General features: G+C 59.8%; 81 protein-coding genes and 19 pseudogenes. 51 read left to right on the plus strand and 49 right to left on the minus strand.

Annotated elements, in window-relative coordinates:
• Nucleotides 1-601: 601 nt before the first annotated feature.
• The 3 genes from NLM32_RS06985 to NLM32_RS06995 all read right to left on the minus strand — a co-directional run bounded on the left by NLM32_RS06985 (nt 602) and on the right by NLM32_RS06995 (nt 2,645).
• Entirely contained in the window at nt 602-1,279 is a 678-nt protein-coding gene (locus NLM32_RS06985) for an inner membrane-spanning protein YciB (RefSeq protein ID WP_375143530.1), read from the minus strand.
• Between the two features lie 239 nt (nt 1,280-1,518).
• The gene (locus tag NLM32_RS06990) at nt 1,519-1,866 is read right to left on the minus strand and encodes a hypothetical protein (protein ID WP_254128490.1); all 348 of its coding nucleotides are present in this window, start codon (nt 1,864-1,866) and stop codon (nt 1,519-1,521) included.
• Between the two features lie 371 nt (nt 1,867-2,237).
• Nucleotides 2,238-2,645, minus strand: a complete 408-nt coding sequence (locus NLM32_RS06995; protein WP_254128491.1) for a hypothetical protein — start codon at nt 2,643-2,645, stop codon at nt 2,238-2,240.
• 74 nt (nt 2,646-2,719) lie between these two features.
• Here NLM32_RS06995 and NLM32_RS07000 point away from each other — a divergent pair, with 74 nt between their 5' ends.
• A complete protein-coding gene (locus NLM32_RS07000) occupies nt 2,720-3,658 on the plus strand; it encodes a DUF2493 domain-containing protein (RefSeq protein ID WP_254128492.1) in 939 nt (312 codons plus the stop codon).
• 235 nt (nt 3,659-3,893) lie between these two features.
• The gene (locus tag NLM32_RS07005) at nt 3,894-4,982 is read left to right on the plus strand and encodes an IS5 family transposase (protein WP_254128493.1); all 1,089 of its coding nucleotides are present in this window, start codon (nt 3,894-3,896) and stop codon (nt 4,980-4,982) included.
• A 178-nt stretch (nt 4,983-5,160) separates the two neighbouring features.
• On the opposite strand, the pseudogene NLM32_RS07010 reads toward NLM32_RS07005, so the two are convergent.
• Nucleotides 5,161-6,040: pseudogene (locus NLM32_RS07010) on the minus strand (transposase); the annotation flags it as partial.
• Between the two features lie 448 nt (nt 6,041-6,488).
• On the opposite strand from NLM32_RS07010, the pseudogene NLM32_RS07015 reads away from it, so the two are divergent.
• Nucleotides 6,489-7,108, plus strand: a pseudogene (locus NLM32_RS07015) (IS5 family transposase); the annotation flags it as partial.
• Between the two features lie 25 nt (nt 7,109-7,133).
• Here NLM32_RS07015 and NLM32_RS07020 read toward each other — a convergent pair.
• Nucleotides 7,134-7,340 (minus strand): hypothetical protein, encoded by a 207-nt coding sequence (locus NLM32_RS07020; RefSeq protein WP_254128494.1) that lies wholly within the window; start codon nt 7,338-7,340, stop codon nt 7,134-7,136.
• 1,075 nt (nt 7,341-8,415) lie between these two features.
• Between NLM32_RS07020 and NLM32_RS07025 the strand changes: the two genes are divergently transcribed.
• The 3 genes from NLM32_RS07025 to NLM32_RS07035 all read left to right on the plus strand — a co-directional run bounded on the left by NLM32_RS07025 (nt 8,416) and on the right by NLM32_RS07035 (nt 10,839).
• Nucleotides 8,416-8,985 (plus strand): hypothetical protein, encoded by a 570-nt coding sequence (locus NLM32_RS07025; protein ID WP_254128495.1) that lies wholly within the window; start codon nt 8,416-8,418, stop codon nt 8,983-8,985.
• A gap of 552 nt (nt 8,986-9,537) precedes the next feature.
• Entirely contained in the window at nt 9,538-9,963 is a 426-nt protein-coding gene (locus NLM32_RS07030) for a hypothetical protein (RefSeq protein ID WP_254128496.1), read from the plus strand.
• Between the two features lie 555 nt (nt 9,964-10,518).
• Nucleotides 10,519-10,839: a DUF736 domain-containing protein gene (locus NLM32_RS07035; protein ID WP_254128497.1), complete on the plus strand. Its 321-nt coding sequence runs from the start codon at nt 10,519-10,521 to the stop codon at nt 10,837-10,839.
• A 141-nt stretch (nt 10,840-10,980) separates the two neighbouring features.
• Here NLM32_RS07035 and NLM32_RS07040 read toward each other — a convergent pair.
• The 3 genes from NLM32_RS07040 to NLM32_RS07050 form a co-directional block, all read right to left on the minus strand.
• Nucleotides 10,981-11,923, minus strand: a protein-coding gene (locus NLM32_RS07040) for an IS630 family transposase (protein WP_254128247.1) whose coding sequence is annotated in 2 segments (ribosomal slippage) — nt 10,981-11,583 and nt 11,585-11,923 — 942 coding nt in all. Because the reading frame shifts where the segments join, the coding sequence is not laid out codon by codon here.
• Between the two features lie 418 nt (nt 11,924-12,341).
• Complete coding sequence (locus NLM32_RS07045) at nt 12,342-13,568, minus strand: IS91 family transposase (protein ID WP_254128498.1); 1,227 nt, start codon at nt 13,566-13,568, stop codon at nt 12,342-12,344.
• A gap of 20 nt (nt 13,569-13,588) precedes the next feature.
• Complete coding sequence (locus NLM32_RS07050; protein ID WP_254128499.1) at nt 13,589-14,449, minus strand: tyrosine-type recombinase/integrase; 861 nt, start codon at nt 14,447-14,449, stop codon at nt 13,589-13,591.
• Between the two features lie 731 nt (nt 14,450-15,180).
• On the opposite strand from NLM32_RS07050, the gene NLM32_RS07055 reads away from it, so the two are divergent.
• Nucleotides 15,181-15,999 (plus strand): calcium-binding protein, encoded by an 819-nt coding sequence (locus tag NLM32_RS07055; protein ID WP_254128500.1) that lies wholly within the window; start codon nt 15,181-15,183, stop codon nt 15,997-15,999.
• Nucleotides 16,000-16,806: 807 nt separating this feature from the next.
• Here the strand turns inward: NLM32_RS07055 and NLM32_RS07060 are convergent.
• Nucleotides 16,807-17,772 (minus strand): LysR family transcriptional regulator, encoded by a 966-nt coding sequence (locus NLM32_RS07060; protein ID WP_254128501.1) that lies wholly within the window; start codon nt 17,770-17,772, stop codon nt 16,807-16,809.
• A gap of 167 nt (nt 17,773-17,939) precedes the next feature.
• On the opposite strand from NLM32_RS07060, the gene NLM32_RS07065 reads away from it, so the two are divergent.
• The gene (locus NLM32_RS07065; RefSeq protein ID WP_254128502.1) at nt 17,940-19,013 is read left to right on the plus strand and encodes an aromatic ring-hydroxylating dioxygenase subunit alpha; all 1,074 of its coding nucleotides are present in this window, start codon (nt 17,940-17,942) and stop codon (nt 19,011-19,013) included.
• 10 nt (nt 19,014-19,023) lie between these two features.
• Complete coding sequence (locus tag NLM32_RS07070) at nt 19,024-20,031, plus strand: PDR/VanB family oxidoreductase (RefSeq protein ID WP_254128503.1); 1,008 nt, start codon at nt 19,024-19,026, stop codon at nt 20,029-20,031.
• Between the two features lie 659 nt (nt 20,032-20,690).
• Here the strand turns inward: NLM32_RS07070 and NLM32_RS07075 are convergent.
• Both NLM32_RS07075 and NLM32_RS07080 read right to left on the minus strand, forming a co-directional pair.
• Nucleotides 20,691-22,967, minus strand: coding sequence for a hypothetical protein (locus NLM32_RS07075; protein WP_254128504.1), 2,277 nt, complete (start codon nt 22,965-22,967; stop codon nt 20,691-20,693).
• 1,330 nt (nt 22,968-24,297) lie between these two features.
• Nucleotides 24,298-25,240 (minus strand): IS630 family transposase gene (locus tag NLM32_RS07080; RefSeq protein WP_254128247.1). Its coding sequence is split into 2 segments (ribosomal slippage): nt 24,298-24,900 and nt 24,902-25,240, totalling 942 coding nucleotides; the frame shifts between segments, so codons are not numbered across the junction.
• A 102-nt stretch (nt 25,241-25,342) separates the two neighbouring features.
• Between NLM32_RS07080 and NLM32_RS07085 the strand changes: the two genes are divergently transcribed.
• A complete protein-coding gene (locus NLM32_RS07085; protein WP_254135234.1) occupies nt 25,343-25,654 on the plus strand; it encodes a DUF736 family protein in 312 nt (103 codons plus the stop codon).
• Nucleotides 25,655-26,040: 386 nt separating this feature from the next.
• Here the strand turns inward: NLM32_RS07085 and NLM32_RS07090 are convergent, their stop codons facing one another.
• Nucleotides 26,041-26,322: a helix-turn-helix domain-containing protein gene (locus tag NLM32_RS07090; RefSeq protein WP_254128505.1), complete on the minus strand. Its 282-nt coding sequence runs from the start codon at nt 26,320-26,322 to the stop codon at nt 26,041-26,043.
• A gap of 103 nt (nt 26,323-26,425) precedes the next feature.
• On the opposite strand from NLM32_RS07090, the gene NLM32_RS07095 reads away from it, so the two are divergent.
• The 3 genes from NLM32_RS07095 to NLM32_RS07105 all read left to right on the plus strand — a co-directional run bounded on the left by NLM32_RS07095 (nt 26,426) and on the right by NLM32_RS07105 (nt 27,505).
• Nucleotides 26,426-26,704: a DNA -binding domain-containing protein gene (locus tag NLM32_RS07095; protein WP_254128506.1), complete on the plus strand. Its 279-nt coding sequence runs from the start codon at nt 26,426-26,428 to the stop codon at nt 26,702-26,704.
• A gap of 161 nt (nt 26,705-26,865) precedes the next feature.
• Nucleotides 26,866-27,054: a transcriptional regulator domain-containing protein gene (locus NLM32_RS45735; RefSeq protein WP_309144833.1), complete on the plus strand. Its 189-nt coding sequence runs from the start codon at nt 26,866-26,868 to the stop codon at nt 27,052-27,054.
• 58 nt (nt 27,055-27,112) lie between these two features.
• A complete protein-coding gene (locus tag NLM32_RS07105; protein ID WP_254128507.1) occupies nt 27,113-27,505 on the plus strand; it encodes a DUF2285 domain-containing protein in 393 nt (130 codons plus the stop codon).
• Here NLM32_RS07105 and NLM32_RS07110 read toward each other — a convergent pair.
• Complete coding sequence (locus tag NLM32_RS07110; protein ID WP_254128465.1) at nt 27,475-28,905, minus strand: IS701 family transposase; 1,431 nt, start codon at nt 28,903-28,905, stop codon at nt 27,475-27,477. The two genes, NLM32_RS07105 and NLM32_RS07110, sit on opposite strands and share 31 nt — an antisense overlap.
• A gap of 103 nt (nt 28,906-29,008) precedes the next feature.
• Here NLM32_RS07110 and NLM32_RS07115 point away from each other — a divergent pair.
• Nucleotides 29,009-29,170 (plus strand): annotated as a pseudogene (locus tag NLM32_RS07115) (DNA -binding domain-containing protein); the annotation flags it as partial.
• Between the two features lie 562 nt (nt 29,171-29,732).
• On the opposite strand, the gene NLM32_RS07120 reads toward NLM32_RS07115, so the two are convergent.
• Nucleotides 29,733-30,266, minus strand: a complete 534-nt coding sequence (locus NLM32_RS07120) for a hypothetical protein (protein WP_254128508.1) — start codon at nt 30,264-30,266, stop codon at nt 29,733-29,735.
• 224 nt (nt 30,267-30,490) lie between these two features.
• Nucleotides 30,491-30,856 (minus strand): sulfotransferase, encoded by a 366-nt coding sequence (locus NLM32_RS07125; protein WP_254128509.1) that lies wholly within the window; start codon nt 30,854-30,856, stop codon nt 30,491-30,493.
• Nucleotides 30,857-32,142: 1,286 nt separating this feature from the next.
• On the opposite strand from NLM32_RS07125, the gene NLM32_RS07130 reads away from it, so the two are divergent.
• From NLM32_RS07130 to NLM32_RS07165, 8 genes and pseudogenes are all read left to right on the plus strand, one after another.
• Nucleotides 32,143-32,421 (plus strand): AlpA family transcriptional regulator, encoded by a 279-nt coding sequence (locus NLM32_RS07130; protein WP_254128510.1) that lies wholly within the window; start codon nt 32,143-32,145, stop codon nt 32,419-32,421.
• 3 nt (nt 32,422-32,424) lie between these two features.
• Nucleotides 32,425-33,325: pseudogene (locus tag NLM32_RS07135) on the plus strand (replication initiator protein A).
• Nucleotides 33,326-33,656: 331 nt separating this feature from the next.
• Nucleotides 33,657-34,121, plus strand: a complete 465-nt coding sequence (locus NLM32_RS07140) for a DUF2840 domain-containing protein (protein WP_254128511.1) — start codon at nt 33,657-33,659, stop codon at nt 34,119-34,121.
• A complete protein-coding gene (locus NLM32_RS07145; RefSeq protein ID WP_254128512.1) occupies nt 34,121-34,627 on the plus strand; it encodes a S26 family signal peptidase in 507 nt (168 codons plus the stop codon). Before NLM32_RS07140 ends, NLM32_RS07145 begins: the two co-directional genes overlap by 1 nt.
• A 2-nt stretch (nt 34,628-34,629) precedes the next feature.
• Nucleotides 34,630-35,538: a lytic transglycosylase domain-containing protein gene (locus tag NLM32_RS07150; protein WP_254128513.1), complete on the plus strand. Its 909-nt coding sequence runs from the start codon at nt 34,630-34,632 to the stop codon at nt 35,536-35,538.
• Between the two features lie 241 nt (nt 35,539-35,779).
• Nucleotides 35,780-37,507, plus strand: coding sequence for a DUF3363 domain-containing protein (locus NLM32_RS07155; RefSeq protein ID WP_254128514.1), 1,728 nt, complete (start codon nt 35,780-35,782; stop codon nt 37,505-37,507).
• 91 nt (nt 37,508-37,598) lie between these two features.
• The gene (locus NLM32_RS07160; protein ID WP_254128515.1) at nt 37,599-39,575 is read left to right on the plus strand and encodes a conjugal transfer protein TraG; all 1,977 of its coding nucleotides are present in this window, start codon (nt 37,599-37,601) and stop codon (nt 39,573-39,575) included.
• Nucleotides 39,576-39,585: 10 nt separating this feature from the next.
• Complete coding sequence (locus NLM32_RS07165; RefSeq protein WP_254128516.1) at nt 39,586-40,035, plus strand: CopG family transcriptional regulator; 450 nt, start codon at nt 39,586-39,588, stop codon at nt 40,033-40,035.
• A gap of 668 nt (nt 40,036-40,703) precedes the next feature.
• Here NLM32_RS07165 and aepX read toward each other — a convergent pair.
• From aepX to NLM32_RS46195, 8 genes and pseudogenes are all read right to left on the minus strand, one after another.
• Nucleotides 40,704-41,630, minus strand: coding sequence for a phosphoenolpyruvate mutase (aepX, locus tag NLM32_RS07170; protein ID WP_256561093.1), 927 nt, complete (start codon nt 41,628-41,630; stop codon nt 40,704-40,706).
• Nucleotides 41,631-41,792: 162 nt separating this feature from the next.
• Nucleotides 41,793-42,053, minus strand: coding sequence for a hypothetical protein (locus NLM32_RS07175; RefSeq protein WP_254128517.1), 261 nt, complete (start codon nt 42,051-42,053; stop codon nt 41,793-41,795).
• Nucleotides 42,054-42,699: 646 nt separating this feature from the next.
• Nucleotides 42,700-43,773 carry a Gfo/Idh/MocA family protein gene (locus tag NLM32_RS07180; RefSeq protein ID WP_254128518.1) on the minus strand — a complete coding sequence of 358 codons (1,074 nt, stop codon included), beginning with the start codon at nt 43,771-43,773 and terminating at the stop codon, nt 42,700-42,702.
• An 878-nt stretch (nt 43,774-44,651) separates the two neighbouring features.
• Nucleotides 44,652-46,388 carry an ATP-binding protein gene (locus NLM32_RS07185; RefSeq protein WP_254128519.1) on the minus strand — a complete coding sequence of 579 codons (1,737 nt, stop codon included), beginning with the start codon at nt 46,386-46,388 and terminating at the stop codon, nt 44,652-44,654.
• Nucleotides 46,385-47,431, minus strand: coding sequence for an SIR2 family protein (locus NLM32_RS07190; protein WP_254128520.1), 1,047 nt, complete (start codon nt 47,429-47,431; stop codon nt 46,385-46,387). The genes NLM32_RS07185 and NLM32_RS07190 overlap by 4 nt, the downstream gene beginning before the upstream one ends.
• A 62-nt stretch (nt 47,432-47,493) precedes the next feature.
• The gene (locus NLM32_RS07195; protein WP_254128521.1) at nt 47,494-50,130 is read right to left on the minus strand and encodes an AAA family ATPase; all 2,637 of its coding nucleotides are present in this window, start codon (nt 50,128-50,130) and stop codon (nt 47,494-47,496) included.
• Nucleotides 50,130-51,248, minus strand: a complete 1,119-nt coding sequence (locus tag NLM32_RS07200) for a DNA repair exonuclease (RefSeq protein ID WP_254128522.1) — start codon at nt 51,246-51,248, stop codon at nt 50,130-50,132. Before NLM32_RS07200 ends, NLM32_RS07195 begins: the two co-directional genes overlap by 1 nt.
• A gap of 1,435 nt (nt 51,249-52,683) precedes the next feature.
• Nucleotides 52,684-52,935, minus strand: a pseudogene (locus NLM32_RS46195) (BrnT family toxin).
• A gap of 554 nt (nt 52,936-53,489) precedes the next feature.
• Between NLM32_RS46195 and NLM32_RS07210 the strand changes: the two are divergent.
• The 4 genes and pseudogenes from NLM32_RS07210 to arfB all read left to right on the plus strand — a co-directional run bounded on the left by NLM32_RS07210 (nt 53,490) and on the right by arfB (nt 59,451).
• Complete coding sequence (locus NLM32_RS07210; protein WP_254128523.1) at nt 53,490-55,211, plus strand: outer membrane beta-barrel protein; 1,722 nt, start codon at nt 53,490-53,492, stop codon at nt 55,209-55,211.
• A gap of 1,036 nt (nt 55,212-56,247) precedes the next feature.
• A complete protein-coding gene (locus NLM32_RS07215; RefSeq protein ID WP_254128524.1) occupies nt 56,248-57,570 on the plus strand; it encodes a pitrilysin family protein in 1,323 nt (440 codons plus the stop codon).
• On the plus strand, nt 57,567-58,940 hold the full coding sequence (locus tag NLM32_RS07220) for a pitrilysin family protein (protein ID WP_254128525.1): 1,374 nt from the start codon (nt 57,567-57,569) through the stop codon (nt 58,938-58,940). Before NLM32_RS07215 ends, NLM32_RS07220 begins: the two co-directional genes overlap by 4 nt.
• 109 nt (nt 58,941-59,049) lie before the next feature.
• Nucleotides 59,050-59,451, plus strand: a pseudogene (gene arfB, locus NLM32_RS07225) (alternative ribosome rescue aminoacyl-tRNA hydrolase ArfB).
• Nucleotides 59,452-59,523: 72 nt separating this feature from the next.
• Here the strand turns inward: arfB and NLM32_RS07230 are convergent.
• Nucleotides 59,524-59,829, minus strand: coding sequence for a hypothetical protein (locus NLM32_RS07230; protein ID WP_254128526.1), 306 nt, complete (start codon nt 59,827-59,829; stop codon nt 59,524-59,526).
• A gap of 417 nt (nt 59,830-60,246) precedes the next feature.
• On the opposite strand from NLM32_RS07230, the gene NLM32_RS07235 reads away from it, so the two are divergent.
• Nucleotides 60,247-60,759, plus strand: coding sequence for a hypothetical protein (locus tag NLM32_RS07235; protein WP_254128527.1), 513 nt, complete (start codon nt 60,247-60,249; stop codon nt 60,757-60,759).
• A gap of 404 nt (nt 60,760-61,163) precedes the next feature.
• Here the strand turns inward: NLM32_RS07235 and NLM32_RS07240 are convergent, their stop codons facing one another.
• Nucleotides 61,164-62,768, minus strand: coding sequence for a glycosyl hydrolase family 18 protein (locus NLM32_RS07240; protein WP_254128528.1), 1,605 nt, complete (start codon nt 62,766-62,768; stop codon nt 61,164-61,166).
• A 460-nt stretch (nt 62,769-63,228) separates the two neighbouring features.
• Here NLM32_RS07240 and NLM32_RS07245 point away from each other — a divergent pair, with 460 nt between their 5' ends.
• Nucleotides 63,229-63,738 carry a hypothetical protein gene (locus NLM32_RS07245; protein ID WP_254128529.1) on the plus strand — a complete coding sequence of 170 codons (510 nt, stop codon included), beginning with the start codon at nt 63,229-63,231 and terminating at the stop codon, nt 63,736-63,738.
• 424 nt (nt 63,739-64,162) lie between these two features.
• On the opposite strand, the gene NLM32_RS07250 is transcribed toward NLM32_RS07245, so the two are convergent.
• The 6 genes from NLM32_RS07250 to NLM32_RS07275 all read right to left on the minus strand — a co-directional run bounded on the left by NLM32_RS07250 (nt 64,163) and on the right by NLM32_RS07275 (nt 72,606).
• The gene (locus tag NLM32_RS07250) at nt 64,163-65,530 is read right to left on the minus strand and encodes a condensation domain-containing protein (RefSeq protein WP_254128530.1); all 1,368 of its coding nucleotides are present in this window, start codon (nt 65,528-65,530) and stop codon (nt 64,163-64,165) included.
• Nucleotides 65,531-65,558: 28 nt separating this feature from the next.
• Nucleotides 65,559-66,806 carry an MFS transporter gene (locus NLM32_RS07255; protein WP_254128531.1) on the minus strand — a complete coding sequence of 416 codons (1,248 nt, stop codon included), beginning with the start codon at nt 66,804-66,806 and terminating at the stop codon, nt 65,559-65,561.
• Nucleotides 66,803-67,777: a sulfotransferase gene (locus NLM32_RS07260; protein ID WP_254128532.1), complete on the minus strand. Its 975-nt coding sequence runs from the start codon at nt 67,775-67,777 to the stop codon at nt 66,803-66,805. The genes NLM32_RS07255 and NLM32_RS07260 overlap by 4 nt, the downstream gene beginning before the upstream one ends.
• Nucleotides 67,774-69,084: an aminotransferase class III-fold pyridoxal phosphate-dependent enzyme gene (locus tag NLM32_RS07265; RefSeq protein WP_254128533.1), complete on the minus strand. Its 1,311-nt coding sequence runs from the start codon at nt 69,082-69,084 to the stop codon at nt 67,774-67,776. Before NLM32_RS07265 ends, NLM32_RS07260 begins: the two co-directional genes overlap by 4 nt.
• Before the next feature lie 27 nt (nt 69,085-69,111).
• A complete protein-coding gene (locus NLM32_RS07270; RefSeq protein WP_254128534.1) occupies nt 69,112-70,629 on the minus strand; it encodes an FAD-dependent oxidoreductase in 1,518 nt (505 codons plus the stop codon).
• A 1,110-nt stretch (nt 70,630-71,739) separates the two neighbouring features.
• The gene (locus tag NLM32_RS07275; protein WP_254128535.1) at nt 71,740-72,606 is read right to left on the minus strand and encodes a radical SAM/SPASM domain-containing protein; all 867 of its coding nucleotides are present in this window, start codon (nt 72,604-72,606) and stop codon (nt 71,740-71,742) included.
• Nucleotides 72,607-74,017: 1,411 nt separating this feature from the next.
• Here NLM32_RS07275 and NLM32_RS07280 point away from each other — a divergent pair.
• A complete protein-coding gene (locus NLM32_RS07280; protein ID WP_254135237.1) occupies nt 74,018-74,662 on the plus strand; it encodes a YopT-type cysteine protease domain-containing protein in 645 nt (214 codons plus the stop codon).
• Between the two features lie 710 nt (nt 74,663-75,372).
• Here the strand turns inward: NLM32_RS07280 and NLM32_RS07285 are convergent.
• Nucleotides 75,373-75,597, minus strand: coding sequence for a transposase (locus NLM32_RS07285; protein ID WP_254135238.1), 225 nt, complete (start codon nt 75,595-75,597; stop codon nt 75,373-75,375).
• A 607-nt stretch (nt 75,598-76,204) separates the two neighbouring features.
• On the opposite strand from NLM32_RS07285, the gene NLM32_RS07290 reads away from it, so the two are divergent.
• Both NLM32_RS07290 and NLM32_RS07295 read left to right on the plus strand, forming a co-directional pair.
• On the plus strand, nt 76,205-78,025 hold the full coding sequence (locus NLM32_RS07290; protein WP_254128536.1) for a trehalose-6-phosphate synthase: 1,821 nt from the start codon (nt 76,205-76,207) through the stop codon (nt 78,023-78,025).
• A 416-nt stretch (nt 78,026-78,441) separates the two neighbouring features.
• Nucleotides 78,442-78,576 (plus strand): annotated as a pseudogene (locus tag NLM32_RS07295) (transposase); the annotation flags it as partial.
• 98 nt (nt 78,577-78,674) lie between these two features.
• Here NLM32_RS07295 and NLM32_RS07300 read toward each other — a convergent pair.
• Complete coding sequence (locus tag NLM32_RS07300) at nt 78,675-78,851, minus strand: hypothetical protein (protein ID WP_254128537.1); 177 nt, start codon at nt 78,849-78,851, stop codon at nt 78,675-78,677.
• Between the two features lie 556 nt (nt 78,852-79,407).
• Between NLM32_RS07300 and NLM32_RS46200 the strand changes: the two genes are divergently transcribed.
• Nucleotides 79,408-79,635: a TIGR02391 family protein gene (locus NLM32_RS46200; RefSeq protein WP_375143626.1), complete on the plus strand. Its 228-nt coding sequence runs from the start codon at nt 79,408-79,410 to the stop codon at nt 79,633-79,635.
• A gap of 320 nt (nt 79,636-79,955) precedes the next feature.
• On the opposite strand, the gene NLM32_RS07305 is transcribed toward NLM32_RS46200, so the two are convergent.
• Nucleotides 79,956-80,213 (minus strand): hypothetical protein, encoded by a 258-nt coding sequence (locus NLM32_RS07305; RefSeq protein ID WP_254128538.1) that lies wholly within the window; start codon nt 80,211-80,213, stop codon nt 79,956-79,958.
• 305 nt (nt 80,214-80,518) lie between these two features.
• Here NLM32_RS07305 and NLM32_RS07310 point away from each other — a divergent pair, with 305 nt between their 5' ends.
• Both NLM32_RS07310 and NLM32_RS07315 read left to right on the plus strand, forming a co-directional pair.
• Entirely contained in the window at nt 80,519-82,279 is a 1,761-nt protein-coding gene (locus tag NLM32_RS07310) for an HrpF/NolX family T3SS translocon protein (protein WP_305884090.1), read from the plus strand.
• Between the two features lie 1,061 nt (nt 82,280-83,340).
• Nucleotides 83,341-85,875 carry a Ulp1 family isopeptidase gene (locus tag NLM32_RS07315; protein WP_254128539.1) on the plus strand — a complete coding sequence of 845 codons (2,535 nt, stop codon included), beginning with the start codon at nt 83,341-83,343 and terminating at the stop codon, nt 85,873-85,875.
• 58 nt (nt 85,876-85,933) lie between these two features.
• Here NLM32_RS07315 and NLM32_RS07320 read toward each other — a convergent pair.
• A pseudogene (locus NLM32_RS07320) lies at nt 85,934-86,086 on the minus strand (IS5/IS1182 family transposase); the annotation flags it as partial.
• Between the two features lie 268 nt (nt 86,087-86,354).
• Between NLM32_RS07320 and NLM32_RS07325 the strand changes: the two are divergent.
• Both NLM32_RS07325 and NLM32_RS07330 read left to right on the plus strand, forming a co-directional pair.
• Entirely contained in the window at nt 86,355-87,581 is a 1,227-nt protein-coding gene (locus NLM32_RS07325; RefSeq protein WP_254127840.1) for an ISL3 family transposase, read from the plus strand.
• 36 nt (nt 87,582-87,617) lie between these two features.
• A pseudogene (locus NLM32_RS07330) lies at nt 87,618-87,746 on the plus strand (IS256 family transposase); the annotation flags it as partial.
• Between the two features lie 297 nt (nt 87,747-88,043).
• On the opposite strand, the gene NLM32_RS07335 reads toward NLM32_RS07330, so the two are convergent.
• From NLM32_RS07335 to NLM32_RS46205, 3 genes are all read right to left on the minus strand, one after another.
• Nucleotides 88,044-88,220: a hypothetical protein gene (locus NLM32_RS07335; protein WP_254128540.1), complete on the minus strand. Its 177-nt coding sequence runs from the start codon at nt 88,218-88,220 to the stop codon at nt 88,044-88,046.
• Between the two features lie 44 nt (nt 88,221-88,264).
• Nucleotides 88,265-88,549: a DUF3892 domain-containing protein gene (locus tag NLM32_RS07340; RefSeq protein WP_254128541.1), complete on the minus strand. Its 285-nt coding sequence runs from the start codon at nt 88,547-88,549 to the stop codon at nt 88,265-88,267.
• 1,281 nt (nt 88,550-89,830) lie between these two features.
• Nucleotides 89,831-90,097, minus strand: a complete 267-nt coding sequence (locus NLM32_RS46205) for a hypothetical protein (RefSeq protein ID WP_256568221.1) — start codon at nt 90,095-90,097, stop codon at nt 89,831-89,833.
• Between the two features lie 239 nt (nt 90,098-90,336).
• Between NLM32_RS46205 and istA the strand changes: the two are divergent.
• Nucleotides 90,337-91,103, plus strand: a pseudogene (istA, locus tag NLM32_RS07350) (IS21 family transposase); the annotation flags it as partial.
• Between the two features lie 24 nt (nt 91,104-91,127).
• Here istA and NLM32_RS07355 read toward each other — a convergent pair.
• The 3 genes from NLM32_RS07355 to NLM32_RS07365 all read right to left on the minus strand — a co-directional run bounded on the left by NLM32_RS07355 (nt 91,128) and on the right by NLM32_RS07365 (nt 94,580).
• Complete coding sequence (locus NLM32_RS07355; protein WP_254128542.1) at nt 91,128-93,200, minus strand: recombinase family protein; 2,073 nt, start codon at nt 93,198-93,200, stop codon at nt 91,128-91,130.
• Between the two features lie 333 nt (nt 93,201-93,533).
• The gene (locus tag NLM32_RS07360) at nt 93,534-94,058 is read right to left on the minus strand and encodes a helix-turn-helix domain-containing protein (protein ID WP_254128543.1); all 525 of its coding nucleotides are present in this window, start codon (nt 94,056-94,058) and stop codon (nt 93,534-93,536) included.
• Between the two features lie 198 nt (nt 94,059-94,256).
• Entirely contained in the window at nt 94,257-94,580 is a 324-nt protein-coding gene (locus tag NLM32_RS07365; RefSeq protein ID WP_256561097.1) for a DUF5372 family protein, read from the minus strand.
• Between NLM32_RS07365 and NLM32_RS07370 the strand changes: the two are divergent.
• Nucleotides 94,574-95,350: pseudogene (locus NLM32_RS07370) on the plus strand (IS21 family transposase); the annotation flags it as partial. The gene NLM32_RS07365 and the pseudogene NLM32_RS07370 sit on opposite strands and share 7 nt — an antisense overlap.
• Before the next feature lie 16 nt (nt 95,351-95,366).
• Nucleotides 95,367-96,005 (plus strand): annotated as a pseudogene (gene istB / locus NLM32_RS07375) (IS21-like element helper ATPase IstB); the annotation flags it as partial.
• 6 nt (nt 96,006-96,011) lie between these two features.
• Here the strand turns inward: istB and NLM32_RS45985 are convergent.
• Complete coding sequence (locus NLM32_RS45985) at nt 96,012-98,114, minus strand: recombinase family protein (protein ID WP_309143672.1); 2,103 nt, start codon at nt 98,112-98,114, stop codon at nt 96,012-96,014.
• Nucleotides 98,108-98,590, minus strand: a complete 483-nt coding sequence (locus NLM32_RS07385; protein ID WP_254128545.1) for a Y4bD/Y4pK family protein — start codon at nt 98,588-98,590, stop codon at nt 98,108-98,110. Before NLM32_RS07385 ends, NLM32_RS45985 begins: the two co-directional genes overlap by 7 nt.
• Nucleotides 98,591-98,619: 29 nt before the next feature.
• Between NLM32_RS07385 and NLM32_RS07390 the strand changes: the two are divergent.
• Nucleotides 98,620-98,757, plus strand: a pseudogene (locus NLM32_RS07390) (ATP-binding protein); the annotation flags it as partial.
• 305 nt (nt 98,758-99,062) lie between these two features.
• On the opposite strand, the gene NLM32_RS07395 reads toward NLM32_RS07390, so the two are convergent.
• Complete coding sequence (locus tag NLM32_RS07395) at nt 99,063-99,812, minus strand: sulfotransferase (RefSeq protein ID WP_254128546.1); 750 nt, start codon at nt 99,810-99,812, stop codon at nt 99,063-99,065.
• Nucleotides 99,813-101,055: 1,243 nt separating this feature from the next.
• Between NLM32_RS07395 and NLM32_RS07400 the strand changes: the two genes are divergently transcribed.
• Complete coding sequence (locus NLM32_RS07400) at nt 101,056-101,772, plus strand: GNAT family N-acetyltransferase (RefSeq protein WP_309143673.1); 717 nt, start codon at nt 101,056-101,058, stop codon at nt 101,770-101,772.
• Nucleotides 101,773-101,966: 194 nt separating this feature from the next.
• A pseudogene (locus tag NLM32_RS07405) lies at nt 101,967-102,690 on the plus strand (DDE-type integrase/transposase/recombinase); the annotation flags it as partial.
• A gap of 33 nt (nt 102,691-102,723) precedes the next feature.
• Here NLM32_RS07405 and NLM32_RS07410 read toward each other — a convergent pair.
• Nucleotides 102,724-103,989 (minus strand): IS256 family transposase, encoded by a 1,266-nt coding sequence (locus NLM32_RS07410; RefSeq protein WP_254128547.1) that lies wholly within the window; start codon nt 103,987-103,989, stop codon nt 102,724-102,726.
• Between the two features lie 98 nt (nt 103,990-104,087).
• On the opposite strand from NLM32_RS07410, the pseudogene NLM32_RS07415 reads away from it, so the two are divergent.
• Together NLM32_RS07415 and NLM32_RS07420 are read left to right on the plus strand one after the other, a co-directional pair.
• Nucleotides 104,088-104,330: pseudogene (locus NLM32_RS07415) on the plus strand (integrase core domain-containing protein); the annotation flags it as partial.
• A 1-nt stretch (nt 104,331) separates the two neighbouring features.
• Nucleotides 104,332-104,520 carry a transposase gene (locus NLM32_RS07420; RefSeq protein WP_375143531.1) on the plus strand — a complete coding sequence of 63 codons (189 nt, stop codon included), beginning with the start codon at nt 104,332-104,334 and terminating at the stop codon, nt 104,518-104,520.
• Between the two features lie 62 nt (nt 104,521-104,582).
• Here the strand turns inward: NLM32_RS07420 and NLM32_RS07425 are convergent, their stop codons facing one another.
• Both NLM32_RS07425 and NLM32_RS07430 read right to left on the minus strand, forming a co-directional pair.
• Nucleotides 104,583-105,050, minus strand: a complete 468-nt coding sequence (locus NLM32_RS07425; RefSeq protein ID WP_254128548.1) for a hypothetical protein — start codon at nt 105,048-105,050, stop codon at nt 104,583-104,585.
• Complete coding sequence (locus tag NLM32_RS07430) at nt 105,047-105,331, minus strand: hypothetical protein (RefSeq protein WP_254106310.1); 285 nt, start codon at nt 105,329-105,331, stop codon at nt 105,047-105,049. The genes NLM32_RS07425 and NLM32_RS07430 overlap by 4 nt, the downstream gene beginning before the upstream one ends.
• 115 nt (nt 105,332-105,446) lie before the next feature.
• Between NLM32_RS07430 and NLM32_RS07435 the strand changes: the two genes are divergently transcribed.
• The 5 genes and pseudogenes from NLM32_RS07435 (at nt 105,447) to NLM32_RS07460 (ending at nt 111,476) form a co-directional block, all read left to right on the plus strand.
• Nucleotides 105,447-106,826 (plus strand): transposase, encoded by a 1,380-nt coding sequence (locus NLM32_RS07435; protein ID WP_254128549.1) that lies wholly within the window; start codon nt 105,447-105,449, stop codon nt 106,824-106,826.
• A 1,708-nt stretch (nt 106,827-108,534) separates the two neighbouring features.
• A pseudogene (locus NLM32_RS07445) lies at nt 108,535-108,937 on the plus strand (transposase family protein); the annotation flags it as partial.
• Nucleotides 108,938-109,023: 86 nt separating this feature from the next.
• Nucleotides 109,024-109,440 carry a transposase gene (locus tag NLM32_RS46210; RefSeq protein WP_371933156.1) on the plus strand — a complete coding sequence of 139 codons (417 nt, stop codon included), beginning with the start codon at nt 109,024-109,026 and terminating at the stop codon, nt 109,438-109,440.
• Entirely contained in the window at nt 109,437-109,790 is a 354-nt protein-coding gene (gene tnpB / locus NLM32_RS07455) for an IS66 family insertion sequence element accessory protein TnpB (RefSeq protein ID WP_254128550.1), read from the plus strand. The genes NLM32_RS46210 and tnpB overlap by 4 nt, the downstream gene beginning before the upstream one ends.
• 72 nt (nt 109,791-109,862) lie before the next feature.
• Nucleotides 109,863-111,476 carry an IS66 family transposase gene (locus tag NLM32_RS07460; RefSeq protein ID WP_254128551.1) on the plus strand — a complete coding sequence of 538 codons (1,614 nt, stop codon included), beginning with the start codon at nt 109,863-109,865 and terminating at the stop codon, nt 111,474-111,476.
• Nucleotides 111,477-111,578: 102 nt separating this feature from the next.
• Here the strand turns inward: NLM32_RS07460 and NLM32_RS07465 are convergent.
• Nucleotides 111,579-111,734 (minus strand): annotated as a pseudogene (locus NLM32_RS07465) (transposase); the annotation flags it as partial.
• Nucleotides 111,735-111,892: 158 nt separating this feature from the next.
• Nucleotides 111,893-112,866, minus strand: a pseudogene (locus NLM32_RS07470) (ISNCY family transposase); the annotation flags it as partial.
• Nucleotides 112,867-113,718: 852 nt separating this feature from the next.
• Here NLM32_RS07470 and NLM32_RS07475 point away from each other — a divergent pair.
• Together NLM32_RS07475 and NLM32_RS07480 are read left to right on the plus strand one after the other, a co-directional pair.
• Entirely contained in the window at nt 113,719-114,948 is a 1,230-nt protein-coding gene (locus tag NLM32_RS07475) for a Fic family protein (protein ID WP_254128552.1), read from the plus strand.
• A 17-nt stretch (nt 114,949-114,965) separates the two neighbouring features.
• Nucleotides 114,966-115,109, plus strand: a pseudogene (locus NLM32_RS07480) (transposase domain-containing protein); the annotation flags it as partial.
• Nucleotides 115,110-115,343: the final 234 nt, after the last annotated feature.

Genomic DNA, 115,343 nt, shown 5'->3' on the forward strand with positions numbered 1-115,343 from the left:
CGGCGAGCTTGGTGCGCTTTGGGGGGCGCGTACGGCCTCGTGCTGTGCGACCCGCGCCAGCTCAGACGGTGCGGACGAAAGAAGAAAAGCAAGGGCTGCATGCCTGAACGACAACTGCTCGACTTGATCGAGTCCACTCCGCTGCAGCGGCGCGCCCGGCATGCGATGCGGCTTTGACGGTCGCCCGCTTGTCGTTCTTCAATGAGCAGAAGGTCATAATGCGAAAGAGCGCCGTGACCTCCGTTGTTGCACGGCCATAGTTGGCGACCTCCTCCACAATATTGCGCCGATTGCGAGAGGTGACCCCGCTCCCCGCCCGTTCCAGTGCACGACTTCCAGCGGACGCTCACTCTATCGGCGCCGTTCCACGAGGCGCAAGACATCCGCTCGCCACTGACGAATCAGCAACGCTGCAGCGAATTGCAGCATTGACGCATCTATATCTGCGAATCGAGGTTCATAGCGGGCAACGCCGCACGGACACGCAAGGCAAGAACTTCGCCGGGATGGTGACGCCGGATGCCTGCGACTTTGTGCATCGCATTGCTTCGATTCAGATCCAGCCAGTCGCTGGATCATGCCGAAAGCCATGCCGCTTGATTCAATGTTCGCCGGTCGGTCCAATCGAATCGTGTTCGCCTGGCACACCCTCGACATCCTTCGACTCGGGCAATTGCTGGTGGACTTGGGCAGGAGATGATTGAGCGGAGCGCGACACAGGCGCGGCATGGTAGCGCTTGGTCAGCGGCATCAGACCGGCCGCGAAGAGCAGACTCAAGATCGTTACACCGAACACCCTGAAGGTCACCCAGACATCCGTACTCTGGGTTCGCCAGATGACCTCGTTCAAGATCGTCATGCCTGCGAAAAACATCGCCCAGAGAAGGGTGAGGATGCGCCAGCCCTTCGGTGTCAGATTGAAAATGTGATCCAATAGCACCACAATGAAGGAGCGGCCAAACAGAAGTCCACCGCCGAGAACCGTCGAAAGCAGTGCGCTGACGACCGTTGCATCGAGCTTGATGAACGTCTCGTCATGCAACACCAGCGTCAGCGTACCGAATACCAGCACGCTGACGCAGGTGATCAGCGCCGTGATCGCCATGTAACCCTTCACCACGAGGGAGACGATCTCTGCCAGGACGGTCACGCCCATGAACGCGGCGGTAGCCGCGAACAGCTGAAATTTCGCGTTCACACCATAGAAGACGATCAGCGGACCGAGCTCGGTTAAGAAGAACATCTTACGCGGTGAGTCTTGTCCATCAACTGCGCTCATCACCATTTCCAATCCATCTTTTGTGCCCGCATAACGCTAATATGTAGGGTACACAATTTAATGTTGCATAGACTGGTCTCGCTCTTCGCATGGCATGCTTGCATTAACCGCAGCCTCGGTTCGGCACGCTGCTTGCTTCGCTCAAGGCAGCATCACCAAGTCGCCCGGTGATGTAGAGTCTGACTCGGTGCGTTCAGCGGCTCTCGCGTCATTCTTACGACGTCTATCGGCTCCTCGCTTCAGAACATGGCATGAGTGCGATGGCCAACCTTGAGCGCGCGAAGAGCTGCGCCGCTCACGCTCGTCCCTATTTCGATCGAAAGCCTCTCGACCTCGACCTGGCTACTCCCGGGACGTTCGGCATTGCGCCACCCGAGGGCATGCTCGGCCCGCTGTAGGAAGATTACGACGAGATGGCCGGCATGATCTTCATAGAAATCCCACCGTTCGGAGACATCATCGACCGAATCGCAGAGGCGGAAGCGACCTTGAACACGCGACCTAAACCCGGAAACTAGACCGTCGAACTCGGCCATCCTGCCAGATCGAACACCCGAATAGGCCGCCGCTGCCGACGGCACCGGCAAGCCGCGCTCTCTTAGCCAGAGCATGATTCGGACAAGTGTGAAGCGGCGTTCCCTGACGACGCGCGCGGCGCGTTCGTGGGGAAATCATAACAGTCCGAAGTGCGAAGACCACTCCTCCCAATCTCATAGCGTTTTAGGCATGCCGATCGAGCTGACAGCCCTTGCGGGGCGCAAGGTAAGCACTGCCCTGCGGATGCTCTGAACCGGCACGAGCCCAGTGGCGTATAATGGACTATCGGGAACCGACGCTACTGCGTTGAGTGTGTCAGAAATTCGGTCCATTCCATATCTCCGTTTTGATACAGCCTCGCAGTCTCTTACTTTCGCGCTTTGCCAGCTAGCAGGCATAGCTTTCTGGAATCTGACGAGTGTTAGAGCCAGTGCCCCGCATCGCGTCCTTTCGCCACTTTCATGCTTCTTGCTCCACAGGTTGATGCCGGTATCGCGCTGAAGCGCCTGCTACGAAAGCTAATCTCGTTGATCAGCTCCAAAAAGCTGCCCGCGCGATTCATGCGTCCGGTCGCGTTTCGATGTCGGTTCAATGCGGATGGTCTTGCGATGCTCGTCATGATCGCTCCCTGTGGGGGCGCCGCGCGGATAGAGCCGCCCCCCTTGCCTTCTAGAAGGCGATCGAACGGCAAGCGGTACGGGCCGGCAATGGCAGAGGCACAGCTATTTTCCGCCGGCGCGTTCCGCGCCTTTGCATCGCGAATCAAAATAGCTGTGCTTCTGCCATCCTCCGCTCTGCTTCGGCCCTCCGCTTTGCTGCGGGTGCTCATCCGTTCCGCTCGCCGTCATGTGATCGCCACGAAGGCCGCGATGGACGCGGCCGATCCGGCAAAGGACCTCACCCATGACGACCGACCACGACGACCCTCAATTCGTGCCGCTCCATGCTTCGTCCCCAACCGATCACGTTCTCGCCGAACTTCAACTCTTCGGATTTCGTCCCTTGCATGACGAGCCCGATCCACGGCTGCTTCCCGAAAACATGGCGATCACCGGCGCCGTCGCCGATATCTTCGATGCACTCGTCTCGACGTTGAATGACACGCGCCTGGAACCTGACCTCGAGGACTTGCTCTGGTCGACCGTCAATCTCTTCCATCGCGCTGCTGGCCGCATCGAACACGAGCTCGACGCCAACGAGCAGGCGCAGCAGAAGAGCCAACGCGAGCAGAACGGCTCGGAGGTGCGATCCGTCGAGCTCGAACGACTCATCGCCCAGGGCGTTACGCTCATCGAGCGCCGCAACGCCATGGAGCTCTTTCGCGACCAGGCCGCCGAACGCTTCGAAGTCCACACCGGTTCGCCTTGGCGGCCGCGCTCCGGGTCAATCGTCAGCCATCGTAACCTCACCGCCGCGATGATCGATAGCCGCGATTTTCTCGCTGCCAGGCGTAGAGCCGAAACCGAGGTGTTGTTCCCACCTGGGCCAAAAGTCGCACTCACCGGTGGGCTCGAATTCAACGACGTCTCGCTCGTCTGGGATCGCCTCGACAAGGTCCACGCAAAACATCCCTATATGGTTCTTTTGCACGGCGGCTCACCGAAAGGCGCCGAATTGATCGCGACAAAATGGGCCAGCCATCGCAAGGTGCCGCAGATCGCCTTCAAGCCGGACTGGACGAAACATGCGAAGGCCGCACCATTCAAGCGCAACGACGCGATGCTCGACGTCATGCCGATCGGGGTCATGCACTTTCCGGGCACAGGCATCCAGGACAACCTCGCCGATAAGGCGAAGAAGCTCGGTATCCCCGTCTGGAAGTTTGGCAAGGACGGCGCGTGAGCGCCGTTCTGGTTGACGCTGAAAGCTATGGCACGGCACGCTAAAAGGATGGACGGGCAGGGTTCGAAGGTGCATCGAGACACCGAGCCGGTGGGCCGGCCCTCTTCGTTCCTTGCTCGCTTGGTGCCGTCCGGCATGTGGTTGGAATCTAGCAGGCTGCTGAAAAAGTCGCTTCGCGCGACGCGCGGATTGTGATTCCCTGCATTTGCTTGATTCCTTGGGGCTGGGGATTGCGATGCGCGGGGCAGATCAGCGGTCGGAAGGCATATTCAGCTACGTGCGATTGGAGCAGCGTGTTCCGGCGGATCATCCGCTGCGTGCGATCCGCGACCTGGTCGACGCTGCGCTGAAAGAGTTGTCGCGCGATTTTAGCAGGCTTTACTCGCGCGAAGGTCGGCCGTCGATCCCGCCGGAGCGGCTTTTGCGAGCGCTGCTGCTGCAAGCCTTCTATACGGTGCGTTCGGAACGGCAGTTGATGGAGCAGCTCGACTATAATCTGCTGTTTCGCTGGTTCGTCGGTCTTTCGATGGATGACGCGGTGTGGAATCCGACCGTGTTCTGCAAGAACAGGGATCGGCTGCTCGACGGCGACATCGCCGCCAAGTTCTTCGTCGCCGTGCTGAACCTGCCGCAGGTGCGAGGACTGCTGTCCAGCGAGCACTTTTCGGTTGACGGTACGCTGATCGAGGCCTGGGCCAGCATGAAGAGCTTCGTGCCGAAGGACGCTGGCGATCCGCCCGCGGGAAAGGATCGCGGCTCCCGCAATGCCGAGCGCGACTTCCATGGCGAGAAGCGCAAGAACGCCACGCATTCCTCGACGACGGACCCCGACGCCCGCCTGTTCCGCAAGGGTGCTGGCAAGGAGGCCAAGCTCTGCCACATGGGGCATCTGATGACGGAGAATCGCAACGGACTCATCGTCGATGCGCGGTTGACCGAGGCCAACGGCACCGCCGAGCGCGCGACTGCGCTCGACATGATCGAGGACAATGCCCGGCCCGGTAGCACGGTCGGCGGCGACAAGAACTACGACACTGCCGACTTCGTCGCCGGCTGCCGCGAGCGCGGCTGCACGCCGCATGTCTCGCAGAACGACACCAACCGCCGCTCGGCGATCGACGCGCGCACCACCCGCCATCCCGGCTATCGGATCAGCACCATCAAACGCAAGCTGATCGAGGAGCCGTTCGGGTGGATCAAGACGGTTGGCGGCCTGCGCAAGACGCGCCATCGCGGCCGCGGCCTGGTCGAGTGGTTCTTCGTGTTCACCGCCGCAGCCTACAACCTCGTTCGCATCCCAAAGCTGCTGGCCGCGACGGGATGAATCCGTCTGGAGCGTCAAAAATGAGCCACCAACCCCACCTATACAGCGCATGCGGAGCTCATCGAGGCCCATCGCTGGCTTCGTTTTCAAGCCGCATATTACGAAAATCATCATCCAAGGCATCTTTTTCAGCAGCCTGCTAGAGTGGCGCAATCTCCGACATCGTGAAGTCATCTGGTTAGGCGGCGAGGTCAATTGGCTGATTGATGGGCTTTGCGGCGAGGTTTTCCAGCCATTGACCTTGCGCATGTTGATCTGGCCAGAAGCGAGCGAGGCCCAGAACAACATTGCTGCAGTGTCGGCAGATGGCGGCACTGTCTGCGTCTTGATCCGTCGTTTGAAGTCCTCGTGTAGCCGCTCGATGGGATTCGTCGTACGTGCGCTCTTCCATCGACTCGGTGGCAGCGACGTGAAGCTGAAGAACCGGTCGCCGGCTTCCTGCAGACTGTCGGCGATGGCGCGATGTTTGAGCCGCTATTTGCGCACGAAGGCTTTGCGTCGAGTTTCAATCTCCTCGCACGTTACCGCGTAGATCATGTCGTTGTAATCGGCGGTGATCTCCTCGTGCAGGCGCTCGCGCGCATGCGCCAGCAGATTCCTGTGATTGTGCACAGCGCTGCACCGGCACGCAGTCCCAGACGGCGACGATGCAGTCTCAAGCTCCGACGCGCCGTCGACAATGAGGAATTCGGGACGGCGCAAGCCGCGCCGGATGAGCTCGTCGAGCACGATATGCCAAGTTTCGGTACTCTCGCCGCCCATACTCTTGATCGCGAGCAAGACGTTCTGACCGTCCGCACGCACGCCGATGACGACAAACAGCGAGATCGATGTCACCTTGCGGTCGAGCCGTCCCCCACCACGGTGCCGTCGAGAATCAATCGCACGATCGTCTCATCGGCCAGCCAGCGGGCATTCCAGGCGTCCCAGTCGCTCTTTCCCTTGCGCCATACCCGGCTCACCGTGTCCTTGCCGACGGCGCCAGCGAACAATGTACTGAGCGCACCGCGCACACGGCGCGTGTTGGTGCCAGCCAGGTAGCAGCCGGCGATCAGCGCGACTAGAACGCTGCGTCAACACATGATCAAGGCGCGGCCCTTGCGGCAGGAACACCATGACCATCCAGAATATCGATGTGATCAATTAGGAGATGCTCAGGCGCTGTTTACCAAAGTGATGCGTTCGCTGCATGCCCCCGCAGATACAGCCACGATGAACGGAGGGGCCCCCTCATAGCGAACGACGAAGCGTGATTTTCGCTCAAGAGCGCTTGCACATGGCAAGCCACAATTTGGATGGGTGGTCAACGCGCACCAAATTTATCAGCGACGAGCCAGATCTCTCAAGTGTCGGCGAAGCCCGCTTCGGGGGCACTTTCGTTGGACTCAGTTGAGGGCGGCACCTTGACGTCCGTTTCCGGTCATAAGTGCCGCAGCGGCGCCGGGCCAAGAGCGTCGCGGTTAGCTGGCCTCCTGTGATTCAGATCCCCAACTGGGAGATCGAACCATGCGCTACGAACCCGCCGATCATGAATGGGCTGCCATCGAGCCGATGCTGCCGAGCAAGCCGCGTGGCGTTCCTGGGGTGAACGACCGACGTGTCCTCAAAGGTATCTTCTGGGTCTTGCGATCAGGAGCAACCTGGCGTGATTTGCCGGAGGCGTTCGGTCCTGCACCACTTGCTACAACTGCTTTGTTCGCTGGCGGCCCGCAGGTGTCGGGCGGCGTATCATAAACGCACTTGCCGCTACCCATGATGCCGCTGTCCTGATCATCGACACGTCCACAATCCGCGTGCATCAGCACGGAGCCCGTATCACAAAGAACCAGCGCCAATCGATGGGAAGATCACGCGGCGACTTGACGATTAAATTCATGCGGTGGTCGATAGCAATGGTCTGCAGGTGCGGCTGGCGTTGAGTACCGGCGAGGCTCATGATGTTCGACTTGCCGGAAAACTGCTGTCTCGTCTGAAATCCGGGTCAATGGTGCTTGCCGATCGAGGCTATTGACGCGGACTGGATTGAGCTTGCCATAAAGAAGGGCGCGTGGGCCAACATTCCGCCGAAAAGTAACCGCAGCAGATCCGATCTGCTTCAGCCCTATCTCTACTGCGCTCGCAACAAGCCGGCCTTTGATTTGGATCGCCTGTCTAAGCTTCCGTGTACGAAATAGCGAGATTTTCGCAGATCGACGCAAACGCCTTTTTCGCTTCGGCGTCTTCGAAGCAAAAGCGTACCCCTTTGTCACCACGCTCGATCCACCACCCCGCCTTGTGCCCTTGCGAAACGCGGAATGCCTCCTCGCGCAACTGATCCAGTAATCTTCCGTAAGCACGCACAATCACACAGTTTTCCATCTCAACGCTCATTGCAGGAAAGCAACACAGGCCAAGCCACATATACCCAGAAGGCGCCGCTATGACAAACGGTGAATCTTAGGCCGGCCGCCGCCCAATATTTCCTCGGACATGATGTCGGACTCGGCGCATATTTTCCTCTCGCGCTCGGCCTTTCAGGTTGGGTTCCTGCACCCGTCGATGGAGGCGAGCGAAGAATCTGCGACGTCTTGTGCTATTATCTTGATCGGATGTGCTGCTTTTGGTGCGAGCTCAGGCTGGACGATTTCAAAAAAATGCGATGGATCCGCAAAGGTGCGATGCTGGTCGCGTTTTTCCCCGTGATGGTTTCGAATGTCTACTGGAGTTGGACGAGCGATTGTATGGCCGGCCTATTTGCGCTTGCAGCCGGCGCAATCATAGACCGTCTGTTCAAGTGCGCAATGATCCGCCGTGGCTATGCCGAGATGCGTAGACTCCACGGCGCCGAATGGGGAAACGGATAGGCAGCTGCCATCATCCGGCGAAGGCGAACAGCGGCCGCAAGCTTGCGAGAGCAAGCCAGGCCAACATGATCGCCGGATTTGACTCTGGCGCGTATTCGGCAAAGGTCGACCGGTACCAGCAAGGCGATTGTATCGGATTCTGTCAGGCGCGCCGAGTTGTGGCGAGGCGGCATCGCCAACCTTTGTTGCCGGTGGTCCGCCGGTTCCGGTTTGTGCTCACCGGCAAGTCACCTGCCGCATCATCACGACCTCGTGCTCGCCAGCACCGATGTTGCGGATGACGAGCGTCAACTGATCCCCAAAAGCGCGTGTTCGTCCGTTGCCGCCAGCTTTCCAGGTGAGTGAGCTCTGGTCCTTACAAATCGCAGCCTACGTAATGATACGGAGGTCGGCCGTCGTACTTTCTTGATCTGCGAAATGCATCGTCGTCGACATGCCATACAGACCAATCTACGATCCACAGCTCTGGCGCAGTCGCGCGCTCGCAACGCGTCTCAAAGCGGACTCGCTCAGCCCCGGCAAACCCAAAGACAGGCTCCTGAAAGTCGCGGAAGAATACGACAAGCTAGCCCGGTACGCAGAACGGTGCGATGCGCACGGAACCGACCAAGATTCCGATTCGTGTCACGATTTCTGATCGTTCTTCCGCTGTCTTGACTGAATCCTCGAGCCGCTCGCTTCGAGCCAAGACGGATGCCTTGGACAGAAACTTTGGCCTGATCTTTGCCAGTTGTTTTCCGATGCTGGCACTTCTTCGCCCGCCGATGTCGGGGCCTTCGGCGAAATCCTCCGCATCAAGCGCGTTGCCAATCCCCAACGTACGCGCCAACTGGCGCGCCGATGGTTCGGAATGCACACACTTTTGCCGACAATCGATCTTAAAAAGTCGAGAACGACCGGGGAGGCAAGCTGTATTGATTCAGGCCGAAAGAAGCGTGGTCGAGCACATGCTCGCATCATTGACAATCAGCGCGCTGCAGAGCCGGGCCGTCCCAACCCACGAACAGGTGATGCATCATTTGGAGCTTGCGTATGAAAGGGCGGGTCTGATCCCGACGCAGGCATCTACGATCAGGGTACTGGAGCGTATCTCACGTGAGATCAACAAGGCCGAGACGGTGTTGGAGTTCATCGGCCGAGGCGATGGGCACCCACACTGAGTTGACGCATGAAGGTCCATCACGCCTCGCACATCACGCGATCTGAGTGACGGAAGGAAGCAGGATGTCGAGTCCAGCTCCGGTCTAACAAGCCCATCCTGGCCTTGATCTGTGCAGCGATGCCAATCATTGTACCTTTGATGCCGTTGCGAAGGAGCCTAAGGTCGATGGGTCGAAGATCCATTCGGACGAGAGGTTTCATTCCTGTCCAGCGATGGAGCTCGCCAAAACGCGGATGTGGTGCCCGACGCACTTGCGGGTAGCGGCACTTGCGGAGGGTGAAAGGAGTTTCTAACTCTGCAAAAGCTATCGGGCTAGAACGCGATCCGGTTTGGAAGTTTGCCAAGAGCCGCTCGCAAGCGAGACCTCAATCGCTACAAAACCTGCATCTCCATATGACGCGGAGTTTGCGCCGCGACTTGATCACGTTTTGGTTCCATACAATCAGTCGCGCCGTGGTGGTGGTGGAAGGCGCAGTCCGAACTCTCTTGAGCGGGAATCACCACCGTGCTTGCCCTTGGACTTACCCTCAACCTCGTTGGGCTCGGCCTCTTGTTCTGGCTGACCTTTGCTCTCGCAGTCTACGCCCTCCCATTCTTTATTGCGGTCAGCGCTGCTGCAATGGCATTGGAGCGCGGCGCCGGGATGACTGGCGCGCTCATTGTCGTCATCATCAGTGCCGCCTCGATGCTCGCCATTGGTCAATTCGCCCATTCTATGGCGCGGCCGACCATCTTGCGCGGCATGATTGGCGGAGTATTTGCCATTCCGGCAGGCATTTCTGGATACCATGTCATGCTCGCCTTATCGCAGATCGGCGTATCCTCGCCGTTCTGGCGTGAGGCCTTCGCATGCGTCGGCGCAATCTTCATCGCCCGGAAGGCGTCGACGTCGATCACAATCTTGAGCGGGCGAGATGCGGCACCGGGCAGGTTGACCAATTCTGCGCCAACCGGCTCACTCGTCGGCGAGGCCTGAGGAATCGTCCGTGGCCGCTACATCTGGGGTGCTTTACCTCTGTGGGTGCCGAGGCCTCATTGCAGGAGCTCTTCGGCACAGGGCGGACTTCGTAGCGTCTAATCGGACTGTGCCGGCCTCATTCGGCCCTGTCACGGGCCAGTTGGCGGGACTTGGTTGCGGCTTTTTACCTGGCGGCAATGTCGCCTTTTCCCGCACACTCTTTCTTTCTCTGCGCCGTAACCTGCCGCCTTCTTGTGTTGCAAAGCGAGGTCTGCCACGTCTTTTCCCGCTTAAGCCTGTGTTCAGCGCTCGGACGCACCTCGCCTCGTTGGCTTGATCTGACCGAAGACCGTCTGCGCCTCGATCGTCTGAGACGCAATGCCGCCGGGGAGACTTTCTTCCCCTGGGCTACGCCCATTCCTCGCGAGGCAAGAAAGTCTCTCCGCCGGCATCCTCCGCTTAACGCTCCGGCCCGCGGGAAGACGCGGGTGCGTCGCCGATCGTCTTCGGCCCTCAGATCGCCATCGAGGCCGCGGTGGTCGCGGGGCTCGAAACAAACCAAGGAGAAGTGACATGGCTAGCATCGGTTCTTTCAAGAAAGTCGGCTCCGACTTCCAGGGCGAGATCGTCACGTTGAGCCTGCAGGCCAGGGGCGTCCGCATCGTCGCCGAGGCCAACCGCTCGAACGAGAACGCTCCCAGCCACCGCGTCTATGTGGGCCGGGCAGAAATCGGGGCGGCATGGTCCAAGCGCTCCGAGGAAGGTCGCGACTACCTCTCGATCAAGCTCGATGACCCCTCGTTCAACGCGCCGATCTACGCCAGCCTGTTCGACGATGAGGACGGCGAAGGTTACACGCTGCTCTGGTCGCGGCCGCGCAAGACCGGCGAGTAAGCCTCGCAACACCTACGCCCCGCCCGATCCAATCGGGAGGGGCGCTCTTTTGGTTAGAGCGCACCCAAGTCACGTGGGAGGAGGGGCTTATGGCCAAGAATAAGACCGGCATCGGCTAGAGCATTTTCCGCTTGATGTGGATCAGGCCCCGTATCCTGCATGTCGAAAGTAGTTGTCGCACTGGTCGGGCGCAAATGTCTTCATGAGCTTGCCGATCAGTTTCATGAGCGCCTTGACGGTGCGTGCCGCGCCCTTGCGCAGCGCGGTCTTCAGCTTCGAGAATGCCATTTCGATCGGGTTGAGATCGGGCGAGTAGGCCGGCAAATAGCGCACCTTGGCGCCGACCGCTTCGATCGCCTGGCGAACGCCGTCGATCTTGTGGGTACGCAGATTGTCCATGAAGACGATGTCTCTTTTGCGCAGCGTCGGCGCGAGGATCTGCTCGACATAAGCGAGGAATGACGGCCCGTCCATCGCCCCGTCGAAGACATACGGCGCCGTCAAGCCATCGATGCGCAGCGCGGCAACGAGTGTCAGCGTCTTCCAGTGGCCGTGCGGCACGCTCGCAACGAGACGCTCGCCACGCGGTGAGCGGCCGTAATGCCGTACCATCTTCGTCGTGACCGCCGTCTCGTCGATGAACACGAGGCGCGGCGCTTCAAGCTTGGATTGCTCGGCCTTCAGCTCGGCGCGCGCGGCAGCGACATCGGAGCGATCCTGTTCAGCGGCGTGCAGAGTTTTTTTTGAACGTGATGTCGTGGCGTTCGTAGAAGCGCCAGACCGATGTCGTCCCGACTTTCAGCCGCTTCTCGGACTTGAGCCGCGCGCGAATCTCTTCGAGTGTCAAGTCCGGCTCCGCGGCGATGAGATTGAGCAGCCACTGGCGATGCGCCTCGAGCGGAGAGCGGCTCTGGCCCGTGCCGGGCAATGCCGCCACACTGCCCGTCCTCGTCCAGCGCTCGATCCAGCGGATCGCGGTCGAGGCGCTGAGACCGAGCACGCGCGCGGCTTCCCGTCTGCTCTCGCCGTCTTCGACAAGTGCCACCGCACGCACTCTCAGGTCTTTCGAATATCCCTTCGCCATCGCTCGCCCCGTCGTTAAAGCCAGAGCAATCGAATCTGATTTGCGCGACCGAGGGAATCTGGAGGGTTCTGTGAGGTCGCGCTCACGCGAGGGCGCGGCAAGCGCTTATAACGCGACCTCATTGAAGCCGGATTGAACGAAGGCGCGGGAGATCATGCACGGTGGTGCGGCTATGGGGATAGTTTGAGATCGCGGGTTGCTATCGGCAGACTGCGGAGCTGACGCGGCGACGTTTTGGTTGCGCAATGGCGGCAACTTGAGACAGAGAGCATTTTACAGGCGGTCGTGGTCGAGGGCCCGCTGCGTCGAATAATCTTCATCGCGCTGTTTGGCCGCACGGATTCGGCAGCGTCTGCGATGATCGAGACGATGGGATCATAATGACGAATGATGATCGTCGTGCACGGCATGAATTGGCTCACGATGTGTCGCACCGGAACGATTGGGTTGGAGCGCCGGAACGATTGAAGCTGTGTCGAAAGCGCTCGATGATGCGCATGACGCCACCACAATCAGGACAGGCGGGAACCTTGGCCCACGTCGGAGCGTCCGAATCCACAGGCGACGGCTCGCCATCGTTTGGCGCTGTCCGCTCAGACTCGAGAAGTTTGCGGCAGAGGGCAAGTTTGATAGCGCGATGGCCGTTGGCCATGAAGCCGAAGTGGCGGATGCGATGGAAGCCATCGGGCAGCGTGTGAAGAAGGAAGCGGCGGATGAACTCGTCGGGCTTGAGCTTCATGATCTTTGTCGCGCCGTTCTGGCGGTAGTCCTTCCAGGTGAAGGCGACGTGATCCTCGTCGAGGGCGACGAGCCGGCTGTTGGCGATTGCAACGCGATGGGTATAGCGGCCGAGATAGGCCAGCACCTGCGCGGGGCCGCCGAACGGCCGTTTGGCGTAGACGACCCAGCTGATGCGCCGCATGGCGACGAGGTGAGCTGCGAAGGCGGCAGGCTCGGCCAGGGATGCGAGATCGCTGAAGAAGTTCAGGGTGCCAGCGTCGAAGGCGGCGGTCAGACGTTCGAGGAACAGGCGTCTGAACAGCCGGGCGAGCGGTTTGATGGCCAGGAAGAAGTTTGGTCGGCTGGCGATCCAGCGCGCGCCATCGGGCGAGAGGCCGCCGCCCGGCACGACGCAGTGGACGTGGGGATGGTGCGTCAGCGCCTGCCCCCAGGTGTGGAGGACGGCGACGACGCCGATCTCGGCACCGAGCCGGCGTGGATTGGCGGCGAGCGTCGACATCGCCTCGGCGGCGGCTTTGAACAGGATCGCATAAACGATGGCCTTGTTCTGAAAGGCGATCGCGGCGATCGGAGCCGGCAGTGTGAAGACGACGTGGAAATAGGGAACCGGCAGCAGGTCGGCTTCTCGCGCGGCGAGCCACGCGGCTCGGGCCGGCCCCTGACACTTCGGACAGTGCCGGTTGCGGCAAGAATTATAGGCGACGCGTGTCGTGCCGCAGTCGTCGCAAGCCTCCATGTGGCCGCCGAGCGCCTCGGTCCGGCACGCCACGATCGCGCTCATCACGCGCCGCTCGACCCGACCGAGATGACCGGCATGTACACGGCGATAGGTGTCGCCATGCTGGCGCAGAATATCGGCAATCTCGATGGCGGGCCTGTTGCAGCGGCTGTCGGGGCGGATCATCACCCGCATCCCGCCGCGGATCATCTAGGTGGCGTCACCTCCAGCGACAGGCGATCGAGCGGGCTCTGCGTTGCCCGGATCGTATCGGTGGCGACCTGCGTGTAGCGCGCTGTCGACGACAAATTATTGTGCCCGAGCAAGACCTGGATGATCCGGATATCGGTTCCGTTCTCGAGAAGATGCGTCGCGAAGCTGTGGCGCAGCGTGTGGAGCGTGACGCGCTTGGTCAGGCCCGCAGCCTTCACCGCCGACCGACAGGCGGCGTGCAACACGGTCTGATCGATCGGATGATCTTGGTCACGACCCGGGAACAGATAAAGCCGCGGCCGGGCAAGCCGCCAGTAGGTGCGCAGGATGCCCAGCAGCTGGGGCGACAGCATCACGTTGCGATCCTTCGCGCCCTTGCCGTGGCGCACCTGGATGACGCCGCGGGCGCTGTCGATGTCTTCGATCCGCAGTCCCGCGACTTCGGAGGCCCTGAGTCCGGCCGCATAGGCCGTGGTGAGCGCGGCGCGGCTCTTCAGGCTGGACACGGCCTCGAGGAACTGAACCACTTCGTCGGCGCTGAGCACGACCGGCAGCTTGCGCGGTTCTCGCGCATAGGGAATGCGCTCCGGGATGAGCGCCTCGCCAAGTGTGACGCCGTAGAAAAACCGTAGCGCACAGACGATCTGGTTCAGCGCCGGCCATGAGATGCCGGTCGAGACCAGATGCACCTGGAAGGCGCGGACATCTTCCAGCTCCAACCGATCCGGAGATTTGCCGAAATAGCGGCTGAACTTCGAAACCGCGCTGATGTAGGATCGTTGCGTCGCCGGCGACAGATTGCGGACGGTCATGTCTTCGATCATGCGGCGGCGAAGAGGGCTCAAATCGGCCATCTCAATACTCCTGTCTGAGGGGGTGGGCTCCAACACCCACATCCTCTCAGCCAGGGGGCGATCTACGCCACCTTGCCCCTCGCGCCGCGGCAGCGGCTTCGTTCAATCCCCTGTACCCTTCCGATTCACATAAAGTGGAAACCGCTCTAGCATCGGTTGGCCGGTACTACGTCTTGCGCCCGAAGGCGAACGGGGCAAGCGGACCACGAAAGACGCGGCCGAAAACGATCAGCGAAGCGAGAGGCAAGTCTAGTCTCTCAAGAACCGGAAAAATCCAACGGCGACTGCGATGTATGGCCATTCAGGCGTTAGGCATCAGGTCGCCGCTCCGCTGTCGGACTTGGGTTCCGGTTCTTAGCGACCCAAGGAAACGACATTAGTTCTCGCCTCACAAATTCTGCGAGCTTTATCGCGCGAGATTTCGATTGACGCATCAAGGAATGCGGAAAGTTACCATCCGAGAGCGTCACCGTCAGCACGATGGGGCAGGTTTCGCCCTCGCGCGCGCCTGTGGTTGCAGTTGCAATCACGAGCATTCAACTCTCATTGATGAATGGTGACAGACCCTAGATGACGGAGAATACGTGCAAGTCTAAGCCCGTGACGCGCATATGAATGCATTCGCAATGTAAATGATATCCATCAAAACAATCGATTTCTTTAGCCGTCCTAACGAGGAATACGAAGGCATCGGGCAGCGACGCGGGGGGGAATCCTAAGGAGCATTTGCGATGGAAAGGTTTATCCAGGGTGGCTCGGGTGACGATAGCCTCTTCGGCAGCAGCGGCGACGATCTGATGATGGATCCCCGGGGCAATGACTGGATCGACGGGGGGGCTGGCAACGACTGTATCTCGGCCGGCGAGGGCAATGACCGCGTCTTCGGTGGTGCCGGTAATGACCAGGTCTTCGGCGAAGAGGGCAACGACTATCTCTACGGCGGCGACTACGGCGGCAATAACCGCGACCAACCGCGCATCATCGCTGTAGACAATGACAAGCTCTACGGTGGCCCCGGCGATGATGTGCTCTTTGCCGGTGACGGCAGGGATATTCTGAGCGGTGGCTCCGGCCACGACACCTTTGTCTTCCAGTTCCACGACCCGATCCCCGGGCTCGACCCGAAGTACGGGCCGGATCCGGACAATACCAGCATCAGCGATTTCGATCCGGCGCAGGACACTCTCGCCTTTGATGCCGTGGGTCTCTATAACGACGGTTCCAGGGCGAACTTCGTCAACCACGCCAGTGAACAGCCGGGCTATCCGGTTGACACCTTTTACAGCGGAGCGGCCTCCGGTGCCAATGGCGAACACGTGGTAGTAATCACTGATCGGTCTTTCGCCTCCGGTACTCAGGCGGCGAGTGCGATCTCCGGCGAGAACGCCGGCGACATCATCGTCTACCACGATTACCAGACCCAAACCGCGAATTTGGCCTTTGTCACCTCCGCGAACCACGTGGACGAATTCGCCCATCTGGGCAGCTTTCAAGGTGTGGCCGATCTGGCCCATCTGCACCTGACCGCGTCAGACTTTACCTTCGTCTGATCGAGCCACGTCCCGCCATCTCGGCGGGATGCTTTGTGCCATCAACCTCTGGCGCGATAAGCATGCTGCCGCACCTCGACGAAGATGACTTCAAAGTTCAATGTTGCGCGCCACGATCTGTCGCGAAAGCACCAAGATACCTAAGATCGTAGCGTAGCTCGCTCAACAGCCACGGCATCATACCGAATCTCCGCCGACGTCTGCGTCATGGATCAATCATCGCGCCTGGGCTGGCTGAACGCACCACAAAGCAAATCCAACGAGGTCTTCACACTTCACGGTCGGGCGGCTAGAGGTCTATATCCGTACCTTCATCGACCTGCAGCCACAAAGCCGTAGCCCATCAAATGGGCCGTTGCGAAGCGACAGTGTCGAAAACATCTCGTGCTCAAGCGCAGGAAAGCCTCACGTCAAATCTCCCAAAAACATCATACTTGGTAGACTCGTATAACCTGCTCTCTTGATTGTTTGAACCTGTTCGATGACGAGGTCGGCGAAAGCCAAACGTGCGTTTCGTGTGGCCGGGCAAGACCGAGAAGTAAGTGTAGTGCGCCCGATCGATCCGCCCGGAAACGGCGCTCTTTGAAGCGGGCAGCAAGGCACCGGGAATATCGGTTTGTCTCGTTCCGATCCACGCGGTGTAGCGACCAGAACTCGTCCGATTGGAACCCACCGAGGCCGATCGAGCTGCCTGGAACGTTCGCCGTGTAAGAACCGTCGGCACGTCGGCGGCTTCGTGAGGACAGAGGAGGGGGGAACGAAAATTCGAAAGCAGCGGAGAGACCGACGCGCGGGCGGGCGGGCAATTCAAGTTCTCGCATCGGCGCTGCCGCGGTTGCGCCCGGACGGCGCGGCAAGAGCGGCCCTGTACGGCAGAGCGCCGGCAATTCGAGCCATGAGTTGCCTCAGCCACCGGTGGGCGGCGGAATGATGCGTCCGCGACGTCCAGGTCATCCCGATCTGAAACGGCTCGGGGAAAGGACACGACGTGGCCACGACGGATTTAGCGATATTCGAAGCGATCCGGCTTGGCACCGTCGAAATCAGATCCGTGCTGGGGAGAATGTGGGTGAGATCGGAAATGCTCGGCACCGTGACCACCTGGTTGAGCGACAGGCCGCGTTCATCCAATCCTCTGAGATAACCTGATCGCCAGGTGCCGCCATAGGTGACGACGGCGTGGCTCGCCTTGACATAGTCGTCGACACGCAGCCTCCTGCCGGCGAGAAGATGGCTGCGGTGCATGACGCACATATAGTGGTCATCCAGCAGATGGCGATGATAGAGGCTATCCTCATGCACGTCGTAGGGGCCGAGGAGAAGATCGGCCTCGCCGCGTTTGAGACACGCGATACCTTTGGCGCGCGCCGTCTTGATCTCCAGCACCAGGCGCGGCGCCCGACGCCTGATCTCGGCGATGGTGCGCGGCAGAATGATCGAGCGTTCGTAATAGTTGCAGGCGATTGTCAACCGCCCGGACGCGCTTGCGGGATCGAAATCCGTCGGCTGCATTAAGCCTTCAAAACCTTCGAGCAGGCGGCTGGCACATTCGACGATCTCGACGCAGCGGGGCGTTGGTGCGATGCCGCCGCGCTGGCGCACGAACAGCTTGTCGTGGAACGCCGCGCGCAGCCGATCCATGGTGTAGCTGATCGTCGATTGATTGGTGCCGAGTGCTTCGGCGGCCCTCGAAAACGAACCCAGTTCCGACACCAGGCGCAAGGTACGGATCGCGGCAAAATCAATCGCGAATGGATCCCAATTCTTTGCCATCTCCTCAAGACTCTCCCGGCGGAAAACGATGCGATATCGGAAGAATAGATAAGGGATATCAACTCTGTCCGATTGTCCGATAACTATTGCCAACGCAATCTGCTCGAAAGTGGGAGTTAAGACGGCAAGCCCGCGACCATCGACCGAACCATGGAGATAGCTGCCCGATGAACGCACCCAAACCCTTTCCGCTCAATGCCTGGTACGCGGCTGCATGGTGTCACGAGATCGTCCGCGAGCTTTCCGCCCGCACCATCTGCGGCAAGAACGTCGTGCTCTACCGCCGCACGGATGGCGCCGTGACAGCGTTGGAGGATGCCTGCTGGCACCGACTGCTGCCGTTGTCGCTCGGACGTCTCAAGGGCGATGACGTCATGTGCGGCTATCACGGGCTGGTCTTCAATTCGGCCGGCCGCTGTTCCTACATGCCTGCACAGAAGACGATCAATCCGTCAGCCTGCGTGCGTGCCTATCCGGTCGCTGAGCGACATCGCCTGGTCTGGCTCTGGCCCGGCGATCCCGCGCTTGCGGACCCCGACAAAATTCCGGATTTTCACTGGAACGGTGACACACAATGGGCTGGCGAGGGTGGCACGTTCTATCAGTTGAAATGCGACTATCGCCTGGTGGTCGACAACCTCATGGACCTTACGCACGAGACCTATGTGCACGCCGGCAGCATCGGTGACGAGGCGATCACGGCTGCGCCCTTCGATGTGACCCACACGGACAACACGGCGACGATGACGCGCTGGATGATCGACATCGAGCCGCCCCCGTTCTGGGGGCGCCAGCTCGCACGGCCGGGCCGCGTCGATCGCTGGCAGATCGTGACGTTTCAGGCACCGTCGGTCGTGGTCGGCGACGTCGGCGTCGCACTTACAAATACGGGCGCGCCGCTAGGCGATCGCTCGCACGGCGTCAGCGGCGCGTTCTTGGCGGCGATCACGCCCGAGACCGAGACGACCTGCCACTATTTCTGGAACTTCGTCCGAGATTATCGGAAGGATGATGTGGAACTAACGAGAGAGCTCCAGCTCGCCCACGTCAATGGCGGCGCAGGCGTCTATGATCAGGATCACAGAATCTTGGAGGCGCAGCAGGCCGCCATCGACAAGAACCCGCGTTCGCCTTTTTACGATCTCAACATCGATGCGGGCGCGCTCTGGGCACGGCGGCTGATCGACCGGATGATGGCCGGCGAACAGGACGGCGTGATCGAAGACGTTGCAGCTGAATAGGCGAAAAGTCATGGCCAAGCCGATGGAACGGATGAGTGCACGTCTTCGCGCCACGCGCGATCTCACGCCAGACGTCCGTCTTTTCGAGATCGAGCCGGATTGGCCGTTGATCAGGGTAACACCTGGCAGTCACATCAACGTCGTCGTACCGATCGACGGGCGGTCGCAGCTGCGTAGCTATTCGCTGGTAGGGCCTTGCGGGGACGGGCTCTATCGCATCGCCGTCAAACGGCTCGCTTCCAGCCGGGGCGGGTCTGTCGGCATGTGGCACCTCAAGACAGGCGAACGGCTCACGATCTCCGAGCCGAGGAACAGCTTCGAATTGAGCTACGACCGCCCGGAATATTTGCTGCTGGCCGGCGGCATCGGCATTACGCCGATCTACACAATGGCGCTGGCGCTGAAGCAAACGGGCGCGAAGTTTCGCCTGCTTTATTCAGCGCGCAGCCGTCTCGACCTGGCATTCGCGGAAGAACTTGCCCGCTACATCGGCGAACGGCTCCAGATCTTTGTCAGTGAAGAGGGACAGCGCATCGATATCGCCGGCGAGATCGCCAAATTGGATCCGCGCGGCGAGCTCTATGTGTGTGGCCCATTCGGGATGTTGGAGGCGGCAAAGCGCTTGTGGCGCGAAGCGGGCAGGCCCGCGCCGCAACTCCGCTATGAGACGTTTGGCAATGCCGGCAACATTGCGGATGCGCCGTTCAAGGTCAGGATTCCCAGGTTGGGTCTAGAAATCGACGTCCCTGCCAATCGCTCCATGCTAGAGGCGCTTGAAGATGCTGGCGTCGAGATGATTTTCGGTTGCCGGCGCGGAGAATGCGGCCTCTGCGTCCTGCCGATCTTGGAGCCGTCTGCCCAAGTCGATCATCGTGACGTCTTCTTCAGCAGTGAGGAGCGGGCGATAAACAGCAAGCTCTGCACCTGTGTCTCGCGCGCGGCTTGCAGTAGCCTAACCGTTGATACGCCAGATCGAACGCAGATCCGGCGTCATGCCTCTGACGCAAGCGTGGTCTAGGACGTGGCGTCGCAAGACCGCCATACTCTGTTTGACCTTATCACACTTCAGGGCCTCGCGGCAGAATTATCTGCGGTAGCTAGAGCTCAATAAATTCAGTCTCTCCATCAATGCGCTTGCGTGGAGATTTGTTGACGATGGTAGCGATGAGGAGAATGGGCGGTCCCCGATTCAGCATGCGCATGAGCCACACATTTGGCGAGCGTTTGCCCAACGCACCGCCCCGCTCGCTGCGATGGTCAGCAGTCTGCGCAGGGTCCGCTCATCCAGGAAAGACGTCTTGCCGAGCTTCTGCTTTCCACCCGTGGTGCGCAGCAGCGGGTGTGGAGTCCGCCACGCTGCAAAAGTTGCAGCCTTCCAAGGCTTGAGCTGTCGGCGCCGGTGCAATAAGTGCCGGAGCTGTGAGGAGCTGTGATCGGCCCAATCCTGGCGGTCATCAGCCGCTTGGCTTCTGCTACATGACTTTGGAACTGCTTTTCGGAGCTATCCCCGCGAGAATTGGCCGCGCGTTCGGCGGTGAGCGACTGGACTGCGTCTCGGAATCTTTTAGTCGACCGGCTGCTGAAGGCCCACGACCTGATCACGGGTCCCTGGCTCCGGAGTCGGAGGTCTCACACTGATGGTGTCACCACGAGGCGCTCTACCGTGGGACGCACCAACTACAAGTGTCGAGCGGCCTGCGTCGACCAGCGCTCCGCCTCAGCAAACGGATAGCCTGGGTGGTCGGTAAGGGCCGTGGTCAACAAGGATCTACAGAACACAGGCGTGAGCTTGCCGCGGTGGACCACGACGTTCTCATGCCCCGTCGCTGCCTGGGCATTTTGCCACTGCCGATTGTAGCCGCGCTGTTCATTGGACTTGACGTGGCAAGCGGCGAAGTCAGCGTCATCAAGCATCGCCAACTGCCGCGCATGTCCCGGCCGCTTCGTATGGATGTGCACCCACATCGGACTCGGCATTGCACCATTGCGCAGCGCCTTGGGTTGCAGCATGATCTCAAACAACACTCCTGGCTCGCCCTTTAGCGCGCGCGGTAGATCCGCAGGCGCCAACTCCTCGACGGACCGCAAGTGTTCAAGGTACTTTTGGGACGGAAAGGCGTAGGTCTTCATGCAATCAATCCTCGTCGTGGCCTTTCTCTCGTTCAAAGCCTTGGCCAGCCCCTGCGCCTCGGACCCCGTCGTCTTGAGCCGAACTATTTTGTCGTGCACTTCGCGCAACTGCACAGGCGTGAGGAGACCGCGACGGCGAGGCTCCTCCAACGCGGCCACACAGGCCTGAATCTCAGTGGCCTGGGTCTGCAGGCGCTTGACCACGGTGTCCACGACGTGGTCGGCGTCCTCGGGTTTCATGTGGCGCACTTGCGAGGCGGTTCTTTGCTGACCAGCCAGATCGAATTGCAAAAGTTCGTCCAAACGCTTGAGGAGTGGCGTCAGTGCCTCCATCGAGGGCGGGGCCTGCCAGATTGCCAAGTGCGACGTCGTCGACGATGATGCCCTCGCATGCGCCTCCTCCGCGCTCACGAGCTTCTTCGTTCCCAGATCCGAGAGCACGAGAACCTTGGCTGCTGGCGCCGTCTTGGACGCAGCGACCTGCGGCTGCGTCCGCCCGGCCGCCGAACTCCCGGCGCCCGCGGCCGGCGTGCGCTTGCCTTTCTCCTTCCTGCGCGCTGTCGTGCCTTCCGCCACGACAACATGGCCTTTAGTGTTGGTCGGTAGGGCAGCCCGAGCGTCGGCCGGCGGTGCAATGATGGCCACCGTGTTCGGCTGCAATGCCAGGAAGCGCATTGCCTCGTGCGCGGTGACCCAGGCGCCTTCCACGATCTTACCCAAGAGTTCCAATGGGAGATCGGCACCTGTTCCAACACCGCTTAGCTTGGCACCGATGTCGTGTAACGCGGACGCAAATTCCGAAAGCCGCTCCATGACTCCCTCCAGAACGGCGCAGTGCTCTGCATCGAGTACGCGTCCTTTGCAGTTTAGAACGGCATCGGCCGTCGAGACGAATGCGGGAAAAACATCCTCGATGAAGGTACCCAGCAGACGTATCCGCCCGTTCTCACCCATAAGGATTTCCCTCAAGGCTGGTTCGAACGTGCTCGCCTGCGGCTCAATCATGACCTGCGCGAGAGCGATCCGCGATTGCAGATGCATGCACTTTGTATTTAGTGCCCAGCCGGTGTGCAGCCGCAGTGCCGCCTCTTCGGCCTGCCGCATCTTGGCTGTTGTACCTGGTAAGTTGGCAGTGGCTGCGCAAACGGACTGCATCTGTTCCGAGCGCAATGCCTTCTTTCCCCACCACTTCATGCAGGCCGCATAGCGGTCCGCCACACTGGAAACCGCTCGGCTCAGCTGGTCGGAGGGAGCGTTGGACTGGCGCATCCGGTCGAGCACGGTGGCCGCACTCTTCCTGCTCTGCTCCAAGGTGTAGATTGTTTGGGTGGCCAGTGTGTTGCATTGGTCCGCCGCATGCAGCACCTCGTCGCGGAGGCGGCGAGCCCGATCATCGGACAGAACCCTACGCGCCACATGCGGGGGCAGGCTCGCGCGGTAGTCCAGAACGTTTGCGCCTGCCTTGACGAGCTGGTCGATCAGCTCTTGGGCCTCCGACGAGTTCCGCAATATTTGCGTGACCGCACTACGGCAACCATCAAGTTCCTCAAGCAGGCCGTCCATTTGTGGTTTTGCTGCCTCGATCTCGTCGCCTGTCGCCGAAATGGGGACCTCCGTACCCGAAGTTCGCGGCTGGCTGAGGACCGGCGCCGTTCTGTCTTGCGGCCCAGAGCGCATCCGGTCCAAGACGGAATCGAACGATTGGCTACCTTCCCGAACGGCAAGTCCTGATTCCGAGCGCGAACTGCTCGATCCCGACGTGCTGTCTGCTCGAGCAGCCTCAACCTGCGACTTGAAAGGCCGCAGCCGGCCAATGCCCGTCATATCCACCTCCGATCCAGGCGATAATGCGAAGCCTGTCGAGATAGACCGCCTGGCTGACCATTAGCTGACGAAAAGCATTCTCGCGGATACACAAAGAAATCGGAACCATCGTGCCTTCCAATTCCAAGGAAGATCCCGTGGTTTTGAGTCTTCTGCCCGGCAGACGCCGCGTCCTGATCGCAAGCAGGCCATCAGTTCCCGGCGCATCGCTGCCCGGGCTGAACGAAGAGGGACTGGTGTAGCCTTCGGCAGGTACTCGACGTGCGTACGGCGGAGTGTCGGTGGTGCCATCGCGCTCCAGTTCGTTCGCCGCGCGGCGTCCCCGTTCACGAGGATGTTCGATCGAAGACCTGGGGGTTCAGAGCCGCCCTTTCGTAGCCGCTGCCGGGGTGCGCACCGGTTCGTGATGAGTTGAGGCAGTGATCGCAGCGGCAAATGGATAATCCATTCCTTTAAGCTGTGGTCGGTCAACCATCATTCTAAATCGCGACCGTGCGCAGCTTTCGCAGGTACATCTGGAATCTGCTCCTCAAGAGCAGCGGGGGCCTGGCGAGCCCCCTCAGCCGCCCCGTTGAAGGCCCGCCGCGCCTCGTCTCATTGGGTGACCGCTCTCGCACCCACATCAAATAGATTCGGCCCGATTGATGGAGGTCGATCCTCCAGGATTGCTCGGTCGAAATCTGGTAGCAAGCTCATGAGCGCTCGATGTGCGGCCGCTTGCGCAGTTTCCGAACTTGCCACAGTGGCAAGAGCGTCGCGATAATCGCCGTACTGCCCTGATGGCTCTCTCTTCAAGACAGAGATCGTCGCTCAATGGCTGATTCCCGTTACTTCGCAGCCTAGATCAGACCGACGGCTCCAGTCGGCCCCCGTGAGCGGTCGACGGTAGATGCTCGGTCGCAACCGCTGCCCAACGGCAATGCCGTGTCGCCTTTTCCCGCACACTCTTTCTTTCTCTGCGCCGTAACCTGCCGCCTTCTTGTGTTGCAAAGCGAGGTCTGCCACGTCTTTTCCCGCTTAAGCCTGTGTTCAGCGCTCGGACGCACCTCGCCTCGTTGGCTTGATCTGACCGAAGACCGTCTGCGCCTCGATCGTCTGAGACGCAATGCCGCCGGGGAGACTTTCTTCCCCTGGGCTACGCCCATTCCTCGCGAGGCAAGAAAGTCTCTCCGCCGGCATCCTCCGCTTAACGCTCCGGCCCGCGGGAAGACGCGGGTGCGTCGCCGATCGTCTTCGGCCCTCAGATCGCCATCGAGGCCGCGGTGGTCGCGGGGCTCGAAACAAACCAAGGAGAAGTGACATGGCTAGAGCATTTTCCGCTTGATGTGGATCAGGCCCCGTATCCTGCATGTCGAAAGTAGTTGTCGCACTGGTCGGGCGCAAATGTCTTCATGAGCTTGCCGATCAGTTTCATGAGCGCCTTGACGGTGCGTGCCGCGCCCTTGCGCAGCGCGGTCTTCAGCTTCGAGAATGCCATTTCGATCGGGTTGAGATCGGGCGAGTAGGCCGGCAAATAGCGCACCTTGGCGCCGACCGCTTCGATCGCCTGGCGAACGCCGTCGATCTTGTGGGTACGCAGATTGTCCATGAAGACGATGTCTCTTTTGCGCAGCGTCGGCGCGAGGATCTGCTCGACATAAGCGAGGAATGACGGCCCGTCCATCGCCCCGTCGAAGACATACGGCGCCGTCAAGCCATCGATGCGCAGCGCGGCAACGAGTGTCAGCGTCTTCCAGTGGCCGTGCGGCACGCTCGCAACGAGACGCTCGCCACGCGGTGAGCGGCCGTAATGCCGTACCATCTTCGTCGTGACCGCCGTCTCGTCGATGAACACGAGGCGCGGCGCTTCAAGCTTGGATTGCTCGGCCTTCAGCTCGGCGCGCGCGGCAGCGACATCGGAGCGATCCTGTTCAGCGGCGTGCAGAGTTTTTTTTGAACGTGATGTCGTGGCGTTCGTAGAAGCGCCAGACCGATGTCGTCCCGACTTTCAGCCGCTTCTCGGACTTGAGCCGCGCGCGAATCTCTTCGAGTGTCAAGTCCGGCTCCGCGGCGATGAGATTGAGCAGCCACTGGCGATGCGCCTCGAGCGGAGAGCGGCTCTGGCCCGTGCCGGGCAATGCCGCCACACTGCCCGTCCTCGTCCAGCGCTCGATCCAGCGGATCGCGGTCGAGGCGCTGAGACCGAGCACGCGCGCGGCTTCCCGTCTGCTCTCGCCGTCTTCGACAAGTGCCACCGCACGCACTCTCAGGTCTTTCGAATATCCCTTCGCCATCGCTCGCCCCGTCGTTAAAGCCAGAGCAATCGAATCTGATTTGCGCGACCGAGGGAATCCCCTGTACCCTTCCGATTCACATAAAGTGGAAACCGCTCTAGCATCGGTTCTTTCAAGAAAGTCGGCTCCGACTTCCAGGGCGAGATCGTCACGTTGAGCCTGCAGGCCAGGGGCGTCCGCATCGTCGCCGAGGCCAACCGCTCGAACGAGAACGCTCCCAGCCACCGCGTCTATGTGGGCCGGGCAGAAATCGGGGCGGCATGGTCCAAGCGCTCCGAGGAAGGTCGCGACTACCTCTCGATCAAGCTCGATGACCCCTCGTTCAACGCGCCGATCTACGCCAGCCTGTTCGACGATGAGGACGGCGAAGGTTACACGCTGCTCTGGTCGCGGCCGCGCAAGACCGGCGAGTAAGCCTCGCAACACCTGCGCCCCGCCCGATCCAATCGGGCGGGGCGCTCTTTGAAGCCGACAAAAGAGATCGCTTAACGCCACTTGATCGATCCGCATTTTACTTGATTATGTGAATTTCGCTTCGCAATCTCGGGACGTGCTTTGCAAATTTCTTCATCAAGCAAACAAGATCGATGTAGCTGATGTCCGCTGGCTTGCGAGCTCGCACAGGGTCACCACAGCGCGGATTGCGCCGACCACACTTCAATCCATTGATATATTGTTCAGTAGAGCCGACGGCCTCGGCGAATTTTCTTCCGCGTGAAACCTTTCCGCTTCCGCAGCCTTTCGAAACTCTGGCCGTCCAAACTGCAATGTTTTTCAGCGACCTTATGCGAGTAGGTCCGCTATTTCTTCTTGTGACGTGAACGAGCCGGCTTGCGACCTTTGCGCAATGTCTTGTGGGATGTTGCTCCCTTGGGTGGTTGGACAAAGAACTCAGATAGATGAACACCAAGTGTTTTAGCGATCCGGTCGAGAAGATCGATTGTCGGATTCTCCTCTTGCCGCTCTACGCCGCCCAGATATGAGCGGTCAATCTCCGCATCGTAAGCCAGTTGCTCCTGCGGAATACCAAGATCCACGCGGATCCGTCGCACATTCCAGGCCACAAGCGCGCGAGCTTTCATGCGCCAAAGCAGCCATTTGGGCGGCCATCAAACCACTGGCTATAACCGATCTATTGCGGTAAGTTCACCAAATGAAGATAACGAACTCGCCGCGTGAGCTTACATGAAAGAGCCGGCGTTAGATCCTGATGTCGCGGACGCGGCGCCGAATGAATCGGAAGTGACATCCTATGACCAGCAGCATCTGGTGACGTATTGGCGACTCCTCGATGCCGAGGCGGATGGCGCTGATTGGAGCGAAGTCGCCAGGATCGTGTTGCATATCGATCCGGACCGCGAGCCAGTGCGCGCTCGCAATGCATTCGATAGCCATTTGGCACGCGCAAAATGGATGGCGGATCACGGCTACCGTGACTTGCTTCGTGTTGGCGCTCCTAGGTAGCAAAGATGCATCGTCTGGATTGCGCAGAGAGAAAGAACTTCTCCCGTTGATGGCGTGATCGACTATTTGCATCACGCGTGATGCACAATTTGTGGCTTCCATAGCAACCCCAGTCTTTATAGACACTGCGCCGCAATTCGATTTGGCGGGAGATCATAGCAGTGTCAAAATTCGACTGGCGCTCACCGGAGTCATACCAGGGCGTCAAAGACGGCGAGATGTCGGATTTCGCTTGGGAAATCCTCCGTCGCAATCCCAAGTATCAAGCTGACTATCGGGACACGGTTTCGAAACACGGGCAGGTGACCCCTGAATTTCGGAGGAGATGGGGCCTTTGCTTTCGCTCATGACCCACAGAAGTCCTTTCATCAGCAGACCATCTTTTGGGCGCCGGAGGCTTTGCCGGCGGTGCTGCCGATCGTTCAGAGCGCTGCCGGTTCGGATATCGTTGCTGCTGGGCTTGCGCTTGCCGATCCTGCATCGGACAGGATCAGGAAAGCAGCGGACGGTTGGCATGTCGTGTTGCGCATTCATGGGACCAAGCATCATCTGTGGCTGAAACAGGCCCCGCAGTTCGGTGCCACTTATGCATTCAAACTGCTGCCCGACGTCGAGTTTGAGATCCGGGCCCACGCCGCATATCGGTTCTGGCGTGCGGTCAACGGTCGCTCACCAGGACCTCCGTTTCATCGACTGTCGGCGCAACGACGTAAGCGTTTTGCGCTGGCGCTGCGCGCCCTCGATTTACGCATGGAAGGCGCCTCCTATTCTTACTGCGTCACAAAAGAAGGCGCTGTTTGATCGGGCGAATGCAACAGGGACAGCGTGAGAGGGTGCGGACGATGGCAACGATCAGTCTTCGCCGCATCGTCGCAATCGAGTTCGGGATGTGACGTTCGGGTCGCAGCAGCGGAGCCTCTGGGTCGGTAACCGTTGGAAACCGCAAGTCTCTTGAACGGCCTGGTGGAACGAGATCCCGAGGGGGGAATCGTCTCCCTCTCGGAGACCAGGAATCCGTAGGCTGCGATGCACAGCGTAGCGTGGTGGTGGAAGCCACGCCAACCTCGCCCTTCGAAATGCCCGAGCCCGACCTCTTGTTTGAGATCCTGATAATCGCGCTCGATGCGCCAGCGCAGCTTGGTTAGATCGACTAGCCTTCCAAAAGTGATCGTTTCCGGCAACGTTGAAAGCCAGTATTTGGTCGGCTCGTCCTCACCTTCTGGCCATTCGATCAAAAGCCATTCTTCCGGTCGGCTTTCGGTGAGTTGGTAATCTCGATGCGCGACGCAAACGCGCGCGCGAGCGAAGCGCGACGATAGCCGCTCGGCCGCGCCCTCTCGCCACTTGATCGTGCGCCAGACCCGCTTAGGAAGGCAAAGAGCAAGCTCCTTGACCGAAATCGGTTGATGCTTGTGGTCGCGGCGCAGCAGCTTTGGTGGTCGCCCTTTGCCCGACCATTTTTTCGGCGGTAGCGGCGCCGTGTCGGATGTCCACACCGTGGTGTTTGGCAAGATACCAGCCACATAGGTCAACGCCAACGCGCTGATGCTGGTCCGCAGGTCCGTGTTGCAGCCATATCCGGCATCCATCAGCACCACGCCGCGAGGAAGCCCGGTTCTGCAGGCTGCTTCGATCTGTTCAAGCGCGATCTCTGGCTTGGTCTTAAAGCTGATCTCCTTGGGCACGCCCGCTTTGCGCCGACGTTTCTTATCTGCCGCCCATTCCTGCGGCAGATAGAGACGATACATCGCCGGCAGACTGGCGTGGTGATTGGCAAGCGACAGGGATACCGCGACTTGGCAGTTATCCTGCTTGCCGAGCTGCCCGCAATATTGACGCGCCACACCGACCGAGTGCGCTCCCTTCTTGGGAAAACCGGTGTCATCGATGATCCACGCTTCGATCGGTCCATGGCGCTCTATCGCCGGCAGTACCATCTCACCCACTTTGGCCAAAACACCCTCGTCAGACCAAGGCGATTGGCCGACGAAGTGCAGCAGCGACTGATGCTGCGCCGCCGTCCGATCAGGTGCCGTTACCGCTGCCATAGGCTCAACGCTTTTACGCTCCCCCGGCATGATTAAGCCGATGCAATAATCAAACAACGGCTGGGCCCGGTCCGCATGTCCGATCACACTCACAAGTTTCTCGACAAAAGCCGAAAATCGCGATTCACTGCCGCCTGATGTCCGGAGATCCATATCAGCCCCCGTTGCCGATGCCTGAATCTCAACAGGTAACTGATTCTCACAGGATCTCGCCCGCGATCTTTTGAATCAGACACTTTTTCTGACTCAGTAGTACTATCGTGCCATCGCCGAAGTATTGTTTGGTTCAAGACGCGTCTCCGAGCGCGCCTGGAAAACCCACGACCTGCGCAGCCGAGTCATTCGCCTGGTTCAGGCGGGTATGGCGCTGATGCGCCACGGCTATCATGCGTTGCTCCGTCCATCGCCTCGCAAATAATAGAGGGGCAGCGAAATCATTGCCGACCCGCGGAAAACAGTCCTTCGCCATCGTGACCAAACCTGCGACGCAAGTTTCGGGAGTGTTGCAGAGACATCGCTGGCTGCCGCCACGCCCCCGCGGGTTTATCTCGCTTGGAGCTAAGCGAACGTCAGATCTGACGCTACACTGGCTGGATTGGGTAGAGCGGCTGAGGTCAAGCCCTCGGACACTTGATGGTGCTCATTTCCTTGAAACTCAATCCTTGGAGAGTGGCTTATATATTGCCTGTGCGCCTGCCGATCAGGCAATTCTGACGAGAGCAAGCGAGCAATCGTTCTGACCTGCGGAAACCTCGGCCATTCGTATCCCAAATGTCGCAATTTTTGGTTTTCCAATGTCACATTGCTCGCGCATGACGGCTGAAGCGATGTCTCGGATTATCATCTGAGATAACGGGGTCTGCGTGGGCCGCATGATCTTGCCCCCGCAACGTCAATGTTGGCGCGCCATCACGGATGGTCTCCAGACGGCGCTTCTCGATCGGCCTTCGAAGCCGTGAGCGCCTCATTCAACTGCGCCGCTATTGAATTATTGAATTTGCTGCCCGCAAATTCTCTTCCTTCTTGGTCGCGGCCAGACGTTGCGCTTGTTGAAGTAACGAGCGGCCGAAAGCTAACGAGGAGTTTTCCTCAGCTTGCCGACCGCTACTGTCTAGTTCGGCGCTATCAACGGGGATGTCGAATGATCTCCCTGTCTTGCCGTCCAGGAAATCCCAGCAGGTCCGAAACAAGTGGCGATAGCCTTGAGTTGCTTCTGGACCCCTATCAACGACGCCGGCTTGCTTTGCGAACTGAAGGTCCTGCTCATAACCGAGCTCTATCAAAAGCTCCGCCCCAACCAGGTCGGTCACGAACTGCCTCTCTTCGATGCTAAGGTTAGTTTGCCAAGCCTGCACTGAGCGGTCATCGACGGTTGTTCTCTCCGCGATCTTGCGATCCCCGAAGGTGCTAGACCGAAGATCGTCCGTTTGCCCTATCGGCGCCGATGCCATGTCGGTCGGAGTGTAACCAAGGCCAGCAAGCACGCGACGAACTTCCTCGTCGGGCTGCGCCACAAGGACCTCGTAGTGTACCACCTGCGTCTGAGGTCGACTGCGGTAAGCTGCTAGGACGGGCAGGCCCAGAACGAGGTCGGCGAGAGAAGATGCGATTGCGGGCGTGGGCTGGCCCAACGCGATATCGGCAAGACACGATGCGATCGCGGACGGGCAACTTGCGGCTAGGAGAGGGACGTCCCACGTCGATTTCAGTGATGCGGCGATGGCGTAGGGGTTGCGGATTAGGACGAGCCGCGACGCCTCCGGATAGAGGGAATCCAAGAAGGCGGCGTCTTGTCAATGAGGGTGCGTTTGCCTGCAGCGGCCAAATACCGGCCATAAGCTGCATCGGCAAAAGCGCGGGTAACGATCGTTCGATCTATTCGTCCCAAGAACTCCGAGGTTGCGGTCTGAACCAATGATGCGCCGGCTGGGTGACGCTGGTCCACTTTACCGAAGGCCTCAAGTGCCAACATCAGCCAGAGCTGAGGCGAAGCCAAAATATCCGGGTGCCGTTGAAGTACATGGGCCAACAGCGTCGTCCCCGAGCACGGAAGACCGAGAAGAAAGCACAGCGCGGGCGAATGGCTTACATCGTGGTTCATCATTCAAGATCCTATCCTTGGCCAGACCGAGCGTTCGTCCTGAACCCTTCGGCCGGTCGAAAGAAACATCGCCGGCAATGGCGATTCAGATGGGTTTCAACCATCCCCATCCTCAGATGACTTGCCGTTAGCGGGGATGACATCATGCCGCGACAATATCCGATGATATTGTAGTCGCGCTCTGGCGTCTTCGCGGCATGATTGCCCACTGCGCTTCGGATTGACGCACGCAAGGCACGTCCGATTAAGGCATTGCTTACATAAATGTTTGGTTGCTCGGTGTTGTTGCGGACAGATTGCATCTTGTATCGCTCCCGATCGCAGCGCCTCTCGAAGACGACCCCGTCCATGTTTCGCACGATCTGGGCGCCATGAATTCAATCCAATTATCCAGCCGGAGCACTGGACTCGCAATCGGCTGCGACCAATTCCTTGCGAGGCTGGAACTCCCGAAGCATCGCTCAGTCGCACGGAGCGGTATAGAGAGCCCTCCGAAAACCTATGCCGTAGTTTATTGAAAATCGGCGGCTACACGACAGAGGAAGTCCGTCGCTTCGCGCCGGCACAATGCCGCTCGCCTCGCCAGCTAAAGAAGACGATCGCAATGGGCTGGTTTCGGCCGATGCTCGACGCAAACGGTAGAATGCTTCCTAGAGCCGAGGCAAAGATGATGATCGGTCCATTTCTGTGTTCGCCAACCTGACCCGTACTATCCGCCACTCGTAAGATCGGCAAAAATCAATAGTTTTGATCGGACACATTCAGAGCGTGGATTGATGTCGTATCGCTCAACGATCCTCGTATCTGAAAGAGACACGGCAATCAGTTCTGTGCGCATTATCCAGTCAGGCTGCCGCTCGATGCAGCTTTCGATACCGGCGCAGACGCCTTATATCGTCGGTGGCGCACAATCGCGCGCCGCCCGCCCGGACCTCTGTCCATTTACCCCAGCGCGGCGAAGGTTTGAGGTTGACGCTGCGAGCCGTCGAAGAACGCATCGATGCGTACCGGGCCATCGTACGATCGGTGTTTGCCGTCGAACGATTCCTCAGCGCGCCTCTAAACCCACGAACGACCCAGCTGACTATCGCTTTGAGTAACTTGTTTGGTGCTGAAGTGCGGAGATCGACGGAAAGTGCTCTGCCTGTCATTTCGCAAGGAACGAAGCAGGGGTGCCGAAAATCATCCCCACATCTTCGGCATCCCCTTAAGTGCTTCTACTCCGCCATCATGCTCGTCGGCGCGCGGTCAGACGCGCGAGCCCTCCAGATGAGCACGGAGCCCCTCGAATGCCCGATCCGACCGCCGGCTTGCCGCCGCGATACTTACGAACCCCCGAAGCGGCACGCTTTCTCGGCCTGTCCGGCCGAACCTTGGAAAAGCATCGCACCTATGGCACCGGGCCGACCTATCGCAAGCTCGGTGGGCGCGTTGTTTATGCACTTGAGGACCTGAAAGCCTGGGTGGACCGCGGAGCAAAGAAGTCAACCAGCGATCCCGGCATGGGTACGGTCTTGCCTGCAAAGCGGCACGCACCCATTCCGTATGCGGGCAAGGAGCGGCGCTGATCCATGTCGAACGACACATGCTCTGGTTATGGGCAACGTCACTCGGAACGCGGTCAACTCAGAACTGTTTTGCTCATCGCCCAGCGATCTCATGCCGGGCGATGCGCCAAACCTGACGGCATATCCGTTCTTCCCACCGGCAAAGTCGAAACGGATTATGCCGATCGACCTCAGCGCCGGGGCAATCATGATTCGAGTGGAAGCTGTGCCGGAACATCGCACGGAGCCGATTTGGGATGCGCACGTTGTGATCTGGACCGCTTTGCAGATTGTCGAGGCTCGAGATGCCGGCTTGAAACCATCCGGGTTGATGAAACTACCTCATGCGAGATCCCGACCTACGTAGATCGCGGCACCAGTGTGCGCGACTGCGAACGTCAGGGCTGCGCTCGACCGGCTGCAATCAGTATCGGTCCTGAACGCGATTCGCCGGCCGACCGAGCGCCGTCAGCACCGGTTCTCCGGATCAACAAATGGAAGGGAACGGCAGATATGCACCGCCATGCCTGCGGAATCGAGCTGATCTTGCCGGATTGGGTCTGCACGGGGGTTCTCAATGATGCCGTCGTGTTGACGACGGACCGAGCCTATCTCGATCTGATTGGTAGATTTGAATGCTGGCTCTTTCGCCTCCTGCGAAAATATGGCGGCCGTCAAACGTGCGGCTGGAGCTTTGATTTCGTCCGCCTCCACGCCAAGTCGGGCAGCCTATCCCCACTCAAGCACTTTGCTTACGACCTGCGCCAGTTCGTCCGTCGACAAACGTCACCCGCGTATCGGCTTGTCATTACACGAGACATTGACGGTGTGGAGCGATCGAACTTCGCGCCACTTCAGGTCAGTCCCCTTTGCAGAAAGGCTACAAAGATGCGGGCGCATCTCAACGCCGGAGGAAAGTCTGTGAATTGTATCGTGCTATCACGGACCAGAATTTTTGCCCCATCCGCGACCGCACCTTTGTACTATCGGGAACGGAAATCAGCGCCAGGGGTTTGCTGTGCAATCGCTTTCCGCTCCCTTAACCCTGCTAATCCCGAATTCCTCGGATTGCTCACAACGAGTCAGACCCTTTCGTCTACGATCGGCAGGATGACCGCCGCGAGAATTCCGCAACGGCGGCAAGTTAGATTTCACCACGACGGCTCAGCCGCAGGCAAGTGTGTTGCAGCCATTCGGCTGCGGAAAAGTGCCTGCTGGCGCGGACCTGCAACACCTCTGAGCAAAGGAGCCGCTAGATGAGCGATGTCACAACCGTCGAACTCTTGTGGGTCGAGGGGCGGTTCGAAAACCGAATTCGGTTCGGCCGGCCCGTATCGGAAAAGATCATTGACCGCCACCGCCGCGTTCTGTCATTCGCAACCGGCAGCATTTTCGCATTCGTGCGCTGGACGTCCAACGATTTTGGAACCGTTCTGTCCCGCATCGACATCTTGCGCGCGGCAGCGCCCCGGCAGCGATATTCAACCGTACCTTGGGTCAATCCCGGCGGGGAGAGCCTGATGCGATTGTCAGGATGGACCAAGGTCGAGCGCGCACTGCAATTGATCGATGCGGTGGAGGCACTTGATATCAATCCTGCAGATGCTGCGCCAGACTACTGGCATCACGTTCACAATCGTCTCTCTGTCAACGAAAGCCCGCGTACCTACACCCGTGCGCGCCATCAAGCTTGGCTGCGACGCCGAAGACGGGAGCTCTGATGGGACGGCTATCAATTATGCTTGCGATCTGTGGATCGGCAGCTCTGGCGTTGTGCTCGGACAGAGAGGCACCGCCATCGTACATCTGGAACGCTTCAGACAGTGTTCCAATCGGCTTCTATCGACTGCAGCCAGCGCGACAATTGACGGTCACTGAGCTCGTGGCGGTTCGGCCGCCCGAGCCACTCGCAAGCTTCCTGGACTTGAACGGTTACCTGCCGACCGGTGTTCCCATGCTCAAGCGCGTCCTGGCACTGCCGGGACAAACCGTTTGCAGAACTGGTCTCGTCATCTCCGTCGACAACATCGAGATGGGACTGGCGCGCGAGCGCGATGCACGTGGCCGGCCGCTGCCGGTTTGGCTCGGATGCCGCCTCATAGCGTCAGATGAGGTGTTTCTCATGAACTGGCAGTCGGCGGACTCCTTTGATGGCCGCTACTTCGGGCCAATTCCAGCATCCGCCGTGATCGGACAAGCGTTCCCCGTGTGGACAAAGGAAGACTGATCATGCAGAGCCTGCTTCGTGGATTTGCAGTCTCGCCGGTCGATGGATCGCCGCACCTTCGCTCCGTCCCGGCCAGAGTCTTGAAGACGATCGTGCGCGGTGCATGTCTGCGATGGCCTCGCACCCAGCGGCCGAACCGGCTACCCGTCACCTTCGCGAGCGCAAACGCTTGCGGTTCCATCTCTTTAGTGGCGGTCTACGCTTTGACCGCTGTGCTGGTTCTTGAACTCTCGTCGAGCGTTTTGGCGGAGACCGCAGTCCCGGCGCTTGATTCCCGTTCGCTCAGCTCCCTGGATGTCGATCCATACACCGCCTTCGTCGCCGAAGCGTCCCGCCGATTTGCGATCCCGGAGCGCTGGATCCGTGCTGTCGTGCAGGTCGAGAGCAGCGGAAACGTGGGCGCCGTATCCTCTCGGGGAGCGCTGGGCCTGATGCAAATCATGCCCCAAACCTGGGTCCACCTGAGTATTCGCTACAAGCTCGGTGTCGACCCCTTTGGGCCCCGCGACAACATTCTCGCAGGCACGGCCTATCTGCGCGAGATGCTCGACCGGTTTGGATCGGAAGGATTTCTCGCAGCTTACAACGCTGGTCCAGGACGGTACGAGGCGCATCTGGCTACGGGGCGGCCACTACCTCGGGAAACGCAGGTTTACGTCGCCAGGCTCGCAGGATTGATCGGCATCACACGAGACGAGTATGCGACTTTGGCTCCCCGACGCACTCTTCCGGGGCGGCAGGCAGCACTAATCTTTGATCGCGCCGACGGCGCGTCGGTCAAGGCCAGATCGACATCGGCTCTGCATTCAATGAACAGCTCGAAAGATCTTTCGAACCTGGGAATGCTGGCCTTCGTACCTGGTGCGACCAGGCTTTTTGTGCAGCGATCAACCGAATCGGAGTCCCGATGATCGCAATCGCGTTTCGTCGCGTGTTGTCGAAGTTTGTCGCACGTTGGAGAGTGCTGGGGAGGGAGCAAGGAATAGCCGACCGCGGATGGCAGGATAAAAGCCGCAAGGTGCGGTCGGTCGGTCGGGTGAGAATTGTCAGTAAATTCAGATACGCTCCAAACGTTGCGAAGATCGAGCACAACTTGTCATTTTTTCCACGACGCTGTTTTGGTTCGGCTTTCTGCACATTGCGGGGACCAAGATGACGCGTAACGATGATTTTCGCGTCCGCCCGGGCCAAATACGTTCGACACGCTGGCCGCGGGCAAAGCCCTTCCTGGCGCAAGCGCTCCAAGCCGCGCAGAAAGCCGGCGGTCTTTCACGTCGTGCCGGCAGTCGTGGCGGCCGGTTTGGGCGTGGGCGCGCTGCGACCCTTAGCGCCAACCGGCTCCTGCAAGATCGAGGCCGCGGTGCCATGGTCAAGGCGCGTGTCGTGCGGCGGATGCGCTCGCCAGGCAGTCTGCGGGCCCATATCGGTTACCTGCGGCGTGACGGCGTCACCCGTGACGGATCGCGTGGCGAACTATTCGATGCTGCCGGAGATGGCGCAGATGGCCGAGGCTTCGCTGAGCGCTGCGAGAACGATCGGCATCATTTCCGCTTCATCGTCTCGCCGGATGACGCCGGCGAACTGGGAAGTTTACGCAGCTTTACGCGCGAGTTGATGGATCAGGCCTCACGCGATCTCGGTACACGGCTTGACTGGGTCGCCATCGACCATTGGAACACTGAGCATCCGCATATTCACATCCTTGTGCGCGGCCGCACGGATGATGGCTCCGACCTTGTGATCAGCCGTGACTATATCAGCAAAGGTCTGCGGGCCCGCGCAAGTGATCTCGTCACGCGCGAACTTGGTCCCCGATCGGAGCTTGAGGTTCGGCGCGGCCTTGAGGCAGAGGTTGCGGCCGAGCGCTGGACGCGGCTCGATCGCGCGCTTGCTCGGGAAGGGGGACGGACGGACGGGGTGATCGATCTGCGCCCAGAGCGCGGCGGCGGGTCCGACCTATTGCGCGAGATCCGGATTGGCCGGATGCGGACGCTCGAGCGGCTGGGGCTCGCTGAGCCCGCCGGTCCCGCGCGTTGGGTTCTCGCTCCTGATACGGAGCTACGCTTGCGTGCGCTTTCAGAACGCGGCGATATCATCAAGCGGCTGCACAAGACACTCGCGAAGGATGGCGCATCTCGTTCACCATCCTCCTGGGCGCTCGAAGGCGAACGTCATGGCGAACCCATCGTCGGCCGCCTTATCGCCCGTGGGCTCGATGATGAGCTTAGGGGATCGGCGTTCGCCGTTGTCGACGGGATTGACGGACGTGTTCATCATCTCAGGCTCCCCGACATCGATGCGGCCGGTGATGGCCCGGTTGGCGGTATCGTCGAATTGCGTCGCTTCGAGGATACGAAAGGCCGGCAGCGGATCGCGCTTGCCATCCGCTCAGATCTTAATCTCGACCAGCAGGTGGCTTGGGAAGGGACGACCTGGCTCGATCGGCGCCTGGTCGCTCGTGAGCCCGTCGATCTCGCGCGTGGCGGATTCGGCGCCGAGGTCCGGGCCGCGCTCGATCGCCGCATTGATGCACTGGTAGAGTACGGGCTTGCCCGCCGCGATGGCGATAAAGTCACATTAAGCGGCAACCTGATTGGCACTCTGCGCAAGCGTGAGCTCGATACCGTGGGCCAACGCTTGGCCTCCGAAACAGGGCTGGCGCATCTATCCGCCGAGGCGGGAGAGCCCATTTCCGGGGTTTACCGCCAAAGGATCTCGCTCGCCTCCGGCCGCTTTGCCATGATCGACAACGGGCTCGGCTTCCAGCTCGTGCCCTGGACCCCGTCGCTCGAGCGTGAACTGGGTAAACAGGTCAGGGGCATCGCAGGTCCCGGCGGGATCGACTGGAGTTTTGGGCGCAAACGCGACCTTTCGCTCTGACCCGCCGATCTCTTCGCCATGCTCCGCGACACCGCGACCTCGAAAGGACTGCCGTTGAATGGCGCCCTCACGGTGCGCATCAATTCTGGCTATGCCCGCGACGAAGATTCTTTGGGGTCAACTACTCTTTGTCTCAATGGTCGTGCTCGCTTTCCTCTGGGCGGCCACCGAATGGACGGCGTGGCGTCTGGCTTTCCAGCCGCAACTCGGGCCTGCCTGGTTCATAATCGCGGGCTGGCCTGTCTATCAACCGGCTGCCTTCTTCCTTTGGTGGTTCGAGTTCGACGCCTACGCGCCTGTCATCTTCGTCAAGGGAGCGTGCATCGCCGCAAGCGGCGGGATAGCATCGGTCGGCGTCGCCATCTTCCTGTCGGTGTGGCGGGCAAAGGAAGCTCGGTATGTGACAACATATGGGTCGTCCCGCTGGGCGGATGCACGGGAGGTTCGCCGTGCGGGACTTCTGGGGCTAGATGGCGTCGTGCTCGGTCGCTTTGAGGGCCGTTACCTCCGGCATGATGGACCCGAGCATGTCCTTTGCTTTGCCCCGACCCGTTCCGGCAAAGGTGTCGGCCTTGTCATTCCGACGCTGCTGACCTGGCCGAACTCCACGATCATCCACGATATCAAGGGCGAGAACTTCCAGCTGACCTCCGGATGGCGTGCCCGCTTTGGGCCAGTGCTGTTATTTGACCCGACCTCTCCGGAGAGCGCGGCCTACAATCCTCTGCTCGAGATTCGCCGAGGCGACTGCGAGGTCCGCGACGCCCAGAACATCGCCGACATTCTCGTCGATCCCGAAGGCGCGCTCGAGCGTCGCAATCACTGGGAGAAGACCAGCCATTCCCTGCTGGTCGGGGCAATTCTCCACGTCCTCTATGCGGAACCAGACAAGACGCTTGCCGGCGTTGCCAGCTTCCTGTCGGACCCGTTGCGCGCAATCGAAACGACCCTGAACGCAATGTTGGCGACGCCCCATCTGGGAGAGCGTGTCCATCCGGTCGTGGCTTCGGCGGCGCGCGAACTCCTCAACAAGAGTGAAAATGAACGTTCCGGCGTGCTGTCGACCACGATGAGCTTCCTAGGTCTCTACCGTGACCCCGTGGTTGCCCGGGTCACGGGGCGGAGCGACTGGCGCATTCGCGATCTTGTCGACGGACCCCGACCGGTCTCGCTTTACCTTGTGGTGCCACCGTCCGACATCGCCCGGACAAAGCCCCTGATGCGGCTCGTTCTCAACCAGATCGGGCGGCGGCTAACCGAGAGCCTCGATACCGACAGGCGGCGGCAGAAGCTGCTCCTCATGCTCGATGAGTTCGCAGCCCTCGGCCGGCTCGATTTCTTCGAGAGCCAGCTCGCCTTCATGGCAGGTTATGGCATCCGCAGCTTTCTCATCACCCAAAGCCTGAATCAGCTTGAGCGCGCCTATGGCGCGAATCACGCGATCCTCGATAATTGCCATATCCGCGTTGCCTTCTCGACCAACGACGAGCGCACGGCCAAACGCGTGTCGGATGCGCTCGGAACCGCAACCGAAATGCGCGCGATGAAGAACTATGCCGGGCATCGGCTCTCGCCATGGCTTGGCCACCTGATGGTCAGCCGCCAGGAAACATCTCGTCCGCTGCTCACGCCCGGGGAAGTCATGCAGCTCTCGCCCAGCGAGGCCATTGTGATGGTTTCCGGCGTGCACCCGATGCGCGCCCACAAGGTCCGCTACTACGAAGATCCGCAGTTCCAAAGCCGGATATTAGGCCCGTCGCACAACGTTCCAGTCGGCTTGGTCTCGCAGCCCGACGATTGGTCGGCCCACACACCGATTCCGCCCTCGATCGATCTGCTTACCGCGTCGAAGCGCAACGTCCGCGATGGGAATGGTGGCATTCGACGCGAGCCAGAACTGGCGCCGCAGGAGGAGGTCGTGATCACGGCGCCGCGCGCCGACAACGAATTCGACGACGCGCTCGATGATGGCGATGCTGATGCCGCGCAAGTTACGGCCGTGAATCGCTCGATGCAGGGGATTGCACGTTCGGTCAGCCTCGACCCGGACGATAAGATGGACCTTTGAGAGGGCTAAGATGAAGAAGGTCCAGCTCAGCATCTATCTCGATCCAGAGATCTTCCGTAGCCTCGAGGCGTTCGCAAAACATCAGGGCAAGCCCAAGTCGCTGGTTGCCGAGGCTGCCGTTGCCTCCTTCCTGTCCCCCGATGAGTCCGAGCGGCGGGAAGCGGCGATAGCCAAGCGGCTCGACCGGATCGTGGGTACGCTCGAGCGCCTTGAGCGCAATGACGGTGTTACGTTGGAAACGATTGGACTGTTCATCCGCTTCTGGTTGACGGCAACTCCGGCATTACCGGAGCAGTCGAGCCCCGCGGCGCGCGCCAAGGGCGCTGAACGCTACGATCGCTTTGTCGAAGCTCTTGGACGGCGCCTGTCCAGTGGATCGAGCATGCTTAGGGAAGTCAGTTTCGAATCCTATGAAGCGGGAGGTCTTGATCCGACACAACACAAAGCTCGCCCCACCTGATCGACCCGCCACTTCATTCTTTTGCTGCGTTAGACTACGATCGCCCTCGTCAATCAGTTGAAAGAACTCGCGATGAGGTCCCTCCATCTTGCCTGTTAATCACCTCCTTGAAATCGATCGTTGCGGCATCGATCAATGTGCCCAGAGAAAGAAGAGGGCCATGCAAGGAAGAGGGAGGATATCAGCCCAGCGGCGAACTCGAACTGCAAGCTAGTGAGCTCGAGCTAGCTGCATCAGGGGCACCGCAAGGGGCACGCTTCGGCGGCGCGCCGCCGAAGCGGATGCTTCTTGCAACGAAAAAGAAACCTACCGCAGTCATGTCGCCCGCGAGCCGCTCCTATATCGTCCGAACACTGAAGTGCTGACCGTTGTGTTCAAGTCTGCCGAAAGTGACCTAAAGTTTCGAACGAAACAAGTTAGGCTCCGTGTCGGTCGCTCTCCGAGAGACACGGACCTTCTGGATAAGTGACCTGATCGAGTGAGGGGCTCGAGATGCCCAGGGCGGCTATCTGGGAGCTGCGGCGCCACTTTCTGAAATCTCCATTATCGGGAGAGCAAACAAAGGTATCGTACGAGGCTACAGTGGACCGTTGCGATCGGGCGGTCGATCGCATGCTAGCACTTCCTAACGAGTAATTTTTGTGAACATGAGAAACGGCTGCCGTTGGTTATCGGCGAGGCAAATATCGCACTTCGGCACGGGCGAGTTCGTCGTACCCGAACATCGCGAAGACCTCGTCGAGCGTCGCGATATGTGGCTCAACGCCGGCAATACCCTCCTTGGCCATGATGTCATCGCAGACTCGTCGCATTGCCGCCGTTGCAGCTCGCATAGAGTGGTTTGCCCAGATCACTGTCGAGATTTCGGCATCGCGATATACTGAGACGGGGGTTCGGAAGTATTTCGTTGGAACGATGACGACCGGCAGCCGGTTCTGCCAGGCACTCACAAACGAAAGGACCTCATCCGCACTGCTCTTTCGTGAGTGGATAAGGATTGCATCGGCTCCCGCATCAGCATAAGCGTGAGCGCGCAAAATTGCTTCGTCCAGTCCATGGCCGCTGATGAGGGCTTCGATCCGGGCAACGAGGACCAAGTCCTCTGCGATTGTATCTTTCACGGCCCGCAGTCGGCCGGAGAATTCATTGATATCGGCAAGGGGATGCCGCTCGCCAACGAATGAGTTCATCTTCGGAAAACAGCTGTCCTCGAGCGCGACACCGGCAGCGCCGCGCTGACGGAGCTTGCGTGCCAGGAGGCGCGCATTATTGAAGTTCCCGAAGCCGCCATCGCCGTCGACGAGCACAGGAAGCTCAGTCGAGTCGACGATGCGCTCGACCACGTCGACGATTTGGCTCCATGAAGCTTCGTTGGCATCGCGGTAGCCGAGAGAGCAGGCGATCGACAGACCCGACGCCCAGAGACTTTTGAATCCTGCGCGCTTGGCGATAGCGCCAGAGAGCCCGTCATGCGCTTCCATGAGGAAGGAGAGCTCGGTAGTGGAGCAGACCTGAGCGCGCAGCGCTTCTACGCACGACGAGACAGCACCTCGGTGAGGGGCGCTATCGAATACATATTGCGGTTGAGGTTGCATGCCGAAATCCTTGCAGGACACGTTGGACCTGCCGAGGTTCATGAACCGGGATGAAGACATGCTTTCGTCATGTAGATCAATTCCTGGCCTTGGTAGTTGACTGAGGTACAAAATTGTTATGGCAGTCTTGGTGTGGTTGAGCGCCCGCCGAGCGCTAAGCTCCTAGGTTCCGCGCATCGTAGGACCATTCGGGCCGCTAAAACCGTTCGAGCGGCGGTTCTCGGGTCGAGCGGCAGCCCCCCGACGTTCAGTTAATGGTCTATCGATCGCGGGGTCGCTTGGCCGCTCGTAGACGATCATAATGTCCGCAACGTCGCTGCCATCGATCTCCTGCACGACGACCGCAGCGCGGTAGATCATGATGCCGCGGCGGGCACCGGCGAACAGCCACAGCGTGTTGATGCTCACCCGAAGGTTGCTCAAGGCAGCCTCTAGATTGCTCCAACGGACGAAGGGGGCAGGCAACTTTCGATCAACGGCTCTTCCGAGGAGAAGTTTTGCAGCGCGTAGGGTTCTCCGCCGCACAGAAAGCAGCCTCATGATGGAGCGGAGCAATTTCCGTTCCGAAGGCCGCCGCGATAATCGAGAGAAAGAGGACGTATCGCGAGCAAACGACCACTGGTCCATGTTCCGTTTTGAAGGACGCATAGGGCCTGTCGCGCTCGAAACAGTGACTTTGGTCTGCCGCACGCGAGCTTCGTTCAAGATGGAATTGGGAGATTCAGTAGGGCAAGAGTCGTCGGCACAGTCGTTGCTGCTTGCAGGTCAAGACAGGAAAACGTTTGCACTTACTCTCTTCGCGCGTTCAGTGGTTGGCTTGGTGGCGAATTCGATGAGTCGACGGCCGCGGTATCACGCGACTGACTGAGACTAATGCTTGTGATCACCGGCTTACAACGGACGATGAAAACATGATGGCAGCGGCCAACACACTTCGAGCCGAGGCAACGAATAAGCGGGTTTGCACGCCGGATGTTCAGCCTCCATCACGGCGCGGAGGTTCGGCGAGGCTGGATCTGAGCAGGTTGAATCCGTCTCGTCCGCGTTGACGATGTTGGCAGCAGGCCCCTCAGAGGACCAGTCGTCGATCGGTTGCAGAGACAAATCGCACCATGTCGGGGGTTGGATGGCGGGCACGTGGCCGGGATGTGATCGTTTGCGGTTGTCCGGTCAGGACGGCCGTCTCAATTGCGAGCAGTGCGCGCAGGTCCGCCAAGCCTTCCTCGCCATCGGCTTCGGGCGGCGTTCCAGCTTTGATGCAATCTGAAAAGTACTGCACCTGCGCGGCAAATTGGTCGATGTGCGGAAACTGGGTTTCACCGACCTCGCCGTCGCGGCGCAGGCGCAATTTTGTTGCCGTCTCGAACCGGAAACTGGGGTCGAGTTCGATATCACCCGACGTTCCGACGACTCGATAATTGTCGACGGTAGACGCCCCGAAGCTGGCGATGAATTGGGCCAAACCGCCTGAAGGAAAACGCAGCAAGGCTGCGACCGACGCATCCACCTCGCCAAACCGTGGGTCATCGATCGGTCGGTGCGCCATTGCCACGGCCTCAATCGGCTCCTCAGTAAAGATATGACGAGCCGCGTTGACGCAGTAGACCCCCACGTCCTGGAGGGGGCCACCCCAACTCGCAGCTTTAAGTCTGTGGTTCCCTATCGCCGTCTGGAAACTGAAAACCGATTGAAAGAAGAGCGGTCGGCCGATCGCGTTGTTGCGGACATGTTCGAGGACCGCGACGGTTCCGGGTTCGTTGTGGAGCCGGTAGGCGGTCATCAGAAACACGCCAGCCTCGCGCGCAGCGGCGATCATAGCGAGGGCATCTTGTTCGTTGGTAGCCAGCGGTTTCTCGACCAAAATGTGCTTGCCGGCGCGAGCCGCCCGAACCGTATAGTCAGCATGCAAATGGTTGGGCAGAGCAATATACACCACGTCGACGTCGGAGCCTCTCAAAAGGGCATCGTATCCGTCATAGTTGGCGACCTGACCAATACCATGAAAATCCGCTAGTTGCGCGGCCTTGTCTCGATGACCGGTTACGATTGCGGTAACCTTCGAGTTCGCGGACTGTCCGACTCCCGGCAAGAAAGCTTGTTGCGAAATCGCACCAGCGCCGACGACTGCATACTTGATCATCATTTCCTCTCCGAGGGCTCGATCTTGGATCGCGTTCGAGGCTGTCGGATTTCCTCCAACTTCGTTCGCTTCTGTCAGTCATACAGGGGACGAGGCCGTATCTGAGGGGTGCCGCCCCATTTTCGGCGAGAGCCTCGGGCCCTGTACTCATTTCACGTCCCCCCTGACGTCCCATCAGATGACCGAGCTAGTGGAGTAACCGCTGCGGCCAGATCGAAACCGACCAGCCGCGTTGCGTCTGAAATTGCGAATACGCAGTCACAGCTGGCTGTCTGTTGCGGCAATCTGGCTCTCTGTTGCGGCAATCTGGCTCTCTGTTGCGACAATAACTGCCAAGTCGCAGGAACATCAGAACCCAAAAGGTTGGCGAGGACCGACATTCACGGTCCAGCAATTGCCGTGCCAGCAAAGACCTTGTGCAAAACCTTGCTTCGAACACGGGCGACGCATAGTCGAGCCAACGTCAGGCTCCCTCGCTAATGTCGCAAACCCAGCACTCCAGAAGAAAGCCCGGGCATGGTGTGTTTCGGCATGCATGAACGCGGCCGCTTCCGGGGTGATCGACATCCAAGAAGATTCCGTGATGGCCTCCGTCGACTCATGGGTAGATCGTGATGAAGACGATAGGATCATCTGTCGCGATAATTTTGCTTACGTTCTGGATGCACGTCCCAGGATTGCCGCGGTCAAGCAGCTAGTCTTGGAACTTGGTATTCGACCAACCGAAAGGGGGTTGTCGAGAGTCCGCAATTCGAACTTTCTCATGGCCGACGATCGCGGCAGACAACGGAAGTTGCCCGCAGATAGGCGATCCGAAGTGAAACGGGTGACGGACGCGATAAGCCGCGTGGGCTGCCCCCGTAGCTCGGTTTGACCAGACGCTATTTGACGAGCGTCTGACGGCGCCAACTCTCTACGGCCTTGTCGAGCTCGGCTGTAGCCCTCGGATCCGCCCAGCGGTCCCAAAACTGAATCGTGCCGCTGAGCGGTTCGTTGATCGGCTTTGCGATCCGGATGCGTGTAGGTAATAAGATCGCATCGCCGACCACGAGGGCCTCGCCGGTGTCGAGCACGGGGAGCAGATCACCAAACCCGCCCAGGCTATCGGGCAGCAGGCGGCGTACCACCGTCTGATCGTCACCATTGGTCAAGCGCATGGCAATCAAATTGTTGCACTGACTGACGACGGTGCGATTCACTTCGGCGGGCCGCTGGCTGATGACGACAAGGCCAACGCCATATTTTCGACCTTCCTTGGCAATGCGCTCAAAAGTCGCGATCGCATTCTCTGCGGCGCCGGAGGTAGCGTCCTGGGGAATATAGAGATGTGCCTCGTCGCAGAACAGCGCCACTGGATGACGTGCCCCCTGCGGACTCCACTGCTGCACATGAAGGACCATACGTGCAACCATGCCGACGATCAGCGGCAGAATGTCCGAGGGAACTTCGGAAAAGTCGATCACCTTTACCCCGTCGCGGCCCCCCTTGGCAGCTCGTCCGCCTAGGAGTAGCGTGACTGCTTCATCGAGCCACTTATAGCTATCGGCGACGCCCACTGCCGGAAACAAGAACCCGAGTCGGCGGTCTGTACGCTTGCCTTCGAGGCGCTGGATCAAGCGGCTGAGCTTCCCGTGAAAGTCGCCCTGCTTTTCGGCCCTGGCGCCTGGCACCATTTCCGTGTTCAGACGATCGAGTTCCGTGAGCACCGATGCCATCGCAAAAGGGACGGGGCTGTCGATCGTGAAGTTGGCGAGAACATCAGTGTGGCCCCCTGCAGTCAGGAAGCTGGTCTTCGCATCGACAATCGCACGCGACATAACCATGGCCTGATTAGGCGCGTTTTGGTCGCTGCGGTCGACGAACATCGAGACTAGCGCTTCGTAGCTCATCAGCCAGTAGGGAAGGTGAAGCACGCCGTCAGTGAGGCCTTTGTCCGCATCAATATCGCCCGGCCCCGCGACTCGAAGATGCGCGAAACCGGCCCCGGCCATAGACGCATATTCGCCGTGCATGTCGAACACGATAGCGTTAGCACTTTCAAGCTCGGCCACTTGTTCCAGGAGACGCGCTGTCGTCCAGGATTTACCGGAGCCAGTGCAACCGACGATGAGGGCGTGGCGCTGGAAAAGCCTGTTGCCGTTGACGTAAGCCTCCGCGTTGGGATCGAGAGTATAAGCGCCGAGCGACAGACGCTGAGCACCCCCAGTCACCTCAGAGATGACGCCCATGAAGCGGGTCAGCCGTTCGCCCTCAAGTGCGAAACAGCATGCATCAATTTCCGGAACCGTTTCGAGCGTACGCCGGAATACGTTGGCCCGCGTCCCGTCCCGGTCGAGCAGAGTTCCAATCAACGTGATGCGGACCAGATTAACCTCGGGATGGGCCTCGTCGGCACGCTCGACGTCGGCCACTTTTGCTTCCTCGAGCGCGGTGCGGGTGATTTTGTGGATAACGCCAATCAGCTTGTGGCCGGCCAAGCTGCTTTGGAGCGCGACCAGCCGATTGACCTGTAGTGCACGCAATGCATCGACGTCATCGACGCGAACAATCACGGTGGCGGTATCGACCGATTGGACGCGTCCGAGCGCCTCTGCATCGGTAAAGTCGAGCATGCTCATGCAGGTATTCCTGTGATGTGGTCGAGAAATTGATCGAGGCGCCACAGCGGCTTGTCTAGGTCGAATCCTGCTGGCGCGTCGTGCGTATATGCACGCGCGCCCGCGGCGCTGTCTTCGATGGCGAGATAGCGGCGGCAACGGCCGCCGGTCAGAAAGGCCTTAGCGCTGACCGTCAGCTCCTTCGTGATCACGACCAGCGGTATGGAATTATAGTCGCAACGCTCAATAAGCTTGGTCTGGACATGCTCATCATTAAAACCGTAGCCGATGCAGAGGTAAGAGCGGGCATTCTCTAGCGCGTTGTCGCTGCAGCTCAAGATTGTGCGGAACGGCTCGCCATGGGTCAGGCGGTACTTGTCAATGCCCGGCGTGATCATGAGCGGCGTATAGGCCGCCGGGATTGGGACGGCGCTTCTCACGCCAACGATCTGGTTGGCTGCCTGGAACCAATCGAGGGAGCCATGGACCTTCCAGACCGCCACCGTGCGCGACGGCCTCCCGTTCATGGTGACACGGGTATTAGGCGTCCGCGCCCGGGTCTGCAGATAGCCATGGTTGAAGCCCGTGAACGTGCTAACATCAGCCGCGTCGGCGGCGTATTCCGCGAGCCTGTCATAATTAGGCGTGACGACATGGATCATCGTGTGTGTGCTGTCGAAGAGGTGCCGATAAAGCCTGGTTAGCGGCAAGGTGTGGCGATCGGCTAACAGCGATGTGAGGACTGCTAGGTCGGAAGGCAGCAGAAATTCCCGTGTAGCGCCTGCAATGAACTGGGTTTGGCGTTCGGTAGGGCGTACCGCCTGTAGCGCGCTTTCAAGATCGGTGCCGGCCTTGAGATGACGAATGAACGATGTCCATTCGGCATTCTCTTCAGCCGTCCATCTAGGTGGAAGCGATGCGGCAGACAGATGCTCTGCTAGCGCTCCCATTCCCGGCACACCATGCGCCGCTGAGGCGCCACTTCCGAGGATAATCACTGGGGTGGCGCTCAGCGCGCTTTGGGCAAATTCCTGCGCGATCTCGGCCTTGCTCTTGGCCGCCATTCATTTCTTCCTTGATCAGACTGAGTGGGCCGCGGCGATCCGCTGAGATGTGCTTTGAGCTATCATGCAAGCATGATCCGGCTAGCCTCGAGACCGCGGTAGGCGCTGGTGCGGCAGCTCAAAATGATGATCTGCATGCGCTGCGCGGCTTCGGTCAATATCTCCAGCATGACTTCGAAGCGATCATCATCCGCAAACACCAGCGCGTCATCGAGCACAAGCGAGGCAGGTTTTCCATTCTCGATGAGGAGGTCCGCAAAGGCGATGCGCGTGAGGACGGCAAGCTGTTCCTGGGTCCCCTTGCTGAGATCTTCGGTGGCTTCTTCGCGGCCGGCGCGCGACAGCTGCATCGGACGGAGATCCTCCGCGAATGTGATCGATGCATTGGGCAAGAGCCGGCTGACGAAGGGCGTAACGCGCTGTGTGATGGGTACAAGAAGACGACGGGCGGCTTCGCGTTGTGCTTCGCGGATGGTCTCCGCGAGCATTGCGAGCATCTCGGCTTCCTCCTTCAGCCGGGCATGTGCTGCGGTCGCAGCCTCCGCGAGCTCGGCGGCGGCTGCCGCTCGACTGGTCGGCCCAGTGCCGCCGAGCGTCTTGGCGCGTTCTTCGAGCTGGGCGATTTCGCTCACAAGAACAAGCCTGTCAGTGGCCAGTCGTTCGCCTCGCTTGCGTAGATTGTCGCGACGCTGCACCAGCACGGTCTCGTCGAGCCCATCGACGGCGTGCCGCGCTTCGTCGCGAGCAACGATCGCACGCGCTTCGGTTGCCTTTGCAGCCGCCAATGCGGCGCCGAGTGCAATGTCGTCGAAAGCTTCGAGCTCGGTCGCGAGTTGGGCACCGAACCGTGAAACGTCTGCTACAGCGCGCTCGACCTGACCCGTCAGGCGAACATGGGCGAGCTGCGCCTCCTGCAGCGCATCGAGCGCAGCTTGGCGACGACCCTCGGCTTCTCGTTCAGCGGTGCGTGCGGCCCGCCAGGCTTTTTCGAAATCGTCTTCTCTTCGATCGGTTCCATCCTCGGCGAGCTGGGTTGGCTGGTCTATGGCTGCGAGCGCGCCGCGCAGCGAATCCAGGCCTGCGACAATGCCGAGCTCCGGATCCTCGGGGCAGGAGGCCGCAAGTCGAGCCGACAGCACAGAGACCGCTTGGGTAGCTTCCACGCGCGCTCGCGCCGTCTCCTTGGCGGTGATTGTATCGGTACAGCCGACCTCGGCGAGAAACGCGGCGAGATCCTGTTCTACTGCACGAAGTCGGGCCTGTGCAGGGGCGCCAGAAGCAGGCGGCGTAACCGCCACGCTTCCGATACCTTCGAACTCGAGAGTCTGGGTGTCGGTCACGAATGCGCGACTGCTGCCCTCTACCACAACGCCGTTCAGGCGAACTTGTGGCGCCGTCTGCAGCAAATCGATCTTGAGGAGGACCGCGCCAGCGGTGGCGGCCGCTTTGGCTTCGACGAGGGTCTGTTCGAGCTCCTGCAACCGCGCGCTCGCTTCCAGCGTCATCCGAATCGCCGCGACTTCGTCGCGACGCGCCTGGAGCTCGGCCGCAGTCCTTTCGGCAGCCTCAAGGCGGGCAAAGGCTGCGGCAAGCGCGCGCTGACGCATCCGCGCTGTTCGCACTTGTTGCGCTGAAAGCCTGTCTTCCTCGGCCATGCGCAAGGCGACCCGAGCGGTCTCGAGTGTTGCGGCCGCCTCGCTTTCGGCCTCCTCGGCCGATCCCTGAACGGCGTGATGATCCGCGGCGACCCGACGTAAGGTAGCCGCGGTCTGCTCGGCGCGCTCCAATTGGTCGCGCAACTCGCGCCGAGATCCCTTACGGGCTTCCAATCGCACGCGTTCGCCGGTCGCTTCGCGCAGCAATGCTTCGGCAGTGCGCAATGCCTGTCCCGCGACCTTCGCGCGATCGATATCGGTCTCCAGTTGGGCGAGACGTTCGCCCTGTTCGGGATCCTCGAGTTCGCGAACTAACCGCCGTTGCTCGTTACGCTTCGACTCGAGACGATTGAGCACTGTATCGAACTGCTCCAGCTCGGCCCGTGCAACGCGCGCCTCTTCGCATGCGGCAGTTGCTCTTTCCTGAGCCTCAAGGAGGCGGCGGGCGGGGCGGCCCGTCGGGGTCTGAAAATCAGCGAGATTTCGTTCAATGGCCTGCAGCACCGTAGTAGTACGCAGGCCGCCGGTTACAACGCCGACCTCGCCGGCCAGGACCTCCTCAAGTGTCCGGCGGGCACCTTGCCCCGGCACTCCAAACACAAAGGACTGGCCTTGCTCTACCCAAAGCAACCCTAGCGCTCCGCGACTATCATCGTCGGCGCCGCGATTGCCAGCGCGGGCGAACCCAAGTAGCGCTTGTAGGCGTTCCTCGGCTTCGTCGCCAGTTGCGCGTCCGTTGGGCCCTTCAAGCTCCACCGAAGCGTTCTGGAGGAAGCGTTTGCGCAGCTTCCAGACATCGCCTCTGATCTCGAAAGTCAGATCGACAGAGGGCGCTACATCGTCCCCATGCGGCCGAAACGAACGAATGCGATCGCTTCGCGATCCATGCCGTTCGAACAACACCGCTCGCAATGCCTCGAGCGCCGTCGACTTGCCTGCTTCATTTTGGTCGCACACCAGGTTCAAGCCGGCCTTGAAGCCGGTCAGCCGGATCGGCCGACGAAACTTTCGGAAATTTTCGATAGCGAGGTCGCGGATCAGCATCAGTGTGCCTCCGCGCGGGCGGCTCGGCGCTGTTCGACATAAAGGCGCTCAAGCGCGGCGGCAGCGCGCTTGGCGAGCACACCGCCTTCCGCAGACAAGGCCTGCAGGCGTTCGGCAGCCACGTGCAGCACGCCATGGGCATCGATGTCAGCGAGATCCATATCGGTCGGACGCGCATACAGATCGTCGAGATTGAGGTCAAGCCAGCGCACCTCGTGAGCCAGCTCTCCTTCGAGCCGGTCGCGCAGGACCACTCGCTCTGCGAGTGTGAGAAGGCCGGATAATCTAAGACGTAAGATAAGGTTTCGACGCTCGACGGCAGGGGCCAGACCGGCGAGCAAGACGTTCAGGTCGGCCGCGCTGCTGAGCGACCAAGTTTCTGTTCTCCAATGATAGCGTCCGGTCGATAGGTCCGCTACGCTTGGCCTTTCGGAACTTAGGTCCACGCAAAGCGCGACGCCGCTCACCTCGCGGCCGAAATCATCTGGTTCAGGCGTTCCGGAATAATAGGTGTTGGGATCGATTTCGTGCCGGCCGTGCCAGTCGCCGAGTGCAAGATAGGTGAGGCCGGACCGGCGCGCTCGATCAGGCGCAATCAGGTTTCCAGCCGTTCCGTGGGAACCGAAATCTCGGATTGGACCATGTGCGAGGCCGATGCGCTTCGCGCCCGCGGGGGTTTCCGCGAAATCGAACCATGCAGTCGGGTCTTCTAGCGCCCGCTTGAACTGCAGCGGGGCAGGGAGCAGCCAGAATCCCTCCTTGAGTTCGAGAGGCCGTGGTTCGAGGCAAACGGTTACAGTCTCGGGCACCTCGCCGATGAGACGGCTCCAGAGACCGTCGGCACGCGCCGGATCGTGATTGCCCGGAAGCAGGACCCAACGTATGTCTGATGCGGCTTTCATGCGCGTGAGCGCCTGACGATAGACGCGATCACCTGGTTCTGGACTATCGAATACATCGCCGGCCACCAGCACGAATTCGGCGCCTTCGCGGCGCGCCGCAGCGGCAAGTGTGTCAATCGCATCGAGACGCGCTTCGAATAGAGCAGTGCGAGCTTGGTCGGGCGCTCGTCCAAACGGCTTACCGAGCTGCCAGTCCGACGTGTGTATGAACCGCATCAACTTCCCTCGCCCAAATCCTGATCAGTGCTATCGTGCGCCTAGCGTAAAGCATGAAACATGATCCCCTCCCGTGCTTAATTGAAGCGGAGGGCTCCGGCGGTGCTTTTTTGAAAGGTCAACTAAGCGTTGGTCCGCTCAGACGGTGAACTGCTTGTGCCGCTACAAAGTAGTGCTCAAATTCATCCGGCTTCCGAGGCGATGCTTGTCGAAATCATAGGGCACTCGATAATTCCTTCTCAGCATGCATCGCTCTTATTCCGTTCCTGATGATCGAGCAAGCGAATCCCTGTGAGCGTCATCGCTTCCGCGTCGATCGGCCAATGCGCTGCAAGCAGCGGACAATTAGATAGCCGTCCAGATCAAATAGCCAACCATCGTGCGCCCAACCAAATTCGGCGCGGTGGTCACCCGGCCGTCGGGATGTTCGAGTGACGATCTGCTGTAAATTGACGCTGCATCATATTCGCCGTCGAGAAGTTTTTTCTCGCGTCAGCTCCCACTCGCGTGTCTTGAAAGCTGCTTCAATAGGCGCAGTCGCGCAGTATTTCTGCAACGAAGGGTCGGGGCAGGGGCGTGCCTGAAATGCGCCTGATGCCGCCGCCAACGCTGCTAAACGGCACCTTCTCGGGTCCTCCGCACATTCCTGCGCAGGCGGTGCAAGGATCAACTCGGTTACGCGAATCGGTTACAATCTGTCCCCACTAGCGTTGGCGTCGTCTCCATGACCGGCTCGCGCCGGGCTCCACGCAAGCGCAACTGCAAAGGGTAGTTGGAGCAGCGGGCTTCCACCCGCCAAAGCATGCAGAACCAAAATGGGAGATGAGCCCAAGTCGGAACCAAAGCGCGTGAACGCGTACATGCGACTACGCCGTGGACGCCGTGAGCACGTTTGTGCGCACTGGCATTCTTGGCCGCCTCAACTCGACTTGGCTTTTGAGGTCGGGCGGCAAAACTGGCCAGCCGACAGAGTAGGGAGCAGCGTTGCCCTCCGTCTCAAGAGAGGCGAAGCTCGGCTTTCTGCCGGGCTTCGCCGCTTTCGAATTGCTGCGGTTCTTTGGTTTTTTGCGGAAGGCCGTACCTTCGGCGTTTTGCCTTAACGGCAGTGAGGGGGATCTTAGCGCACCTTGTAAATGCACGATCAGATTGCTCCCGCACTCCTGTCAAGCGACCGATCGGGTATCCAGCCTTTCGATTGACAATCTTCACAAGCGCTTCGTCGTTTCTGGTCTGTCAATTGGGCCAGCCTTGAAATGATCTAGAAAAACGGCGCTGAGCTGTAGCGAAACCGGCTTCTTTGTGGGCGCCTTATTGGGCCGTACCCTTCCGCATCGTTGGGGAGACCTCGTCGAAGGCTTTTGCTTTTGCAAAGTCGCGCTTAGTCCATTCGGGATTATCGCTTACAGCACGCATATCGCTGGCAGTATGGCGCTTCTTAGCGACGATTCGCTTCATAGAACCCCCTTTCCGCTTTACTGGCTGGGCCCATGCTGATGATGCTGACGGCCTCCTTGCCGTGTATCGCGAAATAACGCCGCGAATATTCACGCCGATTGCGCGATAACGGTCTCGCTTGGCTCCCAAGACGACAGCCGTATCGAAGAACTTCTCGTTGAGATCGGCGAAATCCATCCCGTGGTTGTCGAGATTGGCCGAGTCGCTTTGGTTCGTCCCAAATGACCTTCACGAATGTTTTCTTAGCTGAAATGGTTGGACGTCAAGAGCAAGACGTCGCGGTATTTCGGCGGGCCGGCATTGCAGGTCGGGCAAGATACATCAATCTCCCTGGGACGCATCACAGACATTTGGCGCCCTCTGTGTTTGGCTGTTTGCGTTAGCGGCAGGAGTGGAGATCGGCTGACTCCGTATGCTTCAGCCAATCAGCTGACTTGAATCTCTATTCGGGGAGAGCGACCTACTTGAGGGCTGCGTGAAACCGTATCGTGTAAGTCAACAGAACTTCTGCCGCTATCCTCACCGGACCATTACAGAGCGTCCCCCTATCCATCCGCTGGATGCCGAGCGTGAAGCGTGCGGTATGACCAACATCAGACGCGGACTTGTCTCAAAGATCATCGGGCTTGTTGCGAAGGCGACATCACTGACGAACAACTGCAGGGATCGCGCGCCACATCCGATGGCCTAGATCCTGCACAATAGCCCCGTGGAAGCTGGACGACAACGAAGGTTACTCGGCCTTCGTTGCAAGATGGCGCGCGCATTGTGTGTTCGTGAGGTGATATGAGATCTGAACTTTTGTTTTGGGGGATGGCAGCGGCTGCGCTGGTTGCAGGCGAGGTCGTCAATTCGGCAGACTCTAAGCCGGTAGTAAAGCTCCCGCCTGTCTTATGGAGTTGGACCGGAGGATATTTCGGCGGACAGGTCGGCGGGGGTTACGGCCGCACATCATTTGGTGATCCCTACGGTCCCTCGATCTACGGCGACGTGGTCGACACCCCTGTGTTCCTGGCAGGAGCGCAGATCGGTTACAATTGGCAGAGGGGCCGCTGGGTTTTTGGCCTCGAATTGGATGCCAGCGGCGCCATCTCGGACGGTGCAAACACCTGTCTTGCCGCTTCCGGTGTGCTCGTGAGTGCAAACTGCAACGCAAGTCCGGACGTCTTCGTCACTGGGACCGGCCGGCTGGGTTATGCCTTTGGGCCGCAGGGCCGCACGCTTGCCTATCTCAAAGCAGGTGTGGCCTGGCAACACAACCGCGGCGATATCGCCAACGGTAACGAGTTTCGTAGCGAGACTTACCCTTCCGGATGGGCACCACAGAATGCAACCCATGTTGACTATGGTCGTGCCGGGGGCATCATCGGCGCGGGCGTCGAACACGCGCTCACCCCGGCGTGGTCGTTGAGTCTCGAATATGATTATCTGATGTTCGGCGGACCAACTGTGGTGACCCCTTCGACGCTAGAATATCCACCCTTGGCAACGGTGCCAGCTAACGCCACCAACTTGTCTAGCGGCTACCAGATCGGCAAGATCGCTCTGAACTACCATCTTGACGCCGATGCATCGACGCCGCGGTGGTCGGACACGCCGCTCTATCCGATAAAGCCGACCTTTCGCGCGCCGGCTATTCCCTTCGCCGCAGGCTGGTCGCTTGAAAGCGGCACACGGCTCTGGCTGAGCCGAGGAAAATTTCAATGGGAAAATGGTCCGCCCGGTCTTGTGTCGAGGCTGACCTATCACAAGCTGGATGGGATTTCCGGCGAGATGTTCGAACGGGTTGACAGCCCCTGGGGGATCTTCCTGAAGGGCAATATCGGAGTCGGGCTCTTTAACAGCGGGAATATGAATGATGAAGATTGGGGCTTAGCTTGGGAAGCCGGAGATCCCATGGCCTATGCCAACACAATCTCGGGTCAGGCGAACGGTAGGTTCATGTACTACACGGTTGATGCGGGCTATGATTTTTTGCGTGGGAGCACGTACAAGATCGGTGCAATCACCGGCTGGACCTATTACAGCCAAAAGTCTGATTCGACAGGATGCGTTCGGATCGCGTCGCTTTACTGTCTCACGCCGGGCGATCAAAGGACAATCGGCAGCCAAGATACCAACTGGAATGCGCTGCGCATCGGCCTCAACGCTGAGACCATGTTTCTCGATCGTTGGCGCGTGAGCGCCGATATCGCTTATTTGCCCTGGACGGATTTCCAGGGGCGCGACAATCATCTGCTGCGCGACTTCACGACCTTCATTGATCATCGCGGGAGTGGTGGTCGTGGGGTACAAATAGAAGGTATTCTATCGTACCTCATCACCAGCAATTTCAGCGTCGGCGTCGGCGGCCGCTACTGGGCGATGTGGAGTCCGAGAGATAGTGAGCAATTCCACACCGGCACCATGCAGACGCGCACCTTTCCCGTCACCTCTGGGCCCTACCCTGCGAACTATCGCATGGAACGATGGGGCACCTTCCTGCAGGTCTCCTACAAGTTTCACTAAACTCGTTCCCTCGTCGCTCTACTCTTCAAAGACACCGACTAGAGGGCGACCATCAAAGACGAAAGCTTAGGTCCCTTGCCTCCTGCAAACTGCAAGCTCTTTGAGCCGTCAAAGCTCAAAAGCTTGCGCTGTTGTGATGGGAGGCCAGGCGCTGCCGGCGGCTAGAATAACGTGCTTTTTGCCGACAGATCTGCCATCACGCTCCCCACATCCTAAATGCGGTGGTTGGCCTTTGATAAAATGGCGTTCGATCACGGTCAGATGCGATAACCGCAAATCGCACGTCGATTTCTCTATGGCAAGCTCCTGGTCTCGAGATCGTTCTGCACTCGCGCCGCAGTCGCCATTTCCACGCTCGCGCAAGTCTAACGGTTGTGAAACGACGATCGCAGCTTTCTGCAGCCTTGACTGCTGATCTGATCACAAACCGAACAGCGGCATCCTGCTGGGACCATGCACAAGTTCTCGAACTGGCGATGATCGCGGCCACCCATTCACTTGGCCTGTCATTCGAGAGGACACGTAGTGGGCAGTGCCAGCACGCACTAGGCGGGTCCAACTGCGCTTCGTAAGAAGAGGAGTCTCGATAGCCGCACCCGTTTCAACGCGCGCACCGTGTCCGATGTATGACGATGTGTGAAGATGCTGACACGCTGAATAGGGTCACCAGGTTGCAGTTCAAGCAGTTTCTCCTTTGGCACGACTAATGCTTTTGTTTCGTCGGCGACGCGCCTGGCCGACGAGATCCCTGGAGCAAGGCGATCTGTCGATTGGTTAGCCAAAAGCATGGAGCATCCGACAAGTGACCTCGATCATGACGACATTTCTCATCCGAAACCAATCGCAATGGGGCATGCAAAAAGCCATGCCGATCCAGCGGTTGACGAACCGTTTTGAAATCAATGCCGCGCCCCTTCGACGGCGCGATCTGGCTTTCGTTTCGAAAAATCTATTACGTCTGCTGTCAAGACTTCCGACGTCCTCATCGCGATCGGCCGTTTGCCTTCTAGCGCGGGTCCTGACGTGCGCCTTCGTAATGGCTGGTGTATCAGAAAAGAGTCTTGCGAGCTCCATGCAGCACACCAGCTTTGCGCTTGGTAACGGCCTGCAAGTGGTCGTAATCCCCGACCATCGCACACCAGTGGTGACGCAGATGATCTGGTACAAAGTAGGCTCCGCAGATGAGGCGCCGGGCAAATCCGGACTCGCTCATTTTCTGGAACACCTCATGTTCAAAGGCACAGAGGAGCATGCGATCGGTGAGCTTTCGCAGATCGTGCATCGCGTCGGTGGAAGCGAAAACGCCTTCACCTCCACTGATTTCACTGCCTATTTTCAGCGCGTCCCGCGCGAACAGCTGTCGACCATGATGGACCTCGAGGCCGACCGGATGACTGGGCTGGTTCTGAAAGACGAGAACGTGCTGGCCGAGCGCGACGTCGTGCTCGAGGAGCACAACATGCGGGTTGCCAACAGCCCTGAGGCGCGGCTGTACGAGCAGATGAAGGGAGCACTCTACCTCAATCACCCCTATGGACGGCCGGTCATCGGTTGGCGACGAGAGATCGAAAATTTGGATCGCGAGGACGCGCTCGCCTTCTACCGCCGCTTTTATGCACCGAACAATGCGATCCTGGTGATCGCGGGCGACGTCGAAGCCGCCGACGTGCGCCCGCTGGTCGAGCACAATTTCGGCTCGATCCCGGCACGGCCCGCTATTCCCGCACGACGCACCCGTCCCCAGGAGCCGGAGCCCGCCGCCCCGCGCACCGTCACGCTGTCCGATCCTCGCGTCGAGCAGCCGAGCGTGCAGCGCATTTATCTCGTGCCCTCAGCCGCGATGCCCGGCGAGAGCGAGGCACTCGAGGTGCTCGCGCAATTGATGGGGGGCGGCAGCAACTCCTATCTCTACGGTGCGCTTGTCGTCGACAAACCGCTCGCGGTCTCCGCCGGCGCCAGCTATTCTCGTATCTCGCTGGACCCGAGCCAGTTCTCGATCTCGGCCGCGCCCAAGCAGGGCGTCAGCTTCGCGGAGGTCGAGCAGGTCATCGACAACGTGATCGCCGACACCGTGCAGAATCCCATCCGTGCCGAGGATCTCGAACGGGTCAAGAGCCGGCTCATCGCGAGAGCGATCTACGCCCAGGACAGTCAGGCGGTGCTGGCGCAATGGTATGGAGGCGCGCTGACGACGGGCCTGTCCATCGAGGACATTCGCAGTTGGCCCGACCGCATCCGCGCCGTGACTGCCGAACAGGTACGCGCTGCCGCGCAAAAGTGGCTGGAGAAGAAGCGCTCGGTCACCGGCTATCTGATCAAGGACATCACCCCGGCCAAGCGCGAGGAGAAGCGCTCGTGACTCATTTCTTCCTTTGCACGCGACGCACTGCGCTCTCTCTTGCAGGCGGACTCGTCGTTTCGCTCGCGGCGACGACGCTGTCGTACGCTGCTGCCAAGATAGAGCATTTGATCTCACCGGGCGGCATCGAGGCCTGGTTCGTGCAGGATGCGACCGTGCCGCTGATCGCGATGGAGTATTCCTTTGCCGGCGGCGCGTCGCAGGACCCCAAGGACAAGCCGGGCGTGTCCAGCTTGGTTGCCGACCTGCTCGACGAAGGATCGGGCGACCTCGATTCCAAGAGCTACCACGAGCGGCTCGAGCGCCGCGCCGTCGAGCTCAGCTTCTCGGCCTCCCGCGACACTTTTCGCGGCAGCTTGCGCATGCTCAGCGACAACAAGGACGAGGCCTTCGAGCTGCTCCACACGGCGCTGACCTCGCCGCATTTCGATCCCGTCGACGTCGAGCGCATCCGCTCGCAAGTCATCTCGGGTCTCCGCCGCGACACCACCAATCCGACGGCGCTCGCCAGCCGTAAGTTCCTCGAGATCGCCTTCGGCGCTCATCCCTACGGGCGCCAGGCCAGCGGGACGCTGGAGAGCGTTCCGACCATCACGGTCGCCGACATGAAGGACTATGTCGGCCGGGTGCTTGCCAAGGATAGCTTGAAGGTCGCGGTCGTCGGCGACGTCGATCCCGATACGCTCGGCACACTGCTCGACCAGACCTTCGGCAGCCTGCCGCCCAAGGCAAAGCTGACGCCGATTGTCGACGTCGAGGCGGCCAAGCCGCCGCAGCGCGCCTTCGTCCCGCTCGATGTGCCGCAGACCGTCATCGCCTTCGGAGGGCCCGGCGTGAAGCGCAGCGATCCGAACTTCATGGCCTCCTACGTCGTCAACCACATCTTGGGCAGCGCCGGGCTGTCGTCCCGGCTCTATAGCGAGGTGCGCGAGAAGCGCGGGCTCGCCTATTCGGTGTTCGAGTCGCTGCTCTGGATGGAGCACTCGGCCGTGTTTATCGGCAATACCGGCACCCGCGCCGACCGCGCGGGCGACACCATCGATGCCATCGAGAACGAAGTGCGCCATATTGCCGAGGACGGCCCGACCCAGAAGGAGCTCGACGAGGCGAAGTCCTACCTCAAGGGCTCGCAGATGCTCGCGCTCGACACCTCATCCAAGCTCGCGCAGGCACTCCTGCAGTATCAGCAGGACAAGCTGCCGATCGACTACATCGAGAAGCGCAACGCCATCGTCGATGCCGTCACGCTGGATGACGCCAAACAGGCCGCCAAGCGGCTCTGGGGCCAGGGGCTGCTCACCGTCGTCGTCGGCCGCGCCCCGCAGGCCGCCGCACAGCCGGCCGCCGCGCCGGCGGCTAAGTCGAATTGATCGGCGGCTTTCCTCCGCCGATGGCCGGACTTGTCCCGGCCGTCGGCGCCATTCAGGATGCGCCCGTGCATGCCCGATGATTCCGGGCATGAGGAATACCGGTGCCATCATGCTGCGGATATCCCGCGACCTTGTCATCGACGAGGACGACATCGAGGTCGGCTTCGTCCGCGCCTCTGGGCCGGGCGGGCAGAATGTAAACAAGGTCGTGACTTTGGCCTAGCTGCGCTTCGACAGGCGCAAGCTGACGCCACCCGAGGACGCCGTCATCCAGCGCCCACACTGCCGGCAAGCGCATGACCAAGGACGGCATCGTGATTCAGGCACGGCGCTTCCGCACTCAGGAGCGCAACCGCCAGGACGCGATCGAGCGCCTCCTCGATCCTCCGCGGGGCCATGGCGCGGCCAACCCCCGCGACGCGCAACACGGCCGACCGCCGCGCCGGCTCGACAGCAAGAAGCGCCGTAGCGATATCAAGGCCGGCCGCGGCGCAGCCGCTTCGACGACTGAGCATCCACAGCTGACTTGGCAAGAACCTCCGGCCGTAGAACGACCGGAGGTTCAACGTCTGGAATGATCGAATTAGTAGCGCTTGCCGGTAGCGGTGCCGCCCGGTGCGGAAACGTCGCCCGTCCCCTTGTGTACGGCGCTGCCGGTCGTGCTGACCGTACCCTTCGTTCCCTTGGTCGGCTTCATGCCGACCTTCTCGCCGGCGGCCCCCGGCTCCGCGTTCAGCTCCTCGTCCCCACTGCCTGACACCGTACCCTGCATCTGTTTGCTTTGTACGCCGCGCAGCTTGGCGTCCGATGATACGCCTTGCGCCAGGACGGGCCCTGCAAGCAGTGAAGAAAAGGCGCATGCGATCACGGAGGTCTTCACTAACTTCATCCATTTCTCCTGGATTTTATTCGCAATGAACGGTTCGGCTACACAACGCCGTTCGCCCGATCCGAACCGTCCCATTCAATGTGTGCGGCCGAATGGCGCGACCGTCATGCAATCCGGATCGTGTGGTGATGGTTTAGAGATTTCTGGGCGGTTTCGCGGAATTGCGCTCCTCATATGCGGCGGCGGGGAACACGGATTGGCATGCGAGCAGCGTGGACTTATCCCATGCATTTGCCGCTCCGGCGAGGCTAGATTGGCCGGATTCACCGAGGAAGCCATCCCCGTCCGCCAGCCTCCAGAGCAAGTTGTCAATCGCATCGCCGCCGGCGAAGTGGCGCCAACGCGTCAAATGTTCTTGAATCGGTCGTGGCGTCAAGTTGTACACCGTACCGAGGCATATCCGCGAAGTATACGTAAATGAAAAAAGCCATTCTCACTGTTGTACTATGTTCCGTTTTCGGTTTGCTCGGGCTGAATGTGGTTGCGCTCGCGGACTCCACCCGACGCTATGATTGCACCATAGACGGGACGGATCGAGAGCCGGTAGGCGATCGAAATGGACAGCACATCATTGTCAGCCTTCAATACACCTGTCGTGTCGCTGATGGGCCGTTGAAGGACGCGGGAATCACGGCAATATCGGTCAGCGAGTGGGACGGTGAGAAAGGGACGTACCTGGCTTCTCTCGACGTTCACCGCGCGCTCGAAGGATTTGCAGTTGGCCAGCTCTTGGAGGGGATCGGCTCCTCAGTCATGGAGAACAACAGGACCGATGGGATCGCAGCTTCGGGTAAGACGGTGTTTAAGTTCGCATCCGGCTCGTTGGCCGCTCTCTCCGGAAAGACTATCAGATTTACGACCAAGCCCGCCGGTGCTCGCCGGTTCGAGATAGAGTTCACAGATTGGCCTGAAGCTGCTCAACCGAAATGACGCAGCGGGTCGAGATTCAGTCAATTTCGAGTGACGATCCAAGCACGATTTATTCTTACCCTGCACGACGGCGAGCCGCTCGGAGCGAATTCGCCGTTAGCACTTCGCGATCAGTGCGCATTCGCCAGTACTCGCTAAGCGGGCTCAAGGCATGGTCTCCGATCTTGTTTACGCCTAAGACTTCGTGACCCAAGCGTGCTCCTTGGCAAAACTCATGTGTATCTGGAGGATCGCTATCCTACTCGGTCTCAGTCAAGGCTCCAGGCAATCTGGCAAGCTACGGCCGAGCAGGGAATCGCGGCCCTATGGGGGCTATCGGTTTTCGCTTTTGGCAAATTCTCGCCGGCAGGACCTGCAAACTCTATCAAGGCAGCAGGATATGATCTTGAGTAACTGGAATTCCTCTAGCCTGGGATGTTGGCTTCGCAGTTATAATACTGTCCGGAAAGCCTCATTTTCGTGCAAGCCTCCTTCAGCACGTCCTTCGGGCTAGCCCAGTTCGGTTTCCATTGATCTCGATCGAAGCGAACGTTTTTGTATAAATCCCACATGATGATCCCTGACCGAGAATGCTTTATTGTCTCGTCAATGATCTTCGTCAGATCCTCTCTGGTAAGTGGCAGATTCCCGCTTGCTGGTTGTCCCACTTCAAAGCCGACCGTGATCGGTGGCGCGATCAGGAGTTTGCGGGGCTGAATTGAGGCTCGAGCGCCGGTTCTCGATCCTGAGACTTTTGCGTGCAAGTCTGCAAACTTTGAATCTGCCGGCAGTCCGTCGCCATTTTTGAGCCAAATCGCGGACTGCGCATAGTAATAGTTTGCCTGTCCTACGAGATCGCATGGAATGTAGGTCCGGGGACGGGTGCGCTCACAGTCCAGTTCACCAAGATCGTAGGACATAATGCCGACCTGGCTTAACTTGTCGATCTCCGCCTTGTGGAGCAGGGCGGTGTTGTAGATCAGGCCATAAAGATTGCCGCCCCGCCATACACCTCCATAAGCGCCCGAGTTCGGAGCGACAGTGTCCCAATTAGCCGACATATTGGGGATCCCACCGTTGGCAGGCGCTGCAACGCTGACATTCAAGGATCGATTGTTGCTTGTGATCGCGTTGTCCAGCGACTTCAGAATTGCAGCGAACTTCTCGACCGTCCACGGCATAGCGCGTGGAGCCTTGTCGCTGTCAGGATTGAGTTTCATGGCGTCGTCAAATACGTCAGCTCCTATGCCAAGCTGCATCAAGGCCTTGTCGTCTAACATCTCCGCTTTCATCGCATCATTGGTGGGTGCGGGTGGCGTGATATTGTCGGGAGTCAACGTCCAAGACTTGGCATTGATGTCGGCGTGCCAGAACTCTTCATAATCGACATCGATGCCCGTAACCCCAAGATCATTTGCGAGCGCAACGATGTTCTTGTATGCGCGATCTGCGTCGCTTCCTATGATGCCGCTTTCAAATTGAGGACGAGGAATCACAGTCGAAGGATTCGGAAAGATATCATACGCTTCATACTCCGGGCCGCATGAATTGTTCTTTCCTGCCGTCGCATCGTAGATTTTGGGATAACAACTGAAGTTCCATCCGCCGACTGCTATGGAGGTTTCCACGCCATGGGCTTTTAGATCGGCGACGATCCTTTTCAGAGTCTCGAAGTCGCCTTTCGGATCTCTGTTCTCCGTAGAGACAGTCTTGGTTGTGCCTTTGTCACTGCTACAGGTATAACCAAAAAGTCCCGTGCAGGTCAGATCATTCGAAGTGTATCTGATCAAACTGGGCTGCACGAACGACAGCACGAGGCTGTTGAAATTTGTCTGATCGTGTTCGATCTTTTCGCTGAGCTCCTTGAGATTTTCCAGACTCGCGTAGTAATCCGGTGTGCCTTTCTCTGCTCCGGGACCGGTCAGGTAGTAGGCCGAAATTGTGGGCGCCGCGAGCCCATTCCCGGCAAGGCAAGATGTAAGCGTGATCGACAATAGAGCCTGGCGCAATGTTCTTCTGCCGCTCATCATTTTTTCCTTTTGACAAGATCGACGGCTGCCCTGCTTCCTGCGTACCGCAGCCACCGACGCGGTAGCAAGCGATCAGTCCTCACCAGGCTCGAACCGGCTATTTCGCCCCAGATCTGTGAACTGTTGCGCAAACCCCTTTCGGGCGGCTTTTGGCTGTCTGAGGGAAGGTCATCCTCAACCGGAGCTTTCCCCATATCTGTCCAAGCCCCGCGTGCCATCCACGTCAGGCGCCACAACGTTGGACCGCCAAGGAGCAGCGAGGTCGACTTTGCCGTGATAGCGGCGTGCGCCAGAATTCAGAGTTTCCGTAACGTCCGATTATAGGACGCTTGACTCAAGGGCGCGGATACTTGGCCGCGGTTCGCGCAATGTCCTGTCATCGTGGCTGAAGGAGCTTGAATCGGTCGTGGCGTCAAGTTGTACGTATCAAGCGGAGGATATCCCACGAAGGCATAAGCGGATGAAGACATCCTTTCTCGCGATCGTACTATGTTCCGCTTTGGGTTTGCTCGGGCTGAGCGGGGGAGCGCGTGCGGACACGATCCGGCGTTATGACTGCTCGACAGACGGGGTTGATCGAGAGCCAATGGGCGATCGGGATGAGCACGTCATCATCAGCCTTCAATATACCTGTCACGTGGCCGACGGGCCATTGAGAGACGCCACGATCACGGCGATTTCGGTCAGCGAGTTGGATGGTCAGAAAGGGACGTCTTTAGCGTCTCTCGATATTCACCACGCGGTCGACGGATTTGCAGTTGGACAGCTTCTGGAGGGGGTCGCCCTCCTAGTTATGCGGGATAAGAGACCTCTTGGCATAGCTGCATCCGGTAAGATGGTCTTTAAGTTCGCATCCGGCTCACTAGCGGCGCTGTCAGGAAAGGCAGTCAACTTTACGACCAAGCCGGCCGGATTTGGTCGGTTCGAGATGGAGTTCTCAGATTGGCCTGAAGCCGCTCAACCGAAGTGAGCCAGCCTTGCGCGCCCGGCTGGCTTTCTGGAATCAGTCAAACCGTATGGACAATGTGGAAACGCGGCTCGAACGTCTCGTTTGTTGTCGGCCGTGGGAGTCTGGGCAACGTCTTGATGAGTCCGCGACAGAATGGTCGCGTCCTGGAAAAAGAAGAAGACATTAAGCTAGCCTACATCATAAGCGCGGTGCCCGCGCTGGCCCACCGTTACGGGGACGGGGGCCGGCCACTGTTATGGGAGCGGCACCGTGACCTCGCCGCTCCTAAGAGTTCCATGATCGTCGATGTCGCGCTGAGCGATCGTGCTGAGCGGTCTCTTCGCGACTGCGCATATCACTCCAACGCAGCTACGCTTGGACGACGTCCCTAGAACACCAGTTCTTCGATCGGCAAACGTGAGATTCTTGTGCGCCGGCAGCCAAGTCAGTCGTCCACCACGACCGGCCGCGGTAACGCACCGCTGATCCCGTTGGCTAGCTTTGTGACTTCGGCGAAATAGCGGTCCACCGCGCTGCGGGCGGTCGGCGTGCCGGGGTGACGGAAATTCAAGCAGATTCCATCGTGTGACCGGCTGACCCACACATAGACCTCCTGCGGGTCGTTGCTGCGGCTTATCAGAAATCTCGTTCGCCAGCGCGCCCAGCAATCCGACCCTGGAACCACCCGATCGTCCATATAGGAGACCATAAAGCGATCGCGCAATGCAGCCCCTAGCACTTCCATCGCTTTGGAAAAAGGCACCTGCGCGGTTTCTTTGGCCCGCTTCAGTTCGAGTCCAACGGATCGTAGTAGATCTGGGAACGTGTCGGACACTGGGAAGCTTACTGGGCTCATCCCGACATACCACCCAACCGAGTTCTTCCATCGCGTTGCGTTTCGCGTGTGAAAGGGAGCGACGGAGTGAAATTTCTTTTGGTTGCCCAGCGCTTTTCCCGCCAAGGCCAGGCACGCAAACATGCCTGCCATTGTATGTCCGCCTTGGGCGCGGCACGCCCGATCGAACCTGACTGCACTTTCCGCGTCAGATAGCCAGATCCGTCTGGTTTGCTGCAGGGCGGCGGCGCCGCCCAATGCACCGACTGACACCGGAAAATCGGGCAGTTGACCGCCGGTGGCCGCAATTAGCTCGCGCCAGTGTCCGATCACCGGATCCCCGTCGGTCAGATCGCTCACACGAGCGCGCTCGGAGACGGCGTACTCCAGATAGCTGTGCGCCGGAGCCAGTCGCGGGGCCACGCCCTGAATCGCCGCGGAGTAGAGTTCCCTGATCTCGTAGGGTACCGAGGCCATTGAGTAGGCATCTGTCACCGAGTGGTCGGAGGCGATGACGAGAGTGGTGCATCCGGGCCGGCTGATTGTTACGAAGACATGCGGTGGCCAGCTCAGCGGTTCCGTTTTGGTGTCGAACACATCTTCTAGCGTCCGGGCCAATTCGCCCGGATCAGCGTAGTCACCGAGCTCGACCAGATCGAGTGCTGCCGCGCCCGGGCCGACCGTCGCAAGGTGGATCGCAGTACCGTCCCTGTCGAAGCGGCAGCGTAGTGCCTCGTGCCGGTCGACCCAGCCAAGGATCGCCGAGCTCAGTGCTGTCGTATCGACCTCGCCCGACCATTCAAACGTGACGCCCAGCCAGGTTGGCCGGCCATTCTCGAAACAGCGAAGGTGTTCCTCCTGAACATAGGACGGGCGACGCGGGTCCGGGCGCCATCTGGCCGTGCCGGGCACGCTGATGCGCCACAAGGTCAGCCGGCCCGGCCGCAAATCGAGGTCCCCGAGATCGTTGATCTCCATGCACAGTCCTGCCAGCCAGTCCGTGGTATCAAAGATGCAAGCTGTGGGTGTGGCGCAGGGGCGATCGCCAGATCCACAGCATGGAGGCCGCGCTCAGCACGCTGCTGGCCACTAGCGCAGTCCGCAGTCCAGGCCCGGCGCCGACCACACCGCCAAGCAGCGCGCCTAGCGGCGCAAGCCCCCACACCAGGCTGCGGATGCTCGCGTTGACGCGGCCCAGCACCCGAGGCGGAGCCAGCGCGTATCGAACGGAGACTTGGTGTACGTTGTAGATCTCTTGACCAAACGACAGCATGAACTGGGACAGCGCCACGCAAATGACTGCTGCCGGCGGCGGCTGCGTGAACAGTGCTGCCAAGGTCATGCCTGCGCCGCTAAGTGCCAAGGCAGCCATCAGCACATGCCCAAGGCCGATCGCGCGGCCGGCCCACGCTGCGGTGACCGCGCCCCCAATACCACCCAGCGCGCCGATGCTGAGAACTACGCCCGTGGTCCAGCCGTCCAAACCAATATGTTGGGTCAGATACAGCAGAAAAACCGCAGAATAGGCGTTGTAGCAGAAGATGAAGCTGCCAGTCGCAAACGTCACCGCCCGGAGAATCGGGTTGCCAAACACGGTCGTCAGTCCTTCCGCGATCTGACTGATGACTGAGCTTGATCCAGTTGCCGGCGGTTCGGCCGCACGTGTCGGCAACAGCGGCAGCAAGACGGCGGCCAGCACGAACGAGGCCGAGTCGGCGAGAATCGCGGTTGGCGCGGAGAACGCGCTGACCAGCCAGCCTGCGAGAAACGGACCGACGGTCACCACGCAAGATCTGCTGAGTTGCCAGGAGCTCTGCGCTCTGACGAGTCGAGCACGATCAACGACGGTTGGCACGCACGCCAGATAGGCGACTTCGCCGATCACCGCAGCGGTCCCGACAAGCGTGGTTGCCATATACAGTTGGACCATTCCGAGCCAGCCAAGACCAGCGAGCAGCGGAATGGTTGCGAGCGTTGCTGCCATCACTAAATTGGCAGTCAACAGGATGCATCGGTGTGGTAGGCGGTCCACGATCACCCCGGCAAGCAGGCCAATGACGAGATACGGCGCCCGGCCGCAGGCGAGCAGCAACCCGGTCTGCGCGGGGCCCGCTCCCAGCAGAGTGATCGCCGTCAGTGGTAGCGCCAGCACTGTCACTTCGGATCCCAATTCCGACACAGTGCGCCCGACGAGCAGCGCTAAATAGCCGCGCGGTAATCCGCGAGATGGGGGGGAGATCTCGGTGGGATTCATGCGTCGATGGCCGGGCTCGAGGTCGACAGATAACCCAGCCGGGCCAATTCGCCGCCGGCGATGCGCTCGAATTCCGCGACTTCCGTGAGTGTCAGATCCTGCCTGAATCGGCCGAGGCGGCCTGCGTGCAGCGGTTTGCCCGCGGACTCGGCTGCCGGATGGCCGTGCGGCCTTTCGAACAGCGCATGCTTATGTTCGGCGTGCCGCAGCACGGCTTCATCCCAGGGTAGCTGCAGGTGATCCAAAATCTGCATGAGGCTGGGACGAGGGCGAGTCACCAAATCCTCGTAGCGCACCTCGAGATAGCGCGCCGGCGGCGCGAGGAGATGCGGCCGGGATACGACTTCAAGCCATCCGTGCGCGGCCTCTGCCACAGTTCGGTAACCCCAGTCTGGCACGGTTCTCAAATGCGAGGCGGCAAGGTCCCGACCATCCCGGACGATGTGCACGAAATGCGCATCGGGCCATAGCTGTGCGAAGACGTCGATTTGGGTGATCTTGCGTTGAAGCTTCAGTCCCCAGCGACTTGCCCCTGTTCGTAGCTTACGGAACTCACCGATCTCGTTGATCAGCCTGCATCTGTCGGCGAATGAGATGATATCGCCCGCCGTCTCATCCATCACCTTGGTAACAAGCTTGTGCACGTCATCAAAGTTCAGCCCGAACCGCTGGCATTGTACCACGAAGTGCGCGCCGTCATACCAGAACGGGTCGATCGCACTTTTGGTGGTGCCGCTGACCCGGGGATCGTTAGCTGCGAGCAGGTCGGTCGCACCTAGAATGTGCGGCCCGAGGTTCGGCGGTTCTAGGAAGTCGATCTCCGGTCCGACCACCAGATCGGCATGGGAGTCCAGCATGACGCTCAACAAAGTAGTGCCGGATCGATTCTCGCCACCGAGCAGCACCGGCGAGGTGGAGAATAGGTCGGCCTTGGGCATGGCAGTGTCGGCTGCTCGACTGCTGGTGTTCATGGATGGCTCGCAGCGGTGACCCAACGCCGTACGGTGTCCGGCGTTGCGATGAAGTGATCACCGGCGAACCGCACCGCAGCGGCGATCGGATCCGGATTGTCGCAAGTAGCGTCCACCTGGGTCAGTGCCGCCATCAGGGCCTGTCCGGCGGCATCAATCGCACCTCGCACGTCGGCATCGGAGACCGCGGCGGACGGCATGAAACGGCCGCCATACTGCATGAGGAAGCCGCGCGACCACATTTCCTGAAAGAATGTGTGACCGAGCTCGGCATTGGCAAACACGACGTCGAACATGGTCGGCCATGCGAACGCGCTCGCCTGAACCTGATGGCGGGCGAAGACCTCGTTGAGGCCATCGATGAGGTCCTCGCCGACCTGGTGCATCCGGGCGAGCGCGGTGCCGTCGCTCAGCGCGTCGAGGGTGCTCAGGGCGGCAGCGAACGGGGTGATCTCACGTTGATAGGTGTTGCCCATGTATGTCTTTTCGGCGGCACCAATCACGTCTGCCCGACCAGCCACGGCCGATAACGCCATGCCGTTGGCCAGTCCCTTGCTGAGTGTGATCAGGTCGGGCGCAAGCCCGATCGCGGTGTGATAGCCGCCGAGGCCATAGCGAAATCCCGTCATCACCTCGTCCAGGAGGAGCAGGGCACCGCATTGGTGCACGAGATTTTGCAATTCGCGGTGATATTCGGGCGGAAAGAAGTTGACCTCCGGAGTGATGATCACAGCAGCGACCCGTTGCGCTCTGGTCAGTCTCTTGAGCAGGTCAAGGTCATAATGGAAGTCGATACTGTCCAGGTCCCGGTCGGGTAGTCCCATCCCCGGACGGTCCTGCAAGTGCCAGTCGTGCCAACCGTGATATCCGCTGGTAAGCACCAGGTTCACACCGGTATACGAACGAGCAAGGCGGACTGCGGCGGTCGTGGCGCAGGAGCCAGTGCGGAAAAAAATCGAGCGCTGCGCGAGCGGGAATGTCTCCGCTAGCCGCTCGGCCACCTCGATCCGATGCACGGACACCGGCCCGGGCAGGATGCCGCCGGTGCGACGCATTTCTGCAGTCACATGATCTACGACCGGTTGATATCCAGCTCCAAGCGGCGCAGCCCCGCTACAGGAGGTGAGATCCACGTATTGCCTTCCATCGACATCAAAGACATGCGCACCGGAGGCATGGCTCATGACGAGGGGAAAACGCCGATTGAGATCCCATTTCTCCGACGCAGTGATCCGCAACGCGCGGCGCAGTGCGGATTTGTGCGTATCCGTCGCGGTCAACGTGCCGTGGGGTGTGCTGGTGAACATCAACAATTCTCCGATCGCCGTGGCCTGTCAGGCCAGCTGCGTGAGGATTCTCCGAGCGATCCGCAGCGCGTTCGCCTGAATGGTGAAGGTCGGATTGACGCCGCCGGGATACGGGAAGAACCCGCCGTCCGCGACATAGAGATTGTCGATATCGTGCACGCGACCCCAGCGGTCGACCACGGATTCTCTTGGATCACCCCCCGCTCGACAACCGCCATGCAAATGGCCGCTACCGAACTGATAGTTGGAATCCTCGTAATCGATCTCTTTCGCGCCGGCCTCGGCCAGCACGTCCGATGCGCGTCGGGACAAATAGCCGAGACGGCGCTTGTCCAGCGGATGGGTGCAGTATTCAAGAATGATGTTGGGTAGACCGTGCCGATCGCGACTGTTGGCCAGTCGAACAGCGTTGCTGCGCATGGGCTGATCGGCCGCCAGGAAATGCACTCTTAACGGCACCTGTCCCTCGCCGGCCGCCCGATCTGCCGGACTGGCTTCGTAAATAAGTCCACCGAGGCCAGAGGGCGCATCACTGTCGAGATAGTGATCCGTCATCGCAACCGTGGAGAACGGTCCGCCGGTCGAATGCGAAGGCAGCCGATTCATTGTGATGGTGCCAGAGACGTAACCGCTGATCTTGAAACAAATGCCCCTGCCGACCATGCCCGTGGCGTTGCCGATGCCGTTGGGGGCCGCTCGCTGCACTGAGCGTAGCAGCAAGGCCGCAGATTGAATCGCGTTGCCAGCGAGCACCATGCAGCGGGCGTGGACCCGTGCGCGTTGCCGGGTGACGGTGTCCAACCATTCGACTGTATCGGCGCGGCTGGTGCTGCCAAGTTCGATATGCACAGCTTTGCTGCCCAAGTTAACCGACAGGGCGCCGGGTGGCAGCCAGGCGTCGGCGAATGGTGAGTGCGCATCGGCACGCGCGCCGCTTGGACATGGGTGTTCGTTGCACGGGCCGCACCGGTCACAAGCCGGCCGGCCGCGGTAGGGGACCGAGTTGATCGCCAGTGGGGTCGGGAACGGCTGCCGGCCTAGGCGTCCGCCCGCCGTAGCGATCAATCTGCCCTGCAAGCTATATCTGTGCGGTGGCAGCACGGCGGGATCACTGGGCGGTTCGAGTGGATCCGCGCCAGCCAACCTCGCGACCCCGATCCGCTGTTCGAGCTCCTCGTAATAGGGGCGTAGTTCGTCGTAGTTGATGGGCCAGACCGGGTTGAGCGCATCGGGGGCGACATGCGCTCGTGCGTCGAAATCAACCTTGCGATATCGGAATGCGATGCCGGCGTAGAGTGTCATTCCACCACCGAGCGCCGACACGGTCCACGGCCAGCCGATCGGCCTCAAAGTACCGGTCGGGGAGCGCACCAGGGCGGCGGCGTCAATTCCATTTTGGACCGTCGCAAATGAGGCGCCAGTGGGAAGCCTCAAGCCCGCTTCGAGGACGTGTACCCGGAATCCGTTTCTGGCGATCTCGTGGGCGACGATCGAGCCGCTGGCACCACTGCCGACTACACAAACGTCAACGGCGTCGGACGTCATTGCCCCACCTATGGCAAGGAACATCGGCCATACCTCATGGCGACGTGCCCATAAAGGACAGGTCAGGACGGCTAGTGAGAACTGTCAGCGCCAGCGTCGAACGTACGCCTGATCAGACCGTCGCGACCTACTTCGAGACTTATACAATATGACGTTCCGTGCGATTCAAGTCCCTTGAGCGCGCCCTCGCCTGAATGAGCGTGAGCATGTTCAAATCCACCGAAGTAGCGAGCTAAGAACTCTGAAGAAGAACGGTGCCGCTAACCCTAAAGCACTTGGTGCAATAGGGTGGCAGCGGCGCTGAACGTCATCTCATTGTCGCTGGAATGGAAGCTCAGCGGGAGTCGAGCACGGCCTTTGACACCTTCAGTAAGGACGATCTCGATAGGCGGGGATATTACATAGGTTTGGGTCGCTCCCCCCGATTGCGGCTCATGTCAATCGATGAGGCTCAGCGCCTCAGTGCGATGTGTCGGTCGCTATTGCCGTGGGCGCAAGCCCCGTCGCGACGCGCCACCATAGCCCTTATTCGTCCTCGCCAATGCTGGCCAGGTATGACTCCGGCAAGCCGACCTTCCGCGCAATCGCCCGCAGGTCAGCTAATTAGCCCGGATCGGTCGTCCTGTCGTCTGGGATCGTTGGAAGATTGCAGCAGAGCGCCAGCTCTGCCGTGCCGTCGGCAAGTCGGGCGACGACAGGCTCGGGTCGATAGGCTGCGACGATCGGCTCTGAATAGAGCCGATCTCGTTCGGCATGGGTGAGAGTAGCGATTGTGCCGTAAACCCGCCCGTTATGATAGGCCACTAACGTTGCACGGTTTGATAGCCTCAGCGCAAGCCGCTTGAGATAGGCCTCTTGAGATAGGCCTTCTGAAATCGGCCGGACGAAGACCTTTCGCCATCAAGCCTTCCGGGTCCATGAACAGGCCATGGAAGAAAATCGTCACTCGCTTTGCCATCGAGAGATTCTAACGGTTCCGAGAACCGATCGGCGCATTTGGCTCGCCCCGGACGCCCTTGTGGAAACCCGGTCATCGCCTGGCTGTTAGAGCGACGCACTTTCGCGCGAGTCGTGCGCAAGGCCAGGGCGTCGCCCCCCCCCACACACAAATCAGCATGCCAATGCCGTTGGCTTAGCGAATTCACATATCCGGCAGAGAAGAAAACCGTCCTCTCCGTTCATGCGATCGACAATCTTACGAAAAGTCGGTCCTTTGAAGAGATCTTGATATTCATCGCGGAGAAGATTGCCCAGGATGTGGCGTCGCTCAAAATCCATGCAGCAGAGGGTGACGTCGCCGTTTGGGAGAAGAACATTACGATGTTCTCGTTCGTCGACGCACGTGAGCGCTCCGACGATCGGCTGTCGTGCCTCAACGATCTTTGGATCGACGCTTCCACCCCTGCTGCTCAGCGGACGCGAACGAACCAGCGCTTGCTCGGGGATTATGTCGACAAGCTCGGGATGAACCTCGCCCATGACTATGAACAGCGTCGATGGAATGTCTGCGTCAACCAGTTGACGCATCATATCGACATACTTGCGCCTGACCAGGCGACTGTTCATGTAGGTGCCGTCATCAAACACGTGCACCAGGAAAACTCGGAATTGCAGCGCTTGCAAGCGTCGTAGATTGCGCTCGTTCATTCCTGCAAGTGTCGTGAAAATCCGGATGCCATGGCCAGCGGCGTAGGCATGCTCAACCATTTCGGTGCAAGCCGGATTGAGCCAGGGCTCTGAGTACCCGGCAAAGCTGATGTCGACAGCTGCAGGTACGCGCGCAAGGCAGCTCTTGAAATCTTCGAGACGAAGATGCTTTGCGTGGGACACGGCTCTTTGCCGTTCGGCGAACTTGTCCTGAGGACAATAAGAACATCCGACGACGCAGCCCGTTGTCGTAGTTATCTCCAAGACCCTGCCGCCAGGAGGGATTGCAGCGCGCAGGTTCTGTATATTCTCCGGGTATGATTCAACCATTTGCTGGGTTCTCCGGAAATGGCCGGAACAAAGCGCGTTCCGACGCAGGACCGCCGATTTACATTCTTCATGAGGAGTTACTCATGCATGTTCTCAGTCATGCATGATCTCGGATGACTGGCGATAACGCGACACAGCTCACGACGAAACGATGGTTGATCGAGATATCCCACCTCGTGCGGCTTTCCTCCCGCCGCCCAGTTGAAATCCCGGCAGGGGTACGGATCTGCCGGAGCAAGCGCGTCGAGCACAGGACCGACTCAATGTCGATATTTCTGCGGCGTTTGGTAACCGCCGGCGCAAAATCCACTCACCAGTACGCCGGCATTGGTCATTGTTTTCTCAGTTCTCTCACCTCTTGCGATAGAAGTTGGCCATGCCATTGAAGCTCGCACCAGTGGGCAGTCAATCGGCTGAATTGTCACAACCAACGTTGGTCCGGGTTCATGCGATCGAGATCGTACAATGTAACGTCACGTACGATTCAAGCTCTCTCGAAATGGAGCGGAATGGAACGAGCACTCGATCCATCAAACCTGACCACTCCGCCGCTGGTATCGCGCTCGACAATGATGAATAGACCCTGGTGGGCCTGATTGCATATTCTGGACTGAACCTAAATCGGTTGATGAGACGACCCTTGCACGTGTGAGATCTCGTGCAAAAACCTATCAGCGCGGCGCAATTACGAGAGTTCGCGCGCATCATTAGGCGCTTCGCCGAATCTTCCGGCTCCCCCGTTAGCTTGCTCGCCGAAGACCCGGCGGATGATACGCTTCAAATCGACACGAAAGGTACAGTGCTTTCTTTCTATCTATGGTCCGTCGCGAAACCTATTTCGCCATCGCTCGACTGCAAACGTCTTCGAGGTCCCAGGGGATCCTCTGCCTGACATGGGCCGCCATCACCACGGGTCGCGCGCTGCCTGTATACGATGCTATTCCCGTCCAAGCTCCGTCCGATTCTCGGTCGCGCCATGATACCCTTTTTTATGCTCGGTCTTCGTCATGCTCTCCAAGCCGAGCAACACCTGCCCGTCAGTTTGGGATCAGCTTGTCTGAGTATCATTCGCAGCCGGACCTAAGCAGCCTCAGTTCTCCGCGAAGAGACTTGACGCCGAAGGGAAGCGAAAATCGTCATGTACAATCGAATCAGTGGCCCATCCACGTTCCCCAACCATGCTCACGAGCCGACTCAGTCGACGGACAGCGACCGCTTTCAGCAAACATTGGCGGGCATGTCGTCCCGATCGGTGCCGGATCCCTATGCAACTTTGTCTTCGGCGCCAACACGGCCGTTTTCGCTGGTTTCCCAACCCCCTGTCATGGAGTTCGAAAGGCTACCATTTGGCGGAACCAGGCAAAATCTCACCTCGCGGAGGAGGCTGCCACCTGGGGATTTGCCTGACAAAATGGGGTGCTGCGTCAGCACGCCACAGGCCACGGATCCGCATGATCCCGGTACATCCTCTGCGGCGAGGCCGGTCACCCACCTGTTCGACTACAGGACGGCCGAATTGCATGAGGCAAATGTAGACGGCATCTGCGTCGGGTTGACGGCGGAGTGGCTCCGCAATCTCCACAACAGCCCATCAACGCGAATGAGTGCGCTAACACCCGGATCACAAATGTACTATTCAGCTGCTGAGCGGCAGCGGGAGTATCAAGATGGCAAGGACCAGTTGCGACTCGAGGGATTAGGAGACTCTCAGGCAGACCTAGAGGCACAAAACAGCATGTTGCGGCGGGCAGGCCTGAATCCATCCGGAAAGGAGAAGGTCTACGGATTCGGCGAGCAGTCGAGCGTCTCGCGCATGCTTGGGAAGATCACCAACGACGGATCGGAGTATTTGCTCACTTTGTATTTCGCCGAAGGAGGCTCACACACAGTTGCGACAGCGGCGCAGGGTAGAAGAACCACACTCTTTGACCCCAACTATGGAGAATTTACCGTTCAGTCAGAGGAGATGGAGGACTTGCTCCAAAGCCTCGCCAATCGTTACAGGGACCCCAACGGGCGGCATTTGTCGTCAATCACCACACAGAAGATGGAGTGAGTCTGGCCTGCAAGCTCGTGGCATGTTCCGCGCGGCGGCAACCACAGCACAGCCTCGTTCCGCCAAAAATGCGGCAATCGACTCCGTGCGTACATCACGGCTGCCGGTTGCGGAAGGCGGACCGCTGGGCGTTGGGTGAGAGCCGGCGCTGGCTGCGAGTTTGAGCGGTGCGACTGGGGATAGCCGGTACGGGCAGTTGTTAGTTTGCGCGGGTGACCTCGTGGCAGAGGACGCGTCGGCTTTAATCGTTGTCCGGCGCCTTTGTGCCCTACCGAGCTAAGGCGCCTACGCGTGGGTTCCTTTTGGGCGTTGTTACCTTCCAATGGGCGGTGAAGTGCTCAGCTGGCTCGGCCTAGAAAGCGATCAGCATCTCGTTGTCGCGCAACGCCCGAGGGGGTAAGCGTACCGCGGCTATGCATCGGCTACCCTTCTGTTGCGGATGTCCGGACTACAATTCCATGGCGGGTCATGTGGTCGACCACAGCTCGATGGACTGAGCGGCGCCTGCGGTCGCGGGAGTGACAGAAGTTTTGCGTAAGAGCGCCTTTGTGAGAAGTTTGCAGGCTCAGCGGACTGACCCCATGGGGTCAGTCCGCTGAGCCTGCAAAGCGCTCGCCCAACTGGATCGCAAATTGGCCCACTCGCGGCCGTCCATGCAACCGGTCGTCGCCAATGGATGCGTGGATTTCTGATGGCGAAGTAAAGTAGCTTCATCGCCGCCTCGTCGTTGGAGAACTGCCGCACGTCTCGATGATCTTGCGCAGCGAACGGTTCAGCGCCTCGACCGCGGTGGTGGTGTCGATCATTTTGCGGATCTCCGGCGCAAAAGCGAAGAACGGAATGACGTGCTCCCATGCCCGCCGCCAGGCCGTCCCTTCGCTGAATTGTGCTTCCCCATTCGGCTTCAAAGTCCTCCGAGCCTGAGCGAGCGGCATCGGCACTCTCGGCAAGATAGATCGCCTTGATCGAGGGCAGGATCCATGGCATCTGCAGTCAGATCTCGCAGGTAAAACGCGCGACCTTCGTGCTATCTACCTCTCGCTTCTGCGGCCGCAGTCTCTGGCTGACATTGGGCCTCAAGCTTTGTGGCTTCCTCGCCCGGATGCGGACGCTTCGTATGTGCTTCCTGTTCGTCAGGCCGGTACTTTGCTTACAGCTTCCTACGGACCTCGCTTCGTGACGATGCCCTTGCTGTTCGGCTAACGGTTCCTATCACCAAGGTCCATCGAGGACTCACACCTCCGAGTCATCGACCGGACACCACTTCGGTCAAATCGCGCCAAGTTCAACGAGTCAAAACCTCTGTGTCGAGTCGAGGTACTAGCGTCCCAATCAGGTTCCGCTATGGTCCGCCTCCGACATCGGACGACATCCCTCAGTTCTTGGGTCACGAGCGTATCCCAGACGCACCGTGGAAGAAATCAACGTCGCGGCTCGCTTTCAGACCCGTCAGCTTCTCGAAAGAAAGCTGTCATAATATCAGAAGTGCAGATCGGACACTCGCTGTTTCGATCACAAAGCTCGTCAAACGGAGGACCTGGGATGGACACGAATATCAACCCGCTGGGCCCCAATCGCGCCGAAACGTCGCATCCCATGATGGAAGAGCAATGGGCGCAGCAAGCAATCTTCGAGCGCCACTTGAGCGAGCCGCAACAGAGTAGACGTCGTCAAGCCGGTGCAGGATCCTCGCGTCGCATATTGTCTGCGGATCAGGCGGATCCCACCGACATGGCGACCCAGGGACGACATATGAACCTTGTCCTCGTCTCGAACCGAGTTGCGGATGGCAAGCCGAATGAGCCGGCGACTGGTGGGCTTGCCGCGGCCCTACTCCCGGTGGTTGAGGATTCCGGCGCAGTTTGGATGGGTTCATCGGGTGATCCCAGTCAGAACTCGGGCGATCCCAGTCAGAACAAAGCGTCCGTCCACGAGCTCGGAAATGGCGCGCTGGTGAAACTGGAGCTGCCTGAGGCCGAATATGCGGGCTACTACGACGGCTTTGCAAATTCGACGCTCTGGCCCGCACTGCATTCCCTCAGCGAGCGGATCTCGGTTTCGAATTCTGACCGCAATTATGAAAGCTATCACACGATTAACGAGATCATGGCGAATGCGTTGCTCAAGTTTGGCGACCGAGATGCGTTCTGGGTGCACGACTATCAATTGCTGGTACTCGGTGCCAAGCTGCGCGAGAAAGCTATCGACCGGCCAATCGGATTCTTCCTGCATACGCCTTGGCCGGAGTCAGACGTATGGCAGCGAGTGCCTCACCATGATGAGCTCATCGAATCGATGATGGCGTACGATCTTTTAGGCTTTCACACCGAGCGGGACTGTCGGAATTTTCTCGATTGTGTCCATTCCGATCTTGGTCTGAGAAGCATGGACGGTGTGGTGGCGTCCAACCGAGGTCTCACCCGCTGCAAGGTATTTCCGATCGGCATTGATGCAGATCAGTTTGCTCGGTACGCTGCAGCGTCAACATCGGATTCCAAAGTCGCCTCACTGCGGAGCGGCCTGAATGGCGAGAAGCTTGCGGTTGGCGTCGACCGGCTCGATTATACGAAAGGTCTTCACGAGCGGATCGAGGCTTTTGATCAGCTGTGTACCGAGAGGCCAGGCAGCATCTCGCTCTTGCAGGTAGCAACGCCAACGCGCGCCAAGATTGAGATGTACAGAAAATACCGAGACCGGTTCGTCGAACTCGTCGAAGACGTGAATGCGCGTCATGCTACGGACGATTGGATTCCGATAAGACATCAGAACGAGGGCGTCAGCCAGAAGGTGCTCGCTGGCCTCTATCGCGCCGCGCATGTTGCAGTGGTGACACCGATACGTGATGGCATGAACCTCGTTGTCAAAGAATATGTCGCTGCGCAAGATCCGAATGATCCCGGCGTGCCGGTTCTGTCGAAATATGCAGGCGCAGCCGAAGAACTCAAGGAGGCATTGCTCGTTGATCCGAAGGACATCTCCGGCATAAAGCGCGCGATTTTAGAGGCCATGGAGATGCCCCTCGCTGAACGCCGCACACGCTGGAAGGCGATGATGAAGACACTTCGAGAAAATTCACTCCAAAACTGGTCGGCCAATTTCGTTGGGGAATTGGAGAACAGCCGCTTCGTCGCGAGGGTGCCTCCGAATCGGCTCGGCTATATCGGCCTTGGCAGGACCGCCGAGGCCCAATTTCCGAGCGAAGTGCTGGAACGTGCCCGTGACGTGCTGATGCGCCCATTGAGTAGAACCCCGCCTCCGACTGCGTTTGAGCAATCGACAAGCTCGTATCTCGGTGGACAGTCAGATCCGGCAGACTCGGAGTATGATGCGGAAGCCTCCTCCAGAGCATCTCCGACGCGCTGACGAGCCAGATCGTACTGCTCGCAATCGGGTCGACCACGTACAGCGGGCCGTGGCGGCTGGTCGCTTCGCTCGGTCGTATTAGTGCGGGCGCGCAGCCTGATCAAGCGCTCTAACGATCCCATTTGAGCACTTGGAGTTGAGGCCGGTCCCTGCCGGGACATTTTCGGTGCGACGAAAGTGTGTCCCTTTCTTCCGGGCGGCAGCTGGCTCTTTTACTCGTATGGCAATATGAAGGAAACGGCTGTTGAATAACGGTTGCTGACGACGTTCGCTTCAACCTGATCAAAGATGGAGATCTCTGAACCCTTTTACCGAAGCCTTTCCGACCGAGCTGCTCTCACGAAGCATGATTGCCAGAAGCGGCGCATTTGCGGTGGTGAGTCAGGCTCTGTATCCAACAGGGGCTTACGATCTGGAGCCCCTGGCGGGATCTGCCAGAGGTATTCGGCCCATATGCCACTTGCTACAACCGCTTCGTTCGCCGGAGGAGGGCTGGTGTCTGGGGGCGCATCATAGATGCACTTGCTTCTGCCCATGATGCCGCTGCCAGATGATCGAGCCATGCAGGCTCTTTGCTCAGGAGCCATGCGGGGGGAGGTCACCGCACATTTGGCGCAGCCGTCGATGAGCTTTGCGCGCGGGCGGCCGTCTATCGGTAGATGGTCGCTTCGCTGCCTTCAAAACCGCAGAGCTTGACCTCTGTCAACAATTGGCGACGCGCGGCGTCACCCTCTTCCCAGCGCTTTTCCAGATAATCTCGGAAAGGATCAACGAGAACGGATGCTGCGGGTCGCTGCCGGTGCTGCAGAGTCGCCGCCTGCAGCAAGCAAGCGCTCGACTGTCCTCACGCTCATGCCGATCCGCGGCGCGATCCCGCGCGACGACGGGCGGTCGCGTGCAAGTCGAGGATTTCGCCATACCATAGAGTGAACGGCGACGGTTGCGCCGCGTGCTGCGCAGCTGATGAATTTTTGTAGAGGCTCCAAACGAGCGCACATTGCAGTGAGCATCATCTCATCAGCGGGCGACGAGGGCGTAACGCCAACTCGGCAGCTCGGACTTCGAGACGACATCGGCCCTCATCGAGAGCCGACGCAGCTTCTGCTTGCATCCTATTTGTCAGCGACAATCATTTGTTTGATTTCGTTCAAACCGAATGTCGTTTTGCTTACGTGACGGGGCCAACGTTGCCGTGTACGGCACGCTACCAATGGTGAAATTCGTCTGCTGCCGGTCCTCGTTCGGCAACACGCCCATGCAGTGCATGCCCCGCATGAGCTCCAGATGGGCACGTCGGTCGCGGTGCAGCCAGCCCGGGACGTACATCATTAGATCCGGCGCGGTCGGCGGCGCGGAAGGCATGTATGGAGTCCCAAAAATCGATGCCTCGGCGCCTTGCAGCGTGGTACCGACGTCCCTTGCCGGGAGTTTCGCGGGCGCGTGCACATCTCTTTAGCGGCGCCATCGATTCTTATAAGAACCCGCATTCGCATCGCAATGTTGCACTGGATGATCCGGAAGAAGTCGCCGAAATCGTCATGCTCGCAAATCATTTGCTCCGTATTATCGATGCGCGCGCCATCGTAGTTGGTCGATCCCGTGGCCGCTGAGCGACCCCGCTCGGCGCATCCGATACACGGACCGGTGCCGCGCGGGAATTTGGGTGGAAGCGCGTATCGCGTGACATGTCGCATGGGGCGCAGGCAGATGAATGCGTGGCGGCGCTGCATGCCCACCTTTGCGACCAGCCGCAAGCCGCTTAAACCTCCACTACCGTGGAAGTCGATGATCGTGCCGGCAAAGCTTGCGAAATTCGCTTGATGTCGCACTCGCCATACCCCTTCAACACAGCATCGTGCTCGCGCCTGAGCTGACCAGACACATCGAGAGCACGCTGCAGCTTCCGGCAGAACTCCTAGATTTGCCATCGTCATTGGTGGGTCGCTTTCAGACGCGTCAGCTTCTCGAAAGCTGATCTCCCTAACATGAGAGCCTGGGTCTCTAGACGGCGCTGTTGCCGATTGACCGTAACGGAAATGAACGTCGGGCCTGGCGCGCAGGACATGATGGCGACATTTTTGGTGAGCCGCCAGGCAGTGGGCCAGGTCCCGGTCAACATTTCCATCAGGTCTTGCGTGTTGTTCGTCGTGAACACGGCGGCGCCACAAGGCGCACTTGTGACGGTCATCAATGTCACATCCGGGGATGCACCATGTCGTTCAGTAACCTTTCGCCAGCCAGTTGCGGAAATCAGCCTCAGCCGGCGTTTACCCCGGGGCCACGTTGGCTCTGGTACCTTCTGCGCAGACGCCGGGCCTGACCCAGCAAAGCGCATTTTCGAACTTTGGATAGCGAGGCAGTTGAGTGAGCGCCTTACGAAATAAACAGTCACTCAAAGCTCGACGTGACCCAAAAGTTCGGCATCCTTCTGACCGATAGGTTGGACGCGGGCTTCCTCAAACAAGCTCCACCCTCACATCCGAGTATAATGCTATGCAGCTCAACACCTCTTCGTCATCCGCCAGTGCGGTTCCAGCTCTGTTCGTGCTTGGTCCGGAAACCACGACCTTGGGTCCTTCCGTGCAGTCGCCCGGTGAGCAAGGCGACCCCTTCGAGGCCATGTTGTCCAGTTGCGCGCGGGAAGCCAAATCCGAGCTGCCGTCCCCACCACCGGAACTGCTGGACCCAAAGTTGCCTGTGCCGGAGGATCCGCTGGATCTGCTGCCGGCGAATGTGAAGGCGGCGGTTAAGGCCGCGGAGGAGGGCGTTCCCGCACCGGAAATGTCGAACGTCACGTGGATTGACGGCACGCTGACCAATGCCGAGTTGCAGATCGTGGCAGTGCTGAACCGCCACAAGGATCAGTTGCCCCTCTGGTGGGGACACATCACACCCACCGACTTCGATCCATCTGTGCCGCCGGATCTGAAAGCCGCAATCCAAGGATTGCACCAGGACCGCAAGCTCTTCGCTGCGCTCGGAGGGACATCCGACTGGAGGTCCTATAGAGTTGCCGATCGTTTGTCCAGCTTCTGCAGCAATCATCCGCAAGTTGCCGCATTCCAGGAGCAGCAGGCGCACAGCTACGAGCAGAACTACATCCCCTCCGATGGTACCGGAAATGGACAACCGTCAGTCATGACCGTGAACGACGCAATGCGCGAGCTTTACCGGTATTCCGACTACCTACCCAAGAACCTGAGCCTGGCGGATTTCAAGCAGATCGTCGACGGCAACGCCCAAACTGGCAAGAGCCCGCCGCAGGTGATCGCGGCGGCCCAATACTTCCTCGACCACCCGGATGCCTGGAAGCAGCTGTACGGTGGTGCGATTGATCAGGTCCACAAAGAGGATTTCCTTCAAGTCGCTTCATCGTCGATGGGCCTCACGCGAACCGAGCTGAACACGCTCGACACGATCAACAAGAATCAGGGCGCCTTCTTTGGAGGCGGCGTGCTGACCCGGGACAAGTTGGCGAGATTGGCCGAGGACAAGAGTCTTGATCCGAAGGTACGGCAAGCTGCGTCGCAGCTGCTCTCGGATCCGCTATTGTTCGCACTACTGAACAATTCGATTACGGGCTACAAGACCCATCATAAGTTCTTCGACTTCGGTGGCGGACATAGGGTCGATTCCGGTAACATCAGCAACAACGACTTCACGAACTTCTACCGCAACATGTCGGCTGCGAACCGCACCGTTCAGCAGACCAAGACCCATGTTCCCAAAACCGCGGCCGAGCAGTCCGCGGTCGCGGACATGATGATGGGCGTGGCCGACCAGCCCGATATCAAGTCTGTGAAGAAGAATGGCGGGGCGCTCAAGCACGCACTCGACGACGCGAAGCCCATACTCGACGGCGTGCTCAATGTCGAAGCGAAGGCGACTGACTGGGCCGCCACAGCGGTTGGCGCGCTTGGCTTCATTCCGGGCCTGGGCCAATTGGCCGATCTTGCATCAATGGCCCTCGAATTCGAGTCGGCAACGACGACTCTTCTCCACACCGCCATTAGCGGGGGCAATATGGACCATGCGCTGGAAGAGTTCGGCCTCAGTGTTGCGGCGCAGGCGATTGGCTGTATCTCCGGGCCCGAGGTCAAACTCGCGATGCGCGAGGGGCTAGCGAAAGAACTCATTGAAAGGGCCGCGAATGCCGGGGTCGACTTGGCGGTTTCGCAGGCGCAATCCCATGCGGAGGACTATTTGAATAACCTGAAGGAGCGCCTTGAGGCCAGTCCCATGCAAGCCGGATAGGCTCCGAGTCAGGTTGGCACGACGGCATCGTCGCAGAAGGTGGCCTGACGGGCGCACTTAGGCGGTCTCAACGTGGAATTCTGGCATCTTGTATTCGGGCGATCCCAACTTCAGTTCGATGTACCTTATGTCGTGGTTTCGAGCAGAAGGGTGCCAACACTGTTGCCTTCCGATAGAGCGAATACCTCTTTCGCAGCCTCCGGGTTGTCGTGAGTGCAAAACCACAGCACGGATCCAGGCCTCTTGTGATGGGGCTCGTCGCATGGCCGCACTTCTGGCGCATCGGCCACCTAGTGCTAAGGAGGGCCAGGGAGTTCTTCTGCGGCAGCTAAGGCTGGGCGGTGTGAGCAATGCACGAGCTTGGAGCGTGCGCTCGACGACTGTCCTCAAGTTCTGGCTGCCGACCTCGGCGATCAGCTTTCTGAAGCTGGCGTCGTTGCGGTCAGTGCACCCGAGTGTAGCTCTCGGCGGCTATGAAGATTAACCGATTAACCTCACCTAGGGAGAGTGGTGTGGAACCGAGCTATAACGATCGGAATCATTGGATGCGTTGGTACGCTGAGCAGCATGAGCTGCAGCGTGCGCGGCAAGAGTCGGACAATTTGTCTGTGGATCAAGCTGGCTTTGAGCAGCAGTTGAGCGAGCTGCAACGCCGCGCATGTGAGGAGAGCTCCGCCGAGCTGAGTTCACCCGACACTCGAGCCGCGGAGGGGCATGGAAGTATCCAGCGTACTGTCGACGGTGGTTCGATACGGACGCCGTCCCAATCCAACTTGCAAGACTACGGATTCAGCAGGACGCGCCACAGCGTAGACCTGCCGCGAGCTCACCTTCGTGGTTCGGCTGTGGAGGGATCGCGCTCTGATCTGCGTGAGAGGCTATTCAGCAGCACGCGCTATACGGCACCGTCGGAACCGGAGGTTGTCGCGCGGACGAGGGATAAGAGGAGTGGAGGGCTGTGGTCGCGTGTTAAGTCGGGGCTCGGCAAGGCCTTCGGGCGGAGCCGTCGCGAAAAGTTCTCCGGCGGCTCGGGCCCCGACGCGATGTCTTCAGAGCTTCGGATGGATTTCGTCAAGCGTGGTCGCTCCGCCGGCGAGGACATGCATCCGGAAGACGAGCGCTGCATTGGGCAGTTCGTGGAAGCAGTCCGAGGGTACGAAATTCTACCTGACGGTAGCCTCGGCCGAGGGGACGGAAGGGTTCCCGAGCCCACCCTCACGGACAATCAGGGCGTTCTTACCGCGTTTGCTCGTTGGCTTCGAGCACAGAACAGGGATCCGATGGCTTCTCGGTTGTTTAACGATCCCGAGTCATTAGCCGCTGATATCGAGGATTACAGGGCAAGCGGGGGCGACCATCGTGAGCGTCTCAAGTCGGCACTGTCTCATCTGCGGAGACTCTCGCCTGATGGGCAAGAACTCCACGCCGTCGGCCCCGGGCCCCGCCTGATGGGACGCTTCAAAAATCATCCTTATCCCGACGACACCCGCATTATCGATGCCGTTGTCAATGAAGCTCTGAGCAACGCTGGACCCGACCCGACTCCAGAGCAAAAAAGCCGCGTCTCAACGATGGCCACCAAGCAACGTAGGTTTAGTGATTGGCTCCAAAGGGAGGCTAGGGGCAGCATAGTGAGCCGAATCAGCGGAACTGAACAGCAGCAACTGTCGTTGAGAGCAGATCAAACAGACTTCTACAAAGCCACAAGACAGACCGTCAGTCTCGATCAGATTCGGAAGTACCGAGGCCTGGGCACCGGGGTCCGAAAACTGGATCCGTATGCGGACGACGCCCGCATCATCGATGCCGTGGTCAAGGAAGAGCTGAGCAAACTCGAATCCGACTTGCCCGCCCAGAGAAGACGTGCCGTGGATACTGCCAGCGGGCGACGCAGGTTCAGTGATTGGCTCAAAGCGGGAGATAGGGGGAGCATAGTGAGCCGTCTCATTGGCAGCGATCAGCAGCGACAGTCGTTGAAACTAGACGTGAAGGACTTTGCCGAGACCGAGGGAAAACCCGTCCTGCGTCTGGATCAGCTTCGGCAGTACCTAGGCGCCGAGTCCGCATCGAAATCGGCCCCTTTTGATCCTTATCCAGACGACGCTCGCCTTATCGAGGGCCTGGCTCACCAAGAGCTAACCAAGCTCGGAATGGATTCGACTAGACAGAGATATAACGCCCTGAAAATTGCCAGCAAGCAACGCAAATTTAGTGATTGGCTCCGCCAAGGCGGTAGGGAAAGCATAGCAAGCCGAGTCAACGGCAGCGATGTGCAGAAATGGTCGTTGAAAGTAGACTACCGGGACTTCGTCGAAGCAGTCGGACAATGCTCAGTGAGCCTCGATAGGCTTGGGCAGTACCTACAAGTCGTCGAGGCGAACGCGGCGCTCGGGTTGTCTCCTGAGCAGACAGGTGGGGAGCCGCCGCCTGCCGGGACGAGTTCAATCTGGTCGCCACGATTGCGATCCGACTTTGAGGCCAGTGAGCGGCCAACGCGGGAAGGTTCGTCAGGACAGGCCGGTCGGCAGGAAAGTGCCGGGTCGAGCTCAGCCTGGTCACCGCGAGTGCCGTCCGACTTTGATGCGAGTATGTGGCCAAGTCCGGAAGGTCCATCAGCCCGGTCATCAGAAGTATATGGCGGTCTTGACTCTCTGGTTGATTTGCCGTCCACAGCGCACGAGACGCCGGACGATGCGTATTATCCGCCGGAGCCGAACCGCGCCGCCAGATCGCCGTTCATGATGGGGCCATCAGGCGCATCTCAGTTGCTAGAAGATATCGGCTATCTCGTCGGCGAGGATTGGCAGCACGGGTCTCAGCCGGTGTCGGACCTCCTGATCGATGTACTCGATAACAAAATGCTCATGCCTAGTTCGCACAGCGTTCCAAAGTCGGTCTCTATCAACGGTGAAACCTACTCGATCGAGTTGGGACGAGGGCGCCGCGATGCTTACTTCGTCCATCATCCTCGCCAATCCTCGGCTTCGGATGCCCACGTACGAGCTTCGGTAGGCTCGCTCGTGCTCGGTCCCAGGCAATGGCTGCGCGACCAGCATATCCTGAGGGATTATAGGCTGCTGGAGCAGGAGTTGCAGAGAGACAATCCGAATCTCGCTGCTCGCACGCGGCTCGTGGATCCCCTGATAGCCTTTCAGCTGGGCCACGCCGTCGACAGCGACGCGCTAGCCGCATTCCAGCGCATTGTCGTTGATCGTAACGGTAATGATTCTGCTGACTTCCTGTTCTTGCCAGTAAACGATGCCAGCGCTACGGACCTTAATCGCCGGGGCACCCATTGGTCGCTGCTGCTGGTTGACCGTCGCGATCGCGAAGGCCCGGTTGCCTATCACTACGACTCCTCCGGGGGACACAATGATCAACCTGCCGCATGGCTAGCAGCACGGCTGGGTGCCAACCTGCAAGACGCCAGCATGCGTCAGCAGAGGAACGATTATGATTGCGGCGTCTTCGTAGTGGATGGCACGCGGACGCTGGTTGGGCGATTGGCGGGAACACGGCAAGCAGACCTGCGGAACCTCGACAATCTCGTCGTCGATCGGCAAGCGCTGCTAACCCGTATATCTCACGAAGTTTAAGCGCATCGGGGCAGCGAATCAGGGAAAGTTGTTTTGCGAAAACGACTTCCACTTGATTCTAGGTCGTGTTGACGGTTCTAATCCAGAGCATCGCTGCGGCGATGCTTAGCATCGATAGGTAAGCTCTGGCAGTCTTTTCGTAGCGGGTAGAGACGCGACGGAACTGTTTGATGCGATTGACACAGCGCTCGACGAGGTTGCGATGCCTGTAGGCCTCAGATCATATTTGAGCCTCTTTTGAAAACCGAGTGGGTGCAGTGACGGCTTTGGCCGCTTGACGACGAGCGCCGCGTTCATCCCTATGTTCGACCGGATGAGAGACCATCCCTCCGTCCCGACCTGCCTTGCCCGGTGCAAGGGGGCGTTCGGCGGTCAAGGATGGCCGCAGGCCACCGCACCGCGGCGCGAAGCGTCCTTGAGGGCCGACCGCCCCCTTGCGATGCTGGGTGCAGGTGGGGCTCTGGGAGGCGTGTGGGACGGTGCAAAATCAGCTCTTCGAATCGGCGCTTGGGATTACCAAGCCGTGGTACGTTCGGGGCGTCGACTTCGACGCTGCCAAGAAGGTTCTGACGATCACTGTCGATTTCGTCGCCGGGACGCGATTTGCGGTCGCCGGTGTCGCGGGCGTCCACCCGGTTCATGACACCCAGATCAAGCGGCTGCGACATCTCAACTTCTTCCAGCACGAATGCTTCCTGGAGGTTCGGACGCCGCGGGTGAAGCTGCCCGATGGGAAGGTCGTCCTGGCCGAGCCCGCTTGGTTCGGCAAGCTCGCCGGCTTCACCCTGCTGTTCGAAGCGCTGGTGCTGGCCATGGCCCAGCAGATGACCTTTGCGGCCGTCGCCAAGCTGGTCGACGAATCCTGGCATCGGGTCCACGCGATCTGCTCGCGCTATGTCAATCTCGCCTTGGCCGAGGCGGACCTTTCGGCAGTGACCGCCGTGGCGATCGACGAGACGTCCTGCCGGCGCGGCCACAATTATCTGACCATCACCGCCGACACCGATGAGCGGAAGGTAGTGTTCGTCACCGAGGGCAAGGACGCCAAGACGGTGGCCGATTTCGCCGCCGATCTGGCCGCCCACAAAGGTACCGCCGAGCAGGTCCGTTTGGTCAGCATCGACATGTCGCCGGCCTTCATCAAGGGCGTCGCAGATCATCTGCCCAACGCCCGCATCACCTTCGACAAGTTCCATGTCGTCGCCCACGCTTCCACTGCCGTCGACAAGATGCGGCGCCTCGAACAGCGCACAGATCCAAGCCTCAAAGGGCTGCGCTGGACGTTGCTCAAGGACCGCGGCCGGCTGTCGGACGAAAGTCGCGCCGATCTCGACACCTTGATTGCTCAGGCCGCGACCAAACGCACGGCGCGTGCCTGGCTCTATCGCGAGCATCTGCGCGACATCCTCGATCGCAAGCAGATCAACGTCGTCTCCGCCATGCTCAAACAGTGGTGCACCAACGTCCTGCGCTCCAGGGTCGAGCCGATGAAGGAGGTCGCCAGAATGATCCGCAAGCACTTCGACGGCATCGTCGCCTGGACGCAAACCCGCCAGACCAACGGCTACATCGAAGCCCTCAACGGCCTATTCCAGGCGGCTAAACGCAAGGCCCGCGGCTATACCCGTTTCACAACGATGCGCACCGTCCTCTTCCTCATCGCCGGAAAACTCGACTTCACTCCGATCAACCCCCATGCCGCGTAGCCCACTCAAAGTTCAAAAGAGCCATATTTGATCTGGCTCATCGGCGCGATCTTGCTCGAGCAGAACGATGAGTGGGCTGTCCAGCGCGCCCGCTACATGAGGCTGGAAACCATCACGCCGTTGAGCGATGATCCGACCGTCAACCTACAGGCAATCGCCAGCTGACCAGCTCGGCTCACGCCGGCGAACGCGGTGACCCGCCGCCAGCTACACCACGCCGTGGGACACGATCCCATGCGCACGGCAAATTGGGTGCCGACTAACGTCGCCGCTAACTTTCTACTGGTGGCTGGAACAAATCGAAATTACCAACGGGACAAAGCTTCGCTGGCGAACGCAGGCGTTCGGAGCGGATAAAATGCACCAACCAGATCGACCCATGTGGTCTTACACAGCCCGACGCAGCAACCTACTGCGGCTGCTCCGAGGCCGCGTTCGACGCATGGGTCAGGAAGGGTATAATCATCCCCGTGGCGGCGCACTCTCCGCCGTGCAGCCCATCACTTGCCTGACCGCTTGCACCGCATCCGCGGCGAGCGCGGCCGCGTCGAAGTGAACATAAAGGCTGCGCCGCAAAGCGACGTAAGCAGCCTCCGTTTTAAGAATGCTTGCCCGTACTTCGAGGAGGCCGGCTTTCATTTGAATGACTGCTCCCAGGCGCGATTAGCTGAGCTGACGCGATGTCACGGACAGTTAGCGAGCAGAAGAAGATTGTTGGGTTGAATGTCGTCCGCCGCTGTCTTGATGTACCTGTGTCCCTCGTGCGTGGCCCACACGACATCAACCCTGCGGCCGTTTTCTTCGACATAGAACTTCCATTCGTCGCTCTCGATATCTTTGATAGCCTGATCGATGGATCGCTTCCACTGCGTCCCGTTGGGGTTTACTCCCCCAACATGTGTGATTCTTTCGTGAGGGTTCTTTCCTTCCGTCTTGTTGACGCAGCGAATGCGGGCGCGTTTAGCCATTCTAGTCTCTCCTAAATCTGCAAGTCCTGAACGATCAGCATAGACCAATGGTTGGATTAGGCGGCCACCAGTCCAGGGAGGTGCCTTGCAGTCCTTCTCCGCGATACAATTTGGCGGCAGCCCGCGGATTGCGCGCCACCCCAAGCACCGGGGGGATGTGGTTAGCCTTGCTAATCCAAGGGCGACGGCTGGCCACCGAATTTTTTCGGCGCGTGGTGGGACAGCGCTTTCAAGGGGCCACTAGGCGAGCGCCGAGTCATCGCCGCTGACTTCGCTGGCAGCGGGCGTGGTAGGGACAGTCGGGTTCTCACCACCAAAGGGGCCGGGTCACCTCCGCGCAGCCTCGTAACTGCGCATGCGCCACAGAGCGGAGCAACTACAATGCCGAATTTTGTCGTCTCGTACCATCTGAAGGAGACCAGACCGGAGCCTCGACCACAAGAGCTGCCCCACGCACGATGAGCGGAAAGCATTCGGTCCAGCCCGTTGCGATATCCACCATTGTTACCGTCTGAATGAACGCGGCGGACACGGCGTGCTGTCGATGGCTGTCGAGAACCGCGTAAATCTGGCGACATCGGACGCGGGCAGAGCATCCGGGCGGTCTAAGTCGTCGAACTGATGGTGGCCGACGACGGCTGGGCTGGCCGCTGCTGTCAAGGCCGCCAGCCGCCGAAGGCGGTGGCCGCAGGCCAGCCTTGACAGCAGCGACCGGCTCAGCCCTCCTCCCTCCGAGGGTTGATGGCTCTCGATGCGAGAGGTTCTTGAGCGGACCGCGGTGCGGATGTTGCAAAACGCAGCGACAACACGAGAACGCACAGCGTGCCGCGCGGAATGCTCTGATGACATCTGCAGGTTATTTTTTGTGCTCCCGTTGCCGCGTTCAGGTTCTCGTCTGCCGCCGATGCGATCGCGGTCAGATTTACTGCTTCGGGGCCTGCGCACAGGAAGCAAGGCGTGAGCGGCGTAGGGAGCCCTGGCGGCGTTATCAGGCAACTGACCGTGGCTGGGCTATGCACGCCGAGCGGAACCGCCGGTATCGCGCTCGATGGCGATGCGTGACGGACCATGGTCCTTTGGTGACCAGGTCAGAGCGCCGGTTGCCCACAGTCAACACTGCTTCGAGCGATCCACCTCGCGGCAGCGCACCTTGCCTCGGACTCTGTCATCGTTGTTCGCGATCGGCGTCGCCGCTTGTGCGCCTCTCGGCCCTGCCGCGTCGCCATGTTGGTCGCCGCCGGCGCCGTTTTGGCCACCCACCTTGACGGCAACCCACTCGGCTCACCGGGGGGCTGCAATGCCCCTACGCGCCTCACCGAGACTGCGCCGTTTAAGCGCCGTCCTCGCAGCCGCTAACACCCGTTCTTGTCGCCATCTTTGCGTGCTTTTGCATAGCCATCGACACGCCATGCCGACCGCTGGGAAGCGCGTTCCGACGACGAAATCGATGGTGATCGTCAGCAACTTCCTGCCCGCATCGAAATCGACGCCCTTCACGTACCACGGCTTGGCAATGCCAAGCGCCGCCTCGAAGATTTGGTTTTGCACGTCCGCGCCTTCCCCCGCCCAGGCCACCTGCGCCAAGTATCGCAAGACGGCGCTCAGCCCTCAAGCTGCATGTTTCGCGCGATCGTGAGCACGGATTTCAGGGGATCGTGAGCAGAGATTTCAGACGATCGTGAGCACGGATTTCGCGGGATCGTGAGCAGCTTTTCAGTGGCTCAGCCCGCTTCGGCTGACAACTCAACCGGCTTAGGAACTGCCTCGTCAGTGAACGAGGAAGGCCGATGCCCACCCAGAGATTGTCGATGCGCCGGATCAAAGAGGTTCTCCGCTTAAAACATGTTCAAGGCTTGCCGGAGCGAGCCATCGCGCGCACCCTGGGCATCAGCAACGGTGCCGTGCACAGCTATCTGCGCCGGGCCCGGGCTGCCGGGCTGAACTGGCCGTTGCCGGCCGGAATGACCGATGAAGACGTGGAGCTGCTGCTTTTTCCTGCGCCGAAGCTTGCGTCGCAGAGCCCCCAGAGGATCGTTCCCGACTGGGGCTATGTCGACAAGGAGCTGCGCCGGCGCAACGTGACCCGCCGGCTGCTGTGGGACGAGTATCGCGCCACCCATCCCGATGGCTTCGGCTACACATGGTTCTGCACGACCTACGAGGTCTGGAAGGGGCGAGCCCGACCTTCGATGCGGCAGACCCATTTGGGCGGCGAGAAGGTTTTCGTGGATTTCGCCGGCGACACCGTCGACGTCATCGACCCCTCAAGTGGGGAAGTGCAGTCGATGAAGCTGTTCGTCGCGGCGATGGGTGCGTCCAATTATATCTACGCCGAGGCTGCCCAAGCGAGGGGCTCGTCGACTGGATCCGGGTCCACATCAACCTTTTCGCCTTCCTCGGCGGCGCGCCGACATTCGTGGTCTGCGACAATCTCAAGGCCGCCGTCACCAATCCCGACCGCCACGATCCTGGCCTCAACCGAACCTATGCCGAGATGGCGGCTCACTACAGCACCACAATTCTGCCGGCGCGGCCGTATCGACCTCGGGACAAGGGCTCAGACTCATATTGCACCTCGTCAGTTACGTGAGGATGAAGTTACAGGATCGATCTGGTAATCGCGCTTGTGAGCGAACTTCGTCGGCAGGTCCTCTGGCGGAATCTCATAGAGGAAGTCGCCGCGATCGTTGACCGGATGTGCGCGTAGCAGGCCACGTCGGCGCCACATGTGGACGGTTGAGACCACAACGTTGTAGCGAGCCGCGACGTCCTGCGGAGTCAGCAGTCCCTGCGCGAGCAGGCGTGTATGCCGATCGATGAGGTGGTAGCTATGGCGAAGCCGCCCGATCCGCGCAGCTGTCCAAGGAGTGGTCACGACGGTCCGCACGCCTCGCTCGTTGAGCAGATCGGCGATCTCTTTGTCCGTGTAGGTATCGATGAGGTGGTCGATCTCCTCGATCACGGCGGCATCTGTCGTACGCAACTCGACACACGACTTCGGCAGCGGCAGATCCAGTGAGCGCGTCGCGCCGCCGACGAAGCAGATATCCACGTGGATCGTATCACCCTTGCTGAGCGCCACGTCCTCGATCAGCAGGCGAAGCATGCGCTTCTTGTCTTTCATCTGCGTACACGGATTGCGCCAGAGGCGGGGGAAGTCGGTGGCGAGAGCCATCAGCGCGGTACGCTCGGCATCGGTCACGACGCTTACATCGGCGGCCGAGGCTTTGTTGTATGCTTCCTGTGCAGCGGCGAGCGCACGAAGCTTCGTATTCCAGTCGGCTTCCAGGGCATCGGCCACCAGCCGGTTGTCGGGATCGACCTTGAGGAAGCGGCGCTGCGCGAGTTCTGCATCATACTTCGCTCGCTCCACGTGCTGACGGCGCAACCGATCTGCTTCCTCCTGACGGCTGGCGAGCTCCTGTTGCACGCTGAGAGCGACGTCGACCGCCAGCGGCGTCATTGCCTCGATCAGGATGTCGCTGATCGCAGCATCGAGTGCGCTGCCATGCACCGTCTGACACAGACCGATCTCGCCGCGGTGCATCGGGCGCCGGCCACACCAGTAGGTCGGCACTTGTTGGTTGTGGTGAGAGTGATAACGCACCGACATACGCTCGCCGCAGCTCCCGCAGATCACAAGACCTTGCAGCAAGGCCGTCCCCTCGCGCGCCGGGCCCCGATGCTGCTCGGTGCTCCAGGCCAGCGCATTACCCTTCACACGGTCCAGGTTCGATCGGTACTCCTCCCAGCTGATATAGCCCGGATGGATGTCGCGCAGCAGGATCCACTCCTCGCTTGGAACTTGCCGCGAAGAGTACTTTCCGCTCGGCAGACGACGGTGTTTGGTACGACCGAACACGAAGGCGCCGGCATAGCGCGGATTATGGATGATCTGCCGAGCGCGACAGTGCAGGAGCTCAGCCCACACGAGTTCGCCCTTGTGTGCGCCACTTCTCAAACGGCGCGGGAACAGCAGCTCCTTCGCGTGGAACTCCTTTACCACCGCCAAACAGGAGCCTGCGCGCCTGAAGGTGTCGAAGAACAGCCGCACGGCTGCCTGCACCTGGAGGTCCGGATCAAGGATAACACGCTCCTGTGTATCATGCACAAAGCCGACCGGGACCATCTGCTTCAGCTCGCCGCGGCGGGCGCGGCTGAGGATGCCGCCGCGAAGTCGCGCCTTGAGCACATGAAGTTCGGCTTCACTCATGGTTCCTTTTAAACCCAGGAGTAGACGGTCATTGAAGTGCGCCGGATCATACAGCCCGTCTTCATCCAGGATCAGTGTGTCAGCGAGTGCACACAGCTCGAGCAATCGATGCCAGTCGGTGTTGTTGCGCGCAAGGCGCGATACTTCAAGTCCGAGTACGATCCCGACACGGCCCAGGCCAACCTCGCTGACCAGACGCTGGAAGCCCTCGCGGTCGGCCGCGCTGGCGCCGGATTGCCCGAGATCGCTGTCGATGACCACGATCCGATCAAGCGGCCAACCGAGTGCGACGGCACGATCGCGCAGCGCATACTGGCGCTGCGTACTCTCGGTGTTCTCGAAGACCTGGCGCAGCGTCGACTGTCGCACGTACAGGAATGCCATGCGCGACAGATGCGTGGCCGTGATCTTCTGATTGGCCTCACTGTTCATTGGCATGATCGATATCCCTCCTTCGGTTCGGGTGTTCGACACAACGCGTCGAGAGAACCAGATTGGCCAGAAGCGCAGTCAGATCGCGATGCGGCACGCTGCCGAGCCACTGCGGCGCAGACCACGCGCTGGGAGGTTCAGCCGCCGGCATCTCCGCGGCGTTTGCGGTGCGCAGCACGCCTGACGCACGGATAACGCCCTCAAGTGCCCTGAGCCACCTGGGCATCCCTTCGCACAGCAGCAAGGCAAGACCGACGCCGCCGGGCTGACCTCTTGGACTCACCCCGCCGAGATCGGCTCGCGCGCCGATGACCTGTGAACGAAGCAGCTCGTAATGGGCTACGTACGGCGCGGGTTCGAGCGCTGCCGCTTCGGCGATCGGGAGCGTTTTTTTTCCTGCGGTTTCAGATACGGGAGCAGACGTCGCAGGATGCTGCGGGGATGGGCATAAATGCCGCAACGTTCGGCCAAGAGCTCGGCCAACTCTGCACCGCTTGGCATGCGTTCGGCCTCGCGCACCGCCTGCGCCAGCACGGCAAGGGCCTCCTCGGTAAGCTTGTGCGCACGCTTCGGCCCGCGTTTGCGTGGTAACAGGCCCGGCAGACCTTCGCGATTGAACAGCTCCCAGGTCACGTAGTAGACCGGCCGGGACAGTCCAAAGGCCTCTGCTGCATCCACCACGGCGCGCCCCTCCTTCTCGACGCTGCGTAGCATCTCGTACTTGACCTGGACCAGATCGTTCGGATCGAAGAATGCACTGCCGCGAAAGAGCGGATCGGTCACGGCCTGAGGGCGCGGGTGGGTGGCGCCCTGCGCCAGCAAGGCCTGTCGGCGCCGCGCCCGCTGACGTGAATCTGATGCCATCCGGCCTCCTTGAAGCACGAATCGCGTATGTGTCTTGATAAATAGATACAACATATGGACGGATATCAAGAAGATGGGATCGCAAAATCCACAATTGTCCTATCTTATCGCCGATTATTTGCTGGTCACCGTGTGTCGTCTCGCGCGCCACCGCCGATGCATGCACATATTTCCTAAGACACATTGTACATAATTTGCCTAACATGACGGTGGCTCCTCCTGCTGCCTCCGGCCCTCATCGATGAGCTTGCGCAGCTCACGCAGTCGATCGGCTCGGAAGAAGGCGCGACCAGCACCAACCGTGACTACGAGTTCGGGCTCGATAACGTCAGTCCATTCGACCGGAAGCGTGCGCAGCCTCCCTTCGGGGCCTGCGTATGACACGCGGTCTCCGCCCCAGTTGTTGCGCACGGCGAGCAGCTCGAACGTCTGTCCTCGCAGCGGATGGAACGGATGGGTGACCGTAAAAACTTGCGCGCCATGCTCGTCACCGTATGCAATGCGCGCTCGACTCCAAGGCAAAGGTCGAAGTTGCGGTGCAAGTCGCCCAGCGATGGATTCTGGCTCGGCTGCGCAACCAACGCTTCTTTTCGTTGGCGGAGCTGAACGCGGCCATCAAAATACTCGTCGTCGAACTCAATGCAAGGCAGATGCGCGACTTTGGCGCCAGCCGCGCCGAACTGTTCGCCGAGCTCGACAAGCCAAAGCTCACAAAGCTGCCGGACCAGGCTTACGCTTTCGCGCGCTGGAAGCGATGCCGGGTCGGCCCCGACTATCATATCGAGATCGACGGACACTGGTATTCCACGCCGTATCGGCTCATCCGTGAGCTCGTTGATGCGCGCATCGACGACAGGACGGTCGAGATCTTCCACAACGGCCGCAGGATCGCCAGCCACGCCCGCGAGCCCAACCGGCGAGGCCACACCACCGTCACCGACCACATGCCCAGCGCCCATCGCCGCTACGGCCAATGGACGCCCGCCAGAGTGATCGCCGCCGGCGAGCGGATCGGTCCGTCGACCGCCGCCTTCTTCCAGACCGTGATCGCGGCCCGGCCGCACCAGGAGCAAGGCTTTCGGACCTGCCTCGGCATTCTGTCGCTCGTCAAAAGCTACGGTGCCGAGCGCGTCGACGCAGCCTGCCGGCGTGGCATTCTGATCAAGGCGCGATCCGTCGCCTCGATCCGCTCGATCCTCCAGAACGGCCTGGATCGCACCTTTCTCGACGAGTCCTCCGAACACCAACCCCTGCGCCACGGCAACATCCGCGGTCGGGATTATTTCCACTGAAGCCAAGGAGACCTGTATGCTCAACCATCCTACCCATGAACGCCTGATCGAGCTCGGCTTGAGCGGCATGGCCAAGGCCTTCGAAGAGCAGCGACGATCGCCTGATCTCGAAGCCTTGCCGTTCGAAGATCGCATCGGCCTAATGGTCGACCGGGAAGCCGCGGAACGCGACACCAGGCGGCTCACCACGCGCCTCAAGCTGGCCTCGCTCCGCCAGAATGCGTGCGTGGAGGACGTCGATTTGCGCACGCCGCGGGGCATCGACCGGGCCGTCTTCGCCAAGCTCGTCAGCGGCGACTGGATCAATCGCCACGAGAATTTGCTCATAACCGGGGCGACCGGATTGGGCAAAAGTTGGTTAGCCTGTGCCCTCGGCCACAAAGCCTGCCGCGACAATCGCTCGGTTCTCTACCATCGCGTCCCAAGGTTGTTCGAAGCGTTGGGGCTCGCGCGGGGCGATGGACGTTATGCTCGCTTGCTCAAAACACTGGGCCGCGCCCAGGTCCTGATTCTCGACGATTGGGGATTGTCAGTGCTCACTGCGGCCGAGCGGCGCGATCTACTGGAAATCCTTGACGATCGCCATGGCCGCGCCTCCACCATCGTAACCAGCCAACTCCCTGTGGAAACATGGCACGAAGTTATTGGAGAGCCGATGACTTCATGATGCCTCCTTCTTCGAACGCTTGGTGCGTCGTACCCGCTTGCGAAGCTGACCGATTTGGTCGTCCGAGAGCTCGATCTGCCATGGCTGGCCTTTGGTTAGCTGACGACCTGCCAGCAATCCCCGCGCGAGATAATCGAACACCGTCTGCGGGGTCACTCCAAGCTCAGCCGCGGCGCCCTGAATCGAGAAGCTGCCGTCGGGCCACCGCATCGGATTCTTATCCACGCCGTTGATTTTGATGGTGGGAATGCCCCAGCGGGTACGCAACAGCCAGACATTCTCGCCTTTGAAGGCGCAGCCTCGGGCCGCGACGAAGCCTTCCTGATTGAGTGTTGCCGCGATCTCGCCATCCATTTTGTGTTCAGCATTCAACTCGACGATCCGTCGCCGCAATCGATCAAGGTCGATGTAATCGCGGTAGGTCTGAACGCGCCGTTGCACGTGATGCTCGCTGGTTGCACCGGTCTGCCAGACGATCTTGAGCCAAACCTGACCTCGGGTCTGCTTCTGATCAAGAACGACTTCGCGGATGACAAATCGCAGAATGCGCTTGCGATCGGCTGCCGACGTGGTGGCCGCGTTCCAAATCCGTGGCAAGTTCTCGCCGAGCGCTTGTAGCCCTGCGCATTCCGCTGGGCCAATCAGAAGCGGCTCTTGCGCGCGCCAACGCGCATGCTCCTGCTCGACCGTCTCGACGAGACGCAACTTCTCTTCCCAAACCCGCTCAAGGGAGCGTGCGACAAGACGGTTCTCGGGCTCGACGGCGTCATACTGACGCCGAGCGCGCTCGGCCTCGTAGCGGGCGCGCTCGACGCGAAGCGCCCACTGGCGCTCGAGCTGATGGTTCTCCTGCTCCAGTTGGCCCGCGGCGGCGAGTGCGATCTCAATCTGATCCGGCACCAGCGCATCGAGGACCACCCGCTCAACCAGCGCGTCAACCGCCAAGGCCCGGACTTCCTGGCACATTGCACTGCCTTGCTGGTCCCGATCCGAGCGGCAGCAATAGACCGGATAATCGGCATTCGGGCCCGTGTAGCGCATGCTCATGCGCCGTCCACAACGACCGCAGATCGCAATCCCTTGTAACAGGGCTGCCCCCTTGCGCGGTACGCCAGAATGTCCTGCCTCATAGCGGCAGACGTTATCTGCCAGTCGCCCCTGGTTGGCCATGAACTCCTCCCAGCTGATATAGCCTGGGTGAGCGGCATGGAGGCAAACCGCCCAATCTGCGATCGCCACCTTGACCGTTCCCGTCAGCGATCCCGGCCGGCATCGGCTCGGATCTTTTTGCCGGCGGCCATAAACATACGCCCCAGCATAGGCCGGATTTTGAAGGATGCTAAGGACGCGTGCACTATCTGGCAAACGCCAAACGATCTCATGTGGAGATGGTCCAAGCAGCGGTCGAGCCGGTAACGACAATCCATTCCTGTCCAAGTAACGCATCACACGGCGAGCGCTTTGCAGTTCTCGAAATTTGGCAAACACGAGATAAAGACGGGCCTGCACCTCCTCATCGGGATTGAGAATAATCTTGCCCGCTCGATCGTAGGCGAGCCCGGCTGGCAGAGGCAGCCGCAGTTCGCCCCGCGCCGCCTTCTGGCGCTCCCCTTGGTGAAGGCGCATCCGAAGCTGATGCAGCTCCGCCTCGCTCATGATGCCGGACAAGCCCAACAACAGGCGGTCGTGGTAGGCGCGCGGATCGTAAAGCCGCTCACCATCCGCAATGAGCACGCCGAATACCGAGCACAGTTCGAGAAGCTGATGCCAGTCCCGATTATTACGAGCCAAGCGAGAAGCGTCGAGACTCACCACAAGGCCGGCGTTGCCAAGGCTGATCTCGGCGATGAGCTTCTGGAAACCATGACGATCCACACCGCCAGCACCGGATTTGCCCAGATCCTCGTCAATGACCTGGACGCGCTCCGGCGGCCAGCCCAGACCGATGGCGCGATCGACAAGGTGGTACTGCAGCTCGGTGCTCTTCTGATGCTGGCGCACCTGGTTCACGGATGACTGCCGCACGTAGACATAGGCCAACTTGGCTCGGTGTGCGGTCGTGAGCCGCTCGTCAGCGATGTTCGAGCTGATCAGCACGACCCAGTTCCCTTCCGGGTGTGCCGGGGATCGCTTGCATTCGCCGCATCAGCACGGCGATCGCTTGAGCAATCTGGGTTTGCGTCGCGGTCGACAGATTCGGCCAGAGGCGCGGAATGTCGGCCGTCGGACGGCCGGGTGGATTTGCCAATGTTGGCAGCGGTCGATACGCAGCGCGACCTGGAAGCGGTCGGCGGGTCATCGCGAATCACCTTCTCGTCGAGAAGGCCCAGACTCGCGCTCAAATATTGCATCAATGGGATCAGCGTACGCACACTGATGCGCGGCAGATCGGCCGCGTTCGGGCGTGAAGACGTCTCAGCAAGGTCCGTCGACGCGATCCGAACTCCTCGCCGTCGTCCGTCCGGCAGCACAACAATAACGTAGGCGGGACCACGTCCCGACCGCTCCTTCAGCACCTCAAGCCGTTGTCCGAACAGAAAATGATGCGGGTCGGTGATCGTGACGTGAGACACGACCCGTTCAAGAATAGGGGCACTCTGCCGTGTTCGGCGATCCCACGCTCGCCGACGCGATTCTGGATCGCCTCGTCCACAACGCTCACCGCCTCCAGCTTGCCGGCGAAAGCATGCGAAAACGCAACGCCAAAACCATCACCCTTGACGAGCAACCAGAACGCTGACCCTATCACCGCCTCGGCCGGAGCGAGCTGCTCACGATCCCCTGAAATCGCCGCTCACGATCAGCGAAATATGCACTCAAGCACGCTTCGCGCCGCTGTGCGGTGGCCTGCGGCCATGCTTGACCGCCAATCGCCGCCTTGCACTGGCAGAAGGCAGGTCGGGACAAAGCGATGGTCTCTTCGGCCGAACAAAGCGATGCCACAATGTCGGTCGCAAGGAGGCCATAGACGTCAATGCACCCACCCGTTCTTCAAAAGAGGCAGTAAATTAAATTACGCCGACGCTCGCCGCTACTGACCGCGAATCAGGCTTCACCAACCTCAAAGAACCGTTCGTAAGGTCCGTCGGCGAAGTGCCGCCGCAGCTCATGAAAGTTCTGCACGGTTTGGTCTAGTGGTCGCGTTTCTTGGCGCTGAAGCATGGCGCTACCAGACAACTGAAGCGCTGGGACCCCCAGGAATGCCCAAACCGTTGCCAGGCAGGCGCTTGGTTGATGGTGTAGCCTTTCATACTCGATCACGAGCATACTGGTCGATGCGAAGGACTGAGCAACACGGGCATGGAAATCGTCGGCGGCCTTGAAATAGGCCTCGCAGTCGGCGATTGACAATGTAATGCGCGGTGGCGGTGCGGCCTCGCCGTCAGAACTGAATCTCAGCCATTGGCCGCTCTGCCTTGCTTGCACCAGCGATCGAAGCGATTCCATAGTGTTTCTCCGAAGCACGAGGATGACCTTCAGGCGTGGCCAACGAACCAGCTCGGCAAAAACACCGGGACGATCGTGAAACTGCGGTTCGTTGATCTTGCACCCAACATGCGTCAGCTCAGGCTTATCGCTTCGCGTCGGATAGCGCAGATACGCAAGCTCGAGAAGCTCGCGCTCGCTCCGCAACAAACGATCCTTATCGTGCCAATTCGTATCAGATGTATTGAGCAGCTCACCGTTGCTCAACACGTTCGGATGCTCATTCAGCAACTCTTCAAGATAGTGGGTGCCAGTCCTCGGCAATGCCAGGATTACAAATGGCTCGGGCGGCGATGTAGGGCGGGTCATTGCATCTTCCTTAGATAAATTGCTTGCAACAACTCGAGATCGCATCAACGACGATAACGTTAGCAGGCTCATGGTGGTCCCTGCGTTTCGCAGTAGCGGGCTCGCATCTGGATGCGTTCGGATGTCTCATGGTGTGATTTGGCGATCGCATAACTTTCTAGATCATTTGTCGAGTAGCCATGGATGGTTTGCGGTATAGGGGCTGATGACACAAAAAGTCGGCCACACCAGATGTTTGGCCGGCACATCTAAAACAACCACCCGGTGTAAAAAGCAGACTAGTGCCGTCGTCAAACGTCAGATAGAGACTGCAGCATCTGCCGGTGTCAGCGCGCTCATTGGGCGCGCTAGAGACGGAGGTCTCGAAGCGAGCGTTGTTCTTAGAGCTTGAGCGACGATCGATATCCATCCGGCTATGCTCGAATTAAATTTCAACAAACTGACGTTCTCTACCCTCATTTCGTGGGATTGGTAAAATCGGTTATATGGATGTGGGCACATCCAGTTTGCGGATAAATAACCTAGCGCTGCGCACACCGGAGGTGCCATCGGTTTGCGACCTTGTCGCCTATGGCAGCCATGATCCGTGCCGGTTTGCTCGCCTTTAGGAGGGCGACGATCGCGTCAGGCTTAGTCCGTTCGAAATACTGACCTGCCACCAAAATGTCATCCAGCAGCGGTTATGCCGCCCCTGGAGGCTCCGCCATAGCCAGCACGACGCCGATAAAGGATCAGGATAGCTAATTCTTGACCAAGCACCACTTATGCCGAAAATATCTGTGCTCGAACATTCAAAATGTCTGTGCTCGAACATTCAAAGGATAGCCTCACCGAGGCCCGCAGTTGGCACACGTTTTGAACGAGAGACCCCAGCTAGAACAGCTCACTGGAGTCCGGATGTTATCACATCAGGCCATTGCCGATCTATGGCCTCAACGTGCGAGGCTTGCTAACTGCCCGGCGACAAAATCGGGAACACGATTCAGGCGCAGCTGTCCTACCGAGCGTAGACCCGCGAGTTCCTCTCATCGCAAACTAGAAAAAGTCCCTGTGTCGCTCGCTACGAGCGGCGGTTGCAGGCTGCCGACGCTCGACGCGGACAAGCCAGCCTACTTTAGGAAGGGGGCGATGACGCTCCTAGACCCAGGAAGCACCTAAGCTCGCCAAGAAGATACAGAAGGTTAACCCGCTGACGAGCTTGGTCCCTGAGGATCGTTAACGCGACCGTCTGAGAAAAAAGAGCTTGAAACGGAAACTGGATGAAGTCGACGAAACCTCCATTGGTGCGCTCTTCTGCGCACGTTCAAAAGGACTTGTCGTCGGTTCTAGCTTTGCAACTCAGACGCCCAGATTGAGACTTGGAACAGACATCATGACAGCGGAGACGGACATCAAATCTGCGCACGCAAAAATGCAGGCGACCACCGTCTGGACATTGGTGCTCGGCTTTGCCGCGGACCCGTTGGCTCGATGGAGCTGGCCTGCTCCAGACCAATATCTTACGAGCATGCCTCAGTTCGTTGAGGCCTGCGGCGGACGAGCATTCGAACATGGCACGGCATACGTGACGGGAGGGGGGCACGCCGCGGCGCTCTGGCTGCCGCCCGGCGTGCAGCAAAATGAGGTGGCACTCGACGCAATTATGGCTCACTCCCTACGTCCGGAGATCAGCGAAGATATGGCACAGCTTCGGCTTGGAATGACCGAACATCATCCACCCGAGCCACATTGGTATCTGCCTCTCATTGCTACCGATCCGAACTGGGTCGGGCAGGGGCTTGGCACATTGCTGATGAAACACGCTCTCAGGCGATGTGATTCGGAGGGCACTGCCGCCTATCTCGAAAGCTCAAATCCGGAAAACATTCCCTTTTACCAGCGCCACGGCTTCAAGGTCATTGGTGAGATACAGCATGGTGATTCGCCGCGACTAACGCCAATGTTGCGAACAGCCCATTGAGCGGAATCCGGCGAAGAGAAGTTTCGCATGCTCCAGTCCGCTTTATCTTGGAGTGGCCTCTTTACTGGCCGCCGAGATCCGCATGCTGCGCAACAGTGGGGCTCGGTGACACCGTTTCACTTTCTTGCTTTTGTTTTTGACTGCGGGATTCTAGATAGCGCGGTAGCGCTGTCCATCAAATCCACAGGCCCCCGATGTTTCGCGTGAAGATGCGCCTTGGTTGGATCAGGCTTTACGAGGCAACGGGCGATGCCGGTCTCGTCTGTCGACGCTGCGGCATTTCGCGCTGACCTTGCGCAAATGGTTGCGCCGGTTCCAGGAAGCCGGCGAGGTTGGGCTGGTCGAGCGCAACCGCCGGCCGCCGCGCCAGGCGAAGGAGAAAGTCTTCGAGCCCGAGGAGTCGTTGATCCTGTCGCTGTGGCGCGAACGCAAGCTCGAAATCAAGCAGTTGCGCAACGAACTGATCCGCTGCCACGACGTTGCGCTCTCATTCGACACGCTGCATCGTGTGTTGTGTCGCCACGGTGAGCAGGTACTGAAGCGCCCGCGCCGCAAGAAGACCACAAAGCGCTACACGCGGCCGGTTCCTGGCGACCGGATGCAGGTGGACGTCTGCAAGATCGCGCCGGGCGTTTACCAGTATACGGCAATTGACGATTGATCCCGCTACAAGGTGCTGGGCGTTTATCGCCGAAGCACAGCGGACAACACGCTGGACTTCCTGGAGCGCCTCATTGAGGAGACGCCGTTTCCGATTCAGCGCATCTAGACCGATCGCGCTGCGAGTTCTTTGCCGAGGCTGTGCAGCAAACGCTGATGGACTGGGCGATAAAGTTCCGTTCCATAAAGCCGCGCTCACCGTATCTGAATGGCAAAGTCGAACGGACTCAAGGGGCAGACCTCGAAGAGTTTTGGTCAGAGCTAAGGCTGATTCTGGGTGACGCGGCCTGATCAGGCGGCGTGGCTTTCAGTGGTCGGAGTGACCTCGATGCCGTCGGTAAACTTTACACCGGCGATGACCTTCGGCAACTGATTTGTTCCTTTCAGTCGGCGCCATGTCTTCGATGCGGCGTCGATCAACTTGAACACCATCAGCTTCGCGGTTTTCGGCGAGAGCGATCCTTTCGTTCGCACCGTCCGGTGCCGCACCGTGGCGAACACACTCTCGATCGGATTCGAGGTGCGCAGATGAGCCCAATGCTCGGCAGGGAAGTCGAAGAACGCGAGCAGCGCCTCACGATCCTTGATCAAGCACTCGACCGCAGGCCCGTATTTGGCACGGTATTTCTCGACGAAGGTGTCGATCGCGGTTTCGGCTTTCGCCCGGCTCGGCGCCAGATAGACGTTCCGCAGGTCGTTCTTCATTGCGCCCTGCACGGATTTGGCGACCTTGTCGAGCACGTTGCTGACTTTGTGGCACCAGCACCGCTGGTGTCGCGTGCCAGGGAAGACCTCGTCGAGAGCCTTCCAGAACCCCAGAGCGCCGTCACCGACCGCCACTTCAGGAGCGATCCGCAGGCCGCGCTGCTTCACATCGATCAAGAGCTCACGCCAACTCTGGGCGCTCTCGCGGGCGCCCACCTGGAAGCCGACCAATTCCTTGCGGCCCTCCGGCGTCGCGCCGACCAGCACCAGGATACATTCGCTGTGATCCTCCATCCGGGCCTGCAAATAAACGCCATCGGCCCAGAGATAGACGTAGCGCCGCGCCGACAGGTCACGTCGCTGCCAACGCTCGTACTCGGCCTGCCAGTCGGCCGTCAGGCGTGCAATCACCGACGCCGACAGGTTCGGCGCATCCTTGCCGAGCAGCGCCGACAGCGCGTCCTGGAAGTCGCCAGTCGAGATGCCGCGCAGGTAGAGCACTGGCAGCAGGGCATCCAGGCTCTTGGTGCGCCGCGCCCACAGCGGCAGGATCGCCGAGCTGAAGCGGATCCGATTGGCCCCGCAGGCGCCGCGGTCCCGAACCTTCGGCCGGGCGACCTCCACGGGGCCGATGCCGGTCTGAATTTGTCGCGCCGGTCCATAGCCGTGCCGGACCAGCCGGGCCCGGCCGTCGGGCAGTGTCAGCTCGGACGTGCTGGCCAGAAACGTATCGACCTCGATCTCGACCGCCCTGGCAAGCAGCTCGCGCGCCCCAGCGCGCAGGATATCGGTCAGTGGATCGTCAACCGTGAAGGGCTGACGAAAAGCAAAAACGTTGGTAGTCTCGGTCATGGCGTATCGCTCTCCTTGAGAGGTTTCTGGCAGGCTGGACACCCGCCTCGATACGCCGCCTCTCTCAACCCGTCATCACCCAGTTTCGGCCATAGCTCTTTTGGTCAACGGTCGATCCGAAGGCCGCCGACATCGAGGATCGGATTGCCGAATGGCAACATCATTGGAATCGGCGCCGCCCGCATACCGCACTCGGCGGTGGCACGCCTATCGATCGCGCCTGCGACCTGTCGGACGTCACCCCGTTCACAGGCCGGGTGGAATCCCGCATCGACCCTACAAAAGAGCGGATCAGAATCCCAGACTATCGCTTTGATCAGGCGTTCGCTGCGCCGAAATGATGTGACCAGACCCTACACATCATGCTTGGTCGATCGGCGATCCCATGCCCACGTCGAACATTCGGTGGCGACGCTGGTGGGGCAACGGATATTCGCCATCGCTCTCGGCTACGAGGACCTCAACGACCATGAGACGCTGCGCCACGATCCGTTGATGGAGAAAACTCAGGAGCCCGCCGACCCGCGTTGAGGCAACGCCACGTGCCAGACCGAGAACGTCCCCCTTGAGGCTCCACAGTTGGTCGCAACCCATTAAACAGCGGGTAGCTCGACCGCACCATCACGGCTTGTAAGACTGATCCCCGCAACGGCTAGCGCACGCGTAAACTCCTCGTGAGGATAGTAATAGTGCTGGAACTGCTCAAAACTATCGAGGCGCTTCAGTAGAGCATTTGCACTGATCTTTTCGTTGCCGAATTCACCGTGCATATTGTCGATTATAGTTTGGCGTATTTTGGGCTCTACATTCCGCAATGCGTTAACCAAGTATCCTCCCGGTCCTGTTCTTACTTCTGTGGACGTATAAGCGCCTGCGACTTTTACCGCCTCGATATGAGACGCCATCGAAACACGACAGGTGGGGAATACCCAGACGTTTAGATCCGATAAGGCCAGGAGATAAAGTGCAGCGAAGAATGAGAAACATTCCTCTATGTCTAAGAGTTGCTCGGGACGATTATCTGTCTCAGCTTGACTTTGGCCAATTTTGAACTCGTTCATGGGGTACGCGGACCCCTGAACATGGGATCGTTCTCGACGATTTCATGAGCGCTCGTGAGCATGAGTTTCATGCGCCCCATATTGCCAAACGTTGTCCAGCGCCCCTTCACGTTCGACCAGTAGAAGAGCTCGAAGCGATCGGTATCTGGAATGGGGCGCAGCCGTGCGACCGGATTTGAAGTCCGACGGTTGATAACTAAATAACCGCTACGGCTCTTTTCTATGTCGTGATGCGTGAACTGAGCAGCAATCTGGGCAAGCGTTGGGTCGGATTTTGCCATAGCGCTCAATGTGCTCGATCGGTGCCGCGCGGGCCAGAGTGGATCGGTTTGCCGATTCAATTTGTCGCAGCTGGACGAGGTTGCTGCGATTCAACATGCCGATTCTACCGATGGGATGCAACACGCCCGTCTTCTTCCCCGCTCTTGCGATCCGCTGCCGCCGCGTTTTGCGGCCCGGCTTGCAGTCTTCACCGATCTGTTCACGCGTCCTACCTGGCCGAATGTTCTGATGCTGCTCGCCGGCGTTATCCTGGCGCCCGGCCGGCGCACTGTCACGGCGGCGCTGCGCATCCTCGGGCGAGAGCGCGATCCCGATTTCTGTACTTTCCATCGCGTCCTCAACCGGGCGGCGTGGTCGTCGCGGGCCGCGGCAGGCCGCCTGCTGCTCCTGCTGATCAAGGTCTTCGTGGCGGCCGGCGAGCCAGTGGTGATCGGGCTCGATGACACCATCGAGCGACGCTGGGGACCCAAGATCAGCGCCCGCGGCATCTATCGCGACCCGGTGCGCTCCTCCAAGGGGCACTTCGTCAAAGCCAGCGGTCTGCGCTGGCTTTCCGCCATGTTGTTGGTGCGCGTGCCGTGGGCCGATCGCATCATGGCGCTGCCCTTCCTCACACTGCTCGCCCCCTCCAAACGCTTCTATGACGGCAAATCGCGCTCGCCCAAGACGCTGCTCGATTGGGCCCGCCAGGCTGCTTGGCAAATCCATCGTTGGCTGCCCGATCGATATATTGTCCTGGTCGCCGACAGCGCCTTTGCGGCCATCGAGTTCCTTGCCGCAGTGCGCAAGCATGTCTGCATTGTCACCCGCCTGCGCCTCGATGCCAACCTGTTCGAATTTCCCCGACCAAAGCGCAAAGGTCGTGGCCGCCCTCCAATCCGAGGTAAGCCCCACAAAAAACTCTCTGCCATCCTCAAGGATCGCAACGTGTCCTGGACGCGCTACCGGGTCAGTCTCTGGTACGGCCGAACCAATCGCATTGTCGAGATCGCAACCGGCACCGCGCTGTGGTATCGCGGCGGCGTTCCGCCGGTACCGATCCGCTGGCTTCTCGTCCGCGACCCAACCGGCGAGTTCGACCCGCAGGCCTTCCTGGCGACCGATCTCAACGCTCTTCCCCGCGACATCCTCGCCTGGTTCGTCAGTCGCTGGCAGGTCGAAGTCACCTTCGAGGAAGTTCGCGCTCACCTCGGTGTCGAGACCCAGCGCCAATGGTCGGACAAAGCCATTCTGCGCACTACCCCGATCTTGCTCGGCCTCTACTCCATCGTCACGCTATGGACCCACGACCTCGCCAAGGCACAAAAGCTCAAGCCCAGAACCGCGGCTTGGTATCCAAAAGCCGCGCTGACCTTTAGCGATGCGATCGCATCCGTCCGACGCCAAATATGGGCTCATCAGATTTCTTTCATGTCCCGGCCGCGCCGGAACAGTATAGAAATTCCGCGCCATATCTGGCGCCGGATGGAGAACGCGCTCGCCTACGCCGCATAAATCGGCCAAAGTCGAGCTCAGGCGTTGTTATTTTATTCCAAGTGGGCATGCCGATAATCAACGGCCTCACGGGGGCATACGTCGTGCAAAGATACCTTGCGTGGTGCACGGTCGCCAACACGTCAAACGCAACGTCTCTATTTAGACCGAGCATTGCTCCTACTGAAAGATTTAGACCAGCTCTGCCTGCTCGATCCTGACTCTGCAGCCTGAATAAGAAACCATTACCATTCTTCACAATACGGAAATCATCGTCGATTCCGTACGCCTTTGGCCCGCGCGAAATATGTTGATTATACACAGCCTCGTCGTATGTCTCTTGCCACATTATCATGCCGTCAGCGCCGCAGGCAGCTAGCGTCTGATATTGCGCTTCCGTAAGTGCCATTGTGCAAAACAAAAGCTGACGGGAACTAGTTGGAGGGACAAGCGATCTCAGCCTCCGCAGGAGAACTGGAAGAGCATCACGGACAAATCGAATGTCGTCGCCGCCCACTAGTTCGATATCCTCTATGCCCTTCTCAAGCAGATATCGAGCTTGAATATCAACGATTTCCTCATCAATAGTTAGACGGCCCATTTGCGTATTGTCGGCGCGCCAGCCGCAAAAATCGCAGTTGGATGCACATCGATTGGTGACCTCCACGGGAGACAGTGTGGTAACAGAGCGACCATACTTCCGCGCCCTGATACTGGCAGAACAGTCAAGAACCGCCGCCTTAATCTTCTCAAAATCGGGCGTGTTGATCGCGCCAATGAACTCAGTAAGCTCCGTAGGTAACAAAGGACGATGTTGCGCTTGGTCTAATATGTCAGCGGCTTCCTCGAGGGATATTCCGATAGCTGCACGGGACGTCGTGCGCAATTCATCAACTGGTACTTGGTACATCTCTTCATCTTATCCTTCGGTGTTTCCTTCGGTGTTGCCGTTTATTTTTATGGTATTTGACCTGAGCCCCCACAGTCTCCTGCCAAAAGTGATAGCTCCCTCCGTGGGGGCGGCGAAAGACCGAAAACGGAAGGCCGGCAAAACATGTTTGTGCGAGCGCGTTTGACGAGCTCGCTGCACGCGGTGAAACCTCGCTTGAAGAGCGAGGGCTGGTCTTCAACGTGCCGCAACACTCGGTGATGGCAGTGGCGATGGTGATGAGGCGGGTGTCATGGCGAAGGTCCAGCGGGCAGAGCAGCGCAGATTGCTCTCTTTACTCGATTCTCCTGATTGTTTTCTTGGGATGCGATTGATTGGATAGCGGTACGACGACTCCACCTGGTTTAGGGGGACGGGATGAGAGAGACTCGCGCTTGGATTGGACAATGCGAGAGACACTCATTCCATGCAACAAGATAGACATCAAGACAGGCATAGTGCGCGACTCCTATCGCGGATCGAAGTGATCACGGGGGAGAGGCGATGGCGCAGTTGGAGCGATGCGGGGATGGCGCGGATCGTCGTTGAGAGCGCCGAACCGGAGACGAGCATTTCCGAGGTGGCGCGGCGCAACGGGGGCAACTGTTAATCGGCGTTCAAATTTGGCTCTGACTCACTTTTGATGCAGTTTGAGAGATGTCTGGCGCTTTGGTTGGGGGAGAATCAGCGCCATGCAGCAAGCACTCCACCGCTCCAGTCTGGTGCGGCGTGGGTGTGTTGCAGAGGGTGCGCACTACGAAGGTGATAAGGCCGTTATTGCGGGTCCGGGCGTCCGGAAGCGTTGGTCTATGTCCATCGTGCGGTATAGTTTCTCGACGTGTTCATAACCGGTATCGGCGACGCGTGACCGATCTGCCGCTCGCAGGGCGGGTCGTAGAGCTCTTGGTGATCGCCCGCCGCTTCCGCTGCGACGCAGTCTTGTGCGGGCGCCAAATCTTCACTGAGCGTTTCGCCGACGAGGTTCTGGCGCCGTCGGCGCGAAGGACGGCGAGGTTGGACTCTATCGTCCATCATCGAGGTCTGGCGCCTGTGCCGACTGGCAGCGGTTTCGCAAAACGGCTAATGCTGCCGGTCAGCAAAGACACGCTCCTGCGCGTGGTGCGACGCCGCAGCCGTTCCCCCAGCTGACCCGCTCAGGGTCATCGGCATTGACGATTGGGCCTGGCGGCGCAATCACCGATACGCCGTAAGCGGCGTGTCTTCCGCACCTTGTTTGGCGTGAGCTGATCGGCAACATGCGAGCCGTCATATACAGTTAGGTTCGCATATATGGTTGACGATATGGTCGACGCTTCGGAGCCACGGGGCCGGGTGGATATCCAGGTCGGAGCGGGGCGTCGGCGGCGGTGGAGCGACGCGGTCAAGGGAAGGATCGTGGCGGAGTCGTATGTGCCGGGCGCTGTTGCGTCCGAGGTGGCGCGCCGGCACGGCCTCGCGCCGCAACACCTCTTCGTTTGGCGCAAGGCGGCGCGTGCCGGTCTGCTGAGCTTGCCGGCGGAAGATGCGCCATTCTTCGTTCCGGTGGTATCGGAGCTGCACCCCGCCGCTGGGGCGGCCGCGGAAGCGGCAACGCGGAACGCGACAACGATCAGCATCGAGATTGGTGATGCGGTGGTTCGCGCAGCGGCCGGGGTCGATCCGGCCTGGCTGCGCGATGTGCTGCGGGCCGTGAGGGCGACAACATGATCGCGGCTTCGGCGGGCGTGAAGATCATGGTCGCGACGCGGCCGGTCGACTTCCGTAAAGGTGCCGATGGTCTCGCCGCGCTGGTGCGCGAGCAACTCCACCATGATCCATTCGCGGGAACGATCTTCGTCTTCCGTTCAAAGCGAGCGGACCGTTTGAAGATTTTTGCCTGGGACGGGTCCGGGCTCGTGCTGCTGTGGAAGCGGCTGGAGCATAGCGCGTTCCGCTGGCCGCCGATCAGCGATGGCGTGATGCGTTTGTCTGCCTCACAGCTCGCCGCGCTGATGGACGGTCTGGATTGGTCGCGCCTGCATGCCCGCGACATTGCTCAGCCGAGCGCAACCTCATAAACCCTGTGACCAATCGAATCAGGTCGGCCACAATATTCCACAACGGCCCGCGAATCAGCTTGAGTACCGGGCGTGAGCGAGATCACGGATCAACTTCCGACCGACATCGAGGCGCTGCAGGCGCTGGTTGCGGCGGCACGCGCGGAGCGCGACGCGGCGATCGCGAAGTGCGACGCGGCGATCGTTGAACGCGACCAGGCGCTGTCGCAAATGGATCGCCTTCAGCATCTCTTGCGCCAGCTGCAACGCGCGCAGTTCGGTCGCCGCTCGGAGAAGCTCGATCCTGAGCAGTTGCAGCTGGCGATCGAGGACATCGAGCAGGCCATTGCCAGCGACGAGGCGGCCCAGGACCGGAAGGACACGGCAGGCGCACGCCAGCGTGCTGAACGACGCCGCGCCAGCCGTGGTGCGCTTCCGGCCCATCTGCCGCATATCGACGTCACGATTGCCCCGGAAGTGACCTGCTGTCCGTGTTGCCGCGCGCCTCTGCATGTGATCGGTGAGGAGACCTCTCGGCGGCTCGACGTCGTCCCGGCGCAGTTCCGCGTGATCGTCACCCATCGTCCCAAATATGCCTGCCGGGCCTGCACGGATGGCGTGGTTCAGGCGCCGGCACCAGAGCGGCTGATCAAGGGCGGCTTGCCGACCGAGGCGATGGTCGCCCATGTGCTGGTCGCCAAATATGCCTGGCACCTGCCGCTCTATCGGCAGGCTCAGATGCTGCTGGCGCAGGGGATCGACATCAAGCGCTCGGTTCTGGCGTTCTGGGTCGGCTATGCGGCCGCGGAGCTTCGTCCACTCTGGCTCAGGCTGCGCGAGACCATTCTGACCGCGAGCAAGATCGCGGTCGACGAGACCACAGCGCCGGTGCTCGATCCCGGCCGCGGCCGCACCAAGAAGGGCTTCTTCTGGGCGATCGCACGCGACGATCGGCCGTGGGGCGGAGCCGATCCGCCGGCAGTGGCCTACACTTACGCACCCGGTCGCGGTGCCGTCCACGCGCTCAAGCTGCTCGACGGTTATCGCGGCATCGTGCAATGCGACGGCTATACCGTCTACAAGACCATTGCCAACACCGCGCCGGACGCGGCGATCACGCTCGCCTTCTGCTGGGCTCATCTGCGGCGGCGCTTCTTCGACCTTGTCCAGGACGGCCCTGCCCCGATCGCCAGTGAAGTGCTCGAGCGTATCGCTGCTCTCTATGCCATCGAGAAGTCGATCAGGGGCCGCAGCGCCGATGAGCGCCGGGCCATCCGCCAGGAGCGCAGCAAGCCGCAGGTAGCGGCGCTCAAGGCCTGGTTCGACCAGCAACTCACCCGCGTCTCGGGCAAAGCGACAATCGCCGAGCACATCCGTTACGCCTTGAACCACTGGGTTGGCCTGACGCGGTTCCTCGACGACGGCCACATCGAGCTCGACAATAATATCGTCGAACGAAGCATCCGTCCTCTTATCCTTAACCGCAAGAATGCGCTGTTCGCGGGGCATGATGAGGGCGCGGAGAACTGGGCCTGCATCGCTTCGCTGATCGAGACCTGCAAGCTCTGCGGCGTGGAGCCGCAGGCCTATCTGACCGACGTCCTCACCAGACTCGTCAACCTCTGGCCGGCATCGCGCCTGGACGAACTCATGCCCTGGGCGTGGGCCGCCGAGCGAGCTAACGGCGCCAACAGCCTCGCCGCTTGATGAACTCGCTTCCTGGATCGCGACCGCTCCAGCAGGCCTCGTCGCCACTGGCTCCGTGCGTTCCGGCAGCTTCAACAACCCGTCGCGCACCGCCTTGCGCCAGGCCGACAAATGCTGCGGCGACAGATCGTGGCGCCGCGCGACGTCCGAGACGATCGCGCCAGGCACAAAGGATTCCGAGACAATCCGTCTCTTGACCTCGTCGCTCCAGCGCCGCCGGACTCGTAGCTGCGATGCGTCGACAACACGCTCGATCATCTATGCAAACCGTCCTCTTCAAGACGGAACTCATTTTGCCGATCTGCTCAACAGCAACAAGGTGCGGGAGACACGCCGCTTACGATTGAGGAGGAGGCCGGGTGCGGAGATGGCCAAGGTTTCGGAGCGCCCGGCCTCCTCCGCTGGCGTCTGCCACATCATTGGGTTGTTGTGACCTCATGCCCCAGCAGCGCTTCCTCCGTAGGAACGAACAACAACGCGTTCGCTTTTTCGCTGCGCCAGGATTTAAGCCGACGTTGAAGCGTTCGAAGAAGCTTGTTCGGATAGGCTCCAGGATATTCCACCTGCAACCGGGAGAGCAGTTCGCTACCAGTCCGCCAGGGCTCGGCTTCAAACCATTTTCGCAAATCAGGCGTTGCCCGGATGAGCGGGTCGGGACGGCGCCGGCCTCTTTTCGGTTTCACGATTGGCCGATCCTTCGGTCGCATAGCTCCGTCCTTCCAGGCGGTTCGTAGGCTTGCCAGGAAGGGATCGATCGATTGCGATGCCGCAGCAGGATGGGCGATTGGCTGGGTATCCGCGAGCGCTGCGAGGCGTTCCTGCGCGCCGCGGATGTCGCGCAACAACACGACCGGGTCGAGAGCGGCATAGATTTCTTGGAGATGGTGGCGAAGCGCGTCGGGCGTGCGGGCGTCGGCGGCCAAGCGCTGGTGTGGCGTTGCCGGCGCGCTGTATGTCTTGCGCACACGAGCGCCGTCGCGCTGCTTGGCTATCAATTTGAACGAGGGTTGGAAGAAGTTCATGAACAGCCGCGCCGATCGATAGAGTTCAGCCAGCAGCTTGGCCGCTTCCAGGCCCTCGAACCGACGATAGCCGACCATCCTGCGCACGACGGCGCCGTTCTTCTGCTCGACGAAGGCCTGGTCGTTCTTCCGGTAGGGCCGGCAACGCGTGAAGACGATGTTGGCCGCATCGCAGTATGCCTTCAGCGTCTCATTCATGAACACGGTGTCATTGTCCGTATCGAGGCCGGCCAGCGCAAAGGGCAATTGTTTGCGCAATTCCGTCGACGCCGTGCTCGAAGCGTTTGTTCGCGCACGATCGGAGGAGCGCACTCCGTCCAGCCGGTAGCGATGTCGGTGAGCACGAGGGTCCGGATGAAGCTGCCGCGCGGCAATTCGGGTGGAAGCACATAACTTCTTCCATCGACTCGGGGCAGGCGGAGAGATACCAATAGGCATCACGCACGCAGGCGTGGCCGAGGTAAGTGGAGAGCGGCTGGTCAGCTGCTTTTGCATCGACTCCGGCCTGATCGGGCGACCGCAGACCACCGCCCCCATAACGGTCAGCGTTAGGCCATCCTTGTGTAGTGTACCGCAAGATCTCGTTCGCCGGGATTTCCGTTGGCCGTCCAGCCTCCCTTTGACTGATCAGCCGACTGAGCAATAGTCAAATGGCATCGTCCCCAGCAGTCGCGCCCCTCGCTGATCGCCGCTCAGAGTCGGTGAAGCGGGCGCTTGAATTATTGCGATAACCAAGCCGTCGCATGTAAGCGCGGACACATGCTTGGCGCCTGTGCGTCAGGTTAAGGTCAGCTAATCTGCATAGGCTCTCGCTCGACAACGTGCAATTTTGGCGATAGGCGAGGAATCTGATGTACGGTCGAATGGTTGCCTCATCCACGCAGTCCACAAGCGCTAGCGAGGCGGATGACTCGAGAGACTCAGAAGATGCCGTTCGCTTTGCAGAAACGATTGCGGGCATGGAGCTAAGTGATGATCAAGCGACGCAACATTCAGGGGGCGCTCAGGACGACGTACACTCAAGTATGTCGCGAGCCAGTTCTGGCCGGCAGATGGATCAAGCGGAATCGTCCGGCGCATTGCGCTCGGAACTTCAAGCGTGGTGCAATCAAGCACCCACGAAAAACAAGTCGGCATTCTTTCGCAGCAAACTGTGTTGCGCTCCATCGACGTCAGATGAAGCAAGCGCGTCGCAATCACGCGAGCAAAGGCAAGCGGCCATGCATCATGTCCTGCGCTGTTTTGACGAAGGTGGGACGGACTTAGATTTAAGTGACCTGAATTTGTCCCAGCTGCCCCCTGGGCTCAATCGGATTCATCACCTGCGCCGCTTGGATATTTCGGAGAACGCCGCGCTCACCCATTTGCCCAACGAAATTTCGCAGTGCAAGCATTTGACGGAGCTCATTGCGGACCTTTGCTCAATTGTCGAGCTGCCTCATAGTATTGGGATGCTAAAGAACCTAACCACGCTTTCACTATCCTTCAACTCATTACGTGGACTGCCGGATGAAATAGGCGACTGCGAAGCGCTTGAGAACCTTAGCTTGGCAGGCTGCAAACTGCGACTGCTACCCAGCACACTGGGAAATCTTCAAAATCTTTCGACGTTAGATTTGGCATCAAATAGTAAATTGAGCAATCTTCCCGACATGAACCTTAGAAATTTGGCGGTCTACGTTACAGGGACTCAGCTGGCACTCATGTCCCGGATATTCCGGCCTCCGGCGTTAGAGCATCCGGAGCGCTTGTCTTTGTCTAGAACATGTGAGGAAATAAAACGCAGATGGAGTCAAGTCGGAAGTGAGTTATCCGCCGATGCGTGCTTCCGCATTGACAAGCTGCGGTGTTCCGCCTCAACAACATTGGCGGAGAATCATGAAATCGCTTCTTTATGGCAGCATGCTGCAGCCAAAGTGCAGGAGTGGGCGAAGAAGAATTCTCCATTCACGAAAGAAGGCATTTTTGAACTAAATCGTATATTGCTGGGAAATGCGGATGAGGCTACGCACATCGGCGCTCTGCGAAAGGTGCTTGTGCAGGCTGCAGACGAGAATACTTGGACTGCCAAGAGATATCCGCCACCTCAAACACTTTCCAAAGAAATGGCCGCTTTCGCCGATTGGGCCGCAGGCAACGAGCGTGACTTGACATCCAGTGATCCGATGGCTGTGGTGGAGTTCGCGGCTGAGGTCCATCAGCGGCTGGCCAGTCTGCATCCCTTTGAGGATGGCAACGGACGAACCGCTCGCTTGGCAATGGACTGGGTGCTTTTGCGGCACGGACTACCGCCGTCACCGCCGATTGGACCAGCTAGCCGCGCCCCGGCCGTGTTCTTAGGGGTTGGGGAAATTCAGATTGAGGATGTCGTACGAGAAACAGTTCAAGGCATGGAGGCTGCGCTTCGAGAAGCGGCGCCCGACGTGCCATACCGGACCCGTTCGGCATAGTTCGGCGGGCCGCATAAACCTGCAAGATGAACGACGTCGATCCGCAAGCCTGGCTCGCTGACGTGCTGGCCAGACTTCCAGATTACCCTGTCAACAGAGGCGCCGACCTGCTTCAGTGGAATTGGAAGGCGACCCGACAGTCCAAAGCGGCTGCCGCCTGAGCGCCACGGCAGGCCGGCGCGTCCGCCCGGGGTGCTGGCCGAATGCGTACGTTTTCGACCATGCCGTGATCGACAAGGCGGACGGCGTTGTTTTCCGCTGCACGCTGGATAGATCGGAGACGCAGCGTTTTCTGGAGATCCCATCCTGGATGTTCGACCGCGCGGCATGTGTTCGGGGTTGCAGCCTAACGGCAGAGCCCCTTGTCAGCCTGGAAGCGCTCAACGCGATTCAGT

It is taken from the genome of Bradyrhizobium sp. CCGUVB14 (genome assembly GCF_024199935.1).
Taxonomy (GTDB): Bacteria; Pseudomonadota; Alphaproteobacteria; order Rhizobiales; family Xanthobacteraceae; genus Bradyrhizobium.

Excerpts from the sequence above, each read along its gene's own strand:
- NLM32_RS07200 (WP_254128522.1), bottom strand. The coding sequence starts at position 51,248 with ATGCGGTTCATACACACGTCGGACTGGCAGCTCGGTAAGCCGTTTGGA.
- NLM32_RS46200 (WP_375143626.1), top strand. The coding sequence starts at position 79,408 with ATGCCTCGGCGCCTTGCAGCGTGGTACCGACGTCCCTTGCCGGGAGTT.
- NLM32_RS07125 (WP_254128509.1), bottom strand. The coding sequence starts at position 30,856 with ATGATGAACCACGATGTAAGCCATTCGCCCGCGCTGTGCTTTCTTCTC.
- NLM32_RS07215 (WP_254128524.1), top strand. The coding sequence starts at position 56,248 with ATGGCTGGTGTATCAGAAAAGAGTCTTGCGAGCTCCATGCAGCACACC.
- NLM32_RS07130 (WP_254128510.1), top strand. The coding sequence starts at position 32,143 with ATGCCCGATCCGACCGCCGGCTTGCCGCCGCGATACTTACGAACCCCC.
- NLM32_RS06995 (WP_254128491.1), bottom strand. The coding sequence starts at position 2,645 with ATGAGCACCCGCAGCAAAGCGGAGGGCCGAAGCAGAGCGGAGGATGGC.
- NLM32_RS07395 (WP_254128546.1), bottom strand. The coding sequence starts at position 99,812 with ATGACCCGCCCTACATCGCCGCCCGAGCCATTTGTAATCCTGGCATTG.
- NLM32_RS07155 (WP_254128514.1), top strand. The coding sequence starts at position 35,780 with ATGACGCGTAACGATGATTTTCGCGTCCGCCCGGGCCAAATACGTTCG.
- NLM32_RS07065 (WP_254128502.1), top strand. The coding sequence starts at position 17,940 with ATGAACGCACCCAAACCCTTTCCGCTCAATGCCTGGTACGCGGCTGCA.
- NLM32_RS07335 (WP_254128540.1), bottom strand. The coding sequence starts at position 88,220 with ATGAAAGCCGGCCTCCTCGAAGTACGGGCAAGCATTCTTAAAACGGAG.
- NLM32_RS07165 (WP_254128516.1), top strand. The coding sequence starts at position 39,586 with ATGAAGAAGGTCCAGCTCAGCATCTATCTCGATCCAGAGATCTTCCGT.
- NLM32_RS07230 (WP_254128526.1), bottom strand. The coding sequence starts at position 59,829 with ATGAAGTTAGTGAAGACCTCCGTGATCGCATGCGCCTTTTCTTCACTG.
- NLM32_RS07055 (WP_254128500.1), top strand. The coding sequence starts at position 15,181 with ATGGAAAGGTTTATCCAGGGTGGCTCGGGTGACGATAGCCTCTTCGGC.
- NLM32_RS07290 (WP_254128536.1), top strand. The coding sequence starts at position 76,205 with ATGGACACGAATATCAACCCGCTGGGCCCCAATCGCGCCGAAACGTCG.
- NLM32_RS07410 (WP_254128547.1), bottom strand. The coding sequence starts at position 103,989 with ATGACCGAGACTACCAACGTTTTTGCTTTTCGTCAGCCCTTCACGGTT.
- NLM32_RS07430 (WP_254106310.1), bottom strand. The coding sequence starts at position 105,331 with ATGGCAAAATCCGACCCAACGCTTGCCCAGATTGCTGCTCAGTTCACG.
- NLM32_RS07435 (WP_254128549.1), top strand. The coding sequence starts at position 105,447 with ATGCAACACGCCCGTCTTCTTCCCCGCTCTTGCGATCCGCTGCCGCCG.
- NLM32_RS07075 (WP_254128504.1), bottom strand. The coding sequence starts at position 22,967 with ATGACGGGCATTGGCCGGCTGCGGCCTTTCAAGTCGCAGGTTGAGGCT.
- NLM32_RS07425 (WP_254128548.1), bottom strand. The coding sequence starts at position 105,050 with ATGAACGAGTTCAAAATTGGCCAAAGTCAAGCTGAGACAGATAATCGT.
- NLM32_RS07090 (WP_254128505.1), bottom strand. The coding sequence starts at position 26,322 with ATGAAAGCTCGCGCGCTTGTGGCCTGGAATGTGCGACGGATCCGCGTG.
- NLM32_RS07315 (WP_254128539.1), top strand. The coding sequence starts at position 83,341 with ATGGATTTCGTCAAGCGTGGTCGCTCCGCCGGCGAGGACATGCATCCG.
- NLM32_RS07070 (WP_254128503.1), top strand. The coding sequence starts at position 19,024 with ATGGCCAAGCCGATGGAACGGATGAGTGCACGTCTTCGCGCCACGCGC.
- NLM32_RS07060 (WP_254128501.1), bottom strand. The coding sequence starts at position 17,772 with ATGGCAAAGAATTGGGATCCATTCGCGATTGATTTTGCCGCGATCCGT.
- NLM32_RS07260 (WP_254128532.1), bottom strand. The coding sequence starts at position 67,777 with ATGAACACCAGCAGTCGAGCAGCCGACACTGCCATGCCCAAGGCCGAC.
- NLM32_RS07255 (WP_254128531.1), bottom strand. The coding sequence starts at position 66,806 with ATGAATCCCACCGAGATCTCCCCCCCATCTCGCGGATTACCGCGCGGC.
- NLM32_RS07475 (WP_254128552.1), top strand. The coding sequence starts at position 113,719 with ATGCATCATGTCCTGCGCTGTTTTGACGAAGGTGGGACGGACTTAGAT.
- NLM32_RS07210 (WP_254128523.1), top strand. The coding sequence starts at position 53,490 with ATGAGATCTGAACTTTTGTTTTGGGGGATGGCAGCGGCTGCGCTGGTT.
- NLM32_RS46210 (WP_371933156.1), top strand. The coding sequence starts at position 109,024 with ATGGTTGACGATATGGTCGACGCTTCGGAGCCACGGGGCCGGGTGGAT.
- NLM32_RS07050 (WP_254128499.1), bottom strand. The coding sequence starts at position 14,449 with ATGGCCGATTTGAGCCCTCTTCGCCGCCGCATGATCGAAGACATGACC.
- NLM32_RS07035 (WP_254128497.1), top strand. The coding sequence starts at position 10,519 with ATGGCTAGCATCGGTTCTTTCAAGAAAGTCGGCTCCGACTTCCAGGGC.
- NLM32_RS07340 (WP_254128541.1), bottom strand. The coding sequence starts at position 88,549 with ATGGCTAAACGCGCCCGCATTCGCTGCGTCAACAAGACGGAAGGAAAG.
- tnpB (WP_254128550.1), top strand. The coding sequence starts at position 109,437 with ATGATCGCGGCTTCGGCGGGCGTGAAGATCATGGTCGCGACGCGGCCG.
- NLM32_RS07280 (WP_254135237.1), top strand. The coding sequence starts at position 74,018 with ATGGGGTGCTGCGTCAGCACGCCACAGGCCACGGATCCGCATGATCCC.
- NLM32_RS07185 (WP_254128519.1), bottom strand. The coding sequence starts at position 46,388 with ATGAGCATGCTCGACTTTACCGATGCAGAGGCGCTCGGACGCGTCCAA.
- NLM32_RS07020 (WP_254128494.1), bottom strand. The coding sequence starts at position 7,340 with ATGGAAAACTGTGTGATTGTGCGTGCTTACGGAAGATTACTGGATCAG.
- NLM32_RS07355 (WP_254128542.1), bottom strand. The coding sequence starts at position 93,200 with ATGCCAATGAACAGTGAGGCCAATCAGAAGATCACGGCCACGCATCTG.
- NLM32_RS07110 (WP_254128465.1), bottom strand. The coding sequence starts at position 28,905 with ATGGATCTCCGGACATCAGGCGGCAGTGAATCGCGATTTTCGGCTTTT.
- NLM32_RS07180 (WP_254128518.1), bottom strand. The coding sequence starts at position 43,773 with ATGATGATCAAGTATGCAGTCGTCGGCGCTGGTGCGATTTCGCAACAA.
- NLM32_RS06985 (WP_375143530.1), bottom strand. The coding sequence starts at position 1,279 with ATGAGCGCAGTTGATGGACAAGACTCACCGCGTAAGATGTTCTTCTTA.
- NLM32_RS07045 (WP_254128498.1), bottom strand. The coding sequence starts at position 13,568 with ATGATCCGCCCCGACAGCCGCTGCAACAGGCCCGCCATCGAGATTGCC.
- NLM32_RS07195 (WP_254128521.1), bottom strand. The coding sequence starts at position 50,130 with ATGCTGATCCGCGACCTCGCTATCGAAAATTTCCGAAAGTTTCGTCGG.
- NLM32_RS07025 (WP_254128495.1), top strand. The coding sequence starts at position 8,416 with ATGCGCACGGAACCGACCAAGATTCCGATTCGTGTCACGATTTCTGAT.
- NLM32_RS07285 (WP_254135238.1), bottom strand. The coding sequence starts at position 75,597 with ATGCCGCTCGCTCAGGCTCGGAGGACTTTGAAGCCGAATGGGGAAGCA.
- NLM32_RS07190 (WP_254128520.1), bottom strand. The coding sequence starts at position 47,431 with ATGGCGGCCAAGAGCAAGGCCGAGATCGCGCAGGAATTTGCCCAAAGC.
- NLM32_RS07000 (WP_254128492.1), top strand. The coding sequence starts at position 2,720 with ATGACGACCGACCACGACGACCCTCAATTCGTGCCGCTCCATGCTTCG.
- NLM32_RS07240 (WP_254128528.1), bottom strand. The coding sequence starts at position 62,768 with ATGATGAGCGGCAGAAGAACATTGCGCCAGGCTCTATTGTCGATCACG.
- NLM32_RS07005 (WP_254128493.1), top strand. The coding sequence starts at position 3,894 with ATGCGCGGGGCAGATCAGCGGTCGGAAGGCATATTCAGCTACGTGCGA.
- NLM32_RS07265 (WP_254128533.1), bottom strand. The coding sequence starts at position 69,084 with ATGTTCACCAGCACACCCCACGGCACGTTGACCGCGACGGATACGCAC.
- NLM32_RS07360 (WP_254128543.1), bottom strand. The coding sequence starts at position 94,058 with ATGGCATCAGATTCACGTCAGCGGGCGCGGCGCCGACAGGCCTTGCTG.
- NLM32_RS07160 (WP_254128515.1), top strand. The coding sequence starts at position 37,599 with ATGCCCGCGACGAAGATTCTTTGGGGTCAACTACTCTTTGTCTCAATG.
- NLM32_RS07250 (WP_254128530.1), bottom strand. The coding sequence starts at position 65,530 with ATGGAGATCAACGATCTCGGGGACCTCGATTTGCGGCCGGGCCGGCTG.
- NLM32_RS07245 (WP_254128529.1), top strand. The coding sequence starts at position 63,229 with ATGAAGACATCCTTTCTCGCGATCGTACTATGTTCCGCTTTGGGTTTG.
- NLM32_RS07310 (WP_305884090.1), top strand. The coding sequence starts at position 80,519 with ATGCAGCTCAACACCTCTTCGTCATCCGCCAGTGCGGTTCCAGCTCTG.
- NLM32_RS07140 (WP_254128511.1), top strand. The coding sequence starts at position 33,657 with ATGAGCGATGTCACAACCGTCGAACTCTTGTGGGTCGAGGGGCGGTTC.
- NLM32_RS07150 (WP_254128513.1), top strand. The coding sequence starts at position 34,630 with ATGCAGAGCCTGCTTCGTGGATTTGCAGTCTCGCCGGTCGATGGATCG.
- NLM32_RS07270 (WP_254128534.1), bottom strand. The coding sequence starts at position 70,629 with ATGACGTCCGACGCCGTTGACGTTTGTGTAGTCGGCAGTGGTGCCAGC.
- NLM32_RS07095 (WP_254128506.1), top strand. The coding sequence starts at position 26,426 with ATGAAAGAGCCGGCGTTAGATCCTGATGTCGCGGACGCGGCGCCGAAT.
- NLM32_RS07305 (WP_254128538.1), bottom strand. The coding sequence starts at position 80,213 with ATGACCGTCACAAGTGCGCCTTGTGGCGCCGCCGTGTTCACGACGAAC.
- aepX (WP_256561093.1), bottom strand. The coding sequence starts at position 41,630 with ATGCAACCTCAACCGCAATATGTATTCGATAGCGCCCCTCACCGAGGT.
- NLM32_RS07145 (WP_254128512.1), top strand. The coding sequence starts at position 34,121 with ATGGGACGGCTATCAATTATGCTTGCGATCTGTGGATCGGCAGCTCTG.
- NLM32_RS07275 (WP_254128535.1), bottom strand. The coding sequence starts at position 72,606 with ATGGTTGAATCATACCCGGAGAATATACAGAACCTGCGCGCTGCAATC.
- NLM32_RS07235 (WP_254128527.1), top strand. The coding sequence starts at position 60,247 with ATGAAAAAAGCCATTCTCACTGTTGTACTATGTTCCGTTTTCGGTTTG.